Consider the following 115343-nt stretch of genomic DNA (forward strand, 5'->3'; position numbering starts at 1 on the left):
GTTGTCTGGCAACTGTCCGGTTGTGTCGATGGGTTGCCCGGCTGCTCCCTGAGCTACGCAACGGTTGTTTGCCTTGGTCGGATGCGGGCGGCGGCCGGGCGGTTTGTTGCTATGATACGGGAGTTCCGATATACAAGGTCGGATTCTCGAATCCGACATTTTGGGCATTGCTGCAATGAATTGCAATGATGGGAGTGTTAAAGGTTTTGTCGGATACAAGTATCCGACCTACGCTTGCTTGCTGAAAGTTTAAAACAATGGTTTGAGAACGGCAAAAAACGCGTGCGTACGTACCACGTACATCCCACACATCGGTTTTAAAATTTGTGCCACCCGCAGGAGGAGGGTGTGGTGCAGCCACGCACGCGGTTGGTGGAGATGCAGGCTACGGCTTGCTACGTTCGCTTTATCAACTTCTCTATATCTTTTATATAATCACTCTTACCAAATATATTCGGATCATATAATCGATGACACTTAATAAGCAACCTATTGAAGTTCCTATTAGCCAACAATTTTAGAGGCATATGTTCCAAAAAAGAATATCTTTCAAGAAGTTTTATATATGGTTGATATGATTCTGTATCTTCTCTATACGCAGTTATTGCCAGTAATTGTAATAATCTAAAATCAATCGATGCTCTAACAATATTACTATATTTTTTTTCCTCATCATCTAAATTTCCTTTACCATATGATAACGAATTAACAAATTTTAAAACTTGATATAGATATAAAGAAAATTGATTAAATTCAATAAAATCTTTATCCACTCTCTTTTGAATATATTCAAATTTAGGAAAATTTATATCACCTTCCTCATAATAATAAATTAAATCATCAGTACTATCAAAATGATACCCGATATTATTCATTAAATTATCTATAATATTATCAACAAATCCTTTTTTTACATCTTTTCCTAAAGATTTATCAAATACCACCACTTCTTTATTTAATATTTTTGAACATAACTGATTGAGCTGGTTGAGCATTGAAAAGAAGGTTGTTTCAAACTGTTGCTGCTTAAATATCTTTGATTGTTCAGCTAACAATTTTTCGGACTCCTCCTGTGCCTTTGCACTTCTTGATAATTCTTCTCTTGTTGCTTTTAATTCCTCAACTTGCAACTTGATACTATCTTTTTGTAATTTAATCGTATCAAGTTGCAATTTGATGGTATATAACAAAGCAATAAAAGTAGCACAGGCAAAAATTGGATTTAATACACCTCCAATATAATCTCCAAATTGCCCCCATTGCTCAGGAGATGTACTTAACTTTCTATTTCCAAATGTAAAATAATATAATAAAAGTACGAGTAAAATTGATATGCCAACCAAACCAATTAATCCCTCATACCATTTAATTTCATATATCTTTTCTTGTTCCTTGTTCATCATAACTTACTCCTAAAATTAACTCCAAAACTATTCCGCTCCAAACAACAAATTCTCCTTAATCCCACGAATCCTATCCCGTAACACAGCCGCCTCTTCAAACTGCAAATCCCGAGCCGCCTGCTGCATGGCTTTTTCCAGTTTGGCAATTTCTTTAATCGCATCTTCTTCATTGTGAATTTCGCCGACTTTGACCTTGTTTTTGCTTTTCAGACGACCTTTGCCGCTGTCTTCTTCGTGGTACACGCCGTCGATGATGTCTTTGACTTGTTTTTTAATCTGTTGCGGCACGATGCCGTGTTCTTCGTTGAATTTCATCTGTTTTTCACGACGACGTTCGGTTTCGTCGATGGCGGCTTTCATGGAGTCGGTGATTTTGTCGGCGTATAGGATGGCGACGCCGTTCACGTTGCGCGCGGCGCGGCCTATGGTTTGAATCAGGCTGCGGTGGGAGCGCAGGAAGCCTTCTTTGTCGGCGTCGAGGATGGCGACGAGGGAGACTTCGGGGATGTCCAAGCCTTCGCGCAACAGGTTGATGCCGACGAGTACGTCAAACAGGCCGAGCCGTAAATCTCTAATGATTTCAACGCGCTCTACGGTGTCAATGTCGCTGTGTAAATAGCGCACTTTGATGCCGAGTTCGCTGTAATAGTCGGTGAGTTGCTCCGCCATGCGTTTGGTGAGGGTGGTAACGAGTACGCGTTCGCCTTTTTGGATGCGGTCGTTGATTTCGCTCATTAAATCGTCGACTTGGGTGGCGACGGGGCGGATGATGATTTGGGGGTCGACCAGCCCTGTGGGGCGGACGACTTGTTCGACCACTTGTCCGGCGTGTTCTTCTTCGTATTTGGCGGGGGTGGCGGAAACGAAGACGGTTTGCGGCATGACTTTTTCAAATTCGTGGAATTTGAGCGGGCGGTTGTCGCGGGCGGAAGGCAGGCGGAAGCCGTAGTCCACGAGGTTTTGCTTGCGCGATGCGTCCCCTTTGTACATGCCGCCGATTTGGGTAACGGTAACGTGGCTTTCGTCGATGAACATGATGGCATTGTCGGGCAGGTAGTCCATCAGTGTGGGCGGCGGTTCGCCTTCTTTTTTGCCGGAGAAGTGGCGGGAGTAGTTTTCGATGCCTTTGCAGAAGCCCATTTCGTAGAGCATTTCGAGGTCGAAGCGGGTGCGCTGTTCGATGCGCTGTTGTTCGACGGGGCGTTGTTCGCGGGCGAAAAATTCGATGCGTTCGCGCAATTCTTCTTTGATGGATTCGCAAGCGCGCAAGACGGTGTCGCGCGGGGTAACGTAGTGGCTGGACGGGAAGACGGTGTAGCGGCCGACGCGCTGGTGCAGGCTGCCTGAAAGTGGGTCGAACATATCGAGGCGGTCGATTTCGTCGTCGAACAGGCTGATGCGTAAGGCGTTTTCGGAGCTTTCGGCGGGATACACGTCAATTACGTCGCCGCGCACGCGGAAGCTGCCGCGTTTGAAGTCCAAATCGCCGCGTTCGTATTGCATGGAAACGAGTGTGGCGATGATGTCACGCTGCTCGATGGTGTCGCCTTCTTTGACGGACAACACCATTTGTTGATATTCGGTCGGGTCGCCGATACCGTAAATGGCGGACACGGTGGCGACGATAATCACGTCGTCGCGCGTCATCAGGTTTTTGGTGGCGGAAAGGCGCATCTGCTCGATGTGTTCGTTGATCGCGCTGTCTTTTTCGATGAACAAATCGCGGCTGGGCACATAGGCTTCGGGTTGATAATAGTCGTAGTAGGAGACGAAATATTCCACCGCGTTTTCGGGGAAAAACTCGCGCATTTCGGCATAAAGCTGGGCGGCAAGGGTTTTGTTGTGCGCCATGATGATGGCGGGTCGGCCGCTTTGGGCGATGACGTTCGCCATGGTGTAGGTTTTGCCCGAACCGGTTACGCCGAGCAGGGTTTGATAGGCCAGGCCGTCTGAAAGCCCTTCGAGCAGGCCGGCAATGGCAGTGGGCTGGTCGCCGGCGGGTGGGAAGGGTTGGTGGAGTTTGAAGGGGGAATTGGGGTATTGGATGACTTCCATATTGCCGCCTGTTTTCGGTTCGGGGAAAAGGGAAATTATAGCAAAAAGGTCGTCTGAATATTTTCAGACGACCTATCTATTTCTTGATGGTAGGCAAGTCAGAACAAAGGTAATGCCAACCCGATTTCCACTACGCTATAATAGCGGATTCCCATTTTAGCCTAAGAGCAACTGCCATGAACGATTATCCCGATACGTCGTCTGAAGACCGTGAAGTCAGCGCGTTGTCGCTGCCGCCGCATTCTATGGAGGCGGAGCAATCCGTTTTGGGCGGTCTTTTGCTCGAGAATTCGGCTTGGGACAGAATCGCCGATGTGGTTACCGGTGAAGACTTCTACCGACACGAACACCGCCTGATTTTCCGCGCCATCGCCAATCTGATTAACGAAAGCCGTCCTGCCGACGTGATTACCGTTCAGGAAAGTTTGGAGCGTAACGAAGAATTGGAGGCGGCGGGCGGATTCAATTACCTGATTACTTTGGCGCAAAACACGCCGTCCGCTGCGAATATCCGCCGCTATGCCGAAATCGTGCGCGAGCGTTCCATCATGCGCCAGCTTGCCGAAGTCGGTACCGAAATTGCCCGTAGTGCCTACAATCCGCAAGGCAGGGATGCGGGACAGCTTTTGGATGAAGCGGAAAACAAGGTGTTCCAAATTGCGGAAAGTACCGCCAAGTCCAAACAGGGCTTTCTCGAAATGCCTGCGCTTTTGAAGGAAGTAGTCGAGCGCATCGACATGCTTTATTCACGCGACAATCCCGATGAAGTGACCGGCGTGTCAACAGGGTTTATCGACTTGGATAAAAAAACCTCGGGTCTCCAGCCGGGCGATTTGATTATCGTAGCGGGTCGTCCGTCTATGGGTAAAACTGCCTTTTCGATCAATATTGCGGAACACGTTGCCGTAGAGGGCAAGTTGCCTGTTGCCGTATTTTCGATGGAGATGGGCGGCGCGCAACTGGTGATGCGTATGCTGGGTTCGGTGGGCAGGCTTGATCAGAGCGTCTTGAAAACAGGCAGATTGGAAGATGAACACTGGGGTCGTCTGAATGAAGCTGTGGTCAAACTTTCCGATGCGCCTATGTATATTGACGAAACACCGGGCTTGACCGCGCTCGAATTGCGCGCCCGCGCCCGTCGTCTTGCACGCCAGTTCAACGGAAAATTGGGCTTAATCGTGATTGACTACCTGCAATTAATGGCAGGTTCAGGCCGCTCGGACAACCGCGCCTCAGAACTCGGCGAAATTTCGCGCTCCCTCAAAGCCTTGGCGAAGGAGCTGCAAGTTCCCGTTATTGCTTTGTCGCAGTTGAGCCGTACCGTAGAGCAGCGTACCGACAAGCGCCCGATGATGTCCGACTTGCGGGAGTCTGGTGCTATCGAGCAGGATGCCGACCTGATTATGTTTATGTACCGCGACGAATACTATAACCAAGAATCGCCTATGAAAGGCCTTGCGGAATGTATTATCGGTAAACACCGTAACGGTCCCGTCGGGAAAGTATTCCTCACTTGGATGGGGCAATTTACCAAATTCGACAATGCAGCCTACATTCCCGAATCCGCATTGATGGAAGATTGAGACAAATCAGCCTAAAAACCAAGCAAATTTCATATTTTATTAGGCAATTCATCCCAATATCGTTTAGAATGAGCCAAACCGCATAATTACCGGCGATAAAAACATTCTAAGCCGGATGATAAAACACATTACTTAACTCTAGACGTTTTTACTACTCATGTACGCACAACAAAAAGGTTTTACCTTAATCGAATTGTTGGTCGTGATCGCTATTACCGCCATCATGGCCACTATCGCCCTTCCCAATATGAGCGAATGGATTGCCTCCCGCCGCGCTGCCAGTCAGGCAGAACAGGTGGCAAATCTCTTGCGTTTCGCACGAGCCGAAGCAGTCCGCCTCAATCTCCCTGTCTATGTCTGTCCCGTGCAAATCAGAAAAAACGGGGTTCCAGACAATAAATGTGATACCAAATACAATCAAAGTGGCATCTTGGCCTATGCTGATAAGAGTGGTGATGTTAACTACAATGATGATAGGGCGGACATTTTCCTGCGCACTATCGTCTTAAACGCTAAGGATGCGAATAAAGTCACCTACCAATTTGATCATGTCAAATTCGGTGGCAAAGACTCTGATTCACAGCCTGTTTTTTGGGCATTTCAACCGAACGGTACTTTTGGCTATTCTGTCAATAAACCCAGTAAAAAAACTGATTTTACCTACTCAGACGGCTATATCAAAATCAGCATGACCGATTCCGCCGCAACCACAGAAAGCACCAAAAAGTCTCGTGCCAGCATTGTGTTGGTCGACAGTAGCGGACGAGTAGAAATCTGCGCCAAGTCAGATTCACGCGATCTCTGTAAATATGCAGAATCTAAAGCAAAATCCAACAAACAACCCCAACAATAAAATATAGCTCTATGAAACCCATGACATTACGTACAAAAGGTCGTCTGAAAACGAGCGAATCGAGATTCGCCAAAACGAGATTGGTAAGTTTTTCTAAGCCATATCAATCAGGTATGACTTTAATTGAAGTTTTGGTTGCCATGTTTGTCCTTGCAATTGGCGTGCTCGCTTTGCTTGCCATCCAACTGCGTACCGTTTCCAGCGTACGCGAAGCGGAAGGACAGACTATCGTATCGCAACTTACTCAAAATTTGGTGGAAGGGATGTTGATTAATCCGAGGCTTGTAGAATGCCCAACCCCTAAACAAGGAGCAACCAATAGCAGGAATGGTAGAGGGTGGTGTAAGAATTATAAGGATTATTACACTACATACGGTGATTCCTCTACTGAACCATTGAAAAAAGGACCGCTGAAAGAGAGTATGAAAAAAGAAGAGTTGGCTAAAGCACAGCTTGGTAAATTTCATGACGAACTGAAAGCAGCTCTTCCTGACTCTGCGTTCTACTACTCAGTATGCCAAGATAGTTTGAACAAGGAAGCTACTTATGACGGAACTTTCCACGAAAATTGCGATAAAAAAACAGATGCTGATACCGTTATCAAAGTCTTATGGCTTAAAGATTTAGAAGGCGGTAAAGCCGCAAGTGACGTCAAAACATATGAAGATTCGATCATTTACACCTACCAAGTACGCGTAAGGGAAAAATAATGAATAATAAAAACCGCCCACACATTCCGGTAAAAGCAGGTATGCAAGGCTTCAGCCTGATTGAATTCCTTGTAGCGAGCGCATTGAGCATGATAGTCCTGTTGGCAGTCAGCTCCAGCTATTTCACTGCACGCAGTTTGAATACTGCTGCCACAGCTCGCTTAAATGTTCAGCAGGATTTGCGTAACGCATCTAATCAGATCGTACGTGATGCCCGCATGGCTGGAAACTTTGGTTGTTTCAATATGTCGGCATATGATGCTCAAGCCGTTATCGCTGATTCTGGCTCCAAAGATTTTCTCAAGCTTAAAGGTAGTGGGAAAATGCTTCCTGCTGTCAGAGAAACAGATTCTTTAGGTGTAACTGATTTTGAACAGAGCGGTAAGGCGCTGATTTTCCAATACGGCATCGATACCGCATCACCAGACGCGGCAACAGTAGTAGCCAGCAGCTGCACAAACATTACCAAACCAGGCAAGCAAATTACTGATAGTAAAGCAGCTTTAAAGACAGATGGTTCCCAAGCAGGCAATATCTCCATCATGAAACATGAGGTGAATGCCTATGCTGTGGGTACTGCCGGAGGGCAAAAAGGTCTTTACCGTTTCCAACTGACAGACAAAGGTGAGTGGAGTAACCCGCAGTTGCTGATTAAGGGAGTTGAAAGTATGAGTATTCATTACTTTTATACCGAAGGCTGTCCTGAAACATTTGAGGAAAGTGAAGTAGCATCTGCGTCTGCACCTGCCCCAACTCCTGCCGGAAATGCTCAGAAGCAGGGTGAGGATAAGTCAAAAGATGAGACATTTAAATATACTCAGAATCTGTCTAATGATGAAGCCCCGGCCGCTATCGAACTCTTGCTGAACAGTGGCAGTTTTAATGCAGGCGGAAGCAATGATGAAAACAAAGTTCAACTCTATCAAATCAATGCAACTGTACGCGGAGGAAACAAATGCGCAGACCGATTACTCTAAACCATCCTGCTAAAGCCTCTGCACAAAAGGGCTTTGCATTATTCATTGTCCTGATGATCATGATCGTCATCGCCTTGCTCGTTGTTACTGCGACCCAGTCCTATAATACCGAGCAGCGAATCAGTACTAATGATGCCGACCATAAATTTGCTACTACGCTTGCGGAAGCTGCATTGCGAGAAGGTGAGAACTATATTTATACAATTGAAGAAGGCACTCAGATTTTTAACGATCAATGTTCCAAGGGGCTTTGCAGAGCCAAACAGCTCAGTATTAAAGAATACACTACCCCAACTGGTATTATTGATGTTAAAGGCGAGGCTGATCTGAGCAAAGTTGAAGAAGCTTGGAAAAGAAAGCATGCAGAATGTCTTGATTCACATTCTAAGAAAGAAACAGAATGTATCAATGTTAATGGTAGAGAATACCCGATTGATAAAAATAGTGGGGCCAAAAAGCCTCCCCGCTATATCATCGAATACCTAAGCACCAATTCTACCGACAACCGTACCATTTATCGTGTCACTGCTAAAGCATGGGGAAAAAACGAAAATACGGTAGTTATGCTGCAATCTTATGTAGCCAACGAATAAATAGATAAAATCATGAATACGTCTATCACTAAATTTCAAGGGTTTACGCTGGTTGAGATGCTGATTGTCATTGCTATTATCGGCATCCTCAGCACTATCGCTTACCCTTCCTATATCCATTACATTGAACGCGGCTATCAATCTCAGGCGCATGCTGAATTGGTTATCATCAATAATTCCTTGAAAACCAAATTGGTCAAAAATCCCGCCCTCAAAATGAAAGATGAAATTGAGGGAGATACAGGGTTTTTTAAGAAATATCAGGCTACACCTGAGGTTGCGGCTAAATATGATTTCAGTGGTGCAATGAAAGATAAGGACTCTAAACACAGCAGAGCCTATTATCTTTTTGCTACCCCGAAAAGTGGGACGAATTACAAACTTTCCGTTTGGATGGATAGTTTGGGTAATGCCTACAAATGTACTGATGCAGAATCGGCCAAAGCCAAGTTAACAAGTAAAAACGGTAATACTGGTTGCGAACCTGTTTCAAATAAAAAGTAGAGAAAACAGTTTATTCCCTGCTAAAAAGGTCGTCTGAAATGATGTTTTAGGCTTTAGAATAGATTAAACTGCACCTTAGTAGGTTTACTTACTAAGGTGCAGTTTTTTATAGTGTAATGTACTTTACCCTACAGTTAGATTTTCAGACGACGTTTTTATTGGATCAGCTTAGAATGAACTGAAAATTTGTTTCCAATAATATCTGTTTTAAATCTTTGCTTTGGAATTTAAAAAGCAGATTCGTTTCAAACTGTCAGTTCTTTTTAGCGAATCTTTAGCCGATGATATTGGATGCGTTCAACCATGCTGCTTGGTCGCTATCGAATTTGGCAAATACGGTATTACTGCTTGCACCTGCCGCACGATAAGCAAGAGTTTGTTGATATGAATCGAACACGAGATAAGAACGGTCGGCATCGTAATAAGCAGGGTTTCTAACAAACATCTCTGACCAGCTCAAATTTGCGCTGTTGCCACTCAGCAGAGAACGCATAGCAGATAGGTCGAGTTTGTCCATATCAGAGTTAAAGTCGGTTAAACGATCGATACTGCCTTCACGGATATCTGCTGCAGTAAAGGCGACGGTGTCTTTGCCTGCACCTGTGACGATGGTGTCGCTGCCTAAACCGCCTGCAAGATAGTCATCACCGTCCCCACCGTTGAGATAGTCATATCCATTGCCGCCTGACAGTGTGTCGTCACCGCTCATGCCATACAAGGTATCATTGCCTTCTTCGCCACTCAAGCGATTATGCCCGCTGTTGCCTGTCAGAGTATTGTCGCCATAATTGCCAATGCCGAAGATGTTATTGCTACCTGTCAAAGTCAGGTTTTCGACGTTGGTTGGAGCGGTATAGGAAACGCTGCTGTAAATGGTATCAGTACCCTCGAACCACCGCTCGGTGACAGTATCATTTATATTGTCCACATGATAGATATCATTTCCATATCCACCACTCATGCTGTCTGCGCCGCTGCCACCGTCTAAAGTATCGTTACCGTATCCACCATCGAGCAGGTCGTTTCCTTCGCCTCCTTGTAGCACGTCATCTCCGTTATCTCCGTAAAGATAGTCGCGATCATCGCCGCCCATCAGCAGGTCGTTACCGTCCATGCCGTGTAGCGTGTCGTTTCCACGACCACCGCTTAAGTGGTTGTTGCCACTGTTGCCTATCAGGGTATTGTCGGAGTTGTTACCGAAACCGTAATTGTTGCCGTAGCCTGTCAAAGTCAGGTTTTCGACGTTGGTTGGAGCGGTGTAGGAAACGCTGCTGTAAATAGTATCAGTACCCTCGAACCACCGCTCGGTGACAGTATCATTTATATTGTCCACATGATAGGTATCATTTCCATATCCGCCGCTCATGCTGTCTGCGCCGCTGCCACCGTCTAAAGTATCGTTGCCGTATCCACCATCAAGCAGGTCGTTTCCTTCGCCTCCTTGTAGCACGTCATCTCCGCTATCTCCGTAAAGATAGTCACGGTCATCGCCGCCCATCAGCAGGTCGTTGCCGTCCATGCCGTGCAGCGTGTCGTTTCCACGACCACCGCTCAAACGATTGTTGCCGCTGTTGCCTATCAGGGTATTGTCGGAGTTGTTACCGAAACCGTAATTGTTGCCGTAGCCTGTCAGTGTCAGGTTTTCGACGTTGGTTGGGGCTGTGTAAGAAACGCTGCTGTAAATGGTATCGGTACCTTCTCCCCACCATTCAGTAACCGTATCGTTCACATTATCTACATAGTAAATATCATCTCCGTATCCTCCGCTCATGCTGTCTGCACCGCTGCCACCGTCTAAAGTGTCGTTGCCGTATCCACCATCGAGCAGGTCGTTTCCTTCGCCTCCTTGTAGCACGTCATTTCCACTACCTCCGTAAAGATAGTCGCGATCATCGCCGCCCATCAGCAGGTCGTTACCATCCATGCCGTGTAGTGTGTCATTACCACGACCACCGCTTAAGCGGTTGTTGCCACTGTTGCCTATCAGGGTGTTATTTGAGTTGTTGCCGAAACCGTAATTGTTGCCGTAGCCGGTCAGTGTCAGGTTTTCGACGTGTGTCGGTAAGGTAAAGTTTGTATCGGCGTAAACGGTATCGTTGCCTTCATATTCATATTCAACGATGGTGTCACCTGCATTTTTACTGTGGTAAACATCGTTGCCTAAGCCGCCGTAGAATACGGTATGCCCGAGACTGCCATATAAAACGTCATCGCGGGTCGTGCCTTTAATGACGACGGATTCATTGTTTGCTACGTTATAGTATAAAGGATGCAATGTATTGGCCATAATGGCTCTCCTTGTGAACAAGTTGCTAGGAAAAATAGACATAAATATCTATTTGACATTTATAGGTTTTTTCTTGTATGTTTGATGCTGATTGTATCGAGAAATAAAATGATGCAAAAGATATAATAATTTATATTATTGTTTTTTATATTAATTTAAAATATGAAATGATATTTGATAGCATTCTAATTAACTGCCGATTGCATGGTGGCTCTTCAGTCGATCATGCTACTGCCGGAGCAGAATTACAAAAAACGCTTGCTTTAGACTGAAATCCAAAGTATAAACTGCTGTCATCTAGTCATTTTGTTAATGAGTTAAAGAGAAAAAATAATGGAAATCAAACAAACCAATTCAACTATCAAATCTCGTGCAGCGGTAGCATTCGCCCCAAATCAACCCTTACAAATTGTGGAAATCGATGTAGAAATGCCTCGCAAAGGCGAAGTGTTAATCCGCAATACCCACACGGGGGTGTGCCATACTGATGCATTTACATTATCAGGAAGCGATCCTGAAGGCGTATTCCCTGCGGTGCTTGGACACGAAGGTGCGGGTGTGGTCGTTGCTGTGGGCGAAGGTGTGTCAAGCGTAAAACCGGGTGATCACGTCATTCCTCTTTATACCGCTGAATGTGGCGAATGTGAGTTTTGCCGTTCAGGTAAAACCAACTTATGCGTTGCGGTACGTGAGACGCAAGGTAAAGGCTTAATGCCGGACGGCACGACGCGTTTTTCTTATCAAGGTCAGCCGATCTATCACTATATGGGCTGTTCGACTTTCAGTGAATATTCTGTTGTTGCGGAAGTTTCATTGGCGAAAATCAACCCGGAAGCCAACCACGAACAAGTATGTTTGCTCGGCTGTGGCGTTACCACAGGTATTGGCGCGGTACATAATACGGCAAAAGTGCAAGAAGGCGACTCTGTGGCGGTGTTTGGCTTGGGGGCGATTGGTTTGGCTGTGGTGCAAGGTGCACGTCAAGCCAAAGCGGGTCGCATTATCGCCATTGATACCAATCCCGCAAAATTCGAGTTGGCAAAACACTTCGGTGCAACTGATTGTTTAAACCCGAACGATTACGATAAACCGATCAAAGATGTGTTGTTAGACATCAATAAATGGGGCATTGACCACACTTTTGAATGTATCGGCAACGTAAACGTAATGCGTCAGGCATTAGAAAGTGCACACCGTGGTTGGGGACAATCCATTATCATCGGCGTAGCAGGTGTAGGACAAGAAATTTCAACTCGTCCGTTCCAGTTGGTAACAGGTCGTGTTTGGAAAGGCTCGGCATTTGGTGGCGTGAAAGGTCGCTCTGAACTTCCGAAAATGGTCGAAGATTCAATGAAAGGCGACATCGAGTTAGAACCGTTTGTAACCCACACACTGACACTCGATCAAATCAATGAAGCCTTTGATTTAATGCACGAAGGTAAATCGATCCGCGCTGTTATTCATTACTAAGGCCCGCGATGAAACTGATTGAACAACATCAAATTTTCGGCGGTTCGCAACAAGTTTGGGCACATCATGCCCAAACGCTGCAATGCGAAATGAAATTTGCCGTCTATTTGCCGGATAATCAGGAGAATCGACCACTTGGTGTGATTTATTGGCTTTCCGGTTTGACTTGTACTGAACAAAATTTCATTACTAAATCAGGCTTTCAGCGTTATGCGGCTGAACATCAAGTGATTGTGGTTGCCCCCGATACCAGCCCTCGCGGAGAGCAAGTGCCGAACGATGCTGCTTATGATTTAGGGCAAGGTGCGGGCTTTTATCTTAATGCGACCGAGCAGCCTTGGGCGACGAATTATCAAATGTATGATTATATTTTGAACGAGTTGCCCCGTCTGATTGAGGAAAATTTTCCTACCAACGGCAAATGTTCCATTATGGGACATTCAATGGGCGGACACGGCGCATTGGTATTGGCATTGCGAAACCAAGAACGTTATCAAAGTGTTTCTGCCTTTTCGCCTATTTTGTCTCCAAGTCTCGTGCCTTGGGGAGAGAAAGCCTTTTCTGCTTATTTAGGAAAAGATCGCGAAAAATGGCAGCAATATGATGCCAACTCGCTCATTCAACAAGGCTATAAAGTGCAAGGTATGCGCATTGATCAGGGCTTAGAAGATGAGTTTTTGCCAACACAATTGCGTACCGAAGATTTTATCGAAACCTGTCGTGCGGCAAACCAGCCGATCGATGTGCGCTTCCATAAAGGCTACGATCATAGCTATTACTTCATCGCCAGTTTTATTGGTGAGCATATTGCGTATCATGCGGCATTTTTGAAGTAAGCCAAAGAAGTGATTCGTGAATCGATTAAACGTTGAAGTGAACGTTAATTTTTTCATGTTAATGAATTAAAAAGGCATCGGATTGATGCCTTTTGTTTTTATAAATGATAAAAAAGTGCTATTAAAATCAGCTACCTCCTAGAATCAGCATGAGGAGACCTTTACAAAATTTCCTCACTCATTCTACTTAAATATCCCCCCATTCCAATCCAACCCGTTGTTGAGAGGTAAAAAACGAAAAGGTCGTCTGAAAACCTGTTTTCAGACGGCCTTTTGTTGTTATCTATAACGGATCGTGCTTTATGTTGTTTCGCAGCAAAAGCAACCGCAAAAATATGCTGGGATTGTTTCTGTATGTCTTGTCAGGAAAAGGAAGAATAATGCTGGATTTCTAGAAAACGGTTAGGTTGATGCAAACGGGCAAATACGTTGAATTTTAGATATAAAAATTCAGACGACCTTGAGGGCGTTTCAAAGGTCGTCTGAAAATACAAATTCCGCTATAAACCGCAAGTTTTCGGCTTGTTTGCCAGAATGTTGATGATCTTTCGTTCAGGTTTGGATGGGGTGATTTTGATTTCACTTTCGTCTTCTTCGCTGCCGTCGGAATAGCGTTCAGGCATTTTTTCGCTGTCAAACGCCAAGTCGCCACCGTGTTTTAAGGTTTGACCGCGCTCCAAACCGACGAAGTCGAAAAGCTCTGGGTCGGCGAGATGGGAGGGGACGACGTTTTGCAGGGCGGAGAACATGGACTCGATACGTCCGGGGAAGCGCTTGTCCCAATCGCGTAGCATATCGCCTATGACTTGGCGTTGCAGGTTGGGCTGAGAGCCGCAGAGGTTGCACGGGATGATTGGGAACTGCTTCAGTTCGGCGTATTTAATCAAATCTTTTTCTTTTACATACGCCAGCGGGCGGATGACGATGTGTTCGCCGTTGTCGCTGACCAGTTTGGGCGGCATGGCTTTGAGTTTGCCGCCGTAAAACATATTTAAAAACATGGTGGCGAGGATGTCGTCGCGGTGGTGTCCCAAGGCGATTTTGGTGCAGCCCAATTCTTTTGCGGTACGGTAGAGGATGCCGCGGCGCAGGCGGCTGCACAGCGAACAAGTCGTTTTGCCTTCGTCCAACACGCGTTTGACGGTGGAGTAGGTGTCTTCTTCAACGATTTTATACGGCACACCTATGCTTTCGAGATAGGTCGGCAGCACTTCTTCGGGGAAGCCCGGCTGCTTTTGGTCGAGATTGACGGCAACCAGCTCGAAATCAATCGGCGCGCTGGCTTGGAGCTGGCGCAGGATGTCTAATAGGGCGTAGCTGTCTTTGCCGCCGGAGAGGCAGACCATGATTTTGTCGCCCGGCTCTATCATGTTGAAATCGTTAATCGCGTCGCCGACGGCGTGGCGCAGGCGTTTGTTGAGTTTGTTGTTTTCTAATTCTTGCTTGGTTTTTTTGGACATGGCAGTTTGTACTTTGAAATAAGGAAAAATTTAAGGGCGGTATTGTACCGCAAAAAGCGTTTGGAAACCGCATATTAGAAAAAGAATAGGGGGCGGATTTAGATTTGAAGTACAATATTTTTCTCAATAGAAAGATTTGTGTCTAGGATGGATTTCTTTGTCGTGTTGAGAATGGGATATCTGAATCGGAATCGGGTATGAATTGATAACAGATAGATGATTGCATATGTTTGGGAAATGATGGGAGTGATATTGTTTTGAAATTATAGAAGCCGGTTTCTGTGGTATACAGAAACCGGCTTGTACGAAACGTCTGAACAGGTGTCTATAGATATCTAAAATTTAGGAATAACGCTTTTTCAGACGACCTTTTATTCCCATCAGGGCAATTAACGGCTGCGTTCGATAAAACGGTAATAGGTTTCGCCGTCTTGGACGTAACCCAATTCCACACGGGCAATTTCAGAAATCGCTTCTTGACCGTTCGCTAAATCATCGACTTCCGCAGCAAGGAACTGATTGCGCAAAGTGAGCGTCTGGTTTTTTTCCTCCTGCACGGAAAGTTGTTCCTGCAATTCTTCCGTATGCCCGATACTGCCTTTTCCAAACCAAAGGCTGTATTGGCAGTAAGCAAGCGCGATGGATAAAACAACAGTTACCCACTTCATACATCAATACCTTTTCTTATTTGCCCAGTTGATAGAATGCGGCTTTGCCGGGGTAGTAGGCAGCTTCTGCCAATTCTTCCTCGATGCGCAGCAGTTGGTTGTATTTCGCCATGCGGTCGGAGCGGCTCAATGAGCCGGTTTTGATCTGCATACAGTTGGTAGCGACTGCCAAGTCGGCAATGGTGCTGTCTTCGGTTTCGCCCGAACGGTGGCTCATTACACTGGCGTAACGGCTGCGTTTTGCCAAGTCAACCGCTTGCAAGGTTTCGCTCAAAGTACCGATTTGGTTGACTTTGACCAGCAATGCGTTTGCCACGCCTTTTTCGATGCCTTCGGCAAGGATTTTCGGATTGGTTACGAACAAGTCGTCGCCGACCAGTTGTACTTTGCTGCCGAGTTTTTCGGTGAGAAGTTTCCAGCCGTCCCAGTCGTTTTCATCCATACCGTCTTCGATGGAGATAATCGGGAATTCGTTAACCAAGCCTTCAAGGTATTCGGCAAATTCAGCGCTGGTGTAAGAACGGCCTTCGGCTTCCAAGTGGTATTTGCCGTCTTTGTAGAACTCGCTGGATGCGCAGTCCAGTGCAAACAATACGTCATCACCCGCTTTGTAGCCGGCGGCTTCAGTTGCTTCAACCATCAGTTGCAGAGCTTCTTTGTGGCTGTTCAGGTTAGGGGCGAAACCGCCTTCATCGCCGACAGTAGTCGGGAAGCCTTTACCGTCGCACAGTTTTTTCAGCGCGTGGAAAATTTCAGCACCGCAGCGCAGGGCTTCGCGGAAAGATTTCGCGCCGACAGGCATAATCATAAATTCCTGAATGTTCAGGCTGTTATTGGCATGTTCACCGCCGTTGATAACGTTCATCATCGGAACGGGCAGAGCCATAGGACCGGCACCGCCCAAGTAACGGTAAAGCGGCAGACCTGAATCTTCGGCAGCCGCGCGGGCAACAGCCATAGAAACCGCCAAAGTAGCATTCGCACCTAAATTGCCTTTGTTTTCAGTGCCGTCCAGCTCGATCATGATTTTGTCGATGTAGGACTGTTCGTTGGCATCGATACCGATCAGTGCTTGGGCAATTTGGTTGTTGACGTGTTCAACTGCTTTCAATACGCCTTTGCCCGAGTAGCGGGATTTGTCGCCGTCGCGAAGTTCCAAAGCCTCTTTTTGACCGGTAGACGCACCGCTCGGTACGGCGGCACGGCCCATTACGCCGGACTCCAGCAATACATCGCATTCTACGGTGGGGTTGCCGCGTGAATCCAAAATCTCGCGGGCAAAAATATCAACGATTGCACTCATGAATATTCTCCAGATGAGGATGAAAAAAGAAAAGTAGCTTTGTTACATTTCAGACGACCTGTGAGTGTCGCTGAAAGCACATCAACGGCGATTATACCGATGGTGGCGCCAAAACTGCTATGAAACCGACTGTAAGTTTGTTTCACGTCAACATCGGTTTGCACAGGGAGTAATATATGCTCAAACAGCCCCGTATTCTAACAGTTTTTGAGATTTTAGGGCAGGGTAACTTGCTGTAAAGGCTTGGTTTGGAAGGTCGTCTGAAAAAACGAAATTTGTTTCAATTGTCAGGTTTCTAATTGATGGCATAATAGTTATTTAGGCTGGAATTTAATTGAGCGTTCTGATTTTCAAAAAAAAAAAAAAATTGAATTTTTTATTTAAGTTTACATAGAAAGAGATGCTATGATGCCGATGAGTTAAGGTTGGAATAAGGGATAAAGAATAAAATAAAAAAATAATAAGCTGGAAAATAGGGATTTATATAAAATTTATATGGACATCAGTTATGTGAAAGCCAATAGAGATCTTGTTTGAAGAGTCTGATGATGAAGGTTTATCTTATATCTATTTTGATTTGGGAGATTTTCATTACTTCACTTTAACCTTCAATCAAAACGAAGACGATAAAATCTATTTTGAGTTTAATGAGCAAACTTTTTCAATTGAGAGTAATGATGTTGCTTATAATTTAATTGATCACGTTTTATCTTTTGATTTTGGGGAAGATATTCAGGAATCTCTGAAAATTAAAAAATACATCGAAATTGATATAGACGAAAGCATTAATATGGTGGCATTTAGGAAAACACTGGAAAATATTTTTATGGCTAAGGAAGTACTTTAAACCAGGACGGCGTTACCTCGCCTTGCCTTACTATCTGTACTGTCTGCGGCTTCGTCGCCTTGTCCTGATTTAAATTTAATCCACTATATTGTGAATAGGAGGCCGTCTGAAAATATTTTCAGTAATCTTGCCGGTTTTGAATATGGACATGCCTTATGAATTTTTATAAAATTCGCGCATCATTTTCAACAAGGTTAATGTATGAAGAAAATATTCTTAGGTGCATTTATCGCATCAATGTATATGCCTATTGCACTGGCTGATACCTGCGAAAAACCAAAATTATCCGGCAGAGAAGGTTATGACACGGTTTATTGTCTGAATGAAGAAGGCTTGTCTATGGTTACTAAGCCGGGTAACGAGAAGATTCCTTTTTTGTATGGTTTTGTCAATCGACAAGGGAAAGTTATTGTTCCGCTCAAATATTACGTTGCCCGCGATTTTTCTGAAGGATTGGCAGCAGTTTGTAAAATAGTAGGAAAATCAGATCAGATTTTATGCGGTTATATCAATGCCAGTGGTAAAGAAGTTATTCCTTTAAAATTTCAAGACTTGCCTGGTGATTTTGAACAAGGTATTGCTCCTGTCAAACAAAAAGGCAGATGGGGCTTTATTGACAAAAATGGCAAAGTTGTCATTCTGTTTCAATATGTTAAAGCCGATTCATTCAGTGAAGGACTGGCTGCAGTTGTCACTGCTGATACAAATAAATATGGCTATATCAATACAAAAGGCGAGATGGTTATTCCACCAAAATATGAAGAGGCTTTTTATTTTAATGAAGGTGTAGCCGCTGTTCAGATTCTTGATAAATGGGGTTATATCGATAAAAGAAATCAGTGGGTAATTCCTGCGCGATATAAAAGCGCTTCTAATTTTGAAGATGGTATGGCAAGGGTTTCACAAAATGATAAATACGGTTATATCGATAAAAAGGGAAAGGTAGTTATTCCCTTTAAATATGAATATTTAGGTTCATTGAGTGAGGGTTTGATTGGTGCGGAATTAAACGGCAAATTCGGCTATTTAGATAAAACCGGCAAAGTGGTTATCCCGTTCAAATTTGGTACTTTCAATGATTTCCAAAATGGTGTAGCACTTGTTAATATGAAGAATATGTTTAAAGACGAAGATTTTAGTGAAGATGAATTCTTTTATATTGATAAGCAAGGCAAGCCAGTTGAAGTGGAATAACGATTTGTAATTTTTTTGTAAGTAAGGTCGTCTGAAAAGCTTTTCAGACGACCTTTTTTCACTTTACCTTAGCGGTGATAGTTTGGTGCTTCTTTGGTAATTTGAACATCGTGAACGTGTGATTCGCTCATGCCCGCAGAGGTGATTTCTACAAATTCCGCTTTTTCGTGCATTTCTGCGATATTGGCGCAGCCCAAATAGCCCATGCTGGAACGCAGGCCACCGGTCAGTTGGTGAATAATGTTCACAATCGGACCTTTGTAGGGAACGCGGCCTTCGATACCTTCGGGGACATATTTGTCGGTGCTGTCGGTTTTATCTTGGAAGTAGCGGTCGGCGGAGCCTTGGCTCATTGCACCCAGAGAACCCATGCCGCGGTAGGATTTGTACGAGCGGCCTTGGTAGAGTTCGATTTCGCCCGGTGCTTCTTCCGTACCGGCAAACATACCGCCGAGCATGACGCTGTATGCGCCCGCTGCCAAGGCTTTGGCGATGTCGCCGGAGAAGCGGATGCCGCCGTCGGCAATCAGTGGAACGCCGGTGCCTTTGAGGGCTTCGGCAACGTTGTGAATGGCGGTCAGTTGCGGCACGCCTACGCCTGCAACGATACGGGTGGTGCAAATCGAACCCGGTCCGATACCGACTTTGACAGCATCTGCACCTGCTGCGACCAAATCCAAAGCGGCTTTGGCGGTTGCGATATTGCCGCCGATGACTTGGATGTGCGGATAGGTTTCTTTCACCCATTTCACGCGCTCGATAACGCCTTGGCTATGGCCGTGTGCAGTATCGACGACGATGACGTCGACTCCTGCTCCGACCAAGGCTTTTACGCGCTCTTCGGTGTCACCGCCGGTGCCGACTGCCGCGCCTACGCGCAAACGGCCTTCGGAGTCTTTGTTGGCATTTGGAAACTCGGTGGTTTTCAAAATATCTTTTACGGTAATCAAGCCTTTAAGCTCGTCTTTTTCGTTCAAGACCAAAACGCGCTCGACTTTATGTTCGTGCATCAGTTCGCGCGCTTCGTCGATGCTTGTGCCTTCGGGAACGGTAACCAAGCGTTCGCGCGGGGTCATGATGGCGGAAACGGGCAGGTCGAGGCGGTTTTCAAAACGCAGGTCGCGGTTGGTAACGATACCTACTACTTTGCCGTTTTCAACGACGGGCAGGCCGGACATTTTGCGTTTGCGTTGCTCGCGCATTTCCAATACTTCGCGGATGAGTGTCGTCGGGGCAACCGTTACCGGGTCTTTCACCACGCCGCTCTCATGGCGTTTCACTTTGGAAACGGCACGCGCCTGCATTTCGGGTGTCATGTTTTTATGGATAATGCCGATACCGCCTTCTTGCGCCATAGAAATGGCGAGGCGTGCTTCGGTAACGGTGTCCATCGCGGCGGAAAGTAAGGGGAGGTTGAGCGTGATTTCGCGGGTGAGCTTGGTTTGAAGTTTAACGTCTCGTGGCAGCACGGTTGAATGCGCAGGAACCAACAAAACATCGTCGAAAGTATAGGCTTTTTCTACGATACGCATGATGCTCAGTCTTTCAGTTTGTGCAAGATGCACGGCATTATAACACCCGCTAAGATTTGTTGACAGCGGATTGTTTGCAATTTGAGATTATTTTTTTACGACACCATTACGATGCATATTTTTGAATTAATATGACATATTTTTAAAAATCAAGTAGAATAGGGTCGTCTGAAAACACGTTTACGATGAAAACAAAATGAACAAATCATCTTTATCCTTATTTTTGCTTGGCGTTTTGTATGCTGCCGGAGCAATGGCCGGAAATAATGTTTATAATGTTTATACATGGAAAAGCGGCAGTGGCAGCACCAGCTACTCCGATACGCCTAATCGTTTGCAGCCGGAACGTTCGAATATTGTGAACATTCGAACCCGTAACGTGACGCCTGCGGTTGCCAAACCGGAAAATGCCCAAGAAGGGACGCTGTCAGAACAGCAGGCTAAGCTGAACGAGAAGATTTTGGCGCAGAATAAGCAGGTTGAGGAGCAGAATAAGAAGGTTGAAGAAGAAAACCGCAAAAATAAAGAAGACAACTGTCGGATTGCCCGCGTAAACCGTCAGTTTGCGGAAAGTGCGCGCACTGCAAATCGTGATGATTTGATTAAACATTATCAAAGCGATATCAATAAATATTGCAATTGAAATTGGATTGAAACAGCAAATAAGGCATACAGTTATAACTATAACCGTATGCCTTATTGTTTTTAGCTTTCTTTGCAAAGTTGCCCTCTGAGCATTCAACAGGGTTCACCCATTGATAATGGTGTATTGGAAAAATCCAGGGTTCAGTTTTGATTTTGCTGCACAATGTATTCCAAAGCATGTTGCGCGAGCGTATTGCCTTGGGCGGCGGCTTTTTCAAACCAAGATTTTGCCTGGGTAAAGTTTTGGGTTACCCCTTGTCCGTTTTCGTATAAAACGCCTAAGTTGTTTTGGGCGTTGGCATTGCCTTGTTCTGCCGCTTTTTTGTACCAATATTTTGCCTTGGGATAATTTTGGGTAACGCCTTGTCCCTCTGCATACATGATGCCTAAATTATATTGCGCTTTGGCATTGCCTTTCTTGGCGGCTTTTTCAAACCATGACTTGGCAAGTTTATAATCTTGGCCTACGCCTTCACCTGAGTAATACATCAAACCCAAGTAAAATTGCGCACTGTCTTCCCCTTGGTCTGCTGCTTTGTGAAACCAAGTTTTTGCCTGTATATAGTCTTGTGGAACGCCTATACCGGCATAGTGAATGATGCCTAAATCAAACGCTGCTTCTGCATTGCCCTGTTCGGCTGCCTTTTCCCACCAAAATTTGGCTTGGCGATAGTCTTGTGCCGTTCCTTGACCTTCGTAATAAATGATTCCAAGATTGAATTGCGCTTCGGCGTTGTCGTTGTGCGCTGCTTTTTCAAACCAGTATTTAGCCTGCTCGTAATCCTGCGTTGTGCCTATGCCTTTTGCATACATAGTGCCTAAGTCAAGTTGAGAGCGGGTGTCCCCCTGTTTCGCCATTTCTTGAATCAATCGGAAGGCTTGGTTTTCACTGTTTTGAGAGATATTGTGACGCGGGGTGTAATGTGGTTTTGCCGCATAAGCCTGCATTCCTGAGATGGAAAGCAGGATGGTTAGGATAAGTGTTTTAGACGTAATGTTCATGACTATAAAATATAATTGGTATTAGGAGAGTCGATTGTCTATATTAACTTGTCTTAAAAATGAAGTAAATCAAATATGGACGATTTGAACAATATAGGGATGAAAGGTCGTCTGAAATTGCCACAATTCCCCAAATCCCGATAAAATCGTCCTTCATAACCATATTTTTAGGACACGCCGTGCAAGGACTTGATTATTGCCGTCAGAAGGCAGAAGAAAGCCGCTCCAGTTTTTTGTCGGGCTTCCGTTTCCTGCCGCAGGAAAAGCGGGATGCGATAACGGTTTTGTATGCTTTTTGCCGCGAATTGGACGATGTGGTCGATGACTGTTCCGATCCGAATGTGGCGCAGGCAACGCTGAACTGGTGGCGCGGCGATTTGGACAAGGTATTCGGCGGCGTGATGCCGGAGCATCCGGTCAATCAGGCTTTGCGGCAGATAAAGGAAACCTTCAAGCTGCCGAAATATGAACTGGAAGCCTTAATCGACGGAATGCAGATGGATTTGGTTCAGGCACGTTACGGCAGTTTTGAAGAGTTGAAACTGTATTGCCACCGCGTCGCGGGCGTCGTCGGCTGCCTGATTGCGCGGATTTTGGGTTTTTCAGACGACCGAACGCTGGAATACGCCGATAAGATGGGCCTTGCGCTGCAACTGACGAACATTATCCGTGATGTCGGCGAGGATGCGAGAAGCGGTCGGATTTACCTGCCGATGGAGGAAATGCAGCGGTTTGACGTGCCTGCAAGCGTGATTATGCAATGTAAGCCGACGGATAATTTTGCCGAACTGATGCGTTTTCAAGTTTCACGCGCCCGCGAGATGTATCGTGAGGCGATGTCGCTCTTGCCCGCCGCAGATAAAAAATCCCAAAAAGTCGGGTTGGTGATGGCGGCGATTTATTACGCGCTGTTGAACGAAATCGACCGCGACGGCGCGCAAAACGTCCTGACTTATAAAATTGCCATTCCTTCGCCGCGCAAAAAGCGTATCGCCCTGAAAACTTGGTTATTCGGATTTAAGCCATGAACACTCTGCATCTTCGCCCGAAAATTGCCGTCGTCGGCGCAGGCTGGGCAGGTTTGTCTGCCGCAGTGTCGTTGGCGCGCCGTGCCGATGTTACTGTGTTTGAAGCCGGCCGGCAGGCGGGCGGACGGGCGCGTACTTTGGCTGGGAGCGCTGACGGATTCAGTTTTTTGGACAATGGGCAGCATATTTTGCTCGGTGCCTATCACGGCGTATTGACGCTGATGGAGCACATCGGTGCTGACCCTGAAGCCGCTTTTTGCCGTTTGCCGCTGCAATGGCATATGTATGAAGGTTTGCAGTTTCAAAGTACGAACCTTCCTTCGCTGCTGCATATTTTGACCGGCATATTGCGTGCTAAAAACGTTTCGTTTTCACTGAAAACCAAGCTGTTATCCGATATGTCTGCGTTGCAGCGTTACGCACGCGGCAAGCGCACTGATTTGGCCGTTGCCCAATGGCTGCGGCAGCGCAATGTCCCGCGCAGGCTGGTTGCAGAGTTTTGGCAGCCGCTGGTGTGGGGCGCACTCAATACGCCTTTGGAACATGCAAGTTTGCGGGTGTTGTGCAATGTTTTGTCCGACGGCGTATGGGCGGATAAATCCGGCAGCGACTACCTTTTGCCGAAACGCGATTTAGGCGCAATCATCGCCGAACCTGCGTTGGCAAAACTCAAGCAATACGGTGCGGACATTTGTCTTGAAACCCGCGTAGGTCGTCTGAAAAACCTTCCTGACGGACGGGTCATTGTGAATGACGAGGCTTTTGATGCCGTTATTGTTGCGGCTGCGCCGTATCATGCTATTCATCTTTTCCCTGAGGAAACTCCCGACTATATTCAGACGACCTATCAAAATCTCCAATACCACTCGATTACTACCGTTTATCTTCGCTATGCCGTTCCCGTTCATTTGCCCGCGCCGCTGATCGGATTTGCCGAAGGTACGGCGCAATGGCTGGTGTATCGCGGCGCACTTGGTTTGCCGGCAAACGAAGTCGCCGCTGTCATCAGCGTTTCCGACCATGTCGGCGCGTTTAAAAGCCAAGAGTGGGCAGAGAAAGTCCATGCCGACGTAAAACGCATCTGCCCTTATTTGGACGAACCCGAGGCCGTCCGCGTCATCACCGAAAAACGCGCGACCACAGCCTGCATGCCTGATTCCAGTCTCCCCGATTTTGCTTGGTTGCACCAACGGCGCATCTATCCGGCAGGCGACTACCTGCACCCGCGCTATCCGGCTACGTTGGAAGCGGCGGTACAGTCAGGTTTGACGACTGCGGAAATGTGTTTGGCAGAAATCAATCTGAAACAAAGGGAGAGCGATGCTCAGTCCTTGCTTTGACTGATCCATTAAAGCTTGGCGTGAATGTTACGCAAAAAGGTCGTCTGAAAACGTTTGGCAGATTAAATCTGTGTTTTCAGACGACCTTTGTTGATGGTGGTTGCATGATCTAAATATTTGGATCCGACTACGGATGACACATTGTCTCAATCGGCGCATAATCGCCGAATTGACTCAATATAGTGGCTTAACTTTAAACCAGTACGGCGTTGCCTCGCCTTAGCTCAAAGAGAACGATTCTCTAAGGTGCTGAAGCACCAAGTGAATCGGTTCCGTACTATCTGTACTGTCTGCAGCTTCGTCGCCTTGTCCTGATTTAGTTAATCCACTATATCTGCAACGGCGTTGTTGTATTTGGTTCAAAGACAATCCAGATAGGAAATGTCTCATACCCTGTCGGACGAGACCATACGAAGCAACGCCATTCATTGAATATACACCAGACTTAAAACCGCAAAGGAAATCGGATGCAAAACTACCTGACCCCCAATTTTTCATTCGCCCCCATGATTCCCGAACGCGCCCTCGGCAGCCGCGTCTGGGATACCGAAGGCCGTGAATACATCGACTTGTCGGGTGGTATCGCGGTTAACGCGTTGGGACATTGCCATCCCGATTTGATTGCCGCGCTGGCGGAGCAGTCGCAAAAATTGTGGCACATTTCCAATATCTACACCACCAAACCCGCGCAGGAATTGGCGCAAAAGCTGGTAGAACATACCTTCGCCGACAAAGTGTTTTTCTGCAATTCCGGCGCGGAAGCCAACGAAGCCGCGCTGAAACTGGCGCGAAAATACGGGCGCGATCATTTTGGCGGACACAAAACCGAAATCATCTCCTGCCTAAATAGCTTCCACGGCCGCACGCTGTTTACCGTCTCGGTCGGCGGCCAGCCCAAATACAGCAAAGACTACGCGCCGCTGCCGCAAGGCATTACCCATGTTCCGTTCAACGATATTGCCACATTGGAAGCTGCCATCAACGAAAACACTTGCGCCGTAATCATCGAGCCGATTCAAGGCGAAAGCGGCATCCTGCCTGCCACGCAGGAATATTTGCAAGCCGCGCGCCGTTTGTGCGACGGACACGGCGCATTGCTGATTTTGGACGAAGTGCAAACCGGCATGGGGCACACGGGCAAACTGTTTGCCTACGAGCATTACGGCATTACGCCCGACATCATCAGCTCCGCCAAAGCATTGGGTGGCGGCTTCCCCATCGGTGCGATTCTGACCACCGATAAAATCGCCCCGACCTTCGGGCCGGGGACGCACGGTTCGACTTTCGGCGGCAATCCGATGGCGTGCGCCGTCGGCAGTCGCGCGTTCGACATCATCAACGCGCCCGAAACTTTGGCACATGTGGAAAAACAAGGAAAAAAATTTCAGACGACCTTGCGGGAGTTGGGCGAGAAAACCGGCGTATTTAAAGAAGTCCGCGGCATGGGTCTGCTCATCGGCTGCGTGCTGGCAGACAAATACCAAGGCCGCGCTTCGGAAATTACCGCCGCCGCGCTGAAACACGGCTTGATGGTATTGGTTGCCGGAGCCGATGTCGTGCGTTTCGCCCCTAGCCTGCTGCTCAACGATGAAGACATGGCGGAAGGTCTGAAACGCTTGGAGGCTGCATTAACGGAATGGCTCGTCTGAATTTGATTGATTTTATTTAACTGTTAACAAATTTGATGAAGTATTTCTATTCGGCTGATAATGGAAAATACGACCGTTTGTTGGTTTTAGAAAATAATCAATCTAAAAATTTTCTTTTTTGTTTAAAAACGATCAGAATTTAATCAAACCCATATGCCCATTGTTCAGAATAAAACCGATGTTATAAATTGTAATTTGCCAGTTATTCCAATTACTGATACGATTTGCGGCGGAATAAATTCAAATAAATGACTCATTGCGCCCTTTATTTTCAATTTTATTTTTAATTAATTGATAATATTAGGGTAATTGTGGTTTTGCGTTTGATTTAATTTTAGGATTTTTCGTTTTTGTATATCAATTTTCGCAAACGAAAACATTAGGGGTATAACCCTCTGTCATTGAATAACACTCAACATAAGGATAGATACTATGTCCACCCAATTACACGATGTTGACCCGATTGAAACCCAAGAGTGGTTGGACGCGTTAAGCTCAGTTCTAGAATACGAAGGCAGCGAACGCGCACAATACTTGTTGGAGCATCTGGTTAAATACAGCCGCGACAAAGGCGTCCGTATGCCTCACGGCACAACCACCCCGTATTTGAATACCGTTTCGGTTGAAGACGAAAAAGGCATTCCGGGCGACCAAAACATCGAACACCGCATCCGTGCATTCGTGCGCTGGAACGCCGCCGCCATCGTATTGCGCGCCGGTAAAAAAGATTTGGAGCTGGGTGGTCATATTGCATCTTTCCAATCTGCAGCAACCATGTATGAAGTGGGTTTCAACCACTTCTGGAAAGCTAAAGGCGAAGGCGAAGAAGGTGATTTGGTATTCTTCCAAGGCCACGTTTCTCCAGGCATCTATGCCCGCGCTTTCGTTGAAGGCCGTCTGACTGAAGACCAACTGAACAATTTCCGTCAGGAAGTAGACGGACATGGTCTGCCTTCTTACCCGCATCCGCACTTGCTGCCTGATTTCTGGCAATTCCCGACCGTATCTATGGGTTTGGGTCCGATCATGGCGATTTACCAAGCCCGTTTCCTGAAATACTTGGAATCCCGCGGTCTGGCAAAAACCAAAGGCCGTAAAGTATGGTGTTTCTGCGGCGACGGTGAAATGGACGAACCTGAATCACAAGGCGCCATCGCATTGGCAGCACGCGAAGGTTTGGATAACCTGATTTTCGTCATCAACTGTAACCTGCAACGTTTGGACGGTCCTGTCCGCGGTAACGGTAAAATCATCCAAGAATTGGAAGGTAACTTTGCCGGCGCAGGCTGGAATGTTGTCAAAGTCATTTGGGGCCGCCGTTGGGACCGCCTCTTGGCAAAAGACAAAGACGGCATCCTGCGCAAACGCATGGAAGAATGTTTGGACGGCGACTACCAAACTTACAAATCCAAAGACGGTGCGTACGTGCGCGAACATTTCTTCAATACCCCTGAATTGAAAGCATTGGTTGCCGATATGACCGATGACGAAATTTGGGCATTGAACCGCGGTGGCCACGACCCTCAAAAAGTGTACAACGCTTATGACCGCGCAGCTAACCATGCAGACGGCAAACCTACCGTAATTTTGGCGAAAACCATTAAAGGTTATGGTATGGGTGCATCCGGTGAAGGTCAAAACGTTGCCCACCAAGCCAAAAAAATGGACAAAGCGTCTTTGAAACAATTCCGCGACCGCTTTGACATTCCGGTTACCGACGAGCAAATTGACAGCGGCGATCTGCCTTACCTGACTTTTGCTCCCGACAGCGAAGAGTACAAATACCTGCACGCACGCCGCGAAGCTTTGGGCGGCTACCTGCCTCAACGCAAGCCTACCCAAGAAGTTCTGGAAGTACCTGAGTTGTCAGCATTTGAGACTCAACTGAAATCCAGCGGCGACCGTGAATTCTCGACCACTATGGCATTTGTCCGCATTCTGTCTACTTTGTTGAAAGACAAAAAAATCGGCAAACGCGTCGTACCTATCGTTCCTGACGAAAGCCGTACCTTCGGTATGGAAGGCATGTTCCGCCAATACGGTATTTGGAATCCGAAAGGCCAACAATACACCCCGCAAGACAAAGACCAATTGATGTTCTATAAAGAGTCTGTTGACGGTCAAATCCTGCAAGAAGGTATTAACGAGCCAGGCGCGATGGCTGACTGGATTGCAGCGGCGACCAGCTATGCCAACAGCGACTTCGCGATGATTCCGTTCTACATTTACTATTCTATGTTCGGTTTCCAACGTGTCGGAGACTTGGCATGGGCTGCTGGCGATATGCACGCGCGCGGCTTCCTGTTGGGCGGTACTGCCGGCCGTACGACCTTGAACGGCGAAGGCCTGCAGCACGAAGACGGCCACAGCCATATTCAAGCCGATTTGATCCCGAACTGTGTAACATACGATCCGACCTTCCAATACGAAGTAGCCGTTATCGTACATGATGGCCTGCGCCGTATGTACGTCAACCATGAAGACGTGTTCTACTACATCACCTTGATGAACGAGAACTACACTCACCCGGATATGCCCGAAGGCGTGGAACAAGACATCCTGAAAGGTATGTACTTGCTGAAAGCCGGCGGTAAAGGCGACAAGAAAGTTCAATTGATGGGTTCCGGTACCATCCTGCAAGAAGTGATTGCCGGTGCCGAATTGCTGAAAGCCGACTTCGGCGTAGAAGCAGACATTTGGTCTTGCCCGTCCTTCAACTTGCTGCACCGCGATGCCATCGAAGTAGAACGTTTCAACCGCCTGCATCCGTTGGAAGCTGAAAAAGTACCTTTCGTTACCTCACAACTGCAAGGTCATGACGGTCCGGTTATCGCCGCTACCGACTATATCCGCAGCTATGCCGACCGTATCCGCGCGTACATCCCGAACGACTACCATGTCTTGGGTACCGATGGTTTCGGCCGTTCCGACAGCCGTGCCAACCTGCGCCGCTTCTTCGAAGTGGACCGCTACAACGTTGCCGTGGCAGCATTGAGCGCATTGGCAGAACAAGGCAAAGTCAGCAAAGAAACCGTTCAACAAGCCATCGAAAAATACGGCATCAATGCCGACGTGGCGCCAAGCTGGAAACGCTAATCCTGTTTTCAGACGACCTCAAAGTCAATTTGCTTGCGGGGTCGTCTGAATCAAGAATACGTTGACGGTTTGTATAACGGATAAACCTTGAATTACCGGGCTGCGGGCGTAAGTCGTGCAAAAGGTTCGAAGCGCAGAAAAGCTGTCTTGGAAATGGTTATCCGTGCCGGAAAACATAAGTGATGTCGTCTGAAACTGTTTTTCAGACGACCTCAAACCGAAATCATCAAAGGAACTCAAATGAGTATCGTAGAAATCAAAGTACCCGATATCGGCGGTCATGAAAACGTCGATATCATCGCAGTAGAAGTCAAAGCGGGCGACACCATCGCCGTTGACGACACCCTGATTACACTGGAAACCGACAAAGCCACTATGGACGTACCTGCCGATGCAGCAGGGGTTGTGAAAGAAGTGAAAGTCAAAGTCGGCGACAAAATCTCCGAAGGTGGCGTGATTCTGACTGTTGAAACCGGTGCTGCTGCTGCGGAAGCCGCTCCGGCTCCTGCCGCTGAAGCACAACCTGCGCCTGCCGCTGCACCCGCTGCCGCTCCTGCAGGCGGCGCAACCGTTAAAGTAGCCGTTCCTGATATTGGCGGTCATACTGATGTAGATGTAATCGCCGTTGAAGTTAAAGTTGGCGACACCGTTGCCGAAGACGACACGTTGATTACTCTGGAAACCGACAAAGCGACTATGGACGTACCTTGTACTGCCGCCGGTGTCGTTAAAGCCGTATTCCTGAAAGTCGGCGACAAAGTATCCGAAGGTACTGCCATTATCGAAGTGGAAACCGCCGGTTCTGCCGCCGCTCACGCTCCTTCTCAAGCCGCCGCCCCGGCAGCTGCACCTGCTCCGGCTGCCGCGCCTGCCGCCGCCCCGGCTCCTGTTGCCGCTCCTGCACCTGCCGCAGCCAAAATCGACGAAGCCGCTTTTGCCAAAGCACACGCCGGTCCTTCCGCACGCAAACTGGCGCGCGAATTGGGCGTGGATTTGGGTCAAGTCAAAGGTACCGGCTTGAAAGGCCGTATCATGGGCGACGACATTAAAGCCTTTGTGAAATCTGTGATGCAAGGCGGTGCGGCGAAACCTGCTGCTGCCGGCGCATCTTTGGGCGGCGGTCTGGACTTGCTGCCGTGGCCTAAAGTGGACTTCTCTAAATTCGGCAATGTCGAAGTTAAAGAGTTGTCCCGCATTAAGAAAATTTCCGGTCAAAACCTGTCCCGCAACTGGGTAGTTATCCCGCACGTTACCGTTCACGAAGAAGCGGACATGACCGAATTGGAAGAATTCCGCAAACAGCTGAACAAAGAATGGGAACGTGAAGGCGTGAAACTGTCCCCGTTGGCGTTCATCATCAAAGCCTCCGTTTCCGCGCTGAAAGCCTTCCCAGAGTTCAACGCTTCTTTGGACGGCGACAATCTGGTTCTGAAAAACTACTTCAACATCGGTTTCGCAGCTGATACGCCGAACGGTTTGGTTGTTCCCGTCATCAAAGACGTGGACCAAAAAGGTCTGAAAGAAATCAGCCAAGAGCTGACCGAATTGTCTAAAAAAGCCCGCGAAGGCAAGCTCAAACCGCAAGAAATGCAAGGCGCCTGCTTTACCATTTCCAGCTTGGGCGGTATCGGCGGTACAGGCTTCACTCCGATTGTGAATGCACCTGAAGTCGCTATTTTGGGCGTGTGCAAATCCCAAATCAAACCGGTTTGGAACGGCAAAGAGTTCGCTCCACGCCTGATGTGTCCGTTGAGCCTGTCCTTCGACCACCGCGTCATCGACGGTGCTGCCGGTATGCGCTTCACCGTATTCTTGGCGAACCTGTTGAAAGACTTCCGCCGCATTACCCTGTAATCCGAGCGTATTTCAGACGACCTTCGGCATACAACCCGACAGGTCGTCTGAAAATAGAAGTCCGAATATCATTCAGAAAGATTAGACATGAGCTTAGTTGAATTGAAAGTGCCCGACATTGGCGGACACGAAAATGTAGATATTATCGCGGTTGAAGTGAAAGTAGGCGACACCATCGCCGTTGACGATACCCTGATTACCCTGGAAACCGACAAAGCGACGATGGACGTGCCTGCCGAAGTTGCGGGCGTGGTCAAAGAAGTCAAAGTTAAAGTCGGCGACAAAATCTCCGAAGGCGGCTTGATTGTAGTCGTTGAAGCCGAAGGCGCGGCTGCCGCTCCTAAAGCCGAAGCACCTGCTGCTCCTGCGCAAGAAGCCCCTAAAGCTGCCGCTCCTGCACCGCAAGCGGCGCAATTCGGTGGTTCTGCCGATGCAGAGTACGACGTGGTCGTATTGGGTGGCGGCCCTGGCGGTTACTCCGCTGCATTTGCCGCAGCTGATGAAGGTCTGAAAGTTGCCATTGTCGAGCGTTACAAAACCTTGGGCGGCGTTTGCTTGAACGTTGGTTGTATCCCTTCCAAAGCCTTGTTGCACAACGCTGCCGTTATCGACGAAGTGCGCCACTTGGCTGCCAACGGCATCAAATACCCCGAGCCTGAACTCGACATCGACATGCTGCGCGGCTATAAAGACGGCGTGGTTTCCCGCCTGACTACCGGTTTGGCAGGCATGGCTAAAGGCCGTAAAGTGGACGTTATCCAAGGCGACGGTCAATTCTTGGATCCGCATCACTTGGAAGTGTCGCTGACTACCGGCGACGTGTACGAGCAGGCTACGCCTACTGGCGAGAAAAAAATCGTTGCGTTCAAAAACTGTATCATCGCAGCGGGCAGCCGCGTAACCAAGCTGCCGTTTATCCCTGAAGATCCGCGTATCATTGATTCCAGCGGCGCATTGGCTCTGAAAGAAGTACCGGGCAAACTGCTGATTATCGGCGGCGGTATCATCGGCCTCGAAATGGGTACGGTTTACAGCACGCTGGGTTCGCGCCTTGACGTCGTTGAGATGATGGACGGCCTGATGCAAGGGGCCGACCGCGATTTGGTGAAGGTATGGCAAAAACAAAACGAATACCGTTTTGACAACATCATGATCAACACCAAAACCGTCGCAGTCGAGCCCAAAGAAGACGGCGTTTACGTTACCTTCGAAGGTGCAAACGCGCCGAAAGAGCCGCAACGCTACGATGCCGTATTGGTTGCTGCCGGCCGTGCGCCTAACGGCAAACTCATCAGCGCCGAAAAAGCAGGCGTTGCTGTAACCGACCGCGGCTTCATCGAAGTCGACAAACAAATGCGTACCAATGTGCCGCACATCTACGCCATCGGCGACATCGTCGGTCAGCCTATGCTGGCGCACAAAGCCGTTCACGAAGGCCACGTTGCCGCTGAAAACTGTGCCGGACACAAAGCTTACTTCGATGCACGCGTGATTCCGGGCGTGGCTTACACCGCTCCCGAAGTGGCATGGGTTGGCGAAACCGAATTGTCTGCCAAAGCATCCGGCCGCAAAATTACCAAAGCCAACTTCCCGTGGGCTGCTTCCGGTCGCGCGATTGCCAACGGTTGCGATAACGGCTTCACCAAGCTGATTTTTGATGCCGAAACCGGCCGTATCATCGGCGGCGGTATCGTCGGTCCGAACGGCGGCGATATGATTGGCGAAATCTGCTTGGCCATCGAAATGGGCTGCGACGCTGAAGACATCGGCAAAACCATCCATCCGCACCCGACCTTGGGCGAATCCATCGGTATGGCTGCCGAAGTGGCGCTGGGTACTTGTACCGACCTGCCGGCTCAAAAGAAAAAATAAATGTATTCAGTCAGTTGAATTAAACTGCTGATATTGCATTTATCAGTCAAAGGTCGTCTGAATCTTTCAGACGACCTTTTCGTCAAACAGAATATTGTCAGTGATAGTGATTTCATTAACGATATAGTGGATGAACAAGAATGCGTGCCTAAGCTCCAAGTGAGCCATTTAGTCATGCTTTAAAACAGCAAGCAAACAAATTTGGCAGGATTGATACTGTCAGCGGCTTGGCTCATGTTTATTCATCAACGATAAAAACAAACCGTTTAACGGTTGACCCCATACATTCAGAGGTCGCCTGAAACCATATCGCAGATTTTCAGACGACCTTTCCCCAGTTTTATCAGATACAAGAAATGATTTATGAACGAAATAACTCCGGATTCCACCGTTCCTGAAGCGCACAAACGCTCCATCCGCAGCTTTGTGTTGCGTCAAGGGCATATGACTGCGGCGCAGCAGCGTGCCATTGATACGATGTGGCCGCAATTCGGCATCGATTACCAAGATTCCGTGTTGGACTTGAATCAGCGTTTCGGCAGCGACCGTCCCAAGGTGTTGGAAATCGGTTTCGGCATGGGTGTGGCGACTGTTGAAATTGCCAAGCGCCTGCCTGATACCGACTTTTTGGCGATTGATGTGCACGGTCCCGGCGTCGGCAACATCCTGAAATTGATTGAAGAAGAACACATCGGCAATATCCGCGTGATGCGGCACGATGCGGTCGAAGTGGTCGAAAATATGCTTTCAGACGACGTGCTCGACGGCATCCACATTTTCTTTCCTGACCCTTGGCACAAAAAACGCCATAACAAACGCCGCTTGGTACAAACGCCGTTTGTGCAGAAACTGCTGCCCAAGTTGAAAGTCGGCGGTTATATCCATCTGGCGACCGACTGGGAAGAGTACGCGCAGCAGATGCTGGAAGTGTTGAGCGGTTTTGACAATTTGCAAAATACCGCCGCCGATTACGCGCCTACGCCCGACTACCGTCCCGAAACGAAATTTGAAGCCCGCGGCAAACGTTTGGGGCACGGCGTTTGGGATTTGGTTTTCAAACGCATCAAATAAACCGATTGGAGAATCTCCTATGTTTACAGGTATCGTCCAAGGTGTCGGCGAAATCATTGCCATTCGAGAACCGTCCGCTGATTTCCGCACCCATGTCGTCAAGCTGCCCGATGAGATGACCGAGCATCTGCAAATCGGTGCATCCGTCGCCAACAACGGCTGCTGCCTGACCATTACCCAAATCGACGGCGATACGGTTAGCTTTGATTTGATGAAAGAAACCTTGGAAAAGACCAATTTGGGTCGTCTGAAAACGGGAGATGCCGTCAATCTCGAACGTGCCGCCCGTTTCGGCGATGAAATCGGCGGACACGTCATGAGCGGGCATATCATGATGACTACGCAGATTACGCGGATAGAGCGCAGCGAGTTTAACCGCACGGTATGGTTTGCTCTACCGCCCGAGCTCAAACCTTATATTTTGAGCAAAGGCTTTGTCGGCTTGGACGGTTGCAGCCTGACCATAGGCGACGTTACCGATACGGAATTCAATGTCCACCTGATTCCGGAAACTTTGACGCGCACTTTGTTTGGCAACCGGAAAGAGGGCGACGTCATCAATATCGAAATTGACCCGCAAACCCAAGCCGTTGTCGATACCGTAATGCGCGTGATGGCGCAGCAAAATCCTGCTATATCAGGACAATAGGAGCACATATGAAACTCGCCGCCTTTTTGCAAAAAGCCTATTCCGTTTTGGACCGTCTTGATTTGGTGTTGCCCGAAAAACCCGGTAAAACCGACTGGAACGCTTTGGCATACCGTTGGCACAGCGTCGGTAAAAAAGGGATTTTGGAGAGCCTGCCAAACCCGCATACATTCCCGCTTGACCGTCTGGCTGCCGTCGGGACGCAAACCGAAAGACTCAAACGCAATACCGAGCAGTTTTTGGCAGGCCGCTCCGCGAATAATGTTTTGATGAGCGGCTCGCGTGGAACGGGCAAATCCTCGCTGGTCAAAGCCCTGTTGCACGAATATGCCAAACAAGGGCTGCGTCTGATTGAAGTTGATAAGAGCGATTTGGTCAGCCTGCCCGCGCTGCTTTTTTTGCTGAAAGACCGTCCCGAAAAATTTATCGTATTCTGCGATGACCTGTCGTTTGAAACCGGCGATGAAACCTACAAAGCCCTAAAAACCGCATTGGACGGCGGTTTGTCGCAAAGATGCAGCAACGTATTGGTGTACGCGACCTCCAACCGGCGCCACCTGATGCCTGAATATATGGATGAAAATATCGGGACAACGGGCATACGCGGCGAAATTCATCAAAAAGAAGCTGTTGAGGAAAAAATTTCCCTGTCCGACCGTTTCGGTTTGTGGTTGAGTTTTTATCCGTTCGATCAAAACGACTACCTTCAAGCGGTTGAAAATTGGCTGGGCGACTTCGGCGTGGATTTTGATGAAACGGCACGCAAGGCGGCGTTGCAATGGGCGCAAATGCGCGGCAACCGCTCGGGGCGTTCGGCTTGGCAGTTTGCGTGCGATTGGGCAGGGCGTTTGCCGGAACAACGGGTTTTGGATTGAGTTTTTGTGAAATAGGTCTGCCGTACTGAAATCTGCGGGAGGATAAGGGTAGGGAAAGCTTTTTCCGGTTCAATTTCTTCCAATAGCATCGCTTTAAATCGCCATATTGTTTAAAAGGTCGTCTGAAACAGGATTTCAGACGACCTTTTTGTACGGATCAATCAGGAAAGCGATATGTCAGCGAAGGCAGGAAGAGAGCCAAATCTGGCGTTGGCGCGGATTGAGCAGGTGGTAGAAACGGTGTTGGATTTCCAATTCTTCCACGGCGAAGTCCATGCTCGACAAGTAGCGGGTTTCGACATAATCGCGGGCGTTGTTTTGATCGAAATTATCTGCCGCAAGGATTTTCATAATGACTTGGCGGCGGTTACGGTCTGTGCGGACGAGTTTACGGTATGCTTTGTCCGATGCCTGTTTGTAATCATTACGGATGCGACGCAAAGCATTGTGTTGGTCTTGCGTCAGATTAAGGGAGCGGATGTCGCAATTGGCTTGAAAATCGTCCAGCTTGATATATTGGGGGCCGGCGTGCGCTTGACCGACAGCCGTCAGCAGCGCAACCGATAATGCACAGAGGGGTAAATAAGATTTGAATCCGACAGACACAGCGTTTTCCTAGTTTCCGTAACCGCGCAAATATACCCGATTAGCGTGTGAAAGGCAGTATCCCTCCAGTTAACTTTTGTTAACTTCATATCTTTATTTTATTTCTGACAAAACATATCCTTAACCTATAATTATTTATGCATATGCTTACTTTTGTTAAATATTAATAATGCATAGTTAGTGTTGCGTGAGGCGTTGGTGGTAGAATATGAAAAATTATCCGTTTATCAAACCACACCATCCGACTGGATTTCTATGAACCACAATTTCCGTATTGCGCCCAGTATCTTATCCGCCGATTTTGCCCGTTTGGGTGAAGAAGTAACGAAAGTTATCGAAGCGGGAGCCGATTTGATTCATTTCGACGTGATGGACAATCATTATGTGCCGAATCTGACTTTCGGCCCTATGGTCTGCGCAGCGTTGAGGCCTTATGCCACCGTGCCGATTGATGTGCATCTGATGGTCGAACCTGTTGATGATCTGATTCAGGCATTTGCCAAAGCAGGGGCGTCGATTATCACGTTTCATCCCGAAGCCAGCCGCCATATCGACCGTAGCCTCAGTCTGATTAAAGATGCGGGCTGTCAGGCAGGATTGGTGTTGAATCCGGCCACTCCCGCCTACGTTTTGGAAAACGTATTGGACAGGCTGGACATGGTATTGTTGATGTCGGTCAACCCCGGATTCGGCGGACAAAGCTTCATCCCGCATACCCTTGAAAAAATCCGTCAAGTGCGGGCGATGTTGGATCAGTACGAAGCGCAAAGCGGACGGCACATCGCCATCGAAGTAGACGGCGGCATCAAAACCGACAATATCGCCGCCGTCGCGGCAGCGGGTGCCGATACTTTTGTGGCAGGTTCCGCCATCTTTGGCAAGCCGGACTATAAGGCGGTGATTGATGCCATGAGGAAAGAATTGGCTTCTGTGGCCTAATGTGCTGAACTGCTTGGCAAATCGTTTCCCAATTTTTATAGTGGATTAAATTTAAACCAGTACGGCGTTGCCTCGCCTTAGCTCAAAGAGAACGATTCTCTAAGGTGCTGAAGCACCAAGTGAATCGGTTCCGTACTATCTGTACTGTCTGCGGCTTCGCCGCCTTGTCCTGATTTAAATTTAATCCACTATACCATTTCGGGCTTGATTGCCTTGCTCTGCCTTGAAGCCTATCCGCACCAACTACGCCGATAACAAAAGGTCGTCTGAAAACCAAAAATCCGGTTTCAGACGACCTTTCTTCATTTCAATACGCTTATTTTTCCATTTTCAAGCCGAAGTGCAGGTAGGCGCGTTCGGTGGCTATTCTGCCGCGCGGGGTACGTTGCAGGAAGCCTTGTTGGATGAGGTAGGGTTCGATAACGTCTTCGATGGTGTCCGTGGATTCGCCGATGGCGGCGGCAACGTTGTCGAGGCCGACGGGACCGCCGCTGAATTTGTGCAGGATGGCTTCGAGGAATTTTCTGTCCATGACGTCCAAACCTTGTGCGTCCACATCCAGCATACTTAAAGCAGCATCGGCGACGGCGGCATCGATCACGCCGTTGTTTTTCACATCGGCAAAATCGCGTACTCGGCGCAGCAGGCGGTTGGCGATGCGGGGTGTACCGCGGCTGCGTTTGGCAACTTCCATTGCGCCTTCTTCGCCCATGTCGAGTTGCAGTAATTGGGCGGAACGGCTGACGATGGTGGCAAGGTCTTGATTTTGATAAAACTCCAAGCGGGCAACGATACCGAAGCGGTCGCGCAGAGGGTTGGTCAGCATACCTGCGCGAGTCGTTGCACCGACGAGCGTGAAGGGCGGCAGGTCGATTTTGACGGAACGGGCGGCAGGGCCTTCGCCTATCATGATGTCGAGTTGGTAGTCTTCGAGCGCAGGGTAGAGGATTTCTTCGACGACGGGGCTGAGGCGGTGGATTTCGTCGATGAACAATACGTCGTGCGGCTCGAGGTTGGTCAGAAGGGCGGCAAGGTCACCGGCGCGTTCGAGGACGGGGCCGCTGGTTTGACGCAGGTTGACGCCCAGCTCTTTGGCGATGATGTGCGCCAATGTGGTTTTGCCCAGTCCGGGCGGGCCGAAGAGCAGGGTGTGGTCTAGGGCTTCGCAGCGTTTTTTAGCGGCTTGGATGAAGATGGCGAGCTGTTCTTTGGCTTTGTCTTGCCCGATATAGTCGTCCAGCGTTTTAGGGCGCAGGGCGCGCTCGAGCAGCTCTTCCTGCGAGGAGATGCTTTGGGCGGTGATGATGCGCTGGGGCTGGGCGGCGGTCAGGTTGTCGGTTTGCAACATGGGTTTTCCGGTGGGTTCGGGGTCGTCTGAAAAGCGGTTTGCTGTTTTCAGACGACCTTTTTGAAAGGGATTCAGCCGCGTGTTTCGCGCCAAACGAGGTAATCGCGCAGGGGCGGCATGGGTGGGTTGATGCAGTGGGGACAGATGCCTGTGGTGTCTTCGTCGTCGCTGTCGATGTGGTAGGCGTTGGGATCGAAGCGCACTTGCTGCATCACCGCCTGCGCCAATGCCTGCGCCTGAACGACGTCGAAGGTGAATTTTTCGAGGATTTCGTTCAGCAGGCGGATTTCGCCTTCGCTGAATTCTACGCTGTGTTTGAGGATGAGGCGTTGGTAATCTTCGTTGTTGATTTTGGGCAATAAATCGGTTTGTAGGGTCATGGTTTTTATGTTTGGAACGGAATGGCTGAGAGGCAGATTATAGCGGATATGGCGGCGGCTGTTTCAAAGGTCGTCTGAAAGTTGACGGGCTTTAGCGGATGCTGGGATAAACCTGTTCAATTCAGTATTGATTATCTGAGCATCACGGCTGTCAAAAAAATCGCCGATAAGTATGGTTTTTTCCTGATAATCGAAAGACCATGCGCCTTGTTTGCATTTTTGGATATGTAAGATATTGGGGATATCGTTTTTCGGTTGTTTTATACCATTTTGGTAGTAGTTTTCGCCCGGGTACCTAGCTTTTCTTCCTCTTGCAACAGGAGCTTTGGGAATATTGTCACGAAACTGCCATTCGGAAATTTCTGATAGCGGAAAACTACGCCAACGTCCAATGGAGAACAAGGTGTAACCATGAGACAGGGTATGGTTACGGATCTTGATGTTTTCACGTACGAAAAGTTGCCAGAGAAGGCTGTAAACCAGTGAGCCGACTAGGTAGAAAGTAAAAAGTATATGGATAAGAATTATTATTGGATCAGTGAAATAATGCTCTTCAAGGTAAAACGGCGCGATGCATGTAATAGCAAAGGAAAATATAAGAAATAGAGCGGTAAAACCGATTTCCTGAGAGTCATGTACAACACGCGCAGACACAGTAATGCCATCAGGCGCGCGTTCGATTTTATAACGTGAAGATGTCATTAAGAGCTTCCTATTTTTCTGTCTTATACGCTTTTTGCAAAGGAGCAATTTCTGCCAACCGCGCCCGGTCGATTTCTTCGGCGATAAGGTGGGCTTTTTCCTGCGCGCGGCATTCGGCGGCGATTTTGCCTGAATCCACTTGGTTGGCGGCTTCGAGCAGGGCGAGCCAGTGCGCGCGCTGGGGGTAGGGGGCGTTTTCGCGATTCAGACGACCCTGTTTGTCGGCAACGCAGACGTTCAGGGCGGCGGCGAAGCGTTCGGGTCGTCTGAAAGCGTCGGTTTTTTTCAAAACGGTTAAGATGGTTTTGTTTTTGAATTGCCCGACTTGGTGGAACATGATGTGCCAGCGGCAGACAAGTTCGGCAAGCTCGGCGCAGTGTCTCGGCGCGCGCAGCTTCTGATTGACTTCGCGCACGGGTTCGACGCCTGCGAGGTCGTGTCCGTGGTGTTTGGGCAGGATTTCGGGCGGGGTTTTGGCTTTGCCCAAATCGTGCAGCAGGGCGGCGTAGCGTTCGGGTAGCGTCAGACCCATATCGGCGGCGCGTTGCAGCGTCATCAGGGTATGGATGCCGCTGTCGATTTCGGGATGATAGTCGGCGCGTTGTGGCACACCGAAGAGGGCATCGACTTCGGGCAGCAAGACTTTGAGTGCGCCGCATTCGCGCAATACTTCAATCATCTTTCGGGGATTTTTTTCCATCAAACCTTTCGCCAACTCCTGCCAGACGCGTTCGGCAACCAAAGCGTCCGCTTCGCCGTTTTCCACCATCTGCCGCATCAGCTTCATGGTTTCTTCGGCGATTTCAAAACCGTAGCGCGCGGCAAAGCGGGCGGTGCGCAGGATGCGGACGGGGTCTTCGGCAAAGGCGGGGGAAACGTGGCGCAAAATGCCCGCTGCCAAATCCTGTTGTCCGCCGAAGGGGTCGATGATGAGGTCGTCTGAATCCTGCGCCATCGCGTTGATGGTCAGGTCGCGGCGCATCAAATCCTGCTCCAGCGTAACGTCTTTGTCGGCGTGGAAACTGAAACCGGCATAGCCCTTGGCGGTTTTGCGTTCGGTACGGGCGAGGGCGTATTCTTCGTGGGTTTCGGGATGGAGGAACACGGGAAAATCTTTGCCGACCGGCTGGAAGCCTCGCGCCAGCATGGTTTGTGCGTCAGCGCCGACGACCACCCAGTCGCGGTCTTTAACGGGCAAACCTAAAAGATAATCGCGGACGGCGCCGCCGACGAGGTAGGTTTTGATGGTGTGTGTTTTCTGAGTCATTGAATTGGTCTTTGGTAACAATCAGAATGTATAGTGGATTAACTTTAAACCAGTACGGCGTTGCCTCGCCTTGCCGTACTATCTGTACTGTCTGCGGCTTCGTCGCCTTGTCCTGATTTAAATTTAATCCACTATATTGAAGCTTGGTCAGATGGGCATCCTGTCTGCCATCATGTGAATAAAGGTCGTCTGAAAAACGGTTTGGCGAAATCCGCTGTTTATGGTAGCGAAACGCGTTGCACTCGTTTTCAGACGACCTTGTGGCAAAACGTAAGGTTTATTTTGCCGCTTTGTTGCTGTCGATAATCTTCAGTCCGGCTGAAACCAGGCTGCCGATGTCGGCGACGTTGGCAGGCATAATCAGCGTGTTGCTTTCTTTTGCCAAATTGCTGAAGGCGGCGACATATTGCTCGGCAACTTTCAGGTTGACAGCTTCGGAACCGCCCTCTGAGCGGACTGCCTCGGCGATTTTGCGGATCGCGTCGGCGTTGGCTTCGGCAACCAGGCGCAGGGCTTCGGCTTCACCTTGTGCGCGGTTGATGCGGGCGATTTTTTCGCCGTTTGACGCGTTGATGGCAGCTTGCGCTTCACCTTCGGACTGTTGGATTTCCGCTTCGCGCTGACCGCTGGCAAGGTTGATTTGCTCGATTTTACGGCCTTCGGATTCGGCGATGCGGGCGCGTTTTTCACGTTCGGCGGTAATTTGCGCCTGCATGGAACGCAGGATTTCTTGCGGCGGAACCAAGTCTTTGATTTCGTAACGCAATACTTTCACACCCCATGCGCCTGCCGCTTCATCGAGCGCGGAAACGACGATGCTGTTGATTTCGTCGCGTTCTTCAAACGTTTTGTCCAATTCCATGCGGCCGATAACCGAACGCAGCGTGGTTTGGGCAAGCTGGGTAATCGCCATGATATAGTTGCTGGAGCCGTAAGAAGCGAGTTTCGGATCGGTTACTTGGAAGTAGATGATGCCGTCAACGGTAAGCTGGGTATTGTCGCGGGTGATGCAGACTTGGCTGGGAACGTCCAAAGGCACTTCTTTGAGCGAGTGGCGGTAGGCGACGCGGTCAACGAAAGGAATCAGAATGTTCAGACCGGCGGTCAGCGCGTTGTGAAATCTGCCGAGGCGTTCAACGACGTAAACTTCCTGCTGCGGCACGACGATAAAGGCTTTGAAGCCGAAAATTACAACGACAAGCAACAGGATGACGGGGAAGCTGTATAAAAATTCCATTGTTTTTTCCTTATGCGGTGAGAGCAAAGATTAATATTAATAGATGAATATTTTCAGGAAGGGTAATCAATTCGCCCATGATGCTCCTTTCGATTTTATCAATCAATTTAAACGAATGAGTAAAACATTACCGTTTTTACCGGTAATCACGGCGGTAGAGGTCGTCTGAACGGCATCGGCATTTTCAGCCTGCGCCTGCCAGTACGTTCCCCGATACGAAACTTCATAGCAATCGCCGTGAAGGCGGCGGAGGATTTGAACGGTCTGTCCGATGTCCAAATCATCGTTCAATTCTTGGCGGGGCGCAGTTTTTTTGAATTTACTGTGTACCACCCAGATACCGACGGCGGATAAAACGGCTGCCGCAGCGACGGCAATCGAAGTATTACCGGTCAGCCCATACACCAATCCCGCGCCGAACAAAGCCGCGCTGACAACCAAGAGATATACAGTACCGACAAACAGCTCGACAATCAGGACGGCGGCGGCAACGATAAACCAAGTAGTCATATAGATTCCTTAAGATTCGGGTGGGACAGACTCAATCATAACGGTACAAAGGCTGACTGACAATTCAATCATGACAATATTTTATTTGATACGTCCGGAGGAAATGGAAGGTCGGCAGAAAAGGCGTCATCTCCATTTTGCTGCGTTATAATCATTTTTCACGATCATGAAGGCATCAATATGCAAACTTGGCACGAAGCAATCGGCTCGGAAAAGTCCGAACCCTATTTTCAACACATCATCGAAACCGTCAAACACGAGCGCGGCATGGGGCGGATTATCTATCCGCCTGCCGAAGACGTGTTCAACGCCTTTAAAGCAACCGAATTCGGTAACGTCAAAGTTGTGATTTTGGGACAAGACCCGTATCACGGCGCAGGGCAGGCGCACGGGCTGGCGTTTTCCGTCCGCGAAGGCGTAGCCGTCCCTCCCTCGTTGGTCAATATTTACAAAGAGTTGGCGGACGACATCGAAGGCTTCCGTATCCCGCAACACGGCTATCTGCAACATTGGGCAGAGCAGGGCGTTTTACTGCTCAATACCGTCCTGACCGTCCGCGCGGGACAGGCGCATTCCCATGCCACATTGGGTTGGGAGCGCTTTACCGACGAAGTGGTCAACCAAATCAACCAAAACCGCGAACACGTCGTCTTCATGCTTTGGGGCAGCCATGCGCAGAAAAAAGGCGCGTTTATCGACCGCAGCCGCCATCTCGTCCTCAGCGCGCCGCACCCCTCGCCGCTGTCCGCCTATCGCGGTTTCTTCGGCTGCAAACACTTTTCCCGCGCCAATGCCTATTTGCAGGAAAACGGGATAACGCCGATAGATTGGCAGGTATAAAACAGGTCGTCTGAAAACGACAGCCCGGCAAACCGAACAATCCGATTACCCGTCTGAACAAGCCTTCCTTTTTCAGACGACCCCTTCCCCAACCCATAGGAGAACACTATGCAGGTAACGACTTCAGCCATTGTCAACGGCGAATTTGAAGACAAATACGGCAAGCGCGGCAGCCAGTTCAGTCCGAACAACATGCCGACTTACTCCATCCCCTTTGAAATCAGCGGCGCGCCCGAAGGCACGAAATCCTTTGCCGTCGTTCTGGAAGACAAAGACGCCATTACCGCCAGCGGATTTGTGTGGACACACTGGCTGATTGCCGACCTCAAACGCACCTCCGTCGCCGAAAACGAAAGTCTGACCGCCACCGACTACACGCAAGGCGCAAACAGTTGGGCGAGCCTGTTGGGCAAGTTGGACATCGAAGAAGCCACAGGCTACGGCGGTATGTATCCGCCCAACTGCCGCCACCGCTACGAACTCATCGTTTATGCACTCGACACCGTATTAAACCTGCCGCGCGGCTTCCGCTTCAACGACCTGCATTTCGCCATGCAGGGGCATATCTTGGACAGCGCAAGCGTAATGGGAACGTATGACGTATAAAGCCTAAGCCGCTTGTTTGAAAAAAGGTCGTCTGAAAATTTTCAGACGACCTTTTGTTATCAATGATGACCGCAACCGCCGCCATGACTTTCGCGTAATGCTTCGGCAGCCTGCTCGTCGGCGTGGTAGCTTGAGCGGACCATGGCGCCGATGGCGGCGTTGGTGAAGCCCAGTTCGTACGCTTCTTTTTCGAAGATTTTGAACTGGTCGGGCGTGACGTAGCGCAAGACGGGCAGGTGTCCGTCTGAAGGCTGGAGGTACTGGCCGATGGTAATCATCTCGATATTGTGCGCCCGCATATCGCGCATGATTTCGCGCACGTCTTCGTCTGTCTCGCCCAAGCCGACCATGATGCCGGATTTGGTCGGGATGTGCGGCATCATTTCTTTGTAGCGGCGTAGCAGGTCGAGGGAGTGCTGATAGTTGGCGCCCGGACGGGCTTTTTTGTACAGGCTCGGATGGGTTTCCAAGTTGTGGTTCATCACGTCAGGCGGGGTTTCGGCAAGAATTTTCAGTGCGATGTCCAAGCGGCCGCGGAAGTCGGGAACGAGGATTTCGATTTTTGTGTTCGGACTGGTTTCGCGGATGGCTTTGATGCAGTCGGCGAAATGCTGTGCGCCGCCGTCGCGCAGGTCGTCGCGGTCAACGGAGGTGATGACGACGTAACGCAGGTTCATGGCTTTGACGGATTCTGCGAGGTGTTTCGGTTCGTCGGGGTCAAGCATATTCGGGCGGCCGTGTCCCACGTCGCAGAACGGGCAACGTCGGGTACAAATGTCGCCCATAATCATGAAGGTCGCTGTGCCTTTGCTGAAACATTCGCCGATATTCGGGCAGGAGGCTTCTTCGCAAACGGTGTGCATTTTTTGTTCGCGCAAAATATCTTTGATTTCAAAGAATTTGCGTGACGGCAGTTTGGCGCGTATCCATTCGGGCTTTTTCAGTTTTTCCTGAAGGGGGACGACTTTGATGGGGATGCGGGCGGTTTTGTCCGCGCCTTTGAGTTTGACGCCGCGTTTGGGATCGTCAACTTTGATTTCGCTCATTAATTGTTCGCTTTCGGTGTGAGTTGTGTCTCGAGGTGTGCGGTCAGTTTTTGCGCAACCTCGTCCAAGGTGGGACAGGGTTGGACAAAATCCGCGATTTGTGTCATTTCCATGCCGGCATAGCCGCAGGGATTGATGTGGGTAAACGGGCTTAAGTCCATGTTTACGTTTAATGCCAGACCGTGATAAACGGAACCGTCTTTGATGCGCAAGCCGAGTGAGGCGATTTTGCGCTCACCGACATAAACGCCGGGGCGTTTCGGGTCTGCCGCCGCTTCGATTCCGTATTCCGCCAAAGTGGCGATGATGCTGTTTTCAAGCGCGGAGACGATGTTGCGGACGCTGGTTTTGCGGCGTTTGAAGTTGATCATGGTGTAGATGACCAACTGGCCGGGACCGTGGTAGGTGATTTGTCCGCCCCGGTCGATTTGGACGACGGGTATGTCGTCGCGAATCAGAAGGTGCTCCGGTTTGCCTGCCAGCCCTTGTGTGAAGACGGGCGGATGCTCGACCACCCATAATTCGTCTTCGGTATGTTCGTCGCGGGCTGCGTTGAACGCTTTCATGGCTTCGAAAGTCGGTTGGTACTCGACCATGCCTTTCTGCACGATTTTCATATCAGTACACCACTTTCACCATTTCGTGATCGGTCAGGGCGCGGTAGATTTTGTCCAGTTGCTCTTTGCTTTCGACGTTTACTTTGACGGTCGCACCGGTATAGTTGCCCTTGCTGCTTTGACGGGTGGTGATGTGGTGGGGTTCGGTATCGGGCGCGTGCTGGCGGACGGTTTCTAAGATATTTTTTTCAAATTCGGGATGCGCGTTGCCCATGACTTTGATGGGGAATTGGCAGGGGAATTCGATGAGTGAGGTTTGGTCGGTCATGGCTGACTCCTGATGTGCTGTATGCCGAGAGGTCGTCTGAAAAGTTCCAGCCTTTCAGACGACCTCGAATGGCGTGTATTTTATCGCAAAAAGTTGCCGATAAAAATAGAAGCGTACATCGGCTTTTTCAAGTCTTGAAATACGCTTTTCCATCCCAATTTAGGCTACATTCCGAATTTATTACCAAGTAGAGAACAATATGCCGACAAAAGAAAAACATTTTGAGGAATACAGCGCACTGGCAACCTTGCCTTTACGCGATGTCGTCGTTTATCCGCATATGGTGCTGCCGCTGTTTGTAGGCCGCCCGAAATCCATTGCGGCATTGGAAGCGGCAATGGCGAATGACGATCCGGTGTTTTTGCTGGCGCAAATCGACCCGAACACCGAAGATCCGACGGCGTCTGATTTGCACCGTACGGGTACGGTCGCGCAGGTTTTGCAGGTGTTGAAGCTGCCTGACGGCACGGTAAAAGTGTTGGTCGAAGGTATTCGGCGCGGCAGAGTATTGACCATTGAAGAGAGCGGCGGGTTGTTCCTGTCCCATGTCGAAGCTGTCAACGAGTATGCGGATGCGGACAATCCCGATATTGAAGCCATTCGCCGTACGCTGCTTACCCAGTTTGACCAATACGCCAAGTTGAATAAAAAAATCCCTGCCGAAATCATCAATACCATCAACGGTATCGATGATAACAGCCGTTTGGTGGACACGATTGCGGCGCATTTGCAGTTGAAACTGGAGCAGCGCCAACAGATTTTGGAAACTTTCGGCATTATCGGCCGTATGGAGTTTCTGCTCGCCCAGTTGGAATCCGAACTGGACATCATGCAGGTCGAAAAACGCATCCGCGGCCGCGTCAAACGCCAGATGGAAAAATCCCAGCGCGAGTACTATCTGAACGAGCAAGTGAAAGCGATTCAGAAAGAATTGGGCGAAGAAGACGAACGCGGCGAACTGGATGCGTTGGAAGCAAAAATCAAAGAAGCGGGCATGACCAAAGAAGCCGAAGAGAAATGCCTGTCCGAACTGAAAAAGCTCAAAATGATGCCGCCTATGTCTGCGGAATCCACCGTCGTACGCAACTACATCGATACTTTACTTGAGCTGCCGTGGAAGAAAAAATCCCGTGTCAGCAAAGACATTGCCAAAGCCGATTTGGTGTTGAACGCCGACCACTATGGCTTGGAAAAAGTCAAAGAACGGATTTTGGAATACCTTGCCGTCCAAAAACGTATGGACAAGCTCAAAGGTCCGATTCTGTGTTTGGTCGGTCCTCCGGGGGTGGGTAAAACCTCTTTGGGCGAATCCATTGCCAAAGCAACAGGCCGCCAATATGTCCGCATGGCTTTGGGCGGCGTGCGCGACGAAAGCGAAATCCGCGGCCACCGCCGTACCTATATCGGCTCCATGCCCGGCAAAATCCTGCAAAACATGGCTAAGGCAGGCGTGAAGAATCCGCTGTTCCTGCTCGACGAAATCGACAAATTGGGCAGCGACTTCCGAGGCGATCCCGCCAGCGCGTTGCTTGAGGTGCTTGATCCTGAGCAAAACAACAAGTTTGCCGATCATTATGCGGAAGTGGATTACGATTTGAGCGATGTGATGTTTATCGCCACATCTAATAGCTTGAACATCCCGACTCCGTTGCTTGACCGTATGGAAATCATCCGTTTGTCCGGCTATACCGAAGACGAGAAAATCAATATCGCCATGCAGTATCTCGTGCCGAAGCAAATGAAACGCAACGGCGTGAAAGAGGGCGAATTGGTGGTCGAAGAAAGCGCGGTACGCGATATCATCCGTTATTACACCCGTGAAGCCGGTGTACGTTCGCTCGACCGCGAGATTGCTAAAATCTGCCGTAAGGTGGTGATGCAGATTACCTTGAACGAAGATAAGAAGAGGTCGTCTGAAACCAAGAAAACCAGCAAAGCCAAGCCTAAGGCGGTTAAAGTCAATGAGAAAAACCTGCATGACTACTTGGGCGTGCGCCGCTTCGATTACGGCGTTGCCGAAAGTGAAAACCGCATCGGACAGGTTACCGGTTTGGCGTGGACGGAAGTCGGCGGCGAATTGCTGACTGTCGAAGCCGTGGCGTTGCCGGGCAAGGGCGTGATTCAGTGTACCGGCCAGTTGGGCGACGTGATGAAGGAATCTGTGTCCGCGGCATGGTCTGTTGTCCGTTCCCGTGCAGAATCAGTGGGTTTGGCTCCTGATTTTTACGAGAAAAAAGACATCCATGTTCACGTTCCCGAAGGTGCAACGCCGAAAGACGGTCCGAGCGCAGGTATCGCCATGACTTTGGCGATGGTGTCTGCCTTTACCAGAATTCCGGTGCGCGCCGATGTGGCGATGACAGGCGAAATCACCCTGCGCGGCGAAGTCTTGCCAATCGGCGGTTTGAAGGAAAAACTGTTGGCTGCCTTGCGCGGCGGCATCAAACACGTCCTGATTCCGAAAGACAACGTCAAAGACTTGGAAGAAATCCCTGAAAACGTGAAAACCGGCCTGACCATCCATCCGGTCAAATGGATAGACGAAGTCCTCGCTTTGGGCTTGGAAAGCCAGCCGACACCTTGGGTTGCGCCTTTAAGTGCCGAAGAGGCGCAGGTTGAAGCCGCCAAGCCTAAGTCAAGGGCGAAAGCGACCAAACACTGATTTTGTAAAAAATGTGTTGCAAAAGATGCGGGTTTGCCTTGAAAGCCTGTAAAATAGGGCAATTCCGCATTTTTTTCTTGACACGGTATTTTCAGAATTGCTATAAAGCGCAAAGGTACTCAAAAGTACGAAGCCCCGAGTATTCGGGCATTTCATTATTTTCAACGATAGGAAGGGACTGATTGTGAATAAGTCTGAATTGATCGAAGCAATTGCTCAAGAAGCCGGCATTTCTAAAGCTGCCGCCCAAAAAGCTCTGGATGCCACTACCAATGCTGTAACCAACGCTCTGAAAAAAGGCGACACCGTAACTCTGGTCGGTTTCGGTACTTTCTACGTTGGTGAACGCGCAGAACGTCAAGGCCGCAACCCTAAAACCGGCGAGCCTCTGACCATTGCTGCTGCTAAAACTCCTAAATTCCGTGCCGGTAAAGCATTGAAAGATGCTCTGTAAGCATAGATAGGCATTAAGCCTGATAAAAATCGACTCTAATATAGGAGTCGATTTTTATTTTGTGCTGTTTTTGTACATTTAACATAGAAATAAATCTAGAAATAAATCGAATAGAATTTGTGAGCAATGCCGCCTCGTGCCGTTATGTTCATGGTTTTGAGATGTTCGGAAGACTTTTGCCGTCATGAATTAGGCGGAAAGCGATACATTTCCAGAAATGTCTTTTGTTTGTTATACTTTCAGCGTTTAACTTTTGCAATTGTTTATAAGGAGCGCAAAATGGCAGATTTTAATAAAATCTTGACGCCGGGTGATGTCGATGGCGGCATTATTAATGTTGTGAACGAAATTCCTGCAGGCAGCAATCATAAAATCGAATGGAACCGAACATTAGCGGCTTTCCAACTCGACCGTGTTGAACCTGCAATTTTTTCCAAACCTACAAACTACGGTTTTATCCCTCAGACTTTAGACGAAGATGGCGATGAATTGGATGTCTTGTTGGTGACAGAGCAGCCATTGGCAACCGGCATTTTTCTGGAAGCGCGCGTCATTGGCGTGATGAAATTTGTTGATGACGGCGAGGTTGACGATAAAATCGTTTGCGTTCCTGCCGACGACCGCAACAATGGCAATGCGTACAAAACATTGTCTGATTTGCCGCAACAATTAATCAAGCAAATCGAATTCCATTTCAACCACTACAAAGACTTGAAAAAAGCAGGTACGACCAAAGTCGAATCCTGGGGTGATGTTGAAGAAGCGAAACAAGTCATTAAAGAATCGATTGAGCGTTGGAATAAACAAGCTTAATTGAGATCAACAAGCAAAAGGTCGTCTGAAAATATTTTCAGACGACCTTTTTGTTTTTTATGACTATGGCGCGAGCTTGGCGTTTGCCTGTTTGGCAGGGGAATTTTTTGGTATGATTGCCCCTTATATTTTCTATTGATAGGTTTGCATTATGTCTGTCTATACAAGTGTTTCTGATGAGGAAATGCGGGCGTTTTTGACCCAATACGATTTGGGCGGTTTTGTATCGTTGCAGGGAATTGCGCAGGGGATCACGAACAGCAATTATTTTTTGACCACCACGACGGGGCGTTACGTTTTAACGGTATTCGAGGTATTGAAGCAAGAGGAGTTGCCGTTTTTTCTGGAATTGAGCCGGCATCTGAGTAGCAATGGCGTGGCTTGTCCTGCTCCGATTGTGCGCAAGGATGGTAGGCTGGATTCTATCTTGGTGGGTAAACCTGCCTGTCTGGTTACTTGCCTGAATGGCTCGGATACTGGCTGGGCAACGGAAATGCAATGTTTCAATACAGGGGCCATGTTGGCAAAAATGCATATTGCCGGACAGAGTTTCCCGCAAAAAATGGTCAATCCGCGTTACGACCGTTGGTGGCATGATGCTTGCAGTCAGCTTTTGCCGGTATTGAGCGAAGATGACGCGGCTTTGCTGCAAAAGGAGATTGCTGATTTAGATGGTAATCTGGGTAATCATCTGCCTTCAGGCATTATCCATGCCGATTTGTTTAAGGATAATGTTTTATTGGATGGGGAGAAGGTGGCGGGCTTTATCGATTTTTACTATGCCTGCAACGGAAATTTTATGTACGACCTGGCCATTGCCGTCAATGACTGGGCAAGAACAGCGGAGAACAAGCTGGATAGTTCCTTGCAAGATGCTTTTATCAGGGGGTACGAAAGCATCAGACCTTTGTCTGATGAAGAACGCGAATATTTCCCGATTGCCCAAAGAGCGGGCTGTATCCGGTTTTGGGTGTCGCGTCTTTTAGACTTTCACTTTCCGCAAACCGGTGAAATGACGTTTATTAAAGATCCCAATGCTTTTAGAGATTTGTTGCTGAGTTTGAATTGATGCATATGCTAATACTTGGTATTTGAAATGTAATGTATAGTGGATTAACTTTAAACCAGTACGGCGTTGCCTCGCCTTAGCTCAAAGAGAACGATTCTCTAAGGTGCTGAAGCACCAAGTGAATCGGTTCCGTACTATCTGTACTGTCTGCGGCTTCGTCGCCTTGTCCTGATTTAAATTTAATCCACTATATATTTGGTCTTAAAATTGCACCCGAAGTTGGATGGGATGTCCGACTTTTAGGGTGCAGTTTTATTTTTCAGACGACCTTTTTCAGTCTTTCTTCTTCAAGCGATGGCTGACGGTATTGAAAAAGCCGCGCAGGATGTCGATGTCTTCGGTTTGAGTGTTGGCACGTCCGAACAGGCTTTGCATACGGCGCATCAGACGTTCGCTGTTGCGGCGGTTGAAGAAGCCGATATCGTCCATGACGCTTTCCATGTGGGCGACCATGCCTTTGATTTGCTCGTGGGTGGCAGCGTGGTCTTCTTGTTGCAGGTGGGTCATGGGCATATCGGTCTGGCTGAAGATTTCGTAACACACGACCTGAACGGCTTGGGCGAGGTTGAGCGAGAAATAGTCGGGGTTGCCGTTGATGGTCATCAGACGGTTGCATGCCTGCACTTCTTCGATGCTCAAGCCGAAGGTTTCGTTGCCGAAGATGAGGGCAACTTGTTCTCCGCGTTGTGCCGCCTGCAATAATTCGGGAACCAGTTCGCGCGGGGTTTGCAGCGGGGCGGTGATTTCGCGGCGGCGGCTGGTAAGGGCGCAGGCGAGCGTGGTGTCCGCGAGGGCTTCGTTGAGCGTGGCGGTAATCACGGCGTTGTGCAATACGTCTGCCGCGCCGGAAGCAAGGATGAAACTTTCCTCCGGCAGTTGGAAATCTTGCGGGTTTTCGGGGTTGAAAACGGGCGGTTGCCCGGTCATCGGCGTGGACATCAAATTCGGGGCGACGATGGTGAGTTTGTGCAGCCCCATGGTCTTCATGGCGCGGGCAGCAGAGCCGATATTGGCGGGATGGCTGGTGCGGGTGAGGATGATGCGGATGTTGCCGAGATAGTCGGGCAATTCGGGCTTGGCTGAAGTCATGTTTTGTTTTCGGTTTGTTCGGGAATCGGGTATAATACGCCATCTTTTTGTTTTCAGACGACCTTTCGCCTTTGGGCTTGAGAGGTCGTCTGAAATGTTCTTTAACAACGTCGGAAACGTACAAACGTTGCGTCCGGTGCAGATGCGCCGGACGGTATTTTACCTGATTTAGAAAGAAAACCCATGAATCCGTTTTTAAATACCGCTTTCAAAGCCGCCCGTAAAGCCGGGCAGATGATGATCCGCGCAAGCGGCAATCTGGATGCCGTCAAAGTTGACAGCAAGGCATTCAACGATTTCGTTTCCGACGTTGACCGCAATTCCGAGATGATTTTGGTGGAAGCGCTTAAAGAAGCCTATCCGCATCACAAAATCACTTGCGAAGAAGGCGGTTCTCACGGCAAAGTCTCTGCGGAATACGAATGGATTATCGATCCGCTCGACGGCACGACCAACTTCTTGCACGGCCATCCCCAATACGCGATATCCATGGCGTTGCTGCACAAAGGCGTGTTGCAGGAAGCTTTGGTGTACGCACCTGAACGCAACGATGTTTACATGGCTTCGCGCGGCAAAGGCGCATTGCTCAACGACCGCCGTATCCGCGTTTCTTCCCGCATTGAGTTGAACCGCTGCTTGATCGGTACCGGCTTCCCTGTCGTTGATCAAAGCATGATGAACAAGTATCTGGCTATTTTGAAAGACTTTTTGGCAAAAACTGCCGGTGGTCGCAGAGAGGGCGCGGCTTCGTTGGATTTGTGTGCCGTAGCGGCCGGCCGTTTGGACGGTTTCTTCGAGTTCAACCTCAAACCTTGGGATATTGCCGCAGGCGCGCTGATTGTGCAGGAAGCCGGCGGTATCGTTACCGATATGTCCGGCAATGAAGGCTGGCTGGAAAGCGGCGATATTGTGGCAGCCAATCCGAAAGTGCTGGCGCAAATGTTGCAAATCATTAGCGTCCATCTGTAAACAGGAGGTCGTTTTCAGACGACCTTTTGCTCGTTTTTAATACGGTGTCGTGATTTAGCAATAGTAGGAATATCATCCATGTTACTTTCAGGAGCAGATAACTACCTTTTATCGCAATCTGAAAACAGGGATTCCGATTAATGATAATATGCTCAAAGAATTGATTTGCAACAGGCCACCCCTTTGCCAATCTGATAAATGACGAACCGTATTGTTGTGAATAATATGAAGAAAAAATCTTTTTTGAATCGTCCCAAGACATCCGTTTTCCGCACCGGACAAATTGCTGCCGCGGTGTGCGCGGCAGTATGCGCGGCAACGGCGCAGGCTTATCCTTTGCAGGCTATTTTAAGGGATGCCATGGTGTCCGACCCGATTGTGAAGGAAGCGAAAGCAACCGAAGATTCGGCCAAAAGTACGACGAAGGCTACCCGTGCGCGCCATTATCCCGTGTTGACGCTGACAGGTACCAAAGTTTTGGCGCAGAAAAACAAATATTCCAGCAACGATATGAATGACGGTGTCGGCATACGCGGAACTTTGAATGTATATTCATGGGGCGCCATCAATGCGGCGGTACGGCGCGATAAAAACAGAGAGCAATACTACCATCATCGTTATTTCGAAAATCAGGAACGTCTGGGCAGCGACATCGGCAAACTCTATTTGACCGCATTGCGCGCGAAAGAAATCTTGCGCATCAACCGTCAGAGCTTGGTCCGACACAATAATCTCCTGAAAGATTTGAATATTATCGTGAAATACGATAGCGGCCGCCGTTCCGAACTCATTGAAGCGCGTGCGCGCCTGTTGCAGGTCGAATCATCCATCGCGCAACAACAACGCACGATGGAATTGGCGTTGAGCCGCTTGTCCCGCTACACCGGACGGCAGTTGACGGCAGAGGATTTGGAAGATCCGTTTGCCAACGACAGCGCGGAATCATTGGTCCGCCGTTTCAAAACCGCCGATAACAACACCAATCCTTCCTATCGGGCGCAGGTGGCAGAACGCGACAGCGTGAAGGCAGATTTGGACGTTTCCAAAGCAGAGCGCCTGCCCGCTGTGAACCTGGAAGGTAATGCGAACCGCGACAACAGGCAGCTTTATTTAAATGTGGCATGGAATGTCTTAGACGTTGCCGCGCGCCATAATGTGCAGAAAAATGCCGATGCCCTGATTGCTGCCGAATCGAAATCCGAGCAGATTATGCGCGACATTACCGAAAAAACCCAAACCGCCGAAATCGACATGCGCGAGAGCGAACGCCGTGCCGATATTGCTGCGCAACATATTGCCGCCCAAAAGGACGTGGTTAAAACTTACGAGCTGCAATTTAAAATCGCCCGCCGCACGCTGACCGACGTTTTGGGCGCATACAACGAATTGTCCAGCATTGAGCAGGAAAACATTTCGGCGCGCAACGACTTCCGCGATGCCGCGTTGGATTATCTGGCTGCGCAGGCGCAGATGGCGAATTGGGCAGGCTTGAAGCAATAACATAAAATCTTAACATCATTACTCATTACGCGAATTATCATGAAAGCAATCATTGAACATATTGTGTTGGTTACCCGTCTCTTAGGGGCGCCTGTGTCAGAAGCCGCGCTGACGGCAGAGGTGGTGCGGGATAAAAAACTCAATGTCAACTATCATTCCCTCGTCGAAGTCTTGCGCAGCCACGGCTTTGAAAACACATTGTCCAAGCGCAATCTGGAAGACATTCCATCGCTTGCCGTTCCTGTGATGATCATTCTTCACAACGAAGAGGCTGCCGTCATTACCAATATCGAAGGTTCGGGTCGAAACAGAAAATATCATATCCGTCAGGTAGATGGCTTGGAGCAGCAGCTTGATCATGACCAGCTTTCCGGTCTGTATCTGGGTTACTGCTGGTTTATCAAGCCCAAAATGGCGGCGGACACGCGTTCCGAACTGCCTGAATACCACCTCCCCAAAGCATGGTTTTGGAAAGTCATTTGGCGTTTCCGCAGCTATTACTATCAAGTGATTTTGGCGACCGTCATCATTAACTTCCTCGCCTTGGTCAGCTCGTTGTATGTCATGAACGTGTACGACCGCGTCATTCCCAACCAAGCCTATGAAACCCTGTGGGTTTTGAGTATCGGCGTTGTCCTCGCCATTTTGTTCGAATTTGCCGCCAAGATGATACGCGGCCATTTGACCGACATCGCCGGTAAAAAGGCCGACCTGATTATCAGCTCCGCCTTGTTCCGCCGCGTGATGGCATTGCGCCTTGCCGACCGTCCCGCTTCTTCCGGTTCATACGCCAACAACCTGCGCGAATTTGAATCCGTACGCGAATTCATGACCAGCGCGAGCCTGTTGACTTTGGTGGACTTGCCGTTCCTGTTGCTGTTTATCTTTGTTATTTCGATAGTCGGCGGCAAACTGGCTTTGGTTCCTTTGGCGATTATTCCGATTGTCGTCATTGTCGGCTTCATCGTTCAACGCCCCTTGTCGCGCCACATTAACGAATCCATGAAAGAAAGCTCGCAACGTTCAGGCCTTGCCGTAGAAGCCATTGAAGGCATCGAAACCCTGAAAACCAACAATGCGACTTCATGGGCGCAACAACGCTGGGATGAATACACCGCCAAAACCTCCGCTTCATCCATCAAAGTAAAAGATACCAGCAACTTCATGGTCAACTTCGCCGTTGCCATGCAGCAGCTCAATACTGTCTTTTTGGTCGTTGTCGGTACCTATCTGATTCATGCCGACAACCATGCGGAACGGATTACCATGGGTGCGCTGATTGCCTCCGTTATTCTGTCCGGCCGCGCGTTGGCGCCGTTGGCTCAAGTTGCCGGCCTTGCTACCCGCTTCCAACAGGCGAAGCTGGCGTTAAGAGGCGTGAACGACATTGTTTCCCGTCCGATCGAACGCAGCCCCGAACGCAAATACATTACTTTGGACAACGTTCAAGGCAATATCGCCTTTGAAAACGTAACGTTCAAATACAAAAACGAAAGTAACAACGCAGTTGACGAGTTACGCATCAACATCCGACCCGGTGAAAAAGTCGGTATCCTCGGACGTATCGGCAGCGGTAAAAGTACCATGCTGAAGCTGGCGAGCGGTCTGTACGACACCGAAAAAGGCAACGTAACCCTCGACGGCGTCGATATGCGCCAACTTGATCCGAATTTCCTGCGGAACCAAGTCCTCCTGTTTAGCCAATCTCCACGCCTTTTCTTGGGAACATTGCGCGAAAACATGGATTTGGCGCGTACCGACAGCTATTCGACCGACCAAGACCTACTGACCGCACTCAAACGTTTTGGTCTGGACCAAATCATCCGCAACCACCCGAGAGGCTTGGATATGCCTTTGGGTGAAGACGGTTTGGGCCTGTCCGGCGGTCAAAAACAAATCATCGCCCTCGCACGCATGACGCTGCGCGACCCCAAAGTGGTTCTTTTGGACGAGCCGACAACCAGCCTCGACCAAGGTACCGAACGCATGGCATTGAACGCGATCGCCCACTGGGGACGCAACCGCACCATGCTCTTGGTCACCCACCGTCCGCAAGTGCTGCAAATCGTTAACCGCATCATCGTAATGGAAAACGGCAAAGTCGTTATGGACGGCCCGCGCGATTTAGTGTTGCAAAAACTGATGCAAAACGAGCAAAACAAAGTCAAAGCAGCACAACAAGCGCAGGAAAACCAACGTCCCGGCGAAGCGGCGCAAGCATGACGAAAAGGGAAAAGGTCGTCTGAAAACACGAACAGAAAGCGTTTCAGACGACCTCTTTGAAAACAACAAACAGATACCGAAGATTCATCATTATGAGCGAAAACAACGTTAAATCCAAAGACCTGCATCTCATTAACGATTTGAATGCAGCCTTGCAAAAAGAAAAACACAGCGGCCAATTTTGGGTCATCATCCTGTTTTTCCTGCTGCTCGTCGTCTTTGTCGTATGGGCATACAACAGCACCGTTGAAGAAGTAACCCGCGGCAACGGCAACGTTATCCCCAGCAGCCGTGAACAAGTCATCCAAAGCCTGGACGCCGGTGTCATTACCCAAATGATGGTTAAAGAAGGCGATTTGGTCGAAAAAGACCAAATCCTGCTGAAGCTCGACGATACGCGCAGTCTTGCCGTATTGCGCGAGAGCGAGGCCAAAGTCCAAAACCTCGAGGCCACTATCGCCCGCCTGAAAGCCGAAGCTTACGGCGGCAAACTCACGTTCCCCAACAGCGTCAGCCCCGAACTCCGCCGCCGCGAAACCGCCGCATATAACGCCCGCCGCCAAGCCATGACCGATGCCGTACAAAGTCTGGTACAAAGCAAAGCGGCGCTTGATCGCGAAATCGCCATTACTGCGCCTATGGTGGCACAAGGCGTTATGTCCGAAGTCGAACTCCTCAAAATGCGCCGCGAATCCAGCGATCTGACCCTGCAAATTGCCGAACGCCGCAACCGTTACAGAACAGATGCCAACAACGAACTCGTGCAATCCGAATCCGAGCTGGCGCAATCCAAAGAAAACATGGCCATGCGCGCCGACCCGGTTGACCGCTCCCAAATCCGCTCCCCCATGCGCGGCATCGTCAAAAACATCAAAATCAATACCATCGGCGGCGTAGTCAACCCGGGCGAAGAAATCATGCAAATCGTCCCCGTTGACGACAAACTCCTTGTCGAAGCCTATATCCGTCCGCAAGACATCGCCTTCGTCCGCGCAGGACAGCCCGCACTGGTCAAAGTCAGCGCATATGACTACTCCATCTATGGCGGATTGGAAGGCAAAGTTACCCTTGTCGGCGCAGATACCGTCAGCAACTCCATGCAAAGCCGTGCCAACGATCTGAAGCTCGACCCCAACCAAGTTTACTACCGAGTCATCGTCCAAACTGAGAACAACGCCCTGAAAGACAAAAATGGTAAAGACATGCCGATTATTCCGGGCATGGTTGCCACAGTGGACATTAAAACCGGAGAAAAAACCATCTTCCAATACCTGATCAAACCGATTACCCGTATGAAACAGGCATTGAGCGAGCGTTAATTTTCCGAATCAAACTTGCGTAACAGTCAAAAGGTCGTCTGAAAAACCGGGCTGCGTCCAAATCTTGGGCACTAATAAAACCCTATTTAGGCGTTCTATATAAGCTGGGTTCTGTATACGACAGGGCCCAGCTTTTTTCACTTTCAAACTGTAACGCTCCCAGATGCAGTAATCCATACAATTATATTCGTCCACCGTCAATTCTCCTGAACGGTAGGAGCATTTCGTTTAATACCGCAAAGAAGCCCTCCATCTGCGTTGCCTTATGCGACTGTATAAATAATGGGATGTGGTTTGTTATTTGAAGCGTAACTTTGGTCATAAAAACTGCACCCGTATGTTTGGATGGAATATCCAACTTTTGGGTGCAGTTTGGTTTTTTCAGACGACCTTTATCCGTTTTAGCGACGGAATTTGCTGTGGTCGAAATCATCAAATGCTTCATAAGCCGCTTGGCATTGGATGCGTTGTTCTTTATAGGGCAGTTGGCGGAAGGCTTTCCGGGCTTTGACGTTTTCTTTCAGCTCGGCTTTGTTGCCTTTGGATTTATACCATGCAGCGCGACGGTCAAGATATTTTTTGCAGACAGGATGTAGTTTGCTTTGTTTGGCTTTGGTTTGAGTGTGGTGGGGCTTATGGTGTTTGTGGACGGCTGCATCGGCAGGTTGGGTTGCAAAACCCAGTATCAGTGCTGCAGACAGGGCGGGAATAAGGCTTTTTCTCAGTAACATGGCGGACTCCTGTTTATTTAAAGGGTGCATTTCATTATATTCATGGCTTTTGTAAAAAGGAAATTTGGCAGAATGGGTCGTCTGAAAAAGCAAGCGGGGTATTTAAAGCATTTTGACGAAACCCATCTTCCATTACATATTATCAAACAGAGAAAATAATAAACTGCATGAATTATCACGTTTCAGACGACCTTATTTTGCATATGTCATTCAATGTCATGTTGTTTATTTTCAAAATTTAACACAAATCCGAATTTGCCTTATTTCATAAGTGCATAGCCGAATGAGGGTTTTGATGCTAAAAAACACATTTTTGCGGTAAGGCTTGAATCATAGGGAAAGAGGTCGTCTGAAAGAAAATTGGGAAAAGCCCGATTTCAAAACAACGGGCTTGTCAAGACTGGATAAGCGACGAAAAATACACTATATTGTGCCACTCGATATTAATACATACTGTATCTTGTGTTTCAGGATGGAGAAAGCTCACGATGAATGCACCGACTGATTTGAAAGTAACCAAGCGCGACGGACGTTTGGAAAATCTCGACTTAGACAAAATCCACCGCGTCGTTACTTGGGCGGCGGAAGGCTTGAAAAACGTTTCCGTATCGCAAGTCGAGCTCAAATCGCACATCCAGTTTTACAACGGCATCCGCACCGACGACATCCACGAAACCATCATCAAGGCGGCTGCCGACCTGATTTCGCAGGATACGCCCGATTATCAATATCTCGCCGCGCGTCTGGCGATTTTCCACCTGCGCAAAATCGCTTACGGCGAGTTCGAACCGCCGCATCTCTTTGACCACGTTAAAAAACTCACCGATGCGGGCAAATACGACCGCCACATCATCGAAGATTACAGCCGCGAAGAGTTTGACGAGCTGAATGCCTATATCGACCACAGCCGCGACATGACCTTTTCCTACGCTGCTGTGAAGCAGCTCGAAGGCAAATATCTGGTGCAGAACCGAGTTACCCGCCAGATTTATGAAACACCGCAGTTCTTATACATTTTGGTGGCAATGTGTCTCTTCAGCAAATACCCGCAAGAGACGCGCTTGGATTACGTCAAACGCTTTTACGACGCCGTTTCCACATTTAAAGTATCGTTACCTACTCCGATTATGAGCGGCGTGCGCACGCCTACGCGCCAATTCTCAAGCTGCGTATTGATTGAATGCGACGACAGTCTGGATTCCATCAACGCCACCACTAGCGCGATTGTGAAATACGTTTCCCAACGTGCGGGCATCGGTATCAACGCCGGACGTATCCGCGGCTTAGGCAGTGAAATCCGCGGCGGCGAAGCGCAACATACCGGCTGCATTCCGTTTTTCAAAATGTTCCAAGCGGCGGTCAAATCCTGCTCGCAAGGCGGCGTGCGCGGCGGCGCGGCAACTTTGTTCTACCCTTTGTGGCACATCGAAGCCGAAAGCCTGTTGGTGTTGAAAAACAACCGCGGCGTTGAAGACAACCGCATCCGCCAGCTTGATTACGGCGTACAAATCAACCGCCTGCTGTACACCCGCCTAATTAAAGGCGGCAACATCACGCTGTTCTCGCCTAACGAAGTCCCCGGTCTGTACGACGCATTTTTTGCCGACCAAGACGAATTCGAGCGTCTCTACACGAAATACGAGCAAGACCCGAATATCCGCAAGCGTACCTTGTCGGCTACTGATTTGTTCTCCACGCTGATGCAGGAACGCGCCGGAACGGGACGCATCTACATCCAAAACGTTGACCACTGCAACACGCACAGCCCGTTTGACCCACGCGTCGCGCCCGTGCACCAGTCCAACCTGTGCATGGAAATCGCCTTGCCGACCAAACCGCTGGACAACATCAACGACCCGAACGGCGAAATCGCCCTGTGTACCTTGTCTGCCTTCAACTTGGGCGCATTAAACAGCTTGGACGAGCTGGAAGGGCTTGCCGATTTGACCGTGCGCGCACTTGATGCCTTGCTGGATTATCAAGACTATCCGGTCGAAGCCGCCCGCACCGCGACCATGAACCGCCGCACGCTCGGCATCGGCGTCATCAACTACGCCTACTATCTGGCGAAAAACGGCGTCCGTTACAGCGACGATTCCGCGCTCGGCCTGACCCACCGCACCTTTGAAGCCATGCAGTATTACCTGCTCAAAGCGTCGGTGAACCTTGCCAAAGAATACGGCGCATGCCCGCTGTTCAACCAAACCGTTTATTCGCAAGGCAAACTGCCCATCGACACCTACAAAAAAGACTTGGATGCCGTATGCAGCGAACCGCTATTGTGCGACTGGGAAAGCCTGCGCGCCGACATCGTCAAATACGGTCTGCGCAACTCCACCCTGACCGCACTCATGCCGTCTGAAACCAGCTCGCAAATCGCCAACGCCACTAACGGCATCGAGCCGCCGCGCGGACTGGTAACGGTCAAAGCATCGAAAGACGGCATCCTGAAACAGGTCGTGCCGGAGTTTGAAACCCTGAAAGACGCCTACGAAACCCTGTGGCAGCTTCCGGGTAACGAAGGTTATCTGAAACTTGTCGGCGTGATGCAAAAATTCGTCGATCAGGCGATTTCCGCCAACACTGCCTACGACCCGGGCAAATTTGAAGGCAACAAAGTTTCCATGAAACAAATGCTCAAAGACCTGCTGACCGCCTACAAATACGGCGTCAAAACCCTGTACTACCACAACACCCGTGACGGCGCGGACGATACGCAGACCGATATTCAGGATGACGGCTGCGCGGGCGGGGCTTGTAAGATTTGATAAGGGCTTTGGTGAAGTAATTGAAAGCCTTTCCTAAATTTGATTATCAAGGTATTGAATATGATCTAACGCATTTAACTGCGTTTTCTTGTGACTATATTCAACCTGCTAAAAGTGATGGTACGGCGGAAAAACGATACCGCTGTATTATCGAGTTTAGTACACATTGTTTTACAAGAGGTGAAAATAAACGTAAGGGAGAAAAGTTATCAGATATTGAATCTGCATTGCATTATGTAACGGCTAAAGAAACACGAATTTTTTGTTTCGAGCGCTACCAGGTTTCAAAAATGTTGCCGCAAATTATGCGTGAAATTAGTAGAAACAAATGTTATTTCACTTCGGCTGACGATAAGTTTCTGACCATATCAGTAACGGATAAAAACGGTAAAAAAGTAGATTATGAAATTTACTTTTCACTTCAAAGAGCCAAATCTCCAAAACATGATGTACATATTTACATTAATAGTGCATATATACGGGATGGGGATTACAAAGAAAATCACGGAACAAAAGTAAGGAGAAAACCGGTCGGTTTCTTTGTGTTATTACATAATACATTGGTCAATAAGAGAATCAAACGCCCAAAGTAAAACAACCCTCACTTAAAAGCAAGGGTTGTCAGTACAGGCTTCGCTTTATAACTGCTCTTGGGCTAGTAGCCTAAAAAGGCCGGACAAACGCTGAAATGGTTTCATGCCTGCTCATGCGTTTTGTTGAGACAAATTGTACCACGATTGCAATAAGGCTCAAAATAAAAATTTTCAGACGACCTATCTGCTTCGCATAGCCTAGAAGTCGCCTATCCTACTTTTAGATTTAAATCAACCTGAGAAAACAGCCATGTCCTGCGAACACCTAGTCATGTCATACAGCACCTTCTCCAAAACCAAAAACGACGCGCTTAAAGAGCCGATGTTTTTCGGTCAGCCGGTGAATGTTGCCCGTTATGATCAGCAGAAATACGAAGTATTTGAAAAACTGATTGAAAAACAACTGTCTTTCTTCTGGCGGCCGGAAGAAATCGACGTGTCGCGCGACCGTATCGACTACGCCAACCTGCCCGAACACGAAAAACACATTTTCATCAGCAATCTGAAATACCAAACCTTGCTTGACTCCATCCAAGGCCGTAGCCCGAATGTTGCCTTACTACCTTTGGTGTCGATTCCCGAGTTGGAAACTTGGATTGAAACGTGGAGCTTCAGCGAAACCATCCACTCGCGCAGCTATACCCACATTATCCGCAATATCGTGAATGATCCGTCGGTCGTGTTCGACGACATCGTGCAGAACGAATACATCATCGCCCGCGCCGAAGACATCGCCTGCTATTACGATGATTTAATCGAATATACTCAGTATTACAACCTGTTGGGCGAAGGAACGCACAATGTCGGCGGCAAGCTCGTTACCGTGTCTTTGCGCGAGTTGAAGAAAAAGCTCTATCTCTGCCTGATGTGCGTCAATGTGTTGGAGGCCATCCGTTTCTACGTTTCATTCGCCTGCTCGTTTGCCTTTGCCGAGCGCGAGTTGATGGAAGGCAACGCCAAAATCATCAAACTGATTGCCCGCGATGAAGCCCTACACCTGACCAGCACCCAGCATATGCTCAACCTGATGCGCGCCGGTTCAGACGACCCTGAAATGGCGGAAATCGCCGTCGAATTGCAGGACGAATGTTTCAAACTCTTCAAAAAAGCGGCGGAGCAGGAAAAAGAATGGGCGGCCTATCTGTTTAAAGACGGTTCGATGATTGGTCTGAATAAGGAAATTTTGGCGCAATATGTCGAATACATCACCAACCTGCGTATGCAGGCGGTCGGTCTGCCCGCCGGATTCGAAGGTGCCACCCAAAACCCGATTCCGTGGATTAACGCGTGGCTGTCGTCCGATAACGTGCAGGTCGCGCCGCAGGAAGTGGAAATTTCTTCTTACTTAATCGGTCAGATCGATTCGGAAGTCAGCGCGGACGATTTGGGCGATTTCGAACTGTAATCAAACTTGGCGGTTTTCCGCATTTCCATCATCAGAGGTCGTCTGAACAGGTGTAGAAACGAAATCAAAGATTTCGGTTACGCCGTACAGACGGCCTTTCCCGCTTAAACAGATAACAATGGCACTCATCAGTACACACGACAAAACCTTCGAGCTTCAAGAGGGCGAAACCTTATTGGAGGGCTTGGAGCGCACCGGCCATGAGGTCGAATACCAGTGCCGCAGCGGCTATTGCGGCTCCTGCCGCGTCAAAATATTGGACGGCAGGGTGTCTTACGACGATTTCCCGCTGGCGTTTGTCGCACCCGGCGAGATTCTGCCGTGTTGCTGTCGGGTTCACGAGGACATTAAGGTCGATTGCCGCGGGCGGGTGAGCGAACCGGATTTGTTCGATGTCGGTTTGTTTGATGAGCGGGATTGAGTCGATTGAAATCCAATTGTATTATTTTCAGTTCTTTGTTTTAATCATAGGCTCTTCAAATTTAGGTGTAATCGTATGAATGTCGCTAAGGGTTTATTGGTTTCAGTTTTATGTTTGAGCTCGGGTTTACTTGCTGCTCAAAGTCATCATTCCCAATGGAAAAAAGTTTATGAAAGGGATTTGACGGATTTTGAATTGAGTCCGGAGGGAAGCGGGTTGGTATTGTTTGCCCAACCGCAAGGACGTTGCAGGATGGATGTTGATTTTTATGGGGAAACGGGACAGGATAAATACCAATATGAATTTACCCGAGACCGTTTGACGGCAGGTTCGCATCGGGAATACCGCTATACCGCTGCATCGTTGTCGGAAGTAACCAAAGATAAAATAAAATTGGTACGAAATGAGAAGCTGAATCCTGCTTCAGGCGCGGTAAAGAAAGAATTTCGGGATATTTATCAATATGTTCCTAATAAGGTTTTAAAAAAATATTGTTTTTGATGTGGTGTAGAGAATAACAAGAGGTCGTCTGAAAACTTTTCAGACGACCTCTTGCTTTATTCATCCCATCGTTTAATGCAGATGCTCGTAAATGGTCTCCGCCAATGCCTTGCTGATGCCTTCGACTTGTTCCAAATCTTCTTTGCTGGCGGCAACGACGCCGCGCAGGCCGCCGAAGCGGGTGAGCAGGGCTTGGCGGCGTTTGCTGCCTACGCCGGGGATATCGCTGAGGGAGGAGGTAACGCGGGCTTTGTCGCGTTTTTTGCGGTGGCCGGTGATGGCGAAGCGGTGGGATTCGTCGCGCACGGTTTGCAGGAGGTGCAGGGCGGGGCTGTGCGGGGGCAGGCGGAAGGTTTCGCCGGTGAACGGGAGGATAAGTTCTTCCATGCCGGCTTTGCGTTCGGGGCCTTTGGCGATGCCGACCAAGGGGATGTGCAGCCCGAGTTCTTCCCATACGGATACGGCGATGCCGATTTGTCCTTTGCCTCCGTCAATCAATACGACATCCGGCCATTTGACGGCCTCGCCGTTGGCTTCGGCTTCCTGCATTTTGCCGTAGCGGCGGGTGAGGACTTCGCGCATGGCGGCGTAGTCGTCGCCGGGTTTGGCGGTGGTGATGTTGTAGCGGCGGTATTGCGAGGGTTGGATGTTTTGTTCGTCGTACACGACGCAGGAGGCGATGGTGGCTTCGCCTTGGGTGTGGCTGATGTCGAAGCATTCGAGGCGGTTGAGGTCGTCTGAATTCATGTTCAGGATTTTTGCCAACTCGTCGATGCGGTGTTGCTGGCTGCTTTGTTGCAGGCGGCGTTGGGCAATCGCCATCTGTGCGTTTTGTTCCGCCATTTTCAGCCAGACTTTGCGTTCGCCTATGGTTTTGGTTACGAACTGCATTTGTTTGCCATGTTCGCCCTCTAAAGCTTCTTTCAATGCGTCGGGTACGGGGAAGTTGCTGATGATAATGTCGGGTTTGCTTTTGCCCAGATAGTGTTGGGCGACGAAGGCTTCGGCGTAGTCTTGTCCGTTTGGTTCGGGGTCGTTTTTGGTGTCGGGGAAGAAGCTTTTGTCGCCGACGTGCCGCCCGCCGCGTATGCTGACCCAGTGTACGCAGACGAGGCCGTCTGAAACGGCAAGCGCGAGCAGGTCGATGTCGTTGGGGTTGTTGGGGTTTTTGCTGTCGATGAACTGGTTGCTCTGCATGATGCCTAGCGCTTGGATTTGGTCGCGGTAGCGGGCAGCTTCTTCAAATTGCAGGTTGGCGGCGGCAGTCTGCATTTTCTGTTGCAGGGTGCGGGTCAGTTCGTCGGTTTTGCCGTTGAGAAAAGTGGCGGCTTGGCGCACGCTGTCGCGGTAGTCTTCTTCGCTGATGTGGCCGACGCAGGGCGCGGTGCAGCGTTTGATTTGGTACAGCAGGCAAGGACGGTCGCGGTGTTCGAACACGCTGTCTTCGCAGGTGCGCAGCATGAAGACTTTTTGCAGAACTTGGATGCTGTCGCGCACAGCGTTGCTGTTGGGATAGGGGCCGAAGTATTGGTTCGGCTTTTTCAGCGTGCCGCGGTAATACGCCATCTGCGGATATTGATGCCCACTGAGCATGAGGTAGGGATAGCTTTTGTCGTCGCGGAAAAGGATATTGTATTTCGGCGACAGGGCTTTGATGAAGTTGTTTTCGAGAATCAGGGCTTCGGCTTCGGAGCGGGTGATGGTGGTTTCGATGTGGTGAATCTGTTTCACCATCAATGCGATGCGCGGGGAATGGTCGTTTTTCTGGAAATAACCGGATACACGCCGCTTGAGGTTGACCGCTTTGCCGACGTATAAGACGTTGCCGCCTTCGTCGAAAAAACGGTATACGCCGGGCAGGTTGGGCAGGTTTTTAAGGAAAAGGGGGATGTCGAAGTCCGTGGTCATGGGGCGGGTGGTAGTGGGCAGGTTTTCAGACGACCCGATTATAAATCAGAACGCTTGGAATAATGGAACATAAGCAGCTGGTTCATGAGGATGGAAAAGTACCAAATATGGACTAATTTGTACCGTCTAAGCTACCCAAAAGACAAATCGGTCAAAAAATGCTATTCTTATCGCTTTCAACCTATCTGTTTGTAGCAATGAAAAAGTATCTTATTTCGACCGTAGCCGTAGCCATCGCCGCGGGCCTCGGTGCGCCTTACTACTTCGGCATCAAAGCAGAAGAAACCCTGACTGCACAACAAAAACTGTTGCAGGAATCAGGTTTTTTAACCGTAGAATCCCACCAATATGATCGGGGCTGGTTCGGTGCGACCGAAACTACGGTCATACGCCTGAAACCGACATTGCTTCAAAATACCCAGCAATATCTGCCTGATAATCTGAAAACCGTCTTGCAAGAGCCGATTACGGTTGTGAACCATATCAGCCATGGGCCGTTTGCCGGCGGTTTCGGTACTCAGGCTCATGTGGAAACAGAGTTTAAATACCATCCGGAAACCGAAAAAGTATTGTCTCGCTTCTTTGGCCAACAAGCTCCGTTGACCATGAGCAATACGATTTATTTCGGAGGAAGCGGCAAGCTTCAACTCAGCGTTCCGGCTTTCGACTATGAAGAGTTGTCCGGCATCAAGCTCAGCTGGAAAGGCTTGAGCGGCAACACCGATTACGAAAAAGATTTCCAAAGCTACCGTCATGATTATACCGCTCCGTCTTTGCAGCTCAAGCTGGCGGACAAGGGCGATGTTTCGATGGAAAACCTACATTTCCAATCTGAGACTTCAGACGGACTCAACAAGCTTTCCTTGGGCAAAAGCAGCATTACTTTGGATAAATTCCTGCTGCAATGGAAAGAAAATATTGATTACAACGTCAAGCTGAACGAGCTGATCAATCTTGTGACCAATCTGCAAATCGGGGCATTTGTCAATCCGACCGGCAGTATCGCGCCTTCCAAAATCGAAGTCAGCAAACTGAAATTCGATACCAATACCAACGAAGTTGATAAGTTCATCAACAGCGAAGGACGGTTCCAATTTGAAGAGCTGGTTTATGGCGAAGATAAATATGGTCCGTTGGATATCAATGTGGCAGCAGAGCATTTGGACGGCAAAGGTTTGCAGGCTTTAAAATCCAAGCTTGCCGAAGTCGCCAATAAGAAAATGAGCGAGGAAGAGATCCAAAACGCCTTGCTCCAAACCGCCAAAAACGAAGCTTCGGGTTTATTCACCAATGATCCGGTGCTGAATGTCAAGACATTCAAATTCATCATGCCGCAAGGTCAAGTGGATGTCAGCGGTAAACTAGCCTTTAAAGGCTTGGCGGCAAAAGATTTGAACAGCCTCAGCGAAATGTTGAAAAAAACCCATGCCGATTTCAATGTGAGCGTTCCGAAAAAACTGTTGGAGCAGATGGCAATCAACCAAGCGCGCAGCCTGTTTAGCGTCAATGCCGAAGATGAAGAAGCTGGACGCGCAGGAATTGAAGATATCAATGAAACGCTGCGTCTGATGGTGGACAGCACTGTGAAAAGTATGGCGCAGGAGCAATACCTGACTTTAGAAGAAAACAATATCAAAACCCATCTGACCCTGCAAAACAACGAATTGAAATTGAATGGCAAGGTGTTGCAAAACGAGCCTGAGCCTGATTTTGACGAGCAGGACATGTTGCCGGAAAACCTGTCTTCATCTGAAGCAGGCAAGTAAACGGCAATAGACAAAAGGTCGTCTGAAACCGGATTTGAAGTTTGAATCCGATTTCAGACGACCTTTTTTGATTGGTTTGATGGAAGCCATGTTGAGTTGCAGGCAAAAAAAATCGCCCCTTTAATTTTAAGGGGCGCAAAAGGAACACAAACCACTACCAAAACTGTTACAGGGCGAACTCCTCTAATTGACGTTGATGGGTTGCCGGATAAAGTGCCTTCATCAAATCATAGGGTGAAAGCGACAAATCTTTGCTTTTGGTCGTCAAGCGACCTTGCTGCGGTGTCAGTTCAAGCAAACGGGCATCAGACGCATGAATAAACTTTTCTTTTGCCTTCTGCATTTTGCGTTGTAAAACGGAAACGACGCGGCTGTACAAACTGTCTTTTTGTTTGACCTCCCGAGTGCTGGCGACCCAGCTTAAACGGGAATGGCTGTCTTCATCTTCAATCAGGAGGATGCCGGTTTGCGGCTGCTCCGATTTACCCATGCAGGGAAGCCAAACATAATAACGACCATCGAGCGTAACATATACGGCATCATGTACTTCACAATCATCGCAACACTGGGTTGCCAAAAGAGAGCGGATGGTATGTTGGTGCAGTCTCAGAATGTCGAGAGAGACTTGCTGGAAAATATTTTCAGGCATTTTCTTCTCCTTTCGTTCTGTGGCGCGTTGATTTCGTTTCGATGGAATGCATTATACGGATAATTTCAAAATTTGCAAATGATAATTGTTATTATTATGAGAATAGGTAATAAGATAATGATTTTTATAGAAATTAATTTTTTGAAATTGATAAAACTTGAGTGATTTACTCGGAATTTAGAGAAAATGAGCCTTAGAGGGAATGTAAAGATAAATACGTTTGAAAAATTGTCAGCAAAATCCCTTGTCGGGGCAGTATTCATGCTCTAAGAAATATTGTATTCAAATACATAGGTCCTGAGCTTTACTGACTATACATTTGTAGCAGCCTTGCGTATGATTCAAGGCATTTTATCAATGAGCGCTATACAGAAGATTCCTATGAGCAAACGCCAGATTATCCTTGATACCGAAACCACGGGCCTTTATGCCGAAGGCGGCGACCGCTTGGTCGAGTTTGCCGGTCTGGAAATGATCAACCGCCAAATAACCGGCAACAACCTTCATTTATATGTTCATCCCGAACGCGATATGCCTGAAGAAGCGGCGAAGGTGCACGGCCTGACCATTGAGGTTTTGGAAGAGAAAAACGCACCGCCGTTTGCCGAAGTAGGGCGGCAGATTGCCGATTTTATACGCGATGCCGAGCTGATTATTCACAATGCCAAGTTTGACGTCGGCTTCCTGAACATGGAATTCCGCCGTATGGGACTGCCTTCCATTGAGGAACTTGGCTGTACCGTAACCGACACGCTGGCGATGGCGCGGGAAATGTTCCCAGGGCAGAAAGCCAGTTTGGATGCTTTGTGCAACCGCCTTTCTGTCGACCGCAGCAAGCGCGTGCTGCACGGTGCGTTGATTGACTGCGAGCTTTTGGGTGAGGTTTATCTCGCCATGACGCGCCAGCAGTTTGATTTAATGGGCGGCGAAAAAGAAGAAGACGAGGAAGTCAAACCGGTCATTATTGCCGAAACCAAGCGTCCGGCGCATCTGAAAGTCATCAAAGCCAACGCAGAGGAACTTGCCGCACACGAACAATATCTGGACGGTTTGGGCGAAGCCTGTTTGTGGCGCAAAGCCGAAACAGCCGGAGCCGAAGCATGACGCGCCGCCATATCGCCCTGATTCCCGCCGCCGGTATCGGAACGCGCTTTGGGGCGGGAAAGCCCAAGCAATACGTTGAAATCAACGGCAAAACCGTGTTGCAGCATACGATAGACATTTTTGAAAACCATCCTGCCATCGATTTGATTGCCGTCATCGTATCGCCCGAAGACCAAACGTTTCAGACGACCCCTTCCAGTAAAACACACGTATTTCGTGTAGGCGGAGCAAGCCGTGCCGAAACGGTGCGCAACGGCGTATCCTCATTGCTGGCGCAAGGCTTGGCGGCGGAGCAGGACGACATTCTCGTTCACGATGCCGCCCGTTGCTGCCTGCCGCCCGAGGTGTTGACCCGTCTGATTGAGGAAGCGGGCGGACAAGAGCAGGGGGGTATTTTGGCAGTACCCGTTGCCGATACGCTCAAACGCGCCGATGGTAAAAACCATATCGGCGAAACCGTTTCCCGCGCCGGATTGTGGCAGGCGCAAACCCCGCAGCTTTTTCAGACGGCCTTATTGCACCGAGCATTGTCGGCAGAGGATTTGAGCGATATTACAGACGAAGCGTCGGCAGTGGAAAAGCTGGGCGTTCAGCCGCTGCTGGTGCAGGGAGATACGCGCAATTTGAAGCTGACGCTGCCGCAGGATGAATTGATTGTGAGGCTGTTGTTGCAGGTCGTCTGAAACCCGTTTTTCAGACGACCTGACATTGAAAAAAGGACAAAACATGAATATCCGCATCGGACAAGGCTACGATGTCCACCAACTCGTCGAAGGCCGCGATTTGATTCTCGGCGGCGTAAACATCCCGTTTGAAAAAGGCCTGCTCGGCCATTCCGATGCCGACGCGCTTTTGCACGCGATTACTGACGCTTTACTTGGCGCGGCGGGTTTGGGCGACATCGGCAGCCATTTTCCCGATACTGCCGCCGAGTTTAAAGATGCCGACAGCCGCGTATTGTTGCGTGAAGCGTATCAAAGCGTGCAGGCATTGGGCTGGCGCGTTGTGAATGTGGACACGACCATCATCGCCCAAAAGCCCAAACTCGCGCCACACATTCCCGCCATGCGCGCCAACATTGCCGCCGATTTGGGGATTCAGACGACCTGTGTCAATATCAAAGGCAAAACCAACGAAAAACTCGGCTATCTGGGGCGCATGGAAGCCATCGAGGCGCAGGCGGCGGTGTTGCTGGAAAAAGCGTAAGCAGGCAAGCACAAATGGCATGAAAATGTTAACATATGCCCATCAACCGACATCCCATTAAGGAGAAATCATGGCTACTCAAGACGAATTGAAGCGCATTGCCGCCGAGAAAGCGGTGGAATTCGTACCCGAAAACGAATACATCGGTATCGGCTCCGGCTCGACCGTCAATATGTTTATCGAAGCGTTGGGTAAAAGCGGCAAAAAAATCAAAGGCGCGGTTTCGACTTCTAAAAAGTCCAGCGAACTGATGGCGCAATACGACATTCCCGAAGTATCGCTGAATGATGTGATGGGGCTGGCTGTCTATGTTGACGGTGCGGACGAAGTGAACCATATGCTGCAAATGATTAAAGGCGGCGGCGGCGCGCATTTAAACGAAAAAGTTGTCGCCAGCGCGTCCGACAAATTCATCTGTATCGCCGACGAGAGCAAATATGTTTCGCGTTTGGGAAAATTCCCGCTGCCCGTAGAAGTGTTGCCCGGCGCACGTTCGCTGGTGTCCCGCAAACTTTTGGCAATGGGCGGACAGCCAGAATTGCGCCTGAACTACACCACCTTCCACGGCAACCAAATCATTGATGTCTATGACTTGCATATTGACCGTCCGCTGACTATGGAAGATGAAATCAACCGCATCACCGGCGTTCTCGAAAACGGCATCTTCGCCCGCAACGCCGCGGATGTGTTGATTTTGGGTACAGAGCAGGGCGCCAAAGTCATCAAACCCGGACAAAACTAGGCATCCATTAAGCAAAAGGTCGTCTGAAAAGCGGAAAATGGCTTTTCAGACGACCTTTGCTTTATTTTTGAAGGCTTATTCGATATTTTGAACCTGCTCGCGCATTTGCTCGATTAAGACTTTCAGTTCGACCGAAGCCTGCGTGCATTCCGCCGCGATTGCTTTGCTGCCCAGCGTGTTCGCTTCGCGGTTCAATTCCTGCATCAGGAAGTCCAAGCGTTTGCCCGCACTGCCTTTGTTTTCCGTAACGATGCGGCGGACTTCGGCGATGTGCGTGCGCAGGCGGCTGAATTCTTCGTCAACATCGGATTTTTGGATAAACAGCGCAAATTCCTGCTGCAAACGGTCATTGTCGATATTGCCAACCGCTTCCGCCAAACGCGCGTTCACCTTGTCCATATGTGCTTGAAGCAGACTGGGGAACAGCTCGCTCAAGGCATCCACGATTTCTTCCATGCTGGCCAAACGTTGCAACAGATGTTCGCCGAGTTTTTTGCCTTCGCGTTTGCGGGCGGCGGCAAACTCTTTCAACGCTTCGTCCAACAGCTCTTGCACGGTTTTCGCCAAAGCCTCAGGGTCTTCGCTTTGACCTGCCAATACGCCCGGAAAGCGCAACACTTCAGCGACTGTCAGCTTGCCGAAACCGTGTTCCTTGCGCCAAGTTTTGTTCAAATCGGACAACTGTTTCACCAATTCTTCATTGGTTTCCAAACTCTGCCCGCCGACTGCCGCGTCCTGCAACTGAATACGGCATTCCAGTTTGCCGCGTGCGGCCGAAGCCGCAATTTTCTCGCGCAACGCGCCTTCCAGATAACGCAATTCTTCAGGCATACGGAATTGGACATCCAGATAGCGGTGGTTCACCGCGCGGATTTCCAAGTTCACGCGCTTGCCGCCGCATTCGCCTGCGGCATTGGCAAAGCCGGTCATGCTGTGGATATGGATGGATTGAGTCATGGTTTTACTCCGTTTCAAAATACGAGTGAAAGTTGAGGGACTATATCATATCTGGACTTTGATGACTGCAAGTATGGTGGATGGGGTTGAAAAGATATAGCGGATTAAATTTAAATCAGGACAAGGCGACGAAGCCGCAGACAGTACAGATAGTACGGAACCGATTCACTTGGTGCTTCAGCACCTTAGAGAATCGTTCTCTTTGAGCTAAGGCGAGGCAACGCCGTCCTGGTTTAAAGTTAATCCACTATAAAAGACAGCCGCAAAAAACCTGTTTGATGTTTATACAAAAAGGTCGTCTGAAAACCTGTATTTCCAGTTTTCAGACGACCTTTAATCCATCCGTATCAAGTTATTTTCCGGCTTTCACGCCCTGCCATTGGCGGACCATGAATTTCAAAATGGTGGGCTGGATAGGGACCATGATGAAGCTGTTTTTCAAATCTTCGTCGCTCGGGAAAATGGTGCGGTCGTCTCTGAACTCGGCTTCCATCAATTCGCGTGCGGGTTTGCTGGAAGGGGCATAGGTGACGAAATTGCCGTTTTTCGCGGCGACTTCGGGGTCGAGGAAGTCGTTGATGTATTTGTGGGCGTTGGCGACGTTTTTCGCATCTTTCGGGATAACGAAGGAGTCCACCCAAATCCCCACGCCTTCTTTGGGCATCATGACGCGGATTTTTTCTTTGCCGCCCGCTTCTTCGGCACGCCGTCTGGCGATGTTCAAGTCGCCGCCGAAGCCGATGGTAACGCAGGTATCGCCGCGCGCCAAGTCGTCAATGAAGCCCGACGAGGTAAAGCGTTTGATATTGGGGCGGTTTTTCTTGAGCAGCTCGGTTGCCGCTTTGATGTCTTCGGTATCGTTGCTGTTGGGGTTTTTACCCATGTAGTTCAACACCATAGGATAAATTTCCGCCGCGCTGTCCAAGTAGCTGATGCCGCATTGTTTGAGCTTGGATGTGTATTCGGGGTTGAACACCAAATCCCATTGGTTGTCCGGCAGTTTGTCCGTGCCCAAGGCTTTTTTCACGCGCTCGGTATTGATGGCGAAGGTATTCGTTCCCCAATAAAACGGAACGGCGTACTCGTGGCTCGGATCGACGCCTTCCATCAGTTTCATCAATTTGGGGTTGAGGTTTTTATAGTTGGGAATCAGGGATTTGTCGATTTTTTGATAAGCACCTGCCTTAATCTGCCTGCCGACGAAGGTATTGGACGGACCGACGATGTCGTAGCCTGATTTTCCGGTCAATACTTTACTTTCCAGCGTCTCATCGCTGTCGTACACGTCGTAAGTTACCTTGATACCGTTTTTCTTTTCAAAATCGGCGACGGTTTCGGGATCGACGTATTCCGACCAGTTATAAATCCTCAATACATTTTGGTTTCCCGCCTGACCCGCTTTGTCGGAGGTATTTTTATCCGAACCTCCGCAGGCGGCGAGCATGACGGCGGTCAGGGCGATGAGTGGCAGATGTTTGGTCATTATCATTCCTTGCATATCGGGTGGAAGGGAAAGTAAGGGATTATAAATCAGGCACGCACTATCTGATAGCAATTTCCATTGGGGCGATAGTCGGAAGGTCGTCTGAAAGTCCCTGATTCAATAGCTAGAAACAAGGTTTTGCGGTAATATAGCACCCATTTTCTTTCCACAATTACATACGGCCGGGAAGGTCGTCTGAAACCTTTTTAGTAGAGACATCGAAACATCATGAAAACCTCCGAACTACGCCAAAAATTCCTAAAATTCTTCGAATCCAAAAACCACACCATCGTCCGCTCTTCCAGCCTCGTGCCGCACGACGACCCGACGCTGCTGTTTACCAACGCCGGTATGAACCAGTTTAAAGACGTGTTCCTCGGCTTCGACAAACGCCCATACAACCGCGCCACCACCGCGCAAAAATGCGTACGCGCAGGCGGCAAACACAACGACTTGGAAAACGTCGGCTACACCGCCCGCCACCATACCTTTTTTGAAATGATGGGCAACTTCTCCTTCGGCGACTACTTCAAACGCGACGCCATCCACTTCGCTTGGGAGTTCCTCACTTCCCTCGAATGGCTGAACATCCCCAAAGACAAACTCTTGGCGACCGTGTATGCCGAAGACGACGAAGCCTACAACATCTGGCTGAACGAAATCGGTATGCCTGCCGAGCGCATCGTCCGCATCGGCGACAACAAAGGCGCGAAATACGCGTCCGACAACTTCTGGCAGATGGGCGACACCGGACCCTGCGGTCCGTGTTCCGAAATCTTCTACGACCACGGCGAAGAAATCTGGGGCGGCATTCCCGGCAGCCCTGAAGAAGACGGCGACCGCTGGATTGAAATTTGGAACTGCGTGTTTATGCAGTTCAATCGCGACGAGCAAGGCAACATGAACCCGCTGCCCAAGCCGTCCGTCGATACCGGCATGGGCTTGGAGCGCATGGCGGCCGTGATGCAGCACGTCCACAGCAACTACGAAATCGACCTGTTCCAAGACCTGCTCAAAGCCGTTGCCCGCGAAACCGGCGCGCCGTTCAGCATGGACGAGCCGAGCCTGAAAGTCGTTGCCGACCACATCCGCTCCTGCTCCTTCCTGATTGCCGACGGCGTGATGCCGTCCAACGAAGGCCGCGGCTATGTCCTACGCCGCATCATCCGCCGCGCCGTACGCCACGGTTACAAACTCGGTCAGAAACAGGCGTTTTTCTACAAACTCGTGCCTGATTTGGTCAAAGCAATGGGCGACGCGTATCCCGAGTTGAAAGAGAAACAAGCGCAAATCGAAGAAGCCCTGAAAAACGAAGAAAGCCGCTTTGCCCAAACTTTGGAAACCGGCATGGCTTTGCTGGAAAACGCCTTGACCAAAGGCAGCAACAAATTAGACGGCGAAATCATCTTTAAACTCTACGACACCTACGGCTTCCCATACGATTTGACCGCCGACATCTGCCGAGAACGCAATATTGATTTGGACGAAGACGGCTTCAACCGCGAAATGGAAGCCCAACGCGCCCGCGCCCGCGCCGCGCAAAACTTCAAAGCCAACGCGCAACTGGACTACACAGGCGCGGACACCGAGTTCACCGGCTACGAAAAACGCAGCCAAGACACCAAAATCATCGCCTTATACAAAGGCAGCGAAGCCGTGGACGAACTCCAAGCAGGCGAAGCAGGCGTGGTTGTTTTGGAACAAACCCCGTTCTATGCCGAAAGCGGCGGCCAAGTCGGCGACGTGGGCTTTATCTTCGCAGGCGAAAACCGCTTCCGTGTCGAAGACACGCAGAAAATCAAAGCCGCCGTACACGGACAATTCGGCGCGGTTGTATCAGGCCGTCTGAAAGTGGGCGATGCCGTATCCGCCGAAATCGACAACGACATCCGCGACAGCATCATGCGCAACCACAGCGTGACCCACCTGATGCACAAAGCCCTGCGCGATGTTTTGGGCACACACGTCGAACAAAAAGGCAGCCTGCAAAACGCCGAGCTGACCCGCTTCGACATCTCCCATCCGCAAGGCATCAGCGCGGAAGAAATCGCCGAAGTCGAACGCCGCGTCAACGCCGCGATTATTGCCAACGTGCCCGTCAAAGTGGAAACCATGTCCATTGAAGACGCGCAAAAATCAGGCGCCATGATGCTCTTCGGCGAAAAATACGGCGACTTCGTCCGCGTCATCACCATGGGCGACTACTCCACCGAACTGTGCGGCGGCACCCACGTTGCCCGCACCGGCGACATCGGCTTCTTCAAAATCATCAGCGAAGGCGGCATCGCCGCAGGCATCCGCCGCGTAGAAGCCATCACCGGCCTTGCCGCGCTGGCATGGGCGCAAAACCAAGAAAGCCTGATGAAAAACATCATCGCCGAAGTCAAAGCCCAAACCGAAAAAGACGTACTCGCCAAAATCCAAGCCAACGCCGCAAACGCCAAAGCTTTGGAAAAAGAGTTAGCAAAAACCAAAGCCGAACTCGCCGTCCACGCAGGCGCAAAACTCTTGGACAACGCTAAAGACTTGGGCGCAGCCAAACTCGTCGTCGCCCAAATCGAAGCCGACGCAGCCGCCCTGCGCGAAATCGTTACCGATTTAACCGGCAAATCCGACAACGCCGTGATTCTTTTGGCGGCAGTGAACGACGGCAAAGTATCCTTGTGCGCCGGCGTATCCAAAGCCCTGACCGGAAAAGTGAAAGCCGGCGATTTGGTCAAATTCGCAGCCGAACAAGTCGGCGGCAAAGGCGGCGGAAGACCGGATTTGGCGCAAGCCGGTGGAACAGATGCTGCGAAACTGCCCGCCGTGTTGGGTGGCGTGAAAGATTGGGTTAACGCGAAGCTGGCTTGATGTGAGAAAGGCAGCCTGAAAGGTTTCAGGCTGCCTTAAAATAGAAACAAAGATTAATTTAATATAAAGGAAAATGTAATGGAAATTAAACAAATTAATATTAAAGATATTTTTTTGGACTTGGAGAATCCTAGACATGAACCATATCAGTCCCAAGAAGAAGTAATTGAATACTTATGTCAAAATGAATATGTCTTTGCCTTAGCACAAGATATTGTCATAATGGGGGTTAACCCTCTTGAAATTATGGCTATAATTCCTAATACTGACAATTACAGTGATGATGGAGCGCAAACATATATTATTGCGGAAGGAAATCGTCGTTTATGCGCATTAAAATTATTAGATGATCCAGAATTAGCACCAAGCAATGAGCGCAAAAATTTTAAAGCGATAAGCCAAAAATGGACACCTATAGAAAAAATTCCTGCCGTTATTTTTAATGATAGGGAGGCAGTATCAGGTTGGTTAGAAAGAGTACATGGTGGCTTACAGGGTGGAATTGGTAGAAAACAATGGAATGCAGAACAAAAAACACGATTCACTGGAGATATAAAAAATTTAATGGCTCAACAACTGTTAGATTATGCACAAAAGAAAAACATGATTTCACCCGAAGAGAGAACTAATAAAATTTCTACAGTACAAAGATTTATTACAAATCCTTTATTTAAAGATGCATTAGGTATAGATACAAGTAAAAATGATGAATTACAAAGAATTAGAGATGAAGATAATTTTGACTTAATTTTAAGAAAATTTATTTCTGATTTAAAATCAGGGAAGGTTAATACTCGTTTTAATGCTCCTGAGATTCGTAAATATTCACACGAATTAAGAGGAATAGAAGGATTGAGTACAGAAACGATTCCTTCATGCCCATTAAACTCACCCGAAAAAGAAGAACCATCAGAAAAAAAACCTAAACCTAGTGACAAACCAACCCCTCCTTCTAAACCTAGATATTTAGAGAATAATAAAGAAACAGAAACAGCATTAGAGAAATTAGATAATTACAAAATAATGTCTATTTATAATTCGTTACATCGGTTAGTGGTGGCGGATCATTGTCCATTACTAACAGTAGGGTTGTGGTCATTTATTGAATGTTTAACTGCATTAAATGGTAGAAAAGCAGGAGTAGATTTTCAATCGTTCTTATCTAATACAAAATTAGAATCTTTGGGGTTGGGTAACAAAGATGAAACTAAGACTCTCAGAGAATGTTTACGTCGTATTGCAGAAAACGGAAATACTACCAAGCATGATAAACAATCGGCTGCGTTTAACGATCTCCAATTAATTAGTGATTTTAATGAGATACATCCACTAATTAAAGCGTTAGCAATCGAATATACGCAGAAAAAATAATTTAATTTCAACAAAAAATAATATTATGCCTAAAATATCAACATCTCCATTTCGATATCCCGGTGGAAAATCTGTACTTTTTGACCTACTTGCTGGGGTTATACATAATAACGATCTTAGATATTGTAGTTATGCTGAACCATATGCAGGAGGATGTGGCTTAGCTTTAGCATTGTTATATGCAGGATATGTTAAGGATATTTACATAAATGATATTGATCCTGCTATTTGGAGTTTTTGGTATTCTGTTTTAAATTGCACTGATGAATTAATTAATTTGATAAATCAAGTTAATGTAAATTTAAACGAATGGGAACAGCAGCGTTTAATTTATGAGAAAGGTGACTTATCAGACCCTTTATCCTTGGGGTTTGCCACCTTCTTTCTTAATCGGACAAATCGTTCCGGCATCATCAAAGGCGCTGGAATTATAGGAGGAAAAAATCAAACAGGAACATATAAGATGGATTGTAGATTCAATAAAGAGGATCTAATATCCAAAATATTACGTATTAACAAATATAAAAATCGTATTTTTCTAACCAATATGGATGCTATTTCTTTTATGAAAAATATGGAATTATTGGATAAAAATATTTTCTTCTTTATTGATCCTCCATACTATAATAAAGGTTCTAGTTTATACACGAACTTCTACAAACCAGAAGATCATGCTAATGTTTGCAACTATATTTCAAAATTAACTAAACCATGGCTTATAACATATGATAATACCGAAGAGATTCGAGAATTATATAAAAATTATCGAAAATTTTCATTTGAGATTAATTACTCATTGCAAAAAAAAAGAAAAGGTAGTGAGATATTAATTACATCAGATAATATCTACATCGGAAATGAAATTAATCGCTACCAATCAAAAGAACCCGATTAAATTTAAGCGGTAAGTCGGGCATAAATGCCCGACTACAAACCAAAGTTTTCCAACTAATCGTCAGCAAGCCGTAGCCTGCATTCCCACCAACCGCGTGCGTGGCTACGCCACACACCCTACCTGCAGGCGACGCAAACCTTAAGATTAAGGTGTAGGGTGTGTGCGGTACGTACGCACGCGGTTTTTGTTGTTACCAAATGATTCCAAACCATGCCGTAATACAGTTGGCGGCAAACGCAGCTTGGGTCATGACCCAACGAAATCCTCATATCACCTGTAATCTCAAAGCTGCCTGAGAAATAATTTTCAGACGACCTCTCTATGAAAAGCAGCCTGCACTTTCAAAAATCGAAGTGCAGGCTGCTTTTCATAGTAATTAGAAAAAAACGCGCAATATTTTTATACTGTACATCAGCAGCAGGCCGTACCTACTCCCCTGCCAACTTGTTTACTGAACGAACAGGAATAACATGCAGAACCCCTCTTCAGAAAAACCGACAGCCGGTTATTCGCATCCGTGGCAATACTTTCTGCTGGTGTACGCTTTGAGCGCACCGTTTTGGCTGCTGTCTTTGTTTCTCAAACACAGTCCTCTGCCTGATAATCTGCCGCTGACCGACATCGGCGCGGCGCTCACTCCGACGGTTGCCGCCGCGTTACTGCGTTACCGCGAGGGCGGCATGGCGGCGGTGCGCGGACTGTTTGGACGTGTGTTTGATTACGGGCGGATAAAGCATTCTGCCTATTTTTGGACGGCGATACTGATTTTTCCCCTGCTTTATCTACTAACTTATATCGCGATACGCCAAACAGGACAAACCATACCTGCCTTATCCGTATCGTTTGCGCCGCTTGCCGGTGCGTTCGTCATGTTCTTTATCGCGGCAGTTGCCGAGGAATTGGGCTATGCCGCCTACGCTACGGAAAGTCTGCAACGGCGTTTTACCCCGCTCATTACGGCGCTGATTATCGGGGTGCCGTGGGCGTTGTGGCACTTGCCGTCCATGATTACCGTGAGGCAGTCTGCCGAACTGATTGCATGGGGGCTGGCAGGGACGGTTGCCGTGAGGATTATCTATGTATGGCTGTATAACGGCAGCGGCGGCTCGGTATTTGTATTGATTGCGTGCCACACAGTTGCCAATACCGCGCGCACAGGCTTTCCGGGCGGACGGGCGGTATATGAAAACGGAGACGGTATGATTCCATACGGAATCATCATCATTGCGGCGGCAATTGTGATGGGTTTTTGGCGTAAGGTGATGTGTTTACCTAATAGCAATCAAGTGTAGCTTGAGTCATGTCCCAACGAAACTTAGTATCAAAGGTCGTCTGAAGACTATTTTTAGACGACCTCGTGTTTTGATTTCAATACCCTGATGGCTTCACAGGGATGGTTTTGTATATAAGAACGAAAATTTGTTTCTCGATAAACTATATTGAAAGTTAATTTTCATACATATTTCATATTAATTAAATCACTTAATACATAACTAATCAGTAAAGGCATAAACAAAAAACGGACTCTGAGTAATCAGAATCCGTTTTTCTGCCAAAGGTATCGTATTATTTGGCTTCTTCTTTAGCTGCTTCAGCAGCATCTTTTGCTTCTTCTTTAGCATCGGCAGCTGCTTCTTTAGCGTCTTCTGCTGCTTCTTTAGCTTCTTCTGCTTTATCTTCAGGAGATGCAGCCGGAGCGTTGCCTTTCAACGCATCCAACGATGTTTTACAAGTAGCATCACGTTGGTCAGCAGGCAAGTTTTTCAAAGCTTCTTTGGTTTGTTCGAATGATTTTTGCATCATATCTTTTGTAGCTGCATCAACGTTTTTAGTAGCGTCAGCAAAAGCTTTTTCATATTCATCACAAACAGCAGAAGAACCACCACCACATGCGGACAAGGTCAGAGCGGCCAACAAAGTTGCCAATAAAGCTGATTTTTTCATGAGTCTCTCTTTTTGAATCTTGGTTAAAAAAGAAATTGTATGTTAAACCATTCCTGTGGAGTGTCAAGCATAGTCATTTTGTTTCCCTGACTTAAATCATGGGATTGGGCGAAATTAGGACGGTTTGAGAGAAAAAAGTTAAGTAATGAATACCGTGACTAAGGAATATTTTTATATGGGTAGGGAGGTTAATTTTCTTATATTTTAAAGGGTTAATTCATTTTTGCTGTTGTTTGAATTAATACGGCATAGAGGGGTTTAGACCATGTATATTTAACTTAGTAAAATAACTTCAAAATCGGTTAAATCACGGTAATTCAAGCTGTTTTTGGATGGGGTGCAATTAAATTTTATATGTCATATTAAATGTATTTTGAATATAGACAATTTAGTTAATTATTTTTGAGGAGTAAGGGTAATTAAACTATATTGAATTATCTATAAACTATAGCATTAGTGATATAACTTGCTATATAGTGGATTAACTTTAAATCAGGACAAGGCGACGAAGCCGCAGACAGTACAGATAGTACGGAACCGATTCACTTGGTGCTTCAGCACCTTAGAGAATCGTTCTCTTTGAGCTAAGGCGAGGCAACGCCGTACTGGTTTAAAGTTAATCCACTATAGTTATGCTGTTTGTTTTTTATTTGTTGTCTTCCTTTATTGACTAAAAAGCTCAGGCAGTCTGAAAGACATTTTTCAGACTGCCTGAGCTTTTTGTTTACTGCTACTTATTTTGCTGCCACACCCGATATGAACGAATGGCTAAAAACAGGCAGACAATCTAGGCAACGCCTAGAAAGCCCCCACGCCTGCTACGCCGAACTCGTTAAATAGCCAGGCAACTGCACGACCTTTGCGATAAGCATGTTCGGCATCAACCAAGTGTACCTTACCGTCTTGCGTAAGATACTAGCTCAATGCGGGCAATACGATGAGCGCAAGCGGGTTTTGCAGCGGTTTTCGCAGATTGGCGTTCATGTTTTTTTACACAATCCCTTTTTTCTCCAGATAGCTTTCGTAATCGCCCAGATAGTGTTCATAGCCGCCCTTGCCGTCCAGCTCGATAATTTGGGTGGCGAGCGAGGAGACGAACTGGCGGTCGTGCGATACGAAAATCAGCGTGCCGTTGTATTTTTCCAGCGCCATGTTCAGCGATTCGATGCTTTCCATGTCCATGTGGTTGGTGGGTTCGTCCATAATCAGCACATTGGGTTTCAGCAGCAGGAGTTTGCCGTAGAGCATGCGGCCTTTTTCGCCGCCGGAGAGAACCTGCACTTTTTTCACCACGTCGTTGCTGCCGAAGAGCAAACGTCCCAAAGTGCCGCGGATGACTTGTTCGTCGTCGCCTTCCTGCCCCCATTGGCGCATCCATTCGCTCAGGTTCATATCGACGTCGAAGTCGTTTTCATGGTCTTGCGGATAATAGCCGACGTTGGCTTTTTCCGCCCATTTGATGGTGCCTGCATCGGGGGTGAGGCCGTCTGAATATTCGGGGTTGAACGCGCCGGCAAGGAGTTTCAGCAGGGTGGATTTACCCGCGCCGTTGGGGCCGATGATGGCGAGGCGCTGGCCGGCTTCGAGGATGAAGCTCAGGCTTTTGAACAACTGGGTTTCAAAGCGTTTGGCCAGATTTTCGACTTCCACCGCCTGACGGTGCAGCTTGGCTTTTTCATCGGCTTCAAAGCGGATATAAGGGTTTTGGCGGGTAGAAGGTTTGACTTCGACCATCTCGGCTTTGATTTTGTCAGCCTGTTTCAGACGACTGGTTGCCTGACGGGCTTTGGATTTGTTGGCGGAGAAGCGGGCGACGAACTCTTGCAGCTCTTGCAGTTTCTCTTTTGCCTTGGCGTTGTCTTTCAGGGCGCGTTCGCGTGATTGAGCGGAAGCGAGCATGTAGTCGTCGTAGTTGCCCGGGTAGATGGTGATGGTGTTGTAGTCCAAATCCGCCATGTTGGTGCAAACTTCGTTCAAGAAGTGACGGTCGTGCGAGATGATAATCATGGTGGAGTCGTATTGGTTCAACACGCCTTCCAGCCAGCGGATGGTGTTGATGTCCAAGTTGTTGGTCGGCTCGTCAAGCAAGAGAACATCGGGTTTGGAGAACAGGGCTTGTGCCAGCAATACGCGCAGCTTGAAGCCCGGGGCGACTTCGGCCATGGTCGCATCGTGCAAATCTTCGGAAATGCCCACGCCGCTCAACAGTTCGGCGGCGCGCGCTTCGGCGGTGTAGCCGTCGTATTCGGCGAACTTGGCTTCCAGTTCGGCGGCTTTCATGTAGTCGTCTTCGGTGGCTTCGGGGTTGGCGTAAATCGCGTCGCGTTCGGTCATCGCCGCCCACATTTCGGTGTGCCCCATCATCACCACGTCCAGCACGCGCATGTCTTCGTAGGCAAACTGGTCTTGGCGCAGCTTACCCAGCCGCACGCCGTTTTCAATCGCCACTTCGCCCGCAGTCTGTTCCAAATCACCGCCCAAAATTTTCATGAAGGTGGATTTGCCCGAACCGTTCGCACCGATCAGGCCGTAGCGGTTGCCTTCGCCGAATTTGACGGATACGTTTTCAAACAGCGGCTTCGCGCCGAACTGCATGGTAATGCCGTTGGTAGAAATCATTATTGGTAAAACCTTTATAAATATAGATAAACAGGGTGTTATAATCGCCGGCGATTGTAGCATATTTTGTATAGGTCGTCTGAAACGGGGGCGGAGGAAATGGAAACCGAAAAAATCTATTATGCCGTGATTATTCTGTTGTGCGCCGCATCCATGCTGCTCAGTCCGTTTTTCTACATCCGCCGCACACGTTCAGGCGCAGAATTGCGCCACGCATCTCGGCAATGGAAGCCGATTATTATTGCCAATTTGGTGATGATTATTGCTTTGGTGGTATGGTGGATATGGTTTTGATGAATTTGATGAAAGGTATAAGAATGAATAAATTGATTTTAAGCACATTACTGCTCGCATTTTCCGCCGCTACGACGGCATCCCCCGTATTTGAATGTATCGACAAATCAGGGCGTAAAACCTATACGCAGACCGGCGGCAAAAACTGCAAACCGGGCAATATCGGCAGACCCTCGGTTTATACCTCCGCCGCACCGTCCGCACACTCGGCATCAGCAAGCGCTGCTGCAAGAAACGCTCCTTCCGAACAAATGCCGCCTCCACCAGCCGGCGCAATGCCTGGTTCATCTTCAGCGCAAAACGAATTGGCTCAGGCACAGAAAAATCTGGAAGAGGGCAAACAGGTCCGTTATGGCAACGAGCGCAACTACGCCCGCTATCAAGAACGGATTAAAGGTTTGGAGAATCAAGTGAAAGCCGCGCAGGAACGGGTTAATGCGGCAAACAGTATGGGCGGTGAAGGTGAGATGATGCCCGAGCAGTGATGATTGCAAAGATTGCAATAAAAGGTCGTCTGAAAACCGGTCAGGCAATTCTATTTTGCCTAAACCGAGTTTTCAGACGACCTTTTCGGTTTGCCTGTTTTGACCGTATATTCCAGCGCTTTATAAGGTTTTAATGTGCTTGAAATATAACCGTTTTCAGGGCGGCGGACGTAATCGAGATAATCCTGCATGGCAGGTGAAAAGCCTTCCACATCATCCACAGCGATGACCGCGCGGTCGGCAAGATTAGGTTCAAGCAGCTTGAATACGGGGAATACCAAATCCGGCCAGCCGTCGAGTAAGACGAAATCGGGGCAGATGGCTAAGGCTTTTAAGGTTTCCAGCGCATCACCTTCGCGAAGCTCGATATAGTCTGCCAAACCGGCTTCTTGGAAATGTTTTCTCGCCGCTGCGGCTTTGTGCGGCAGATATTCGCAAGTAATGACGCGCCCGCCGTTGCGCTTGGCGGCTGCGGCAAGATACAGCGTCGAAATGCCGTAGGAAGTCCCGAATTCGACAATGTTTTTTGCTCCCGATGCCAAAGCCTGCATATACAAAAACTTGCCTTGTTGCGGTGCGATGGGGATGTATTTGTCTTCGTAAAAACTTTCGTTTTCCCCCGTCCAATCCAGCCCTTTGCCCAACAGCTTGAAAATCTTGGGCAGAAAATGAAAAAATATCTGCCTGTTTTGCTTTAAGGCTTGGGTGTAGAGCCGCAGCAAGACGGATTCGGCTTGAGGCGCTTGCAGAAAAGCGAACATTTGGGGTGTCAGCTTGGGCATGGGCTTTCTCCTGTTCAGTTCAAATCTTCTATATTGTCCATCTTGCCACAGCTTCGCTTTTCAGACGACCCCACTATCCAAACTCCGTTATAATGGCGGCTTTCCCATTATTTCATTCAAAAGACGGTCTTATCATGAAACACATCCACATTATCGGTATCGGCGGCACGTTTATGGGCGGGGTGGCCGCCATTGCCAAAGAAGCGGGGTTTAAAGTCAGCGGTTGCGATGCGAAGATGTATCCGCCGATGAGCACCCAGCTTGAAGTCTTGGGCATAGACGTACACGAAGGCTTCGATGCCGCGCAGTTGGACGAATTTAAAGCCGACGTTTACGTTATCGGCAATGTCGCCAAGCGCGGGATGGATGTGGTTGAAGCAATTTTGAACCGCGGTCTGCCTTATATTTCCGGCCCGCAATGGCTGTCGGAAAACGTGCTGCACCATCATTGGGTGCTCGGCGTGGCGGGGACGCACGGCAAAACGACCACTGCGTCCATGCTCGCATGGGTCTTGGAATATGCCGGACTCGCGCCGGGCTTCCTCATCGGCGGAGTACCCGAAAACTTCAGCGTTTCCGCCCGCCTGCCGCAAACGCCGCGCCAAGATCCGAACAGCAAATCGCCGTTTTTCGTCATCGAAGCCGACGAATACGACACCGCCTTTTTCGACAAACGCTCCAAATTCGTGCATTACCGCCCGCGTACCGCCGTGTTGAACAATCTGGAATTCGACCACGCCGACATCTTCGCCGACTTGGGCGCGATACAGACCCAGTTCCACCACCTTGTGCGCACAGTGCCGTCCGAAGGCTTAATCGTCTGCAACGGACAGCAGCAAAGCCTGCAAGACACTTTGGACAAAGGCTGCTGGACGCCGGTGGAAAAATTCGGCACCGAACACGGCTGGCAGGTCGGCGAAGTCAATGCCGACGGCTCGTTTGACGTGTTGCTTGACGGCCAAAAAGCCGGACACGTCGCATGGGATTTGATGGGCGGACACAACCGCATGAACGCGCTTGCCGTCATCGCCGCCGCACGTCATGCCGGCGTCGATATTCAGACGGCCTGCGAAGCCTTGAGCGCATTTAAAAACGTCAAACGCCGTATGGAAATCAAAGGCACGGTGAACGGCATCACCGTTTACGACGACTTCGCCCACCACCCGACCGCCATCGAAACCACCATCGAAGGCCTGCGCCAGCGCGTCGGAAATGCCCGCATCCTCGCCGTCCTTGAGCCGCGTTCCAACACCATGAAACTCGGCACCATGAAAGCCGCCTTGCCCGAAAGCCTCAAAGGTGCCGACCAAGTGTTCTGCTACGCTGGCGGTGTGGACTGGAACGTCGCCGAAGCCCTCGCACCTTTGGGCGGCAAGCTGCACGTCGGCAAAGACTTCGATGCCTTCGTCGCCGAAATCGTGAAAAATGCCGAAGCAGGCGACCATATTTTGGTGATGAGCAACGGCGGTTTTGGCGGAATACATGGGAAGCTGCTGGAAGCGTTGAAATAAGGTTGGTTGAAGTTTTGGAATGATTGAGGTCGTCTGAAAACCGGAGTTTGGTTTTCAGACGACCTTTTTGTTGTGAAGGCTTGGATGTGATGGTTGGGTATGACCCAAACTAGGCTCACCGATGGAGGTATTCCTTATATATACAGTTAATCCCTTGTTCGATAATAGGAATCAAATGATTTATATTTTTATGAGAGCGGATAAATAGTGGATTTTCCCAATCGTAATTTTTAATGACGTAGACTTTAAATACCCCGTTTTTTCTAGGATTCGGATACCATCCAACATCTAAAATGTATTTCTCATCAAAGAAAGATACTTGTAATAGATCTTCTTCAAATTGAAGTTGATCCATTGCTTCATGAGGGGCGTTTTTAAATAACCAAAATAAATTTTCATAAGTAATGATACCGTCCCTAAAATCAATCAGATATTTCATTTTGTTTTATCCCTACATTTTTTCTTACGATTTAATGCTTATGTGCAAATAGTGTCAGATATTCCATATCATTACCATATATGATATCGTGATGAAACTCTGCTATTTTGATTATGTTGGAATTGTGATTGGAGAAAATTTGCACGTGGATAAGCTGTCAAAATTAAAGATTAAATATACAATTTTTATATCGATATTTTTTGTCATTTTGTACAAAGGGGCTGAGTTTTATACCTATACAGTCGATAATGTGCCTTCATATTTTATGGACTGGGAAAGGAATATTCCTTTTTTGCCCATATTTATGTTGCCTTATATGACGTCTCAGGTTTTCTTCTTAGCCACTATATTTTTGGAAAAGAACGAAAGCAATTTGAAATTGCTGATAAAGAGGGCAGCCTTTTTAATTGCGGTTTCTACTGCTTTATTTGTCATATTTCCAATGAAATTTTATTTTCCCAAACCCGAAGTCGATAACCAAATTTTAAAATCTTTCTTTTATATATTAGGCAAAATAGACAGTAGTTTTAACCAATGTCCGTCATTGCATGTGAGTTTTGCTTTTCTTTCGGCTGAGGTTTATTGCAGAGAAGTCAAATCCAAATTCTTAAAATCATTATTTGGTATATGGGGATTGTTACTCGCCATTTCGGTCTTGTTTGTCTATCAACACCATTTTATTGATTTTGTGGGCGGAACTTTGATATTTTTAATTACTTGTATCATCTTTCCAAGAAAAAAGGCTGTTTAAGCGTTTTGTTACTGAATGATGGAAAGTCCTACAACAACCGCAGAACCATAGCCAAACATATAGTGGATTAAAATAAAAATGAGACAAGGCGGCAACGCCCGCTGTGTACGGGTAGTACATAAGGGTGTTGGCAACGCCGTATCATTGCAATTTTAATCCGCTATACAAAAGGTCGTCTGAAACCATTTCAGACGACCTTTCTTCTTTCTAGCTATCCATGCTCAGCCGCAACCGCCGCATTTGCCGCAGCCGCTGCTGCAATCGTGTTTTTTCGGTTTGAACAAGAATTTTCGCAAGAGGAAAAACAGACAGGCAAGCATGATGATGCCGACGATAATATATTGAGTCATGACGATAGTATCCTTGAAGTAATTTGGTAAACCACAAATGCGGCAAAGTAAGCCATCAGGAACAAATAGCCGGTAATCATCACCATATTTTTTGTGGATTTGGTTTCGCGTTTAATCACAGCCAATGTCGCGGCACACATGGGGGCGTACACATACCAAGCCAGGAAGGCGAAGGCGGTTGGCAAACCCCAGTTGTTGTGCACAATCGGAATCAGCGCGTTTTGTACGGCGTCTTCAGACGACGCGCTGACGGCATAGACCGTACCCAGTGCGGCAACGACGACTTCACGCGCGGCAATGCCCGGAATCATGGCGATACACATTTCCCAAGTGAAGCCCAGCGGGGCGAACAATGGTTGGATAGCGTGGCCGAGCATACCCGCCAAGCTGTAGTCGATTGCCGCGCCTGTTGCACCTGCGGGCGGTTGCGGCCAGCTTACCAAGCCCCACAAAACTACGGCAAGGGCGAAGATAATCGTACCGGCGCGTTTGAGGAAGGCTTTTACCCTGTCCCACAGGCTGGTCATGATGTGTTTGAAGTTGGGTGTGCGGAAAGTCGGCAGCTCCATCAAGAGCGGGAATTGCTGCACGTTGCCTTTCATACGCGCCAAGCGTTTCATGATATACGCTGCCAAGGCGGCAGACAGGATGCCTGCGAGATAGAGGATGAACAGCGTCAGTCCTTGCAGGTTGAAAATCCCGCCTACGGTGCGATTAGGAATGACGGCGGCGATAATCAGCGCGTAAACGGGCAGCCGCGCGGAGCAGGTCAGCAGCGGGGCGACGGCGATGGTCACGAGGCGTTCGCGCGGGTCATTAATCGTACGCGCCGACATAACGGCGGGAACGGCACAGGCGAAACTCGACAGGAGCGGGATGAATGAGCGTCCGGACAGGCCGCTTTTCGCCATCACGTTATCCAGCAGAAACGCCGCACGCGGCAGGTAGCCTGAGTCTTCCAAAAGCAGGATGAAGGCGAACAAAATCGTAATCTGCGGCACGAACACCAACACGCTGCCCAAACCGGCAATGACGCCGTTGACGAGCAAGTCGCTGAGGATGCCCGGCTCCATGTTGGTGCCTATCCATTCGCCCAGCGCGGCAAAGCCGCCTTCGATGGCTTCCATAATCGGTGCCGCCCAAGTGTAAACCGCTTGGAACACCATAAACAGGATAAACAGCAGCATAATTATGCCCCAGACGGGGTGCAGCACGATGTCGTCGAGTTTTTTGTGCCATGCGGGCAGCGTCATTTCCGTGCGCACCACCTGTGCCAAAATCGATTCGACTTCTTGATAAAGTTTGTCGCTCTCCAGCGCCTCGAGCGTGCGTTCGGCAGAAGCGGGGTTGGCGGGGAAAGAGCGTTTGCGCGGCAGCTTCGCCACGGCTTCGCGCACGGCCTGTACGCCCGACGCACTCACGGCAACTGTTTCCAAAACAGGTGCATCCAACAACTCGCTCAGTTTGGCCGCATCAATATTCAAGCCCCTTCTGCGGGCAACGTCGCTCATGTTCAGCGACACCACCATAGGCAGTCCCAGCGTTTTCAGTTCCAAAATCATGCGCAGGGTCATACGCAGGTTGGTCGCGTCGGCAACGGCAATGATGGCGTCGGGCGGAATGCCCAGCTTGCCTACGGCGACATCTTTCGCCACCGCTTCGTCGGGGCTGGTCGTGCGCAGGCTGTATGTGCCCGGCAGGTCGATAATGCGAACGGCCTTGTCGTCAAGTAAGGCGCCCTCGCGCTTATCGACCGTTACGCCCGGATAATTGGCAACCTTGGCATGTGCGCCGGTCAAACCGTTGAACAAAACGGTTTTGCCGCAGTTTGGCGCGCCAATCAAGGCAAAATAGCTTAGTTCCATTTATTTATTCTCCTTGTTTGATTGTGTGATGAGTTTGGCGTTGAATTGGGGAAAAGGCTTTGAAACGGCGCTTTCAGACGACCCGGGTCGTCTGAAAAGGATAGGGCGGTCAGGTTCAATCCGCCTTTGCCGCATTTTCAGAACATGAAGCCCGCCTGTCTGTACAGCGGTCAGCCGTCAATCACATGGCACATAATTTTTCCCGCTTCTTCCTGCCGCAACGAGAATTGCGACTGGTTGCCCAAACGTACGGCAAACGGACCGCGTCCGAATCCGCCGACGGCAATCACCTGCAACGGCATTCCGCTTGAAAAACCCAAGTCGGCAAGACGGCGCGTAACCAGCGGGTCGAGTTCGCCGAAAGTCGAATTGGGGACGATGGAGTCGATGTGCGCGACTGCGCCTTTACTGAGTTTTGACAAAGGTATGGCAGACATAGGGTGTTTTACTTTCGTTGTCGATTGAAAAAAGAGACGGCAAGTAAAGACGAATTTGACACAGGGTAGGCCGAGGCATGTTCCAACGCCCGTTCCCGCAAAAGAAGTAGTTTTGATTGTTTATCACTTTGTTTTATTTTGATAATAAATCTTGTTAACATAAAAATCAAATCCAAAGCCACCAAATTCCTGATTTTCAGACGACCTCTTGCGGCAAATCAAAAAAAGCGAATGATTTGACGGGAAAGTCGGGCAGGGCTATTGATAAGGTTTGCATTTGGATGTTTGATAGGCGTAAAGAGAAAAGGAGCGAATGATGAAAATCTACACCGCCGCAGAAATGCGCGAGCACGAGCAAATGGCAGTCGATAAAGGCACGACTTTCGAGCAACTGATGGAAAACGCGGGACAAGCCGCCGCCGCGGATTTGCTGCGCCGTTTCCCCAAAGCAGGGCGCGCGCTGATCGTTTGCGGCAAGGGCAATAACGGCGGCGACGGTTTGGTCATCGCGCGCGTGTTGTCGGAACAGGATTGGCAGGTAGATGTCGTCTTCGTCTTGGGAGATAAACTGTCGCCGCTGGCGCAGTTGAATCGCGAGCGTTTGAATCATTTAGACGGCGTCAGCTTTATCCGATCCGACGAACTGGAAGGTCGTCTGAAAACAGGTTACGGTCTCGTTATCGAAGGCATTTTCGGAACAGGTTTCAGCGGCGCATTGCCTGAAAAAACCGCCGCCGTCTGCCGCCTGCTGAATCAAGCCGACGGCTTCAAAATCGCGCTGGACATCCCGACCGGGCTGAACTGCGACACCGGCGAAGCAGATGAAGACACCTTCCGCGCCGATCTGACCTACACCTTCGCCGCCTACAAACCGGCGCATATGACCGAAGCAGGTAAAGCATATTGCGGAGAGACCGTGTGTTTGGATATCGGGATAGAGTAAGAATATTTTATTGGGATGACGATGTTCGCGGCTATTTCCAGCTTTGCGTCAAGTAAATGCCCAACGCCGTCAGCAGGAACGAGCCGAAAACATGCAGGCAGACCGCTGAAAACGCCGTCGCCCAGCGTTGCGCCTGCATCAGGGTGACTATTTCCAATGAAAAGCTGGAAAATGTCGTCAGGCTGCCGAGAAAACCGGTAATCAGTAAAAGCTTCCATTGCGGATTATCCAGCCATTCGGCGCAGATGCCGATTAAGAGCGCGCCGATCCAGTTGGCGGCAAGCGTGCCGGCTGAAAACGGGACGGAGAGTGCGGCAAAGGCGAGAACGAGCAACCAGCGGGACAATGCGCCCAAAGCCGCGCCAAAAGCAATCGCCATGACGTTTTGAAACATATCGAAATCCGGAGACAAGAAAAATCAAAAGGGTAGGGTTGGGGATTTTAACCGTATTTTGAACAGGCAAACATAGGGTCGTCTGAAAAGCATTTTAGGTTTTCACTTTGTTGAAACCATGCTTTCAGACGACCTTTTTTCGCCTTTCCTTCATCATATATAGCAGATTAAATTTAAATCAGGACAAGGTGAGGCAACGCCGTACTGGTTTAAAGTTAATCCACTATAAAACAACATTTCCCTACATTGTCTGTCATTTGATGTTTGTTAAAAATTTTGCCGCCTATTCGTGTTACGCTTCGCAAACAAATTGATTTTCCAAGGGAAAGGAGCAGGATATGCCGTCATTGAGAACGCAAATCGCCGGTTTTTCTTTTGACAACTGTCTGATGAACGCCGCTGGTGTGGCGTGTATGACCGTGGAAGAATTGGAAGAAGTCAGACAATCCGCTGCGGGCAGCTTCGTCACCAAAACGGCGACGCTGGAAGCGCGGGCGGGCAATCCCGAGCCGCGTTACCGCGATGTACCGCTGGGCAGTATCAATTCCATGGGTTTGCCGAATCAAGGCATTGATTACTATCTGGATTATTTGCTGAGCCTTCAAGAATCGCAGCCCGAACGGACATTTTTCCTCTCGCTGGTCGGTATGTCGCCCGATGAAACGCATACGCTGTTGAAAAAAGTGCAAAACAGCGGATTTAAAGGCATTACCGAACTCAACCTTTCCTGTCCGAACGTCCCCGGCAAGCCGCAAATCGCCTACGACTTTGAAACGACCGAGCGGATTTTGGGCGAAGCCTTCGGCTACTTCGACAAGCCTTTGGGCATCAAACTGCCGCCGTATTTCGACATCGTCCATTTCGACCAAGCGGCGGAAGTGTTCAACCGCCATCCGCTGAAATTCGTCAACTGCGTCAATTCCATCGGCAACGGCATGTATATCGAAGACGAATCCGTCGTGATCCGCCCTAAAAACGGCTTCGGCGGCATAGGTGGCGAATACATCAAACCGACCGCGCTCGCCAACGTCCACGCGTTCTACCAAAGATTGAATCCGTCCATCCAAATCATCGGCACAGGCGGCGTTTATACCGGTCGCGATGCGTTTGAACATATCTTGTGCGGCGCGAGCATGGTGCAAATCGGCACGGCGCTGCATCAGCAAGGTGTCGAAGTTTTCGAACGTGTTTCGCTTGGCTTGAAAGCCATCATGGCGAAAAAAGGCTATGAGAAGCTGGAAGATTTCAAAGGCAAACTGAAATATCTGGGGTAAGTCTGCTCAGATGAAGGGGAAAAGGTCGTCTGAAAACCATCATACGGTTTCAGACGACCTTTTATTACAAAACGGCTGCCGATAGGTTTCTTTGGAAAATTCGGATATCGGGGGAGGACGTTTTGATTGTTGTCATTTTGCTCATACGGTAGGCATCGAAATAGCGTGTATAGTGGATTAACTTTAAATCAGGACAAGGCGACGAAGCCGCAGACAGTACAGATAGTACGGAACCGATTCACTTGGTGCTTCAGCACCTTAGAGAATCGTTCTCTTTGAGCTAAGGCGAGGCAACGCCGTACTGGTTTAAAGTTAATCCACTATAAAAGGCGTTTTAACATTTATCTCTATAAGCAGGTTTGTTACAATTTCGGGAAAATTTTAGTGGAACCGCAAAATGCTGATGAACTCATCCGCCATCCTCCCGCCCGCCATGCTCGGCATCCTCGGCGGCGGACAATTAGGCAGAATGTTTACCGTTGCCGCCAAAACCATGGGTTACAAAGTAACCGTACTCGACCCCGATCCGAACGCGCCGGCGGCGGAATTTGCCGACCGCCATTTGTGCGCGCCGTTTGACGCCCAAGCCGCCTTGGACGAGTTGGCAAAATGCGCGGCGGTTACTACTGAATTTGAAAATGTCAATGCCGACGCGATGCGCTTTTTGGCAAAACATACCAACGTTTCCCCCAGTGGCGACTGCGTTGCTATCGCGCAAAACCGTATTCAGGAAAAAGCTTGGATACGCAAAGCGGGGCTACAAACCGCGCCGTATCAAGCGGTTTGCCGTTCAGACGACATCAGCGGAGCAAGCGCGCAATTCCTGCCCGGCATCCTGAAAACGGCCACTTTGGGCTACGACGGCAAGGGTCAAATCCGCGTCAAAACGGTGGACGAACTCAAAGCCGCGTTTGCCGAACACGGCGGTGTGGATTGCGTTTTGGAAAAAATGGTGGATTTGCGCGGCGAAATTTCCGTTATCGTATGTCGTCTGAACAATGAAAACGTGCAAACCTTCGACCCCGCCGAAAACATCCACGAAAACGGCATCCTTGCTTACTCCATCGTTCCTGCGCGGCTGAGTGCCGACGTGCAACAACAGGCGCGGCAGATGGCGCAACGCTTGGCGGACGAATTGGATTATGTCGGCGTATTGGCGGTGGAAATGTTCGTCGTCGGCGACGCGCATGAATTGGTCGTCAACGAAATCGCCCCACGCCCGCACAATTCCGGCCACCACACCATCGATGCCTGCGCCGCAGACCAGTTCCAGCAGCAGGTACGCATTATGTGCAATCTGCCGCCCGCCGACACCAAGCTGCTTTCTTCATGCTGCATGGCGAATATTTTGGGTGACGTCTGGCAGGAAGACGGTGGCGAACCGAATTGGCTGCCGTTGCAAAGCCATCCGAATGCACACCTGCACCTGTACGGCAAAAAAGCCGCGCGGAAAGGCCGCAAAATGGGGCATTTCACCGTTTTGTCCGCCGATGCCGACACTGCATTTGAAGCAGCGGGGAAATTACATCAAAGCCTTTGAATATAAAATATAATATCGGAAACAGCGTTCAGACGACCCCCTGTCTGTTTATGAAGAAAACGTCGTCTGAACACGCATTACAATACATCTTACAACACATCTTGCCATGAGCCTTCTGACCATACTCCGTCCCGCAGTCGCGCAAGACTGCCAAGCCATACACAATGCCCATCTGCACGCCGTCCAATATACCTGCATCCGCAGTTACGACGATAAAGTATTGCATGCGTGGGAAGCCCTGCTCGATATCGACAGCTACCTCGAAACCATTTCCGATCCCGGCAAAGCCTTTTGGGTGGTGGAATACAGGGGGACCATACAGGGTTTTTTCCAAGTGGACTTCAAAGAAGCCCAATTGGATGCGTTGTATGTCCATCCCTTCGTTCATAATCACGGCTTGGGTACAGCCTTGCTGCGCCGTGCCGAAGAACTTGCCCATCAGGCGGGTTTGAGCTTTTTGAAACTGTACGCCTCGCTCAATTCCGTTCCTTTCTACCGCTTGAACCACTACGAATCTTTGGGTTCCGCCGTATTGCAGTTGAACAAAGACGTCAAGGTCAAGTGCGAACTGATGCGCAAATATTTATAAGCCGTTTTCAGACGACCTGTATACGGAGCGCAGAGGTTGTCTGAAAATGTGTTTTCCATGTTAAACCTCGAAATATCCCCATGATGAAAACAGATTTCCAATCCGCCTTGAAAGCATTAGGCAAGCAAGCCAAAAAAGAAGCCGAAGCGCGGGCGCAGGAGCAAGCCTTGGCGAAGAAGCGCGAGGAAGAGAATATCGATTTCGCCAAAGCCGTAGGTGCAGTAACGCCGCTGAAAACCGCACCGCGCTATGAAGCGCCGCGTGATAAAACGCCCATCAAACCCCGCTCGAAAGAGCAGGAAAGTTTGGCAGCCGAAGATTATTTTTATGTCGGCAGCGGCGCTTCTTGGGATGAACCGCCTGCTTCGTTCAGTAAAAACGGACAAGGTAAGAATGACTTGCAACGTCTGCGCAACGGGCATTATCCCGTAGTCGCCGATGTCGATTTGCACGGCTACACGCAGGAAGAGGCACAACAGGTTTTAAACGAATTTATCGAATTTACCCAAAAGCGGGGTGTATGCGCCGAAATCATTCACGGCAGCGGTTTGGGCTCATCAGGCTACAAACCCGTTTTAAAAAACATGACGCGCCGCTGGCTGATGCAGCACCCCGATGTATTGGCTTATGTCGAGCCGAGGGAAGGCAATGACGGCGCTGTACGCATTTTGTTGAAGCGCAGGCGCAGGGAAGAAGAATAGTTTGTGCTGGGTTGATTGGATTGAGGCATATTGTCTTGAGTGCAATCTGCGAACCATGTCAAAGGTCGTCTGAAACTGGGATTAGGTTTTCAGACGACCTTTTCGATTTTGGCAAATATAGTGGATTAAATTTAAATCAGGACAAGGCGACGAAGCCGCAGACAGTACAGATAGTACGGAACCGATTCACTTGGTGCTTCAGCACCTTAGAGAATCGTTCTCTTTGAGCTAAGGCGAGGCAACGCCGTATTGGTTTAAAGTTAATCCACTATATGAAATATTGCTTACGGCAAGAGTTTGCCCGGGTTCATGATGTTGTGCGGATCAAGCTGGGCTTTAATGGCGCGCATCAGGGCGATTTCGGACGGGGTGCGGACGCTGGGGAGCCAGTGTTTTTTGATGGTACCGATACCGTGTTCCGCCGCGATGGTACCGTGGCAGGCGAGGATGTGTTCATAGACGATGCTGTTGACGGCATCTTCGTAACGGTAGGCTTCGTTGCTCAAGACGTCGGACAGGAAAGTGTTGTAATGCAGGCTGCCGTCGCCCAAATGTCCGAAGCAGACAATTTGTATAACCGGAAAACGGGTTTCTAAGGCGGGGGCGCATTGACGGACAAAGGCGGCGACTTGGGCAATCGGGACAGCGATGTCGTGTTTGATGCTGGTGCCTAGCTTGCGCTGGGAGGCGGAAATGTTTTCACGCAGCGTCCACAGATCGAGGCGCTCTTGTTCGGACTGCGCGATGATGCTGTTTTCTTGGCCGTTTTGATAGAGAAACTCGGCAAGTTTTTCGTCGAGCGCGGCATCGGGAACGGAATCGGTCAGTTCGAGCAGGACGTGCCAGTTTGCATCGGTCGGCTGTTTGAGATGACTGAACTCGGAAGACAATGCCAAGGCGTAGCGGCTGATCAGCTCGAAACTGGTCAGTCGTTCGGCAAAATGTCCTTGTACGGCTGTTAAAAGCTGTACGGCAGATTCGATATCGTCCAAACCTACCCACGCGGTCGCTATGGTTTGCGGACGGGCGAAGAGTTTGAGCGTGGCGGCGGTGATAATGCCGAGCGTGCCTTCGCTGCCGATAAAGAGGTGGCGAAGGTCGTAACCGGTGGTATTTTTGTGCAGCGGTTGGAGATGGGAAACAAGTTCGCCATTGGGCAGGACGACTTCCAAGCCTAATACCAAGTCGCGCATACTGCCGTAGCGTAAAACGTTTAATCCGCCGGCGTTGCAGGCGATATTGCCGCCGATTTCGCACGAGCCTTCGCTGGCAAGACTGAGGGGGAACAGTCTGCCTGCTTCGGCTGCCGCTTTTTGGACGTTTTGCAGGATTACGCCCGCCTCAACGGTGATGCTGTTGTCGGCAAGGTTGATTTCGCGGATGCGGTTGATTTTGGAAAGGTTGAGCAGTACGCCGCCGGAAGCTACCGCCGCGCCGCACAAACCGGTATTGCCGCCCTGTGGGGTAACGGGGATACGGTGTTCAAAACAAAACCGCATGATTTTTTGTACATTTTCTATGGAATGCGGTTGCAAGATGATGTCCGGTTCGGAAACAAAGCGGCGGCGCTGGTCGTTTAACAAGGCCGGTGTGGCTTCGAGGATTTCGGCGGGGGAAAGGAATTCAAGAAAACGGTCGTACAGATTGGGCATAACGGGCAGCAGGATGGTTTGTGTGTGTACGGAAGATTATATAGCGGATAAGGGAAGCGAAAAACGGTAAAGGTCGTCTGAAAAACAAAAAAGCAGGATACAATCCGTATCCTGCTTTTTTAACTGTAAAAATATTATTTTGCAGCAGAAGCGGCAGAAGCAGCAGCTGAGCTGGCAGCAGAAGCAGCACCAGTTGCAGCAGAAGCAGCGGTATTAGCTGCAGAAGCGGCAGTGTTGGCAGCAGAAGCAGCGGTGTTAGCTGCAGAAGCGGCTTCAGTTGCAGAGGAAGCGGCAGAAGCGGCACCAGTTGCAGAAGAAGCGGCAGAAGCAGCAGTTTCAGAGGCACCGGAAGCAGTAGGAGCAGCAGTATCAGCGCCTTTGTTACAAGCAGCCAAAGCCAAAGATAACAGAGCAGCAGCAATCAGAGATTTTTTCATTTTGAGAACCTTCTTTAAATCGATTTAAGTAGAACAAAACAACAAAACGACATATAAGTCGTTTCATTTAGAGTAAAAATTCATTGCTGAATTTCCTGCATTATGCCCCACAGGGTGCTTCGGTGCAACGATACGGACGAATTAGTAATTTTTAATCAATCTGAAATGGACGAAAGACGGGGGTAAAACTAGTCCGCATTGGCTGTTATTCAATGTACATTTGAAATAAATTGTATAGTAAAATTTATTTATTTCATGCGTTTACATTTGAAGAATACGCTATGGGCCTTTGTTTTCAATCGGTTTAAATGAAATTCGGGCAGTTGTTGCGCATAAAAGCAAAAAGTTGTAAAAAAGTTACACAAATATAAAGATTATCAAAATTTACGCTTTTGCGCGCAATATGTTAAATATTGTGCATATAAATTTATAATTGTTAGTTTTGATAATTTTGCGATAAATCTCCGTGCATGACGGCGGTGTGTTAGAATACTTTAGATTTGTTGGCAGAGGGTTGTCAATAAAGAAAACCTGTTTTGATAAACGGTCATGATAAAGGATAAAAAATGGCTATTGAAAAAAATTCTGTGGTTTCGCTTCACTATGAAATGTACGATGCGGACAACCAACTGCTGGACAAGACTGAAGAACCCATCGTCTATCTGCATGGCGGATATGACGGCATTTTCCCTTTGGTGGAAGAAGCTTTGCACGAGAAAAACGTCGGCGATACCGTTGAAGTCGCGCTGTCACCCGATGATGCTTTCGGCGAGCAAGATCCCGGCCTGGTGCGTATCGAAGACGTCAGCGTGTTTCCGGTTGAAGTGGAAGTCGGCATGATGTTTGAAGCCGATGATCCTGAAACCGGCGATGTCTTGATTTACCGCGTAACCGACGTGGCGGACGGCAAAGCCGTAGTAGACGGCAACCATCCGCTTGCAGGCATGAAAATCTTGTTCAAAGCGACAGTTGACGGCGTACGCGATGCGACTGAAGAAGAAATCGCACACGGCCACGTTCACGGCCCGCACGGTCATCATCACTAATTAAGTTGATTTGCAATGCAAAAGGTCGTCTGAAAACAGGATTGGGTTTCTGTTTTCAGATGACCTTTTTGTATGTCGCCTAAATCCACGCCTTTAAAAGGGATAATCTGAAACTTGTTGACCGTCATTTTGATTGCCTCATTTTATAAATGGCGGCTGCCTGAGCATTATTCGATGGCAAGCTGAGCCAATTCGTCTTTCGTGAATGCTTCCAGCAGAATATACGCTGCGTCAATAAAGCGGTATTTTTCTTTGGGTAGCCGTGCGATAAAGGTTTCGTAGGGCAGCTCGGTAGGTGAATCGTCATCGTTGGTAAAAATCAATCTCCAGCTGCTGATATCGTTGTTGGAAATATCGAGATCCGTGCCGTATTCTATTTCGGGTTGGTAGGGCAGGATAGTCGGCAGTTCAGGGTTTAAGACATAAAAGCCGACGAGCTCTCCCGTGTCACTATTTTTCCCAATCATTTGATGAGCGGAATAGGCATCCAGCCATTGGGTTTCACGCATCAGGCGGCTGAAGGCTGCGAGTGGGTCGTTGTCGGCTAGAATTTTGTCGCGAATCTCTTTGTTCAGTGCCACAGGGCGGGTAACGCCGTAGAATTTATAGTTTTGTATTTCGTCTTCATCTTCAAAAGGCACCATGGATATACCGGCCTGTATGTCTGGTTTGAAATCGAAGGTTTGGATGGTGTCGGCAGTGAAGGTTTCATCGGTTTCGCAGGTAATCGGTTGTTTGAGCGCGCGGGCTAAATCGGCGAGATATTGCAGGGCGATTTGCCAGTCTTCCAAAGTGCTGGGCGTGAATTGCCGCACAGCGTATTCCTGTGTGTCTTCATCAAAGGATAATTCAAATCCCCTACCGCTTTTTTCGTTCACGCCAAGCAGCAGACATTCGAAGTCGGATAACGGCATGGCTTGAAATTGCTTTAAATCAAAATCTTCATCGTGTTCATCAAATGAAAATTGTGCCAGCGGCTGCAATGAAAGCTGGAAACATTCCTGCACTGTTAATACAGGCAAGCGGCTAAATAGCTTTTTGGGATTTTTGATGTAAAAAGAAATGCTCATCGGAATATCCTTTCCAAATTTTGGCGGTATTTAGCCGTTATTTGTAGACAGTTTGTACAATGAAATTAATGCAGGCTGTTTTAAGTTTTCAGACGACCTCGGATTTTTTGTGACTGTTAAACGGCAAAATGGTCGTATCCGTCATCGATTTTTACACAGGCGCGTTGAGGGTGTGGCTTCACGGTCGCCTGCCGTACCTTCGGTGCAAATGGTGCCGCCAGCCTGCAACAGCAGCACTTTTACCCGCCTTACAAAAATCCCTGTTGTTGCCAGACCGTGTCGGGCGGCAACTGCATATACGTCCGCACAAAATCAAAGAAATCGCGGCTGATTTCAAAATGCCCGTAACGCAGCATGGCGGCGTATTTTTTCCATTCGGGATGCGTGCGGATGATGTCTATCGGGCAGTTGCGGCGGGTTTCGGCATACTCCACATTGCGGCGGAAGGGGATGAAGGTCTCGCTCATTTGGAACGGATAGGCGGTATTGTCCGTAATTTGCCCGAATGCGGTAAAGGCTTGCAGTTTTTCCGTGCCGTCCATGCGGATTTTCGGGCTGTAATAAAGCAGCCAGTCGCCGCGCTTCATGCGGTTGAGCGGTGCGGCTTTGCCATGGCACACTTGGCAGAACCCGCCTGCCACGCCGCGTAGGACGTGTTCTTGGGATACGGTACCAATCCAATATTTTGTCATTATTGTCTTTCTATCGGTTGCGGATTTGAAGCAGCCTACACTTGGGTTTTCCGAAAGTGCAGGTTGCTTTTTGGGGTTTCAGACGGCATTCAGGCTACTTGAAAACGCCTATCCTACCCTACGCGCCGCTGCCCAACGCCAGCCGCATCACCGACACGGTTTCGCCGTTATGCAGCCGCGTTTCAATTTCGCGCCAGCCGTATTTGGCGTACACCGCCTGCACGTCGGGCGTGTAAAGATAGAGTTCGGGCAGGCCGAGCCGATGCGCTTCAATCAGGGCGTGTTCCATCAGATACCTGCCCACGCTGCATCCGCGTGCTTCGGGCAGCACGAACACGTCGCCCAGCCAGTATTCGTATTGCGGCAGCGCGGCGATGTCGTGCCGTTTCAGCGCGGCCGAACCGAGCAGTCGCCCACCGTCCACCGCCAGCCAGGCAAGCGGCAGGTCATTGCCTTCCAAGCAGCGGGCGTAATAGGCGCAGATTTTTTCCACGTTCTGCCACGGGGCGAAATCGTGCCATTCGGCGTGCAGGGCGTGGGCGAGGGTGTCGATGTGCTGCGGCTGTTCCGCTAGCGGGACGATATTTATCGGCGAGGTGGTCTCCAAGGGCTTTCAGGCTACCTGAAAACGGTGTGGGTTATGCCGTGTGGGCAGAAGTATTCTGTCTGATAAAGTCCAGCAGCATTGCACCAACATCGTCCTGCGGGCCGCCGATACTTAATGCTGTGGAAAGGTGGTTGTGGTGCGGCAGTTCGCGCAAGTCGGCCTGCGGGCAGGCATCGCGCAAAGCCTGCGCCTGCTGCCGGAACAACGGCGGGTCGTATTGCGAGACGGTGTAAAGCGCGGGCACGCGGATTCGGCCGAGTTGCGGCAGATTGCCGGTGCGTTCGGACGGAACGCCGTAATAGGAACTGATGCCCGGGTGCGTGCCTGCTGACGGCGGGTCGTAAATCCCCGAAAACATGATTACGCCTGCAACCGGCAGCGGCACGTTTTGGCGTTGCCCGAAGGCGAGTGCATCGGCAACATGAGCCGCGCCTGCGGACTGCCCGACAAGCCAAATCCGCGCATCGGGCCGTTCGCGGTGCAGCAGACCGACAACGCTGGTAATGTCGTCCCGTGCATCAGGATAGGGATGGTCGGGGGCAAGGCGGTAGTCGGGAACGACGGCCTGCATTCCACTGGCTTCCGCCCATGCGCCGATATTGGCGAAAAACGGGCTGTCGGGGTTGCCTTTGCTGCCGGCAACAAAGCCGCCGCCGTGTATATAGACGATGATGTCCGATTTGTCGGGCAGGCCGTAGCGGTCGAATTTCTGGTGTTTGTGCCCACCGTAGGCAAGGTCGCGCCGGACGTGTTCGGGCGAAGGGGCTGTGGGGGCAAACAGTTGGTAGGTTGCTGCAACAAATTCTGGGGAGAGGCTGCCGCCGTGTATCCGGTCTAAGGCGGCGATTTGGGTTTGCTGTTCGGGAGTCATGGGATTTTTTCGGGTGGGTGGGGACAGGGTTTCAGGTTGCCTGAAAAACCTTACTCGTCTTCGGTCAGGTGGCAGACGAAACCGGAGAAGCTGTCTGCAATGTATTCTTCCGTCAAATCGTCCTGATAGATATTGATGACGGGTGGTTCACCATTTGCGCCGGTGTTGCGGTAGTCCAGCGCGAAAAAGCTGTGTCCGTTGTCTTCTTGGGCGAAAAAGTGCAGGCTGCTTTTAGGTTTTCAGACGACCTACGATACCGTATGGTCGTCTGAAACCTTTATTGCCGTACTGTTTTACCGTTCAATTTGCGATACGTCGCGCACCGCGCCTTTGTCGGCGGAAGTTGCCATGGCGCCGTAGGCGCGCAGGGCGGCGGAGACGTAGCGGTCGCGGTTTTCCGGTTTCCACGCTTTGCTGCCGCGCGCTTCCATTTCGGCGCGGCGGGCGGCGAGTTCTTCGTCGGACACTTTCAGGTTGATGCTGCGGTTGGGGATGTCGATTTCAATCGTGTCGCCTTCGTGCACCAAACCGATGGCGCCGCCTTCCGCCGCTTCGGGCGAAGCGTGGCCGATGGAGAGGCCTGATGTACCGCCGGAGAAGCGTCCGTCAGTCAGCAAGGCGCAGGCTTTACCCAAGCCCTTGGATTTCAGGTAGCTGGTCGGATACAGCATTTCCTGCATACCGGGGCCACCTTTCGGGCCTTCGTAGCGGATGATGACGATGTCGCCGGCAACGATTTGGTTGCCCAAAATGCCTTCGACGGCGGCTTCTTGGCTTTCAAACACACGGGCGCGGCCGGTGAATTTGAGGATGCTCTCGTCCACGCCTGCGGTTTTTACCACGCAGCCGCGTTCGGCGATGTTGCCGAACAAGACCGCCAAACCGCCGTCTTGCGAGTAGGCGTGTTCGACGTTGCGGATACAGCCTTTTTCACGGTCGAGGTCGAGGGTTTTCCACATGCGGTTTTGCGAGAACGCTTGGGTGGTGCGTACGCCGCCGGGTGCGGCTTTGAAGCGTTCGATGGCGCGGGTGTTTTCGGGATTGGTGACGTCCCATTGTTCAATCGCGTCTTTCAGCGTCGGCGCGTGGATGGTGTACACGTCGGTGTGCAGTTTGCCTGCTTTGTCCAGTTCTTTCAGGATGGCGAAGATGCCGCCGGCGCGGTGCACGTCTTCCATGTAGTAGTCGTGGTTGTTGGGCGCGGTTTTGCAGATGCAGGGCACGACGCGGCTCAGGCGGTCGATGTCGGCCATTTTGAAATCTACGCCCGCTTCGTTGGCGACGGCGAGCAAATGCAGGATGGTATTGGTGGAGCCGCCCATGGCGATGTCCATGGTCATGGCGTTTTCAAACGCTTTTTTGGTGGCGATGCTGCGCGGCAGCACGGTTTCGTCGTCTTGCTCGTAATAGCGTTTGGTGATTTCGACAATCATGCGGCCGGCTTCGAGGAACAATTCTTTGCGGCCGGCGTGGGTGGCGAGGTAGGAGCCGTTGCCGGGCAGGGACAGGCCGAGCGCTTCGGTCAGGCAGTTCATGGAGTTGGCGGTGAACATGCCGGAGCAGGAGCCGCAGGTCGGGCAGGCGTTTTGTTCAACTTCTTCGACTTGCTGGTTGCTGACATTGTCATCCGCCGATTCAATCATGGCGTCAATCAAGTCCAAGCGGCGTTCGGGCTGGATATTTGCCACGCCGATGACCTTGCCCGCTTCCATCGGGCCGCCGGAAACGAAGATGGTCGGGATGTTCAGGCGCATGGCGGCAATCAGCATTCCGGGAGTGATTTTGTCGCAGTTGGAAATGCACACCAGCGCGTCGGCGCAGTGGGCGTTGACCATGTATTCGATGGAGTCGGCAATCAAATCACGGCTGGGTAGGGAGTACAGCATGCCGCTGTGTCCCATGGCGATGCCGTCGTCGATGGCGATGGTGTTGAATTCTTTGGCGATTGCGCCCGCTTTTTCAATTTCGCGGGCAACCAGTTGGCCCATGTTGTGCAAGTGGACATGGCCGGGCACGAATTGGGTGAACGAGTTGGCAACGGCGATGATGGGCTTGCCGAAGTCGGTTTCCATCACGCCGGTGGCGCGCCACAATGCGCGTGCGCCCGCCATGTTGCGGCCGTGGGTGGAGGTTTTGGAGCGGTATTCTGGCATGGGGTATTCCTCAGAGGGGTGGTATTTTGAAAGACGAGCCGTCTGAAATAAAGGTATCGACATGAGCAACCTTTGTTTCAGACGGCCTTTAGACCGGTATTTTATATGAAATACCGCATAATAAGAAATGCTTTAAGCGAAACGAAAGGTCGTCTGAAACAAGGTTTCGACTTTACGAAAACTGTTTTTCAGACGACCTTGATGGCAAGAAATCCTAGCATTATTTACAGTTTTTGAAAGACAATACTTCCTTTGAAGCCGTCTCTCCCGATAGAGGCGCAATTAATTGATAAAGGCAAATTCAGAAAAGCAGGCAAGATGATCGATTATGCAATTAGTGAAGGGCATATTACCAAGACAGAAGGCCGTAGATTAAATAGGAGATAAGCAACATGTTGAAAATTTTGAATAATTCCTTAAATGGGATTGCTTTGGGGCAAAGAAAGGTTGACTTAGATGATGCTACTTTAAATGAATCTAGTTGTTCATTAGAGTTTGATAGAAAGCACAAGATACAATCTGATTCACAAGTGATTACTGTATCATCTTCTGAAACTTGTGATGAATTTAGCTTAAATGGAAAAATTATTAACTTCTCCAATCTCGAAAAATTTGTAGAAGAGGAGAATCCTCTGGTAGAAATTTCGGGTGAAGAAAACTATTTTTATACTTTTCCACAATATAATTTAGCTTTATATATTGATTATAAGGGTAAATTGTTTCTACAGGTTTTAATTTACGATGAAAGTATAAAAGATTTATATGAAAATAGGGGTCTAAGATACTTAGACTTCCAAAAAAGTAAACTTAAAAGTCTAATTACATTTTATGGTAAATTGATATTTATTCCTCATGTGTCAGTAGGTAATTTTGAATTTAACAGTTCTCTATCGGATATTATAAAAGAATATGATATATTAGAAAAAATTATCCCGGATAAGAAAAATATCTTATGGATAAATAATTTTGCGCTTAGATTTGATAATCAAAAATTGACGCAAATTACGATTTTTTATGATAAAAAAGAAATTATTCCAATATATTATAATGAAATTAATATCTCATCGGAAAAAGGGCTTTCTGAATTATTAAATAAATATGATGGAATTGAAAGGGGGGAATTTAAATATCTTTTCAAAGAATTAGGTTTGGTTGTGGCAAAAGACTTCTCTGAGTTTCACTTCTTTGAACAATCATTATTAAAATTTTGGGCAAATTTGCATAGGCCTATAACCAGTTGGTAATTGCAGGTCGTAAGTACATAGCTCAATTAAACTCCGGATTCTGATGCATGGAATGTAAGGAGTTTATGCATGTATTTTTTGTTTTCAGACGACTTCAATATCTTATTTGAGATCATCTGAACTATCTGTTTTTTTACAGAAAAAGCGTTCTAAAGAAATTAGGCTTTGAATTGGAGAAAGTAAATGGAAAAGTTGTTGGTTGGAGCAATTGGGACTATTTTGCTTTTGATAGGTGCTTCAAGTATGTCACATCCACTTGAAAAAAATATTCCATATAATGATTTGACCGTTAAGTACTATTTAGGAATGAGTTTCCCTAAGTATAATCATCCTGCAAAATTGTATAATGAAATTAATTTGGATAAAGTAGATGAAATTAGAAAAAGCAAGGAAATTATATCTTATTATGTCGGATTTTATAGAGATGAAAAATTAATTAAATTTGATAAATATATTAATAACAACAAAATAATGGGTTTTACCTATGAGTATGATGGCAGAGGAAATCTGATAAAAATATATCAAAATAACGTTGAATAAAATAAACAGATTGAGGTTGCAACCAACAAAACCGTGAGGTCGTCTGAAAATTAGTTTTCAGGCGACTTTCTTTTTATGCTGCCGAAAACGTGCTTCTATATTAACTGACTTCCCCCCCCTCCCACACACCGCCTTCAATGGTTATGCTTTTTCATTTTCATGGCTTATTTCAAAGCCGTTTTCCAGTCCAAACCGCCAAGGGAAGGGACTTGGGTGATGCTGTGGTCGGCAAGGTTGATGGCGGTCAGTTCGCCGCCCCAAAGCGCACCGGTGTCGAGGGAGAGGATGTTGTCGGTGTTCATAAAGCCCAGCGAAGACCAGTGTCCGAAGACGATGGTGTGGCTGAGGTTTTGCCTGTCGGGGGCTTTGAACCAAGGGCGCAGATTCGGGGGCATTTTTTTGAGGGTGGATTTGTAGTCGTAATCGAGTTCGTTTTTCAGTGTCAGCGCGCGCATTCGGGTGAAGACGTTGAGAATCATGCGCAGGCGGTCGTAGCCGGTCAGGTCGTCGCGCCATTCGGCGGGTTTGTTGCCGTACATTTTGGAGAAAAACTTTTTGTATTTTTTGCCGCGCAGTTCGGCTTCGGTTTCGCTGGCGAGCAGTTCGGCGCGGGCGATGGTCCACTGGGGCAGGATGCCGGCGTGAACCATAACATGGCGCACGCCTTTGATCAGCAGGGGCTGGAAGCGCAGCCATTCGAGCATTTTTTTGCTGTCGGGATGTTGGAGGATGGGGGTGATGGTGTCGCTGCGCTTGATCGTGCCTTCGCCGTAGCCGACGGCAAGCAGGTGCAGGTCGTGGTTGCCGAGAACCATGCGGACGCTGCTTTCGTGTTCCATGCAGAATTGGAGGACTTCGAGGGATTTGGGGCCGCGGTTGACGATGTCGCCGACGAGCCAGAGGGTGTCTGTACCGTGGTTGAAGTTGATTTTGTCGAGCAAAAGGGTGAGTTCGTCGAAGCAGCCTTGAATATCGCCGATTGCGTAGTGTGCCATTGTTGTTATTGTCCGATAGTGTGTGGTGTTTCAGACGACCTTTGGCTTGTGGGAGGTCGTCTGAAAACGGGTTGCGTGTCTTATGCGTTCAGTACCAGCACGGCTTCGGCTTCGACCTGCACGCCTTTGGGCAGGGAGGCGACACCGACGGCGGCGCGGGCGGGGAAGGGTTCTTGGATGAACTCTGCCATGACTTCGTTGAAGACGGCGAAGTTGGCGAGGTCGGTCAGGTAGGCGTTGAGTTTGACGATGTCGCCCAGCGTGCCGCCTGCGGCTTCGGCAACGGCTTGCAGGTTTTTAAAGACTTGGCGGGCTTCGGTGCGGAAGTCGCCGTTGCCGACAACGGTCATGGTGGCAGGATCGAGGGGGATTTGACCGCTCATGTAAACGGTGTCGCCCGCGCGCACGGCTTGGCTGTATGCGCCGATGGCGGCGGGGGCTTTGTCAGTGTGGATGATGGTTTTGGACATGATTTTCTCCTGTTGTCGGGGTCGTCTGAAAGATGGAAGCTTTGATGAAAACGGTGTCGATTATCGTATAAAACCGAGTGATTGTGTAGGGTATGGATATTTTCAGACGACCTTAATGAAGCGGCAGTCTGCGGATGTTACGGTTTGGTGTATCAAGGTCGTCTGAAAAAATCCAATCTTACAAAAAGCATTGCAACAAATCGTTTAAAAACAACCGTCCCCGTTCGGTCGGGCGGAACACGGTCGGATCGGTTGCCAACAAACCTTTTTGTCTTGCCGTTTCGATTTGCGCCATGATTTTGGCGGCGGGTACGCCCGTGCGTTCCTGCAACATCGCGGCGGGTACGCCGTCGGTCAGGCGCAGGGCGTTCATCATGAACTCGAACGGCAAATCTTCTGCGGCAACGGTTTTACGTTCAACGGCTTCGCTCGGCTGACTTTGCATTAAGGCGAGGTAGTCGTTGGGATGGCGGCGGCGGACGGTGCGATCGATGCGGTCGGGGTAGGAGATTTTGCCGTGCGCGCCCGCGCCTATGCCTAAATAATCGCCGAACTGCCAGTAGTTCAAATTGTGACGGCACTGTATGGCGGGTTTCGCAAAAGCCGATGTTTCGTAGTGGATAAAGCCCGCGCCCTCCAACGCGCCGTGTACCGCGTCTTCGATGTCCAATGCTGCTTCGTCTTGCGGCAAACCTTTCGGTGGCGTGTGGCCGAACGGCGTGTTCGGCTCCATCGTCAGATGATACGCGCTGATGTGGGTTGCGCCCGTGGCGATGGCGGTTTGTACGTCGTTTAAGGCCGTCTGAACGGTCTGGTTCGGTAGGGCGTACATTAAGTCGATATTGACTTTATCAAATAATTTCAAGGCGGTATCGATAGCGGTTAAGGCTTCTTTGCCGTTGTGGACGCGCCCCAGCCGTGCAAGCATATCGTCGTTGAAACTCTGCACCCCAATAGAAAGCCGCGTGATACCCGCATCTTTAAATCCTTGAAATTTCTCAATTTCAAACGTACCCGGATTGGCTTCCAAAGTAATTTCCGCTTCCGGCTGCAAGCGCAACAGCGAACGCACGCCGCTCAACAAACGGTCAATCGATTCCGCCTGAAACAGGCTGGGCGTACCGCCGCCGAAAAATATCGTTTCCACCGGCCTGCCCCAAATATTGGGCAATTCGAGCTGCAAATCGGTCAGCAGCGCGTCGATATAGGCGGCTTCGGGCAATCCGTTTTTCAGGCTGTGGGAATTGAAGTCGCAATACGGGCATTTTTTGATGCACCACGGGATGTGGATGTAGAGCGATAGGGGCGGCAGAGCGGTGAGCTGTCCGGCTTGGGGGAATGTGATTTGGGTCATGGTGTGTTTTTGGGATTGAGGTCGTCTGAAATTTTTTCAGACGAAAGTTGCGGTATTATATAGTGGATTAAATTTAAATCAGGACAAGGCAACGAAGCCGCAGACAGTACAGATAGTACGGAACCGATTCACTTGGTGCTTCAGCACCTTAGAGAATCGTTCTCTTTGAGCTAAGGCGAGGCAACGCCGTACTGGTTTAAAGTTAATCCACTATAAGTTTCGTGTTAGATGGTTTTATTGGCCCGCTGCAAGGATACACCATATTGTTTCGATATTTTTTCAAAATCGGCTGTGTCTTGTTGCGGGATGATGATAAAGGTGTAGTAGTCGCTTCCCGTGTCTGCACTATAAAGAACCGCCCCGGCGGCTTTAAATAAGGGATATACGGCTCTTGCCAGCTCATCGGGCAGATCTTCTTCAAGCTGCTGTTCGGTCCAATTCAGGACGACATTAAAACGTTGCGCCATTTCTGCAATGCAGTCAATAAAACCTTCTCCGTCTTTCCAATCAACGGAAAACAGATGTGCGTAGTCTTCGAGATTATTGTGTAGGATGAAGCCTTCTGTTAAGAGATTTTTAAATACGGCGGTTTCGTTATTTTCTTCCTGCGTATTATTTTCCCCGTCTTCATCTTCTTCTCTTAAGTCTTGATGGATATTTTCGATAATGATGCCAACGGCTTCCGGGCGGTCGCGGTAAATGACATCCATCCAATGCCGGAAAAGTGTTTCATGATTTTTTAATGGGCGGAACAATGTGTAAATAAACAAACAGATAAAAAATAAAGGGAACATCAGCCACATCAATAAACGCAGCAAAACGACAATAGCGTGCAGAAAAGGCTTTGAGACAAACAATAAAGTTTTAGAAATAAACAGTAACAGAGTTAATAACAAAGTTACGATATACGACAATATTAAACGGATGGTTTTCATCAGCAGGATAAAGGGCAGCAAAAGCAGTTTCAAAAGTTGGTGGCGGGAATGGGCCATAAATTCGGTTTTATAGTGGATTAACTTTAAACCAGTACAGCGTTGCCTCGCCTTTCCGTACTATCTGTACTGTCTGCGGCTTCGTCGCCTTGTCCTGATTTAAATTTAATCCACTATATTTCGGCACAAGGACAATCTCAGGTCGTCTAAAATTTTTTCAGACGACCTGTTGTCTTTATGTCGTTAAAGTCTTTTGCGAATCCAAGAAGAGAGTTTGGGCGCGCCGAACAGCAGGAAAATCCCGATAAGGAATTGGGCGGTGCTGGCGAATATACCGGCTTGGTTTTGCGGACCGAGATTTACCCAAACGGATGTGTGTGCGTCGGTGAGGGTGGATTGTGTAAAACGATAGATAGAGAACAAGTAAATCAGGCCGGGTATGGCTTGGGAAAGAGTGTATACGCCGATCAAGACAATACCTGTCGTCATCCATGGAGCGGGGTGTTTTGGGGTTTCTTGTGCGGTTTGCAGATGTTCGGGCAGCAGGCGGTTGGCAATGGTGGCAGGGAAACACCATACAAGCAGCCATGCGGCCAAATAAAAGCCGTAGATGGATAGCGGCAACAGGAGTTGTGCGCTGTTATATTCGCTTCCAGACTGGGCAAATATGGTAACGATGCTGCTGAGCGTTTGTACGATACCGATTAAAACGATCAAACGGACGGCGGCAATCAGGATTTGCTTGGGGGACATGAGTTTCTTTCGTGATGTGGTGTGTTTAGGTCGTCTGAAAAAGCATTTCGGGTTTTCAGACGACCTATCATCGATTTATAAGGCTTAGATTTTTTTAACAATTCATTCCCGCAACGCCTGTCCCTGTGGCTTTTGGCAATCGTGGGTTGCGGGTCGTTTTCGTGGCAGGCGGGAACGCAGGCATCATAACAGCTTTTGTTGGAGAGGTCGTCTGAAATTTTCAGACGACCTTTCAAGCATTGCCCCGTCAGAATTTGCCTGTAAACCCGACGGTAACCGCCCGTCCCGGTGCGGGGATGGGGACGTTGGACATCGGGTCGAGGTAGTAGCGGTTGGTGAGGTTGCTGACGCTGAAGTTCATGCTCAGGTTTTTGCCGAAGTTGTAGCGTCCGTAAGCATCCAAAACCAAGGCGGAACGCCAGTGGTAGGGGCGGCCTGATGCCTGCATAATCCGCGCCAAGCCCTGACGCGCCAGTTTGTCCTGCTGGTCGGTATCGACGGTGCTGTGGTAGATGCCGCGCATACCCAGTTCCAGCCTGTTGTTGAAGCGGCGGGTGCCAACATCGAGGTTGAGCGAGTATTTCGGCTGCATGGTTTGATAGAAACGGGTGGCACCGAAGCCGCCGTCGATACATTCGGGAATGCGGTTGTTATAGACGTCGTAGTTGAAGGCGGTCGATTTGTCGCAGGTACGCTGCTTTAAGCGGTAGTTTGCGCCGAACGAGGCAAACCATTTGCCGCTGTCGATACGGCTTTGCAGCTCGATGCCGCTGGTCTGTTTCTTGTCGTATTGGGTCAGGTTTTTGTTTTCGGTAATATCGATGGCGTTTTTGATGGTGTTGTTGTAGTAGGTCAGGCGGATGGTAGCAATCTGGATCGATTTGGGCGGTATACGGTTTAGGAAAGGTCGTTTGAAAACTTTTCAGATATTTTAGTCTAGTCGGGAATTTTTAAAAATCGTGATTGGTTTGGATAGAAATTCTGAATAAATAAATTAAAAACGGTATCTCAAATTCAGTGCGATTTCATTCTGTCGGTAAACATAAAAATCCGAATTACTGCGGCTGACCGTCCGCTTGAATCTTAATTCGGGAGAGATGTTTTTAAACTGCCATTTCGATGCGCCCAAAGCGGCGGTAAAAATGGTCTGCCTGTCGCGGCGGCGTTCGCCGTCGGTGTGGTAGCTGCCTTCGTCGTAGCGGCTGAGGCGGTGAAGGGCTGCGGCGTTGAGATAGATACCGTTGCCGAAAATTTTATAGCCGCCGATGCGGGCGGTGTATTCCCTGCTGCGGGCAAACGCGTCGGGATACTTGCGGCGGGTAAGGTCGATGCCGCCGAACAGTCCGAGGCCGTCTGAAAACGTGTAGCCCAATCCTGCGCCGGAAGTATAAAGGCTGTAGTCGCTGTAATATCCGCGCTCGCTTTCCAGATATTTGACCCGTTTGCCTTCCAGTCGGGCGTTGACCGACCATTTGCGCCCCAAATTCCGTTCCCAGTTTATATCCGCGCCCCATGCGCGGTAACGGCTGCGGTCGCCGCGAAAGTAATGTTCGAAATACGGGGTCAGCGTCAGGTCGTCGTTGGCATCGGCGTATTGGTAGCCGGCGGACAGCAGGGCGGTGTTTTCACTGTATTTTTCAATCGGTTCGCTTTGGGTGTCGGCGCGGTCAAATCGGCTGCCGTAGGCAATAGGGCGCAGGATGAGGTTGTGATGGCCCTTGAGCGGAACGGATTTCGAGGCGGCGGCGCTGTATTGCCAAAACGCCGAGCCGACGGGCTTGGGCAGGGAGCGGTAGCTGAAACATTCGCCCATAAATTCGCCCACGCATTCGCGTTTGCCGTTGCCTTGATTGATGTTGTCGCTGTAACCGCGCCCGACGGAAATATCGCCGTGCCAGCGGCTGCGTTTGTCGAGGATGTCGAGATAGTTTTGCACCGTCTCTTTGGTTTCAGACGGCATCCCGCCTTGCAAAACCTTTTCGAAACCGGCTTTTGCTTCGCGGGTCTGATTGTCTTCACCGTAAAGCCGTGCCAGTTCCAACCCTATGCGGACATCGCTGGGCGCAGCCTGTTGCGCCGCTTTCATCTTTTCCAGCGCGCCGGAAACATCGCCTTGCGAACGCGCCAGCAGCCCTTCGGCCATCAGTACCAGATGCGGTTTGTGGCCGGAAAGGATGCGGTAGTGCGTCAGAAATTCCCTCACTTTGTTCCACTGCCTGTCGTTGACCGCGTAATAAATGCCCAAGGCCAAATCGTGTTCCGTGTGCGGCACATGATAAGTCTCGCCGCCGATGTCAATGCGGCTTTCATCTGAAAGGCCGTCTGAAAATGCTTCCGCTTCCTGATACTGCCTGATTTGACGCTGAACCCCGTCGCGCAGCATACGCGTGTCGTCATCGTCGGCAAAGGCGGGGATGGAAAGGGGGAGCAGCAGGGCAAACAGGCAGGCGCGGTTTTTCATTTCGGGTTTCCACAATATAGGGGAAGCCGAATCACATCATCGGCTTCCCCATCCTTAAAATCCATCGGCAATCCTTTTGAATACATGTTTTCAGACGGCCTCAACGCTTGCGTCCGCCGAATGCCACGTCGTCTGCCGCACCTGCTTTACGGGTGGCGATACCTGCCATTGCCGCCGCGCCTTTGCCGTAGAATTGCCCCTTCATACCTTGGGCGGTATCGGCAAACGTGCCTTTGGTATTGTCGATTTTTGCTTTGTCAAAGCTGATTCTGTCCGCACCGCGCGCAATCTGGCCGCCCATTGTTCCTTGAGTTGTCGTACCGAATTTTGCCGTAACCGTGCCGCGGTAGAAATCGTTTGCGCCGGGCGTGTGTTTGTTGATGCCGACCACATCGTAGGTTGCCGTTGCCAAGCCTTGAGTCCGTCCGGTCGGATTGTCGCCGGCATACCATACTGTGCGGCGGGCGTCGGCCATGTTCAGGTTGGTATCATTGTCCGGAACGGTACCGCCTTTTCGCGGTGCCCATTCGCCGAAATAAACCCCGCTGCCGTCGGGCAGGTTTTTGACTTGACCGATAACTAGGCCGCCGAATTCAGGCAGTGTTCCTGCTTTGGCCATACGGCGAACGCTGTACACATCAATATTGGTGCCGCGTTTTTCATACCAAGTTTGCCCAATTTTGGCATCCCTTAATGAAGGAATCGGAATAAGGTTGCCTAAAGGAACAATAGCGGGGGTAAGGTATTTGGGATTGGTCTTGCCGTTTACCGAGACATTATAGTTATTACCGTTAATCGGTTTATTGGTATGAACTTTGTTGATGTATTTGACCGGACCGTTGCCTATGTTGATACGGATTGCTCCTTTGTTGATTCGCAAAGCTGCTTTACCCGCACCAAATGGTAAGACAGTGGAAGGAAGTCTTGTTTCAACGGTGGATTCATTTGAAGAGTCTCCTGAAGGGGTGGCATGGACGGTTGCAGATACGATCCAAGCTAAAGCTGTGACCAATAATTTCAGTTTCATTGCTATCACCTTTTAGTAAAGAATATGCCGTTTGCGGAACAGCACGACCGTTTTGCGTTAGGGCGCAAAATTTTGCGGCAGGAGGCTTGAATTGGAAACCTATCTTTGTTCTTTATTTGGGTAGTGGCTAAATTAAATTTAGAAAATATTGAAAATTTTTTGTAAGTTTTATCTTTTTTTGTATTGAGAATAGATATTAATACCGTTAGTCAAATTTATCAACCGTTGATTTATTTTATTTTGTTTTTTTGTAAATTTTAAATCGAAAGGTCGTCTGAAATTTTCAGACGACCTTTCAAGCATTGCCCCGTCAGAATTTGCCTGTAAACCCGACGGTAACCGCCCGTCCCGGTGCGGGGATGGGGACGTTGGACATGGGATCGAGATAATAGCGGTTGGTGAGGTTGCTGACGCTGAAGTTCATGCTCAGGTTTTTGCCGAAGTTGTAGCGTCCGTAAGCGTCCAAAACCAAGGCGGAATGCCAGTGGTAGGGGCGGCCTGTCGCTTCGTAGATGCGTGCCAAGCCGCTTTTGGCCAGCTTGTCCTGTTGTTTGTTTTCGGCTTTGCTGTGATAAGTGCCGCGCATGCCCAATTCCAATTTTTCGTTGAATCGGCGGGTTCCGATATCGAGATTGATGGAATATTTTGGTTGGCGGCTTTGATGGAAGCGGGTTGCGCCGAATCCTCCGTCCACGCAGACAGGAATACGGTTGATATATAAATCATAGTTGAATACGGTGGCTTTGTCGCAGGTCTGCTGTTTCAGGCGGTAGTTGGCAGCCAGTGAGGCAAACCATTTCCCGCTGTCGAAGCGGCTTTGAAGTTCGATACCACTGGTAAGGCGTTTGTCGTATTGTTGGAGGTTGCGTTCAGACGACAGCTCGATAGCATTTTTTATCACGCTGTTGTAGTAGGTCAGACGGATGTCGCCGTGGCGCAGGCGTTTGA

At 49.2% G+C, this 115343-nt stretch carries 107 protein-coding genes and 1 pseudogene (1 of these 108 running past the window's edge); 58 read left to right on the top strand and 50 right to left on the bottom strand.

What is annotated here, in order from left to right; genetic code table 11:
- Positions 1–395: 395 nt before the first annotated feature.
- Together AAG834_RS01965 and uvrB are read right to left on the bottom strand one after the other, a co-directional pair.
- Positions 396–1403 carry a putative phage abortive infection protein gene (locus AAG834_RS01965; RefSeq protein ID WP_003756717.1) on the bottom strand — a complete coding sequence of 336 codons (1008 nt, stop codon included), beginning with the start codon at positions 1401–1403 and terminating at the stop codon, positions 396–398.
- Between the two features lie 27 nt (positions 1404–1430).
- Positions 1431–3458, bottom strand: coding sequence for an excinuclease ABC subunit UvrB (gene uvrB / locus AAG834_RS01970; protein WP_003756720.1), 2028 nt, complete (start codon positions 3456–3458; stop codon positions 1431–1433).
- A gap of 176 nt (positions 3459–3634) precedes the next feature.
- Between uvrB and dnaB the strand changes: the two genes are divergently transcribed.
- The 6 genes from dnaB to AAG834_RS02000 all read left to right on the top strand — a co-directional run bounded on the left by dnaB (position 3635) and on the right by AAG834_RS02000 (position 8678).
- Positions 3635–5041: a replicative DNA helicase gene (gene dnaB, locus AAG834_RS01975; RefSeq protein ID WP_003764236.1), complete on the top strand. Its 1407-nt coding sequence runs from the start codon at positions 3635–3637 to the stop codon at positions 5039–5041.
- Between the two features lie 157 nt (positions 5042–5198).
- Positions 5199–5894: a pilus assembly FimT family protein gene (locus tag AAG834_RS01980; protein WP_003756725.1), complete on the top strand. Its 696-nt coding sequence runs from the start codon at positions 5199–5201 to the stop codon at positions 5892–5894.
- A gap of 11 nt (positions 5895–5905) precedes the next feature.
- Positions 5906–6604: a type IV pilus modification protein PilV gene (pilV, locus tag AAG834_RS01985; RefSeq protein ID WP_342031094.1), complete on the top strand. Its 699-nt coding sequence runs from the start codon at positions 5906–5908 to the stop codon at positions 6602–6604.
- Positions 6604–7581 carry a PilW family protein gene (locus AAG834_RS01990; protein ID WP_342031095.1) on the top strand — a complete coding sequence of 326 codons (978 nt, stop codon included), beginning with the start codon at positions 6604–6606 and terminating at the stop codon, positions 7579–7581. Before pilV ends, AAG834_RS01990 begins: the two co-directional genes overlap by 1 nt.
- Positions 7560–8174, top strand: coding sequence for a pilus assembly PilX family protein (locus AAG834_RS01995; protein WP_342031096.1), 615 nt, complete (start codon positions 7560–7562; stop codon positions 8172–8174). The genes AAG834_RS01990 and AAG834_RS01995 overlap by 22 nt, the downstream gene beginning before the upstream one ends.
- A 12-nt stretch (positions 8175–8186) precedes the next feature.
- Positions 8187–8678 (top strand): PilX family type IV pilin, encoded by a 492-nt coding sequence (locus AAG834_RS02000; protein WP_342031097.1) that lies wholly within the window; start codon positions 8187–8189, stop codon positions 8676–8678.
- 274 nt (positions 8679–8952) lie between these two features.
- Here the strand turns inward: AAG834_RS02000 and AAG834_RS02005 are convergent, their stop codons facing one another.
- A complete protein-coding gene (locus AAG834_RS02005) occupies positions 8953–10965 on the bottom strand; it encodes a calcium-binding protein (RefSeq protein WP_342031098.1) in 2013 nt (670 codons plus the stop codon).
- Positions 10966–11298: 333 nt separating this feature from the next.
- On the opposite strand from AAG834_RS02005, the gene AAG834_RS02010 reads away from it, so the two are divergent.
- Entirely contained in the window at positions 11299–12435 is a 1137-nt protein-coding gene (locus AAG834_RS02010; protein ID WP_003756741.1) for an S-(hydroxymethyl)glutathione dehydrogenase/class III alcohol dehydrogenase, read from the top strand.
- 8 nt (positions 12436–12443) lie between these two features.
- Positions 12444–13271: an S-formylglutathione hydrolase gene (gene fghA / locus AAG834_RS02015; protein ID WP_003756743.1), complete on the top strand. Its 828-nt coding sequence runs from the start codon at positions 12444–12446 to the stop codon at positions 13269–13271.
- 500 nt (positions 13272–13771) lie between these two features.
- Here the strand turns inward: fghA and ttcA are convergent, their stop codons facing one another.
- From ttcA to eno, 3 genes are all read right to left on the bottom strand, one after another.
- Positions 13772–14731 carry a tRNA 2-thiocytidine(32) synthetase TtcA gene (gene ttcA / locus AAG834_RS02020; RefSeq protein WP_003756745.1) on the bottom strand — a complete coding sequence of 320 codons (960 nt, stop codon included), beginning with the start codon at positions 14729–14731 and terminating at the stop codon, positions 13772–13774.
- A 389-nt stretch (positions 14732–15120) separates the two neighbouring features.
- On the bottom strand, positions 15121–15399 hold the full coding sequence (ftsB, locus tag AAG834_RS02025) for a cell division protein FtsB (protein ID WP_003743241.1): 279 nt from the start codon (positions 15397–15399) through the stop codon (positions 15121–15123).
- Positions 15400–15415: 16 nt separating this feature from the next.
- On the bottom strand, positions 15416–16702 hold the full coding sequence (eno, locus tag AAG834_RS02030) for a phosphopyruvate hydratase (RefSeq protein ID WP_003778422.1): 1287 nt from the start codon (positions 16700–16702) through the stop codon (positions 15416–15418).
- A gap of 529 nt (positions 16703–17231) precedes the next feature.
- Between eno and AAG834_RS02035 the strand changes: the two genes are divergently transcribed.
- Both AAG834_RS02035 and AAG834_RS02040 read left to right on the top strand, forming a co-directional pair.
- A complete protein-coding gene (locus AAG834_RS02035) occupies positions 17232–17549 on the top strand; it encodes an RNA polymerase subunit sigma (RefSeq protein ID WP_342031099.1) in 318 nt (105 codons plus the stop codon).
- 201 nt (positions 17550–17750) lie between these two features.
- Entirely contained in the window at positions 17751–18743 is a 993-nt protein-coding gene (locus tag AAG834_RS02040) for a WG repeat-containing protein (RefSeq protein ID WP_342031100.1), read from the top strand.
- Between the two features lie 68 nt (positions 18744–18811).
- On the opposite strand, the gene guaB is transcribed toward AAG834_RS02040, so the two are convergent.
- Positions 18812–20275, bottom strand: coding sequence for an IMP dehydrogenase (gene guaB, locus AAG834_RS02045; protein WP_342031101.1), 1464 nt, complete (start codon positions 20273–20275; stop codon positions 18812–18814).
- A 196-nt stretch (positions 20276–20471) separates the two neighbouring features.
- Between guaB and AAG834_RS02050 the strand changes: the two genes are divergently transcribed.
- On the top strand, positions 20472–20918 hold the full coding sequence (locus tag AAG834_RS02050; RefSeq protein WP_342031102.1) for a DUF4124 domain-containing protein: 447 nt from the start codon (positions 20472–20474) through the stop codon (positions 20916–20918).
- Between the two features lie 143 nt (positions 20919–21061).
- On the opposite strand, the gene AAG834_RS02055 is transcribed toward AAG834_RS02050, so the two are convergent.
- The gene (locus AAG834_RS02055; protein WP_003756765.1) at positions 21062–21922 is read right to left on the bottom strand and encodes a tetratricopeptide repeat protein; all 861 of its coding nucleotides are present in this window, start codon (positions 21920–21922) and stop codon (positions 21062–21064) included.
- Between the two features lie 179 nt (positions 21923–22101).
- Here AAG834_RS02055 and hpnD point away from each other — a divergent pair, with 179 nt between their 5' ends.
- The 4 genes from hpnD to aceE all read left to right on the top strand — a co-directional run bounded on the left by hpnD (position 22102) and on the right by aceE (position 29035).
- Positions 22102–22950 (top strand): presqualene diphosphate synthase HpnD, encoded by an 849-nt coding sequence (gene hpnD, locus AAG834_RS02060; RefSeq protein ID WP_342031103.1) that lies wholly within the window; start codon positions 22102–22104, stop codon positions 22948–22950.
- Complete coding sequence (gene hpnE / locus AAG834_RS02065) at positions 22947–24290, top strand: hydroxysqualene dehydroxylase HpnE (RefSeq protein WP_342031104.1); 1344 nt, start codon at positions 22947–22949, stop codon at positions 24288–24290. Before hpnD ends, hpnE begins: the two co-directional genes overlap by 4 nt.
- Before the next feature lie 467 nt (positions 24291–24757).
- Entirely contained in the window at positions 24758–25939 is a 1182-nt protein-coding gene (locus tag AAG834_RS02070) for an acetylornithine/succinyldiaminopimelate transaminase (RefSeq protein WP_342031105.1), read from the top strand.
- A gap of 432 nt (positions 25940–26371) precedes the next feature.
- Positions 26372–29035 (top strand): pyruvate dehydrogenase (acetyl-transferring), homodimeric type, encoded by a 2664-nt coding sequence (gene aceE, locus AAG834_RS02075; protein ID WP_009311779.1) that lies wholly within the window; start codon positions 26372–26374, stop codon positions 29033–29035.
- Positions 29036–29059: 24 nt separating this feature from the next.
- Here aceE and AAG834_RS02080 read toward each other — a convergent pair whose 3' ends face one another.
- Complete coding sequence (locus AAG834_RS02080) at positions 29060–29275, bottom strand: hypothetical protein (protein ID WP_029609844.1); 216 nt, start codon at positions 29273–29275, stop codon at positions 29060–29062.
- On the opposite strand from AAG834_RS02080, the gene aceF reads away from it, so the two are divergent.
- The 5 genes from aceF (at position 29276) to AAG834_RS02105 (ending at position 35356) form a co-directional block, all read left to right on the top strand.
- Positions 29276–30889, top strand: a complete 1614-nt coding sequence (gene aceF, locus AAG834_RS02085) for a dihydrolipoyllysine-residue acetyltransferase (protein WP_342031106.1) — start codon at positions 29276–29278, stop codon at positions 30887–30889.
- Between the two features lie 87 nt (positions 30890–30976).
- Positions 30977–32761, top strand: coding sequence for a dihydrolipoyl dehydrogenase (lpdA, locus tag AAG834_RS02090; RefSeq protein WP_070774353.1), 1785 nt, complete (start codon positions 30977–30979; stop codon positions 32759–32761).
- A 363-nt stretch (positions 32762–33124) separates the two neighbouring features.
- Positions 33125–33832: a tRNA (guanosine(46)-N7)-methyltransferase TrmB gene (gene trmB / locus AAG834_RS02095; RefSeq protein ID WP_003767951.1), complete on the top strand. Its 708-nt coding sequence runs from the start codon at positions 33125–33127 to the stop codon at positions 33830–33832.
- 19 nt (positions 33833–33851) lie between these two features.
- The gene (locus AAG834_RS02100; protein WP_342031107.1) at positions 33852–34481 is read left to right on the top strand and encodes a riboflavin synthase subunit alpha; all 630 of its coding nucleotides are present in this window, start codon (positions 33852–33854) and stop codon (positions 34479–34481) included.
- 8 nt (positions 34482–34489) lie between these two features.
- Positions 34490–35356 (top strand): ATP-binding protein, encoded by an 867-nt coding sequence (locus AAG834_RS02105; protein ID WP_182096204.1) that lies wholly within the window; start codon positions 34490–34492, stop codon positions 35354–35356.
- A 177-nt stretch (positions 35357–35533) separates the two neighbouring features.
- Here AAG834_RS02105 and AAG834_RS02110 read toward each other — a convergent pair whose 3' ends face one another.
- Complete coding sequence (locus AAG834_RS02110; protein WP_003767916.1) at positions 35534–35962, bottom strand: Spy/CpxP family protein refolding chaperone; 429 nt, start codon at positions 35960–35962, stop codon at positions 35534–35536.
- A gap of 255 nt (positions 35963–36217) precedes the next feature.
- Between AAG834_RS02110 and rpe the strand changes: the two genes are divergently transcribed.
- A complete protein-coding gene (gene rpe / locus AAG834_RS02115; protein WP_342031108.1) occupies positions 36218–36901 on the top strand; it encodes a ribulose-phosphate 3-epimerase in 684 nt (227 codons plus the stop codon).
- A 316-nt stretch (positions 36902–37217) separates the two neighbouring features.
- Here the strand turns inward: rpe and ruvB are convergent, their stop codons facing one another.
- From ruvB to AAG834_RS02155, 7 genes and pseudogenes are all read right to left on the bottom strand, one after another.
- A complete protein-coding gene (ruvB, locus tag AAG834_RS02125) occupies positions 37218–38249 on the bottom strand; it encodes a Holliday junction branch migration DNA helicase RuvB (RefSeq protein ID WP_342031163.1) in 1032 nt (343 codons plus the stop codon).
- 71 nt (positions 38250–38320) lie between these two features.
- Entirely contained in the window at positions 38321–38629 is a 309-nt protein-coding gene (locus tag AAG834_RS02130; RefSeq protein ID WP_019270909.1) for a hypothetical protein, read from the bottom strand.
- Between the two features lie 63 nt (positions 38630–38692).
- On the bottom strand, positions 38693–39331 hold the full coding sequence (locus tag AAG834_RS02135) for a hypothetical protein (RefSeq protein WP_342031109.1): 639 nt from the start codon (positions 39329–39331) through the stop codon (positions 38693–38695).
- Between the two features lie 10 nt (positions 39332–39341).
- Positions 39342–40577 (bottom strand): multifunctional CCA addition/repair protein, encoded by a 1236-nt coding sequence (locus AAG834_RS02140; protein WP_342031164.1) that lies wholly within the window; start codon positions 40575–40577, stop codon positions 39342–39344.
- A gap of 43 nt (positions 40578–40620) precedes the next feature.
- Positions 40621–40743, bottom strand: a pseudogene (locus AAG834_RS02145) (IS5/IS1182 family transposase); the annotation flags it as partial.
- A gap of 132 nt (positions 40744–40875) precedes the next feature.
- Positions 40876–41835: an SPFH domain-containing protein gene (locus AAG834_RS02150; RefSeq protein WP_003767900.1), complete on the bottom strand. Its 960-nt coding sequence runs from the start codon at positions 41833–41835 to the stop codon at positions 40876–40878.
- 102 nt (positions 41836–41937) lie between these two features.
- Positions 41938–42345, bottom strand: coding sequence for an NfeD family protein (locus AAG834_RS02155; protein WP_342031110.1), 408 nt, complete (start codon positions 42343–42345; stop codon positions 41938–41940).
- A gap of 180 nt (positions 42346–42525) precedes the next feature.
- Here AAG834_RS02155 and ung point away from each other — a divergent pair, with 180 nt between their 5' ends.
- Both ung and AAG834_RS02165 read left to right on the top strand, forming a co-directional pair.
- The gene (ung, locus tag AAG834_RS02160) at positions 42526–43185 is read left to right on the top strand and encodes a uracil-DNA glycosylase (protein WP_342031111.1); all 660 of its coding nucleotides are present in this window, start codon (positions 42526–42528) and stop codon (positions 43183–43185) included.
- 108 nt (positions 43186–43293) lie between these two features.
- A complete protein-coding gene (locus AAG834_RS02165) occupies positions 43294–43791 on the top strand; it encodes a YbhB/YbcL family Raf kinase inhibitor-like protein (protein WP_003778466.1) in 498 nt (165 codons plus the stop codon).
- Between the two features lie 59 nt (positions 43792–43850).
- On the opposite strand, the gene lipA is transcribed toward AAG834_RS02165, so the two are convergent.
- From lipA to AAG834_RS02180, 3 genes are read right to left on the bottom strand one after another with little or no spacing between them, the layout of a single operon-like run.
- Positions 43851–44837 (bottom strand): lipoyl synthase, encoded by a 987-nt coding sequence (gene lipA / locus AAG834_RS02170; protein ID WP_003778467.1) that lies wholly within the window; start codon positions 44835–44837, stop codon positions 43851–43853.
- On the bottom strand, positions 44837–45454 hold the full coding sequence (gene lipB / locus AAG834_RS02175; RefSeq protein WP_009311759.1) for a lipoyl(octanoyl) transferase LipB: 618 nt from the start codon (positions 45452–45454) through the stop codon (positions 44837–44839). Before lipB ends, lipA begins: the two co-directional genes overlap by 1 nt.
- A 1-nt stretch (position 45455) precedes the next feature.
- The gene (locus AAG834_RS02180) at positions 45456–45722 is read right to left on the bottom strand and encodes an HP0495 family protein (protein ID WP_003756826.1); all 267 of its coding nucleotides are present in this window, start codon (positions 45720–45722) and stop codon (positions 45456–45458) included.
- Positions 45723–45921: 199 nt separating this feature from the next.
- Between AAG834_RS02180 and lon the strand changes: the two genes are divergently transcribed.
- The 4 genes from lon (at position 45922) to thrB (ending at position 50720) form a co-directional block, all read left to right on the top strand.
- A complete protein-coding gene (gene lon, locus AAG834_RS02185) occupies positions 45922–48384 on the top strand; it encodes an endopeptidase La (protein ID WP_342031112.1) in 2463 nt (820 codons plus the stop codon).
- Positions 48385–48568: 184 nt separating this feature from the next.
- Positions 48569–48838, top strand: coding sequence for an HU family DNA-binding protein (locus tag AAG834_RS02190; protein WP_003677477.1), 270 nt, complete (start codon positions 48569–48571; stop codon positions 48836–48838).
- A 279-nt stretch (positions 48839–49117) separates the two neighbouring features.
- Positions 49118–49651 carry an inorganic diphosphatase gene (locus AAG834_RS02195; RefSeq protein ID WP_049223737.1) on the top strand — a complete coding sequence of 178 codons (534 nt, stop codon included), beginning with the start codon at positions 49118–49120 and terminating at the stop codon, positions 49649–49651.
- 151 nt (positions 49652–49802) lie between these two features.
- A complete protein-coding gene (gene thrB, locus AAG834_RS02200) occupies positions 49803–50720 on the top strand; it encodes a homoserine kinase (RefSeq protein WP_342031113.1) in 918 nt (305 codons plus the stop codon).
- Between the two features lie 273 nt (positions 50721–50993).
- On the opposite strand, the gene AAG834_RS02205 is transcribed toward thrB, so the two are convergent.
- Positions 50994–51809, bottom strand: a complete 816-nt coding sequence (locus tag AAG834_RS02205; protein WP_342031114.1) for an RNA methyltransferase — start codon at positions 51807–51809, stop codon at positions 50994–50996.
- A 183-nt stretch (positions 51810–51992) separates the two neighbouring features.
- Between AAG834_RS02205 and AAG834_RS02210 the strand changes: the two genes are divergently transcribed.
- The 4 genes from AAG834_RS02210 to AAG834_RS02225 all read left to right on the top strand — a co-directional run bounded on the left by AAG834_RS02210 (position 51993) and on the right by AAG834_RS02225 (position 57820).
- Positions 51993–52778, top strand: coding sequence for an inositol monophosphatase family protein (locus AAG834_RS02210; protein ID WP_342031115.1), 786 nt, complete (start codon positions 51993–51995; stop codon positions 52776–52778).
- A gap of 198 nt (positions 52779–52976) precedes the next feature.
- Positions 52977–54278, top strand: a complete 1302-nt coding sequence (locus AAG834_RS02215) for a TolC family protein (RefSeq protein WP_050901444.1) — start codon at positions 52977–52979, stop codon at positions 54276–54278.
- Between the two features lie 39 nt (positions 54279–54317).
- Positions 54318–56501: a type I secretion system permease/ATPase gene (locus AAG834_RS02220; RefSeq protein WP_003767962.1), complete on the top strand. Its 2184-nt coding sequence runs from the start codon at positions 54318–54320 to the stop codon at positions 56499–56501.
- Between the two features lie 92 nt (positions 56502–56593).
- Positions 56594–57820 (top strand): HlyD family type I secretion periplasmic adaptor subunit, encoded by a 1227-nt coding sequence (locus AAG834_RS02225; protein ID WP_003756845.1) that lies wholly within the window; start codon positions 56594–56596, stop codon positions 57818–57820.
- A gap of 401 nt (positions 57821–58221) precedes the next feature.
- Here the strand turns inward: AAG834_RS02225 and AAG834_RS02230 are convergent, their stop codons facing one another.
- The gene (locus tag AAG834_RS02230; protein ID WP_342031116.1) at positions 58222–58551 is read right to left on the bottom strand and encodes a stress response protein; all 330 of its coding nucleotides are present in this window, start codon (positions 58549–58551) and stop codon (positions 58222–58224) included.
- A 488-nt stretch (positions 58552–59039) separates the two neighbouring features.
- On the opposite strand from AAG834_RS02230, the gene nrdA reads away from it, so the two are divergent.
- From nrdA to AAG834_RS02255, 5 genes are all read left to right on the top strand, one after another.
- Positions 59040–61319: a class 1a ribonucleoside-diphosphate reductase subunit alpha gene (gene nrdA, locus AAG834_RS02235; protein ID WP_003756856.1), complete on the top strand. Its 2280-nt coding sequence runs from the start codon at positions 59040–59042 to the stop codon at positions 61317–61319.
- Between the two features lie 20 nt (positions 61320–61339).
- The gene (locus tag AAG834_RS02240) at positions 61340–61912 is read left to right on the top strand and encodes a hypothetical protein (protein ID WP_003778487.1); all 573 of its coding nucleotides are present in this window, start codon (positions 61340–61342) and stop codon (positions 61910–61912) included.
- A 271-nt stretch (positions 61913–62183) separates the two neighbouring features.
- Positions 62184–63317, top strand: a complete 1134-nt coding sequence (nrdB, locus tag AAG834_RS02245) for a class Ia ribonucleoside-diphosphate reductase subunit beta (RefSeq protein ID WP_003756859.1) — start codon at positions 62184–62186, stop codon at positions 63315–63317.
- Between the two features lie 118 nt (positions 63318–63435).
- Positions 63436–63738, top strand: coding sequence for a class I ribonucleotide reductase maintenance protein YfaE (gene yfaE / locus AAG834_RS02250; protein ID WP_045073660.1), 303 nt, complete (start codon positions 63436–63438; stop codon positions 63736–63738).
- Between the two features lie 75 nt (positions 63739–63813).
- On the top strand, positions 63814–64239 hold the full coding sequence (locus tag AAG834_RS02255) for a hypothetical protein (RefSeq protein ID WP_070602889.1): 426 nt from the start codon (positions 63814–63816) through the stop codon (positions 64237–64239).
- Positions 64240–64311: 72 nt separating this feature from the next.
- On the opposite strand, the gene uvrC is transcribed toward AAG834_RS02255, so the two are convergent.
- Positions 64312–66147, bottom strand: coding sequence for an excinuclease ABC subunit UvrC (gene uvrC, locus AAG834_RS02260; RefSeq protein ID WP_342031117.1), 1836 nt, complete (start codon positions 66145–66147; stop codon positions 64312–64314).
- 197 nt (positions 66148–66344) lie between these two features.
- Here uvrC and AAG834_RS02265 point away from each other — a divergent pair, with 197 nt between their 5' ends.
- Positions 66345–67913 (top strand): YdgA family protein, encoded by a 1569-nt coding sequence (locus AAG834_RS02265; protein WP_049224778.1) that lies wholly within the window; start codon positions 66345–66347, stop codon positions 67911–67913.
- Positions 67914–68079: 166 nt separating this feature from the next.
- Here AAG834_RS02265 and AAG834_RS02270 read toward each other — a convergent pair whose 3' ends face one another.
- The gene (locus tag AAG834_RS02270; RefSeq protein ID WP_009311747.1) at positions 68080–68562 is read right to left on the bottom strand and encodes a hypothetical protein; all 483 of its coding nucleotides are present in this window, start codon (positions 68560–68562) and stop codon (positions 68080–68082) included.
- A gap of 381 nt (positions 68563–68943) precedes the next feature.
- On the opposite strand from AAG834_RS02270, the gene dnaQ reads away from it, so the two are divergent.
- The 4 genes from dnaQ to rpiA all read left to right on the top strand — a co-directional run bounded on the left by dnaQ (position 68944) and on the right by rpiA (position 71614).
- Positions 68944–69666 (top strand): DNA polymerase III subunit epsilon, encoded by a 723-nt coding sequence (gene dnaQ / locus AAG834_RS02275; RefSeq protein ID WP_040668088.1) that lies wholly within the window; start codon positions 68944–68946, stop codon positions 69664–69666.
- Entirely contained in the window at positions 69663–70349 is a 687-nt protein-coding gene (gene ispD, locus AAG834_RS02280) for a 2-C-methyl-D-erythritol 4-phosphate cytidylyltransferase (RefSeq protein ID WP_342031118.1), read from the top strand. The genes dnaQ and ispD overlap by 4 nt, the downstream gene beginning before the upstream one ends.
- A gap of 43 nt (positions 70350–70392) precedes the next feature.
- Positions 70393–70872 carry a 2-C-methyl-D-erythritol 2,4-cyclodiphosphate synthase gene (gene ispF / locus AAG834_RS02285; RefSeq protein WP_045073373.1) on the top strand — a complete coding sequence of 160 codons (480 nt, stop codon included), beginning with the start codon at positions 70393–70395 and terminating at the stop codon, positions 70870–70872.
- A 70-nt stretch (positions 70873–70942) separates the two neighbouring features.
- Positions 70943–71614 carry a ribose-5-phosphate isomerase RpiA gene (gene rpiA, locus AAG834_RS02290; protein ID WP_039410379.1) on the top strand — a complete coding sequence of 224 codons (672 nt, stop codon included), beginning with the start codon at positions 70943–70945 and terminating at the stop codon, positions 71612–71614.
- A gap of 75 nt (positions 71615–71689) precedes the next feature.
- Here the strand turns inward: rpiA and AAG834_RS02295 are convergent, their stop codons facing one another.
- Both AAG834_RS02295 and AAG834_RS02305 read right to left on the bottom strand, forming a co-directional pair.
- Entirely contained in the window at positions 71690–72571 is an 882-nt protein-coding gene (locus AAG834_RS02295) for a YicC/YloC family endoribonuclease (protein ID WP_009311742.1), read from the bottom strand.
- A gap of 352 nt (positions 72572–72923) precedes the next feature.
- The gene (locus tag AAG834_RS02305; RefSeq protein ID WP_342031119.1) at positions 72924–74054 is read right to left on the bottom strand and encodes a polyamine ABC transporter substrate-binding protein; all 1131 of its coding nucleotides are present in this window, start codon (positions 74052–74054) and stop codon (positions 72924–72926) included.
- A 228-nt stretch (positions 74055–74282) separates the two neighbouring features.
- Between AAG834_RS02305 and alaS the strand changes: the two genes are divergently transcribed.
- From alaS to AAG834_RS02325, 4 genes are all read left to right on the top strand, one after another.
- A complete protein-coding gene (alaS, locus tag AAG834_RS02310; RefSeq protein WP_342031120.1) occupies positions 74283–76907 on the top strand; it encodes an alanine--tRNA ligase in 2625 nt (874 codons plus the stop codon).
- Between the two features lie 78 nt (positions 76908–76985).
- Positions 76986–78278: a hypothetical protein gene (locus AAG834_RS02315; protein WP_250580238.1), complete on the top strand. Its 1293-nt coding sequence runs from the start codon at positions 76986–76988 to the stop codon at positions 78276–78278.
- A 25-nt stretch (positions 78279–78303) separates the two neighbouring features.
- Positions 78304–79173, top strand: coding sequence for a DNA adenine methylase (locus tag AAG834_RS02320; protein ID WP_107992471.1), 870 nt, complete (start codon positions 78304–78306; stop codon positions 79171–79173).
- A gap of 470 nt (positions 79174–79643) precedes the next feature.
- A complete protein-coding gene (locus AAG834_RS02325; protein WP_342031121.1) occupies positions 79644–80465 on the top strand; it encodes a CPBP family intramembrane glutamic endopeptidase in 822 nt (273 codons plus the stop codon).
- Positions 80466–80739: 274 nt separating this feature from the next.
- Here AAG834_RS02325 and AAG834_RS02330 read toward each other — a convergent pair whose 3' ends face one another.
- Both AAG834_RS02330 and AAG834_RS02335 read right to left on the bottom strand, forming a co-directional pair.
- Positions 80740–81117, bottom strand: a complete 378-nt coding sequence (locus AAG834_RS02330; RefSeq protein WP_003768017.1) for a DUF5339 family protein — start codon at positions 81115–81117, stop codon at positions 80740–80742.
- A 990-nt stretch (positions 81118–82107) separates the two neighbouring features.
- A complete protein-coding gene (locus AAG834_RS02335) occupies positions 82108–83736 on the bottom strand; it encodes an ABC-F family ATPase (RefSeq protein ID WP_342031122.1) in 1629 nt (542 codons plus the stop codon).
- A gap of 99 nt (positions 83737–83835) precedes the next feature.
- Between AAG834_RS02335 and AAG834_RS02340 the strand changes: the two genes are divergently transcribed.
- Both AAG834_RS02340 and AAG834_RS02345 read left to right on the top strand, forming a co-directional pair.
- Positions 83836–84030, top strand: a complete 195-nt coding sequence (locus AAG834_RS02340) for a hypothetical protein (protein ID WP_342031123.1) — start codon at positions 83836–83838, stop codon at positions 84028–84030.
- A gap of 23 nt (positions 84031–84053) precedes the next feature.
- Positions 84054–84515 (top strand): lipoic acid synthetase, encoded by a 462-nt coding sequence (locus AAG834_RS02345; protein ID WP_342031124.1) that lies wholly within the window; start codon positions 84054–84056, stop codon positions 84513–84515.
- A gap of 59 nt (positions 84516–84574) precedes the next feature.
- On the opposite strand, the gene AAG834_RS02350 is transcribed toward AAG834_RS02345, so the two are convergent.
- Positions 84575–85297 (bottom strand): O-methyltransferase, encoded by a 723-nt coding sequence (locus tag AAG834_RS02350; protein WP_342031125.1) that lies wholly within the window; start codon positions 85295–85297, stop codon positions 84575–84577.
- A gap of 134 nt (positions 85298–85431) precedes the next feature.
- Here AAG834_RS02350 and mpl point away from each other — a divergent pair, with 134 nt between their 5' ends.
- Complete coding sequence (mpl, locus tag AAG834_RS02355) at positions 85432–86808, top strand: UDP-N-acetylmuramate:L-alanyl-gamma-D-glutamyl-meso-diaminopimelate ligase (protein WP_342031126.1); 1377 nt, start codon at positions 85432–85434, stop codon at positions 86806–86808.
- Positions 86809–86923: 115 nt separating this feature from the next.
- Here mpl and AAG834_RS02360 read toward each other — a convergent pair whose 3' ends face one another.
- The gene (locus AAG834_RS02360; RefSeq protein WP_342031127.1) at positions 86924–87247 is read right to left on the bottom strand and encodes a hypothetical protein; all 324 of its coding nucleotides are present in this window, start codon (positions 87245–87247) and stop codon (positions 86924–86926) included.
- A gap of 91 nt (positions 87248–87338) precedes the next feature.
- Here AAG834_RS02360 and AAG834_RS02365 point away from each other — a divergent pair, with 91 nt between their 5' ends.
- Entirely contained in the window at positions 87339–87998 is a 660-nt protein-coding gene (locus AAG834_RS02365) for a phosphatase PAP2 family protein (protein ID WP_342031128.1), read from the top strand.
- A gap of 221 nt (positions 87999–88219) precedes the next feature.
- Here AAG834_RS02365 and AAG834_RS02370 read toward each other — a convergent pair whose 3' ends face one another.
- The 3 genes from AAG834_RS02370 to AAG834_RS02380 all read right to left on the bottom strand — a co-directional run bounded on the left by AAG834_RS02370 (position 88220) and on the right by AAG834_RS02380 (position 90650).
- Positions 88220–88348, bottom strand: a complete 129-nt coding sequence (locus AAG834_RS02370) for a FeoB-associated Cys-rich membrane protein (RefSeq protein ID WP_083299283.1) — start codon at positions 88346–88348, stop codon at positions 88220–88222.
- Positions 88345–90213: a ferrous iron transporter B gene (gene feoB, locus AAG834_RS02375; RefSeq protein WP_070512041.1), complete on the bottom strand. Its 1869-nt coding sequence runs from the start codon at positions 90211–90213 to the stop codon at positions 88345–88347. Before feoB ends, AAG834_RS02370 begins: the two co-directional genes overlap by 4 nt.
- A 170-nt stretch (positions 90214–90383) precedes the next feature.
- Entirely contained in the window at positions 90384–90650 is a 267-nt protein-coding gene (locus AAG834_RS02380; protein WP_003742387.1) for a FeoA family protein, read from the bottom strand.
- 316 nt (positions 90651–90966) lie between these two features.
- On the opposite strand from AAG834_RS02380, the gene AAG834_RS02385 reads away from it, so the two are divergent.
- Positions 90967–91593 carry an NAD(P)H-hydrate epimerase gene (locus AAG834_RS02385; protein WP_342031165.1) on the top strand — a complete coding sequence of 209 codons (627 nt, stop codon included), beginning with the start codon at positions 90967–90969 and terminating at the stop codon, positions 91591–91593.
- A gap of 31 nt (positions 91594–91624) precedes the next feature.
- Here the strand turns inward: AAG834_RS02385 and crcB are convergent, their stop codons facing one another.
- Positions 91625–91987: a fluoride efflux transporter CrcB gene (gene crcB, locus AAG834_RS02390; protein ID WP_342031129.1), complete on the bottom strand. Its 363-nt coding sequence runs from the start codon at positions 91985–91987 to the stop codon at positions 91625–91627.
- Between the two features lie 338 nt (positions 91988–92325).
- Between crcB and AAG834_RS02395 the strand changes: the two genes are divergently transcribed.
- The 4 genes from AAG834_RS02395 (at position 92326) to AAG834_RS02410 (ending at position 96091) form a co-directional block, all read left to right on the top strand.
- On the top strand, positions 92326–93261 hold the full coding sequence (locus tag AAG834_RS02395) for a dihydroorotate oxidase (protein WP_003756931.1): 936 nt from the start codon (positions 92326–92328) through the stop codon (positions 93259–93261).
- Between the two features lie 403 nt (positions 93262–93664).
- Positions 93665–94801: a 5-(carboxyamino)imidazole ribonucleotide synthase gene (locus AAG834_RS02400; protein WP_342031166.1), complete on the top strand. Its 1137-nt coding sequence runs from the start codon at positions 93665–93667 to the stop codon at positions 94799–94801.
- 106 nt (positions 94802–94907) lie between these two features.
- Positions 94908–95390 carry a GNAT family N-acetyltransferase gene (locus tag AAG834_RS02405; protein WP_003756935.1) on the top strand — a complete coding sequence of 161 codons (483 nt, stop codon included), beginning with the start codon at positions 94908–94910 and terminating at the stop codon, positions 95388–95390.
- Positions 95391–95473: 83 nt separating this feature from the next.
- Positions 95474–96091, top strand: a complete 618-nt coding sequence (locus tag AAG834_RS02410; protein ID WP_342031167.1) for a Smr/MutS family protein — start codon at positions 95474–95476, stop codon at positions 96089–96091.
- 284 nt (positions 96092–96375) lie between these two features.
- Here AAG834_RS02410 and AAG834_RS02415 read toward each other — a convergent pair whose 3' ends face one another.
- Both AAG834_RS02415 and AAG834_RS02420 read right to left on the bottom strand, forming a co-directional pair.
- On the bottom strand, positions 96376–97743 hold the full coding sequence (locus tag AAG834_RS02415; RefSeq protein ID WP_342031130.1) for an FAD-binding oxidoreductase: 1368 nt from the start codon (positions 97741–97743) through the stop codon (positions 96376–96378).
- Between the two features lie 134 nt (positions 97744–97877).
- Positions 97878–98180 (bottom strand): hypothetical protein, encoded by a 303-nt coding sequence (locus AAG834_RS02420; protein WP_049224223.1) that lies wholly within the window; start codon positions 98178–98180, stop codon positions 97878–97880.
- A gap of 566 nt (positions 98181–98746) precedes the next feature.
- Here AAG834_RS02420 and AAG834_RS02425 point away from each other — a divergent pair.
- A complete protein-coding gene (locus AAG834_RS02425; RefSeq protein WP_003778575.1) occupies positions 98747–99226 on the top strand; it encodes an FKBP-type peptidyl-prolyl cis-trans isomerase in 480 nt (159 codons plus the stop codon).
- Between the two features lie 167 nt (positions 99227–99393).
- Here the strand turns inward: AAG834_RS02425 and AAG834_RS02430 are convergent, their stop codons facing one another.
- From AAG834_RS02430 to AAG834_RS02445, 4 genes are all read right to left on the bottom strand, one after another.
- The gene (locus AAG834_RS02430) at positions 99394–100296 is read right to left on the bottom strand and encodes a DUF4299 family protein (protein WP_342031131.1); all 903 of its coding nucleotides are present in this window, start codon (positions 100294–100296) and stop codon (positions 99394–99396) included.
- A 248-nt stretch (positions 100297–100544) separates the two neighbouring features.
- Positions 100545–100988 (bottom strand): EVE domain-containing protein, encoded by a 444-nt coding sequence (locus AAG834_RS02435; protein ID WP_342031132.1) that lies wholly within the window; start codon positions 100986–100988, stop codon positions 100545–100547.
- Between the two features lie 118 nt (positions 100989–101106).
- Positions 101107–101577, bottom strand: coding sequence for a GNAT family N-acetyltransferase (locus AAG834_RS02440; protein ID WP_342031168.1), 471 nt, complete (start codon positions 101575–101577; stop codon positions 101107–101109).
- A 49-nt stretch (positions 101578–101626) separates the two neighbouring features.
- Positions 101627–102466: an alpha/beta hydrolase gene (locus tag AAG834_RS02445; protein WP_342031133.1), complete on the bottom strand. Its 840-nt coding sequence runs from the start codon at positions 102464–102466 to the stop codon at positions 101627–101629.
- Between the two features lie 68 nt (positions 102467–102534).
- Here AAG834_RS02445 and AAG834_RS02450 point away from each other — a divergent pair, with 68 nt between their 5' ends.
- Positions 102535–102738 carry a hypothetical protein gene (locus AAG834_RS02450; protein WP_342031134.1) on the top strand — a complete coding sequence of 68 codons (204 nt, stop codon included), beginning with the start codon at positions 102535–102537 and terminating at the stop codon, positions 102736–102738.
- Between the two features lie 21 nt (positions 102739–102759).
- Here AAG834_RS02450 and ilvD read toward each other — a convergent pair whose 3' ends face one another.
- Positions 102760–104619 (bottom strand): dihydroxy-acid dehydratase, encoded by a 1860-nt coding sequence (gene ilvD, locus AAG834_RS02455; protein ID WP_342031135.1) that lies wholly within the window; start codon positions 104617–104619, stop codon positions 102760–102762.
- Between the two features lie 392 nt (positions 104620–105011).
- Here ilvD and AAG834_RS02460 point away from each other — a divergent pair, with 392 nt between their 5' ends.
- Complete coding sequence (locus tag AAG834_RS02460) at positions 105012–105863, top strand: hypothetical protein (RefSeq protein WP_342031136.1); 852 nt, start codon at positions 105012–105014, stop codon at positions 105861–105863.
- Positions 105864–106046: 183 nt separating this feature from the next.
- On the top strand, positions 106047–106403 hold the full coding sequence (locus AAG834_RS02465; protein WP_070870672.1) for a hypothetical protein: 357 nt from the start codon (positions 106047–106049) through the stop codon (positions 106401–106403).
- A 164-nt stretch (positions 106404–106567) separates the two neighbouring features.
- Here AAG834_RS02465 and AAG834_RS02470 read toward each other — a convergent pair whose 3' ends face one another.
- From AAG834_RS02470 to AAG834_RS02515, 9 genes are all read right to left on the bottom strand, one after another.
- Positions 106568–107398 carry a symmetrical bis(5'-nucleosyl)-tetraphosphatase gene (locus AAG834_RS02470; RefSeq protein ID WP_342031137.1) on the bottom strand — a complete coding sequence of 277 codons (831 nt, stop codon included), beginning with the start codon at positions 107396–107398 and terminating at the stop codon, positions 106568–106570.
- Between the two features lie 80 nt (positions 107399–107478).
- Positions 107479–107868, bottom strand: coding sequence for a RidA family protein (locus AAG834_RS02475; RefSeq protein ID WP_003766974.1), 390 nt, complete (start codon positions 107866–107868; stop codon positions 107479–107481).
- A 178-nt stretch (positions 107869–108046) separates the two neighbouring features.
- Positions 108047–109222 (bottom strand): radical SAM family heme chaperone HemW, encoded by a 1176-nt coding sequence (gene hemW, locus AAG834_RS02480; protein ID WP_342031138.1) that lies wholly within the window; start codon positions 109220–109222, stop codon positions 108047–108049.
- A 224-nt stretch (positions 109223–109446) separates the two neighbouring features.
- A complete protein-coding gene (locus AAG834_RS02485; protein ID WP_342031139.1) occupies positions 109447–110214 on the bottom strand; it encodes a DUF6630 family protein in 768 nt (255 codons plus the stop codon).
- 183 nt (positions 110215–110397) lie between these two features.
- Positions 110398–110907 (bottom strand): hypothetical protein, encoded by a 510-nt coding sequence (locus AAG834_RS02495; RefSeq protein ID WP_342031140.1) that lies wholly within the window; start codon positions 110905–110907, stop codon positions 110398–110400.
- A 247-nt stretch (positions 110908–111154) separates the two neighbouring features.
- A complete protein-coding gene (locus AAG834_RS02500; RefSeq protein WP_342031169.1) occupies positions 111155–111799 on the bottom strand; it encodes a TonB-dependent receptor domain-containing protein in 645 nt (214 codons plus the stop codon).
- Between the two features lie 102 nt (positions 111800–111901).
- On the bottom strand, positions 111902–113368 hold the full coding sequence (locus AAG834_RS02505; RefSeq protein ID WP_342031141.1) for a surface lipoprotein assembly modifier: 1467 nt from the start codon (positions 113366–113368) through the stop codon (positions 111902–111904).
- A 100-nt stretch (positions 113369–113468) separates the two neighbouring features.
- Positions 113469–114395 carry a Slam-dependent surface lipoprotein gene (locus AAG834_RS02510; protein WP_003778619.1) on the bottom strand — a complete coding sequence of 309 codons (927 nt, stop codon included), beginning with the start codon at positions 114393–114395 and terminating at the stop codon, positions 113469–113471.
- Positions 114396–114705: 310 nt separating this feature from the next.
- Positions 114706–115343 carry the 3' end of a TonB-dependent receptor domain-containing protein gene (locus tag AAG834_RS02515; protein WP_342031142.1) on the bottom strand. Its footprint extends 2659 nt past the window's final position, so only the last 638 of its 3297 coding nucleotides appear in the window; its start codon lies off the right edge, out of view; it ends in the stop codon at positions 114706–114708.

Source organism: Neisseria sp. Marseille-Q2251, assembly GCF_940793045.1.
Classification (GTDB): Bacteria; Pseudomonadota; Gammaproteobacteria; order Burkholderiales; family Neisseriaceae; genus Neisseria.

What these genes read in the sequence shown, in the direction of transcription:
- AAG834_RS02330 (WP_003768017.1), bottom strand. Translation starts at nt 81,117, where the DNA reads ATGAAAAAATCAGCTTTATTGGCAACTTTGTTGGCCGCTCTGACCTTG.
- AAG834_RS02050 (WP_342031102.1), top strand. Translation starts at nt 20,472, where the DNA reads ATGAACAAATCATCTTTATCCTTATTTTTGCTTGGCGTTTTGTATGCT.
- feoB (WP_070512041.1), bottom strand. Translation starts at nt 90,213, where the DNA reads ATGGAACTAAGCTATTTTGCCTTGATTGGCGCGCCAAACTGCGGCAAA.
- AAG834_RS02265 (WP_049224778.1), top strand. Translation starts at nt 66,345, where the DNA reads ATGAAAAAGTATCTTATTTCGACCGTAGCCGTAGCCATCGCCGCGGGC.
- AAG834_RS02040 (WP_342031100.1), top strand. Translation starts at nt 17,751, where the DNA reads ATGAAGAAAATATTCTTAGGTGCATTTATCGCATCAATGTATATGCCT.
- AAG834_RS02335 (WP_342031122.1), bottom strand. Translation starts at nt 83,736, where the DNA reads ATGATTTCTACCAACGGCATTACCATGCAGTTCGGCGCGAAGCCGCTG.
- AAG834_RS02055 (WP_003756765.1), bottom strand. Translation starts at nt 21,922, where the DNA reads ATGAACATTACGTCTAAAACACTTATCCTAACCATCCTGCTTTCCATC.
- ruvB (WP_342031163.1), bottom strand. Translation starts at nt 38,249, where the DNA reads ATGTTGCAAACCGACAACCTGACCGCCGCCCAGCCCCAGCGCATCATC.
- AAG834_RS02470 (WP_342031137.1), bottom strand. Translation starts at nt 107,398, where the DNA reads ATGGCACACTACGCAATCGGCGATATTCAAGGCTGCTTCGACGAACTC.
- AAG834_RS02210 (WP_342031115.1), top strand. Translation starts at nt 51,993, where the DNA reads ATGAATCCGTTTTTAAATACCGCTTTCAAAGCCGCCCGTAAAGCCGGG.
- AAG834_RS01990 (WP_342031095.1), top strand. Translation starts at nt 6,604, where the DNA reads ATGAATAATAAAAACCGCCCACACATTCCGGTAAAAGCAGGTATGCAA.
- ilvD (WP_342031135.1), bottom strand. Translation starts at nt 104,619, where the DNA reads ATGCCAGAATACCGCTCCAAAACCTCCACCCACGGCCGCAACATGGCG.
- lpdA (WP_070774353.1), top strand. Translation starts at nt 30,977, where the DNA reads ATGAGCTTAGTTGAATTGAAAGTGCCCGACATTGGCGGACACGAAAAT.
- AAG834_RS02070 (WP_342031105.1), top strand. Translation starts at nt 24,758, where the DNA reads ATGCAAAACTACCTGACCCCCAATTTTTCATTCGCCCCCATGATTCCC.
- AAG834_RS02010 (WP_003756741.1), top strand. Translation starts at nt 11,299, where the DNA reads ATGGAAATCAAACAAACCAATTCAACTATCAAATCTCGTGCAGCGGTA.
- AAG834_RS02005 (WP_342031098.1), bottom strand. Translation starts at nt 10,965, where the DNA reads ATGGCCAATACATTGCATCCTTTATACTATAACGTAGCAAACAATGAA.
- AAG834_RS02000 (WP_342031097.1), top strand. Translation starts at nt 8,187, where the DNA reads ATGAATACGTCTATCACTAAATTTCAAGGGTTTACGCTGGTTGAGATG.
- guaB (WP_342031101.1), bottom strand. Translation starts at nt 20,275, where the DNA reads ATGCGTATCGTAGAAAAAGCCTATACTTTCGACGATGTTTTGTTGGTT.
- aceF (WP_342031106.1), top strand. Translation starts at nt 29,276, where the DNA reads ATGAGTATCGTAGAAATCAAAGTACCCGATATCGGCGGTCATGAAAAC.
- lipA (WP_003778467.1), bottom strand. Translation starts at nt 44,837, where the DNA reads ATGAGCGAAATCAAAGTTGACGATCCCAAACGCGGCGTCAAACTCAAA.
- AAG834_RS02505 (WP_342031141.1), bottom strand. Translation starts at nt 113,368, where the DNA reads ATGAAAAACCGCGCCTGCCTGTTTGCCCTGCTGCTCCCCCTTTCCATC.
- AAG834_RS02205 (WP_342031114.1), bottom strand. Translation starts at nt 51,809, where the DNA reads ATGACTTCAGCCAAGCCCGAATTGCCCGACTATCTCGGCAACATCCGC.
- AAG834_RS02320 (WP_107992471.1), top strand. Translation starts at nt 78,304, where the DNA reads ATGCCTAAAATATCAACATCTCCATTTCGATATCCCGGTGGAAAATCT.
- AAG834_RS02180 (WP_003756826.1), bottom strand. Translation starts at nt 45,722, where the DNA reads ATGACCGACCAAACCTCACTCATCGAATTCCCCTGCCAATTCCCCATC.
- trmB (WP_003767951.1), top strand. Translation starts at nt 33,125, where the DNA reads ATGAACGAAATAACTCCGGATTCCACCGTTCCTGAAGCGCACAAACGC.
- AAG834_RS02255 (WP_070602889.1), top strand. Translation starts at nt 63,814, where the DNA reads ATGAATGTCGCTAAGGGTTTATTGGTTTCAGTTTTATGTTTGAGCTCG.
- nrdB (WP_003756859.1), top strand. Translation starts at nt 62,184, where the DNA reads ATGTCATACAGCACCTTCTCCAAAACCAAAAACGACGCGCTTAAAGAG.
- AAG834_RS02485 (WP_342031139.1), bottom strand. Translation starts at nt 110,214, where the DNA reads ATGGCCCATTCCCGCCACCAACTTTTGAAACTGCTTTTGCTGCCCTTT.
- AAG834_RS01980 (WP_003756725.1), top strand. Translation starts at nt 5,199, where the DNA reads ATGTACGCACAACAAAAAGGTTTTACCTTAATCGAATTGTTGGTCGTG.
- aceE (WP_009311779.1), top strand. Translation starts at nt 26,372, where the DNA reads ATGTCCACCCAATTACACGATGTTGACCCGATTGAAACCCAAGAGTGG.
- AAG834_RS02340 (WP_342031123.1), top strand. Translation starts at nt 83,836, where the DNA reads ATGGAAACCGAAAAAATCTATTATGCCGTGATTATTCTGTTGTGCGCC.
- AAG834_RS02165 (WP_003778466.1), top strand. Translation starts at nt 43,294, where the DNA reads ATGCAGGTAACGACTTCAGCCATTGTCAACGGCGAATTTGAAGACAAA.
- AAG834_RS02315 (WP_250580238.1), top strand. Translation starts at nt 76,986, where the DNA reads ATGGAAATTAAACAAATTAATATTAAAGATATTTTTTTGGACTTGGAG.
- AAG834_RS02150 (WP_003767900.1), bottom strand. Translation starts at nt 41,835, where the DNA reads ATGGAATTTTTATACAGCTTCCCCGTCATCCTGTTGCTTGTCGTTGTA.
- uvrC (WP_342031117.1), bottom strand. Translation starts at nt 66,147, where the DNA reads ATGACCACGGACTTCGACATCCCCCTTTTCCTTAAAAACCTGCCCAAC.
- AAG834_RS02295 (WP_009311742.1), bottom strand. Translation starts at nt 72,571, where the DNA reads ATGACTCAATCCATCCATATCCACAGCATGACCGGCTTTGCCAATGCC.
- lon (WP_342031112.1), top strand. Translation starts at nt 45,922, where the DNA reads ATGCCGACAAAAGAAAAACATTTTGAGGAATACAGCGCACTGGCAACC.
- nrdA (WP_003756856.1), top strand. Translation starts at nt 59,040, where the DNA reads ATGAATGCACCGACTGATTTGAAAGTAACCAAGCGCGACGGACGTTTG.
- AAG834_RS02105 (WP_182096204.1), top strand. Translation starts at nt 34,490, where the DNA reads ATGAAACTCGCCGCCTTTTTGCAAAAAGCCTATTCCGTTTTGGACCGT.
- ispF (WP_045073373.1), top strand. Translation starts at nt 70,393, where the DNA reads ATGAATATCCGCATCGGACAAGGCTACGATGTCCACCAACTCGTCGAA.
- AAG834_RS01965 (WP_003756717.1), bottom strand. Translation starts at nt 1,403, where the DNA reads ATGATGAACAAGGAACAAGAAAAGATATATGAAATTAAATGGTATGAG.
- AAG834_RS02510 (WP_003778619.1), bottom strand. Translation starts at nt 114,395, where the DNA reads ATGAAACTGAAATTATTGGTCACAGCTTTAGCTTGGATCGTATCTGCA.
- thrB (WP_342031113.1), top strand. Translation starts at nt 49,803, where the DNA reads ATGTCTGTCTATACAAGTGTTTCTGATGAGGAAATGCGGGCGTTTTTG.
- AAG834_RS02465 (WP_070870672.1), top strand. Translation starts at nt 106,047, where the DNA reads ATGGAAAAGTTGTTGGTTGGAGCAATTGGGACTATTTTGCTTTTGATA.
- AAG834_RS02270 (WP_009311747.1), bottom strand. Translation starts at nt 68,562, where the DNA reads ATGCCTGAAAATATTTTCCAGCAAGTCTCTCTCGACATTCTGAGACTG.
- ispD (WP_342031118.1), top strand. Translation starts at nt 69,663, where the DNA reads ATGACGCGCCGCCATATCGCCCTGATTCCCGCCGCCGGTATCGGAACG.
- AAG834_RS02220 (WP_003767962.1), top strand. Translation starts at nt 54,318, where the DNA reads ATGAAAGCAATCATTGAACATATTGTGTTGGTTACCCGTCTCTTAGGG.
- AAG834_RS02360 (WP_342031127.1), bottom strand. Translation starts at nt 87,247, where the DNA reads ATGAAATATCTGATTGATTTTAGGGACGGTATCATTACTTATGAAAAT.
- mpl (WP_342031126.1), top strand. Translation starts at nt 85,432, where the DNA reads ATGAAACACATCCACATTATCGGTATCGGCGGCACGTTTATGGGCGGG.
- AAG834_RS02475 (WP_003766974.1), bottom strand. Translation starts at nt 107,868, where the DNA reads ATGTCCAAAACCATCATCCACACTGACAAAGCCCCCGCCGCCATCGGC.
- AAG834_RS02385 (WP_342031165.1), top strand. Translation starts at nt 90,967, where the DNA reads ATGAAAATCTACACCGCCGCAGAAATGCGCGAGCACGAGCAAATGGCA.
- hpnE (WP_342031104.1), top strand. Translation starts at nt 22,947, where the DNA reads ATGAACACTCTGCATCTTCGCCCGAAAATTGCCGTCGTCGGCGCAGGC.
- AAG834_RS02230 (WP_342031116.1), bottom strand. Translation starts at nt 58,551, where the DNA reads ATGTTACTGAGAAAAAGCCTTATTCCCGCCCTGTCTGCAGCACTGATA.
- yfaE (WP_045073660.1), top strand. Translation starts at nt 63,436, where the DNA reads ATGGCACTCATCAGTACACACGACAAAACCTTCGAGCTTCAAGAGGGC.
- AAG834_RS02305 (WP_342031119.1), bottom strand. Translation starts at nt 74,054, where the DNA reads ATGACCAAACATCTGCCACTCATCGCCCTGACCGCCGTCATGCTCGCC.
- lipB (WP_009311759.1), bottom strand. Translation starts at nt 45,454, where the DNA reads ATGAAAATCGTGCAGAAAGGCATGGTCGAGTACCAACCGACTTTCGAA.
- AAG834_RS02325 (WP_342031121.1), top strand. Translation starts at nt 79,644, where the DNA reads ATGCAGAACCCCTCTTCAGAAAAACCGACAGCCGGTTATTCGCATCCG.
- dnaB (WP_003764236.1), top strand. Translation starts at nt 3,635, where the DNA reads ATGAACGATTATCCCGATACGTCGTCTGAAGACCGTGAAGTCAGCGCG.
- AAG834_RS02215 (WP_050901444.1), top strand. Translation starts at nt 52,977, where the DNA reads ATGACGAACCGTATTGTTGTGAATAATATGAAGAAAAAATCTTTTTTG.
- AAG834_RS02435 (WP_342031132.1), bottom strand. Translation starts at nt 100,988, where the DNA reads ATGACAAAATATTGGATTGGTACCGTATCCCAAGAACACGTCCTACGC.
- AAG834_RS02345 (WP_342031124.1), top strand. Translation starts at nt 84,054, where the DNA reads ATGAATAAATTGATTTTAAGCACATTACTGCTCGCATTTTCCGCCGCT.
- dnaQ (WP_040668088.1), top strand. Translation starts at nt 68,944, where the DNA reads ATGAGCAAACGCCAGATTATCCTTGATACCGAAACCACGGGCCTTTAT.
- ftsB (WP_003743241.1), bottom strand. Translation starts at nt 15,399, where the DNA reads ATGAAGTGGGTAACTGTTGTTTTATCCATCGCGCTTGCTTACTGCCAA.
- ung (WP_342031111.1), top strand. Translation starts at nt 42,526, where the DNA reads ATGCAAACTTGGCACGAAGCAATCGGCTCGGAAAAGTCCGAACCCTAT.
- uvrB (WP_003756720.1), bottom strand. Translation starts at nt 3,458, where the DNA reads ATGGAAGTCATCCAATACCCCAATTCCCCCTTCAAACTCCACCAACCC.
- pilV (WP_342031094.1), top strand. Translation starts at nt 5,906, where the DNA reads ATGAAACCCATGACATTACGTACAAAAGGTCGTCTGAAAACGAGCGAA.
- AAG834_RS02195 (WP_049223737.1), top strand. Translation starts at nt 49,118, where the DNA reads ATGGCAGATTTTAATAAAATCTTGACGCCGGGTGATGTCGATGGCGGC.
- AAG834_RS02495 (WP_342031140.1), bottom strand. Translation starts at nt 110,907, where the DNA reads ATGTCCCCCAAGCAAATCCTGATTGCCGCCGTCCGTTTGATCGTTTTA.
- AAG834_RS02130 (WP_019270909.1), bottom strand. Translation starts at nt 38,629, where the DNA reads ATGACCCTACAAACCGATTTATTGCCCAAAATCAACAACGAAGATTAC.
- AAG834_RS02415 (WP_342031130.1), bottom strand. Translation starts at nt 97,743, where the DNA reads ATGCCCAATCTGTACGACCGTTTTCTTGAATTCCTTTCCCCCGCCGAA.
- AAG834_RS02135 (WP_342031109.1), bottom strand. Translation starts at nt 39,331, where the DNA reads ATGACATCTTCACGTTATAAAATCGAACGCGCGCCTGATGGCATTACT.
- crcB (WP_342031129.1), bottom strand. Translation starts at nt 91,987, where the DNA reads ATGTTTCAAAACGTCATGGCGATTGCTTTTGGCGCGGCTTTGGGCGCA.
- rpiA (WP_039410379.1), top strand. Translation starts at nt 70,943, where the DNA reads ATGGCTACTCAAGACGAATTGAAGCGCATTGCCGCCGAGAAAGCGGTG.
- AAG834_RS02350 (WP_342031125.1), bottom strand. Translation starts at nt 85,297, where the DNA reads ATGCCCAAGCTGACACCCCAAATGTTCGCTTTTCTGCAAGCGCCTCAA.
- rpe (WP_342031108.1), top strand. Translation starts at nt 36,218, where the DNA reads ATGAACCACAATTTCCGTATTGCGCCCAGTATCTTATCCGCCGATTTT.
- AAG834_RS02365 (WP_342031128.1), top strand. Translation starts at nt 87,339, where the DNA reads ATGAAACTCTGCTATTTTGATTATGTTGGAATTGTGATTGGAGAAAAT.
- AAG834_RS02460 (WP_342031136.1), top strand. Translation starts at nt 105,012, where the DNA reads ATGTTGAAAATTTTGAATAATTCCTTAAATGGGATTGCTTTGGGGCAA.
- AAG834_RS02410 (WP_342031167.1), top strand. Translation starts at nt 95,474, where the DNA reads ATGAAAACAGATTTCCAATCCGCCTTGAAAGCATTAGGCAAGCAAGCC.
- AAG834_RS02430 (WP_342031131.1), bottom strand. Translation starts at nt 100,296, where the DNA reads ATGAGCATTTCTTTTTACATCAAAAATCCCAAAAAGCTATTTAGCCGC.
- AAG834_RS02425 (WP_003778575.1), top strand. Translation starts at nt 98,747, where the DNA reads ATGGCTATTGAAAAAAATTCTGTGGTTTCGCTTCACTATGAAATGTAC.
- AAG834_RS02400 (WP_342031166.1), top strand. Translation starts at nt 93,665, where the DNA reads ATGAACTCATCCGCCATCCTCCCGCCCGCCATGCTCGGCATCCTCGGC.
- AAG834_RS01995 (WP_342031096.1), top strand. Translation starts at nt 7,560, where the DNA reads ATGCGCAGACCGATTACTCTAAACCATCCTGCTAAAGCCTCTGCACAA.
- AAG834_RS02380 (WP_003742387.1), bottom strand. Translation starts at nt 90,650, where the DNA reads ATGTCTGCCATACCTTTGTCAAAACTCAGTAAAGGCGCAGTCGCGCAC.
- AAG834_RS02405 (WP_003756935.1), top strand. Translation starts at nt 94,908, where the DNA reads ATGAGCCTTCTGACCATACTCCGTCCCGCAGTCGCGCAAGACTGCCAA.
- ttcA (WP_003756745.1), bottom strand. Translation starts at nt 14,731, where the DNA reads ATGTCCAAAAAAACCAAGCAAGAATTAGAAAACAACAAACTCAACAAA.
- AAG834_RS02445 (WP_342031133.1), bottom strand. Translation starts at nt 102,466, where the DNA reads ATGACTCCCGAACAGCAAACCCAAATCGCCGCCTTAGACCGGATACAC.
- AAG834_RS02395 (WP_003756931.1), top strand. Translation starts at nt 92,326, where the DNA reads ATGCCGTCATTGAGAACGCAAATCGCCGGTTTTTCTTTTGACAACTGT.
- AAG834_RS02100 (WP_342031107.1), top strand. Translation starts at nt 33,852, where the DNA reads ATGTTTACAGGTATCGTCCAAGGTGTCGGCGAAATCATTGCCATTCGA.
- AAG834_RS02370 (WP_083299283.1), bottom strand. Translation starts at nt 88,348, where the DNA reads ATGACTCAATATATTATCGTCGGCATCATCATGCTTGCCTGTCTGTTT.
- AAG834_RS02420 (WP_049224223.1), bottom strand. Translation starts at nt 98,180, where the DNA reads ATGAAAAAATCTCTGATTGCTGCTGCTCTGTTATCTTTGGCTTTGGCT.
- eno (WP_003778422.1), bottom strand. Translation starts at nt 16,702, where the DNA reads ATGAGTGCAATCGTTGATATTTTTGCCCGCGAGATTTTGGATTCACGC.
- AAG834_RS02155 (WP_342031110.1), bottom strand. Translation starts at nt 42,345, where the DNA reads ATGACTACTTGGTTTATCGTTGCCGCCGCCGTCCTGATTGTCGAGCTG.
- AAG834_RS02225 (WP_003756845.1), top strand. Translation starts at nt 56,594, where the DNA reads ATGAGCGAAAACAACGTTAAATCCAAAGACCTGCATCTCATTAACGAT.
- fghA (WP_003756743.1), top strand. Translation starts at nt 12,444, where the DNA reads ATGAAACTGATTGAACAACATCAAATTTTCGGCGGTTCGCAACAAGTT.
- alaS (WP_342031120.1), top strand. Translation starts at nt 74,283, where the DNA reads ATGAAAACCTCCGAACTACGCCAAAAATTCCTAAAATTCTTCGAATCC.
- hemW (WP_342031138.1), bottom strand. Translation starts at nt 109,222, where the DNA reads ATGACCCAAATCACATTCCCCCAAGCCGGACAGCTCACCGCTCTGCCG.